Genomic DNA, 114,296 nt, shown 5'->3' on the forward strand with positions numbered 1-114,296 from the left:
AAAAAGTTTGCTCCTTTCTCTTCTGCTGGTGGCGCAGGTGACCGGGGCGGTAACGCTGGATGACATCCAAAAGCGATTTGCCGCCGTGCCGGTAATGCGGGCGCAGTTTGAGCAGGAGCGCCAGATAAAAGGCATGGCGCAGCCGCTGCATTCCAGCGGGCGGATTGTGGTGACAAAGCATAAAGGGCTGTGGTGGCAGCAGCGTCAGCCTTTCCCGATGGAACTGGTTGTTGGGGAGAATCGGATGGTTCAGGTGATGGGTAACCAGCCGCCGCAGGCAATCACCGCGGAGAGCAATCCGCCAATGTTTCAGTTCAACCAACTGCTGCGTACGCTGTTTTATCTCGATCGAAAAGCGCTTGAGAAAGACTTTATCAGCGAGTTTTCCGACCTGGGGGAGGGAAGATGGCGGCTGGTATTAATTCCCTTTGAGAAAACGCTCAGCGGGCTGTTCCGCTCGATTACGCTTTATGGTGAGAAGTCGCTGGACCGAATTGAGCTGAATGACGTGGAGGATGACGCTACGGAAATAACGTTTACGCACCATCAGTTTGAACCCCGCAGACTTAGTCAGGAAGAGCGCAAACGCCTTGTCTTCTAAATAATGCCCGGCCGCTAGCTGAGTTTTTGATTGCGTTGGCGGCGGCTGGCGGCATAATGTGTAAAACTTAATTAGAACGATAACTATTGCTATTTATATGGACGTTTCTTTAAGCCGCCGACGCCTGCTGGCGCTAGCCTCCCTGCTGCCTCTGGCGGCCATTCTTCCCTGCCAGGCTGATGCCCGCCGCTTTGATGTCGCACGTATTATTGCCCTGGAATGGCGACCGGTTGAAATGTTGCTGGCGCTCGGGATTATGCCGATGGCGATTGCCGATAAGCGTAATTATCACCGCTGGGTAGGGGAGCCAACGTTGCCTGAAACCGTCGTTGACGTTGGGCTGAGAAACGAGCCTAACCGCGAGCTGATGCAGCGTCTCACCCCTTCTCTTTTTCTCATCTCCAAAGGCTTCGGGCCGGCTGAGTCAGATTTAACACCTATCGCTCCCTGCTGGTCGACGGCCTTTAATGATGCCACTGGCCGCCCGCTGGCGCTGTTGGAAAAAGATCTTCTGAGGCTCGGGCAGTTTTTAGGGCGGGAGCAGCAGGCTACCGAACATCTGGCCCATTTTCACCAGCAGATGGCCGCCACCCGCGCAAAGCTGCCGGGTAATCCCAACCCGCTGGTGATGTTTTCATTTCTTGATAGCCGCCGGGTGATGATCTTTGGCCGCAACAGCCTGTTTAACGACCTGCTGGAACGGCTGGGGATGCGTAACGCCTGGGACGGGAAAACCAATGCCTGGGGAAGCGCCATTGTGGGCATTGAAACCCTGGTCAGGCTGGAAAACGTCACGGCAATTTGCTTTATGCACGGCGATGACGATCCGGTCAAAACGGTGGCGAAATCTGCGCTATGGCAGGTTATGCCTTTCGTGCGCGAGGGCCAGTTACACCTGCTGCCAGCGGTATGGTTTTACGGCGGCAGCTTCTCGGCGCTGCGTTTTTGCCAGCTCCTGCCGGAGGCACTGTGCGCATAATCCTGCTTATACTCTGTGCCTTCACGCTGTTTTTGACCGGCTACAACTTTCAGCAAATGCTGCCTGCCGGGCTCTGGTGGCAAGCGATAACGCTGCCTCAGGTGACCGATGTTTCGCAGATGCTGTTTCACTACAGCCTGCTGCCGCGAACCGTGCTTGCGCTGCTTACCGGCGCCGGGCTGGCTCTGGCCGGTTGCCTGTTCCAGCATATTTTGCGCAACCCATTGGCCGAACCGGCCACCCTTGGCGTTGCGGCTGGGGCACAGCTGGGGCTGACCCTTGCGACGCTGTTTTTGGCGGGGGCAGGGGAAACCGGCAAACAGCTTGCGGCGCTGGCTGGCGCAATGGCCGTAGGCAGTATTGTGCTCGGGGCTGCCTGGGGTAAACGAATGTCGCCGGTTACGCTAATCCTTGCCGGCCTGGTATTGGGACTTTATTGCGGGGCCGTAAAAAGCTTCCTCGTATTGTTCAACCATGAACGCCTGCAAAATCTGTTTATCTGGAGCAGCGGGATGTTGAACCAGTACGACTGGGCTGGCGTGGAGTTTCTTTGGCCGAGGCTTCTGGCCGTGCTGGTACTCATCGTACTGATGATTCGCCCGCTGGGTATGCTGGCCCTGGATGACACCGTATTACGTGGACTGGGGATGAAGCTGGCTTTAGTGCGCGTGGGCGGGCTATTTTTGGCCCTGCTGCTGAGTTCGATGCTGGTCAGCGTGGTGGGCGTGATCGGATTTATTGGCCTGTTTGCTCCGGTCCTGGCCGGCATGTTTGGCGTGAGACGTCTGCTGCCTAAACTCCTGGCTTCGATGGCGACGGGGGCATTGCTGCTGTTACTGAGCGATCAACTGGTTCTGTGGGTTGGACGCTATTGGCAAGAACTGCCGACTGGCGCCGTGACGGCGCTGGTGGGGGCACCGTTAATGCTGTGGTTATTGCCACGCCTGCGCCACCAGCGTCTGGCGGCTTCTGATGATGCCAGCGCGATTGCGGAACGCCGACTTTCCCCCGCTACGGTATTGCTGATTATTGCTGTTTTGGCACTGGTTGCCTTGCTCGCGCTGGGCGTTGGGCGGGAAAGCGCAGGCTGGTTTATCGGCATACAAGAAATGTGGCAGTGGCGCTGGCCGAGGGTGCTGTCGGCGCTTGCCGCGGGCGCAATGCTGGCGGCGGCCGGTACGCTGGTACAAAAAATGACCGGCAATCCGATGGCCAGCCCCGAGGTGCTGGGCGTGAGTTCCGGCGCGGCCTGCGCCATCGTGTTATTGATATTTCTCGTCCCCGGCGACGTCAGCGCCTGGCAACTGCTGGCGGGCTTTGCCGGCGCGGCGCTCACGCTGCTGGCGATGCTCGTTTTAGCCCGCTCCGGGCTGGCTCCGGGAAGGCTTTTACTGACCGGTGTGGCGCTGAGTACCGTTTTCGCCACGCTGCTCACGCTTTATCTGGCCAGCGGAGATCCGCGCAGCGGGTCGGTGCTGACGTGGCTGTCCGGCTCCACCTGGAAAGTGACCGGGCAGCAGGCGCTGGTGAGCGGGGGCATGGCGCTGGTGCTGATTGGGCTTACGCCCCTGGTGCGCCGCTGGCTCGCTATACTCCCGCTGGGCGGTGAGACGGCTCAGGCCCTGGGCATTGCCCTGAGTCAATCGCGCATCAGCATTCTGGTGCTGGCAGCCGGACTAGTTGCTGCCGCAACGCTCTGCGTGGGGCCACTAAGTTTTGTTGGGTTGATGGCACCGCACATGGCAAGAATGCTCGGCTTCCGCCGCGCAATGCCCCAGCTTATCGTGGCTATTGCTATCGGGGCCGGGCTGATGCTGCTGGCCGACTGGCTGGGCCGAAGCCTTATCTTCCCATTCCAGATCCCGGCAGGATTGTTAGCCACGCTCTGCGGTGCGCCGTACTTTATCTGGCTGTTACGCAAAGCGTGACAGGCCTTAAAAGCAGGCTCGTTCCGGGCGTGCCTGCTGTTTGAGTTCCTCTCTATTTCCGTGGCCAGGCGTTTTTACTGGTCAATCTCCCTCTGGGCATTTTTCTTGCAATTTCTAATGATGAAACGATAATCACGATCAAAATCATAATCGTTCTCATTAATTGTTTTTATTTTACCAGGAAATTTCAATGCCTCACCAACCACCTCGCCAGGCCGGGTTTAAACCGCGCCTGATCGCAGCGTTGATCGCTGCCGCCTGCATGCCTGTTGTCGCTGCGCCACAGGAAAATCCTCAGCAAAAAGCTTTAGTTAAAGAAGAGACCATTACCGTCACGGCGACCCCGGATACGCAGTTCCGCGAAGGCGGTAACGAGCTGGTGCCTGCTTACCTGGACGGGCAGGTGGCCAATGGCGGTCGCCTGGGCATGCTCGGTGAGCAGGATGCGCGCAACGTGCCGTTTAACGTCATCGGCTATACCTCTAAAATGATCGAGGATAAGCAGGCCAATACCCTCAGCGACATTGTCCGTAATGACGCGACTATTCAGCCCGTGCGCAGCTACGGTAACTTTGGCGAGTCGTACCGCGTGCGCGGTTTCCTGTTAGACGGGGATGATATTTCTTACGGCGGTCTGTATGGCGTATTGCCGCGGCAGATCACCAGCACGGCTCTTGCGGAACGCGTCGAGGTGATTAAGGGCTCCACGGCCTTCCTGAACGGTGTTCCTCCGGGCGGGTCTGGCGTGGGCGGGGCCATTAATATTGAGCCCAAGCGGGCAGGTAGTGAACCACATACCCAACTTGGCGTGGATTACACCGGGCGTTCGCAGATTGGAGGCTCTTTGGATACTGGCCGCAGGTTTGGGGATAACGACCAGTTTGGCGCCCGCGTGAACCTGCTGCACCGTGAAGGCGAGAGTGAGGTTCGCGAGCAGAAGAACAGAACATCGTTGGCAAGCGTTGGGCTGGATTACAAAGGCGACAGGCTGCGGACGTCGTTCGACGGCGGCTACCAGAAGATGACGGCACACAATGGCCGTATCGGGGTGGGGGTTGGCGCTATTACGCAGATGCCTGATGTGCCGGATAACCGCACAAACTACGGGCAGCCGTGGGTTTATTCAGACATGAGCTCTCGCTTTGCCGCGCTGCACAGCGAGTATGATGTGGCGAACAGCTGGACGCTTTATGGCGCGCTGGGCACCAGCGAAACCGACGAAAGAGGCAATTACAGCGTGCCTAAGTTTGTTGATAACAAGGGCCACACCAGCCAGACTCGTTTGTCTACGCGATACATCGCCGACGCTTTCTCCGGCATGGGCGGCGTGCGGGGGAAATTTGATACCGGCTTTATCGGCCACAGCGTGAACCTCGGCTATTCCGGCGTTTACCGTAAAACCCGCGCGGCCTACACCATGTCATCCAGTAAAACCGCCGTTGGGAATAATATCTACGATCCGTCTTATCTCGACCTGAGCCGTTTTCCGACGGTCGCTTCCGGTAGCAATATGGACGATCCGACCCAGCGGAGCCGCACGATAACAAGCGGGGTTTCGCTGTCCGATACGCTCTCCGCGCTTGACGATAAGGTGCTGTTGACCGTGGGCGCTCGCCGCCAGGACGTGCGGGTTCGTAACTACAGCTATACCGGTGTGGAAGACCCTAAAACACGCTTTGATGCTTTCAAGATTACGCCGGTTTATGGCCTGGTAGTGAAGCCGTGGGAGCCGGTTTCTTTTTATGCGAACCACATTGAAGCGCTGCAGCCTGGGCCGACAGCAACCTCTAAAGCAACCAATGCCGGAAACGTGGTCGGGGTTGTGCAGTCGAAGCAGAACGAAGTGGGCATGAAGATGGACTTCGGCCGCGTGGGCGGCAGCCTGGCGCTGTTTGAGATCGAAAAGCCGGTGGGGATGCTCGACAGCAACAATCTTTACGGCCTGTATGGCGAACAGCGCAGCCGCGGTATGGAACTGAACGTATTTGGTGAGCCACTGTACGGCGTGCGCCTGTTGGGAAGTGCCCTTTGGCTTCAGCCAGAAATGGTGAAGACTAACGGCGGGACAAACGACGGTAAGGATGCGATCGGCGTTCCGCGTTACTCCTGGTCCGTGGGCGGCGAGTGGGATCTGCCTTGGGTGCAGAACCTGACTGCGACGGGGACGCTAATTCGCACCGGGTCACAATACGCCAACGCCGACAACAGCATTAAGCTGAACGGCTGGACTCGCCTCGATCTCGGCGTGCGCTACAGCACGAAGGTTAACGAACAGACGCTGACCTGGCGCGCCAACGTCGAAAACGTGACTAACGAAAAATACTGGGCTTCTGTCGACGACAGCGGGGCGTATATTACGCAAAGTGACCCACGCACCCTGAAACTTTCCATGACTGTTGATTTCTAATCCAATAACAAAGGCCCCGTGAAGGCGGGGTTTTTTGTGGCTGATATCCGGAGATTTTCAAAAGTTGAAATGTCCGGAAACGATAATAGTCATGTACGCGCCCCGTCTGACGAGAATAGACTACGGCAAAGTACAGTTGGAGAATGGTTAATGAGTGAACGCATACAGGTCGTCCAGGGAGACATCACACAGATTGAGGTCGATGTGATCGTCAACGCGGCAAACCCTTCGCTGATGGGCGGTGGGGGAGTGGATGGGGCGATACATCGCGCCGCCGGACCTGCGCTGCTGGAAGCCTGTAAAGCGGTACGCCAGCTGCAGGGCGAATGCCCCCCGGGTCAGGCGGTGATTACCGAGGCCGGGAACATTCCGGTAAAAGCGGTGATCCACGCCGTGGGGCCAGTCTGGCACGGCGGCGAGCAGAACGAAGCCGAGCTTTTGGAACTGGCCTACCGTAACAGCCTGGATTTAGCCGCCGCTAACGGCTACCGCTCAATTGCTTTTCCGGCCATCAGCACCGGCGTGTATGGCTTCCCAAAAGCGCAGGCCGCACGCATAGCGTGGGATGTTGCTTACAAATACATTGGTCTGCGCCCGCTGCCGGAGCGCGTGGTATTTGTTTGCTTTGATGATGAGAACACGCAGATTTATCAGCAGATTGCGGCTGAGTGTCATAAATAAATCACGACTGCTTCATAAAACTTCAATCTGTGGCCGCTATGATTTCTGTCGCAGAGATAAAAAAGGCCGGTGTTCATACCCGGCCTTTAGTGTGTTATCCCGCAAATGATTGTGGCGTCGCCGCCTTCTCCTTCGGCTTGCCTGAAAACAGGAAACGAAGCAGGGGAATGCGCAGGTGCAGCTCGTAAAGCAGCAGCGCGATGCCGACTACAAAGACCAGCCCGCTGAAGAAACCTAAAATATTGGACGTGATGTGCGGCGTGATAAACGCGCCGAAGAACAGCGTGAGCGGATGGTGTACCAGATAGATAAACAGCGATGCATTAACGAAATAGGTCACTCGCGCGGATTTAAAATTCAGCATTTTATAGCCCAGCGAAAACACGACGTTGACCATCCATAGCCCCATCAGCATGGTGATCACGCTTTCCGTTTCGTACATCCAGGCATCGCCGCTGCCGTAGCGCTGGTTTAATAAATAGGCGGCAAACGCAAAGACCGCGCCCACCTGACTCCAGCGTGAAGGCGTGGTGAACAGGATTTTCAGCGACTCGCGTTTGAATGTCAGCGCGCCAAGCATAAAGAACGGCAGATAAAACAGCGTTTGCATCACCACGAAATTAAACAGCCCGTCGCTTAATAACGGCGCGTGGATAATAAAAATAGTCCGGCGAATAGCGGCGTATAAAATGCCGAAGCCGAGAAATAAAAGTGAGAGTTTTCCCAGGGTAATTGGTGAATTATTATTCTGTTCGTTTCTAATTATAAAATTATTAATTTTTTGAAACAAAACCATGCCCAGGGTCGTTAATATCACCAGGACCAGTAAAAACCACAGGTGAGACACAAGCTCCCACACCAGCGTATTGTATTTTTGATAGCCGGTGAGCGTATGCCACAGGCCAGTTTTGTCGTTGATGTACTGCAGCATCATGAACTGAGGCAGCGTCAGCAGCGGTATTGCGGTGAGCATCGGGATGCCGACGCGCTCTACGCGCACTGTCCACCAGCGTTTCAGCGGGTAGCGCAGAAATAACATGTAGGAAAAATAGCCAGAAATAACGAAGAACACCTGCATACGAAACGCGTGAATAAAATCATTAAACAGCGTCAGGCTCGCGGAGGGTTCTGCGCTATTGACGTGCCAGTGATGGCTCGAATAGATGAGCGAAATGTGGAATGGAATGCCCAACAGCATCAACCATGCACGAATAGAATCCAGGAAAAACTCACGTTGTTGCGGTGCTTTACTCATAATACTCCAGACATTTTCAGACTATTCGTCTTATCCTTAAGACCCTATCCCATCAGGCTAAAAGTCCAGTTCAGTCTACATATTCGTGGCAACCCTACACTAAGCATGTCATCCTGTCGCCAGGATGAACTCTTAAAGCGTAAGCAGTTGTCTTTATTTTGCTTAAACCCTGAGCCAGTACGCTGAACAAAGCGGTGATTTGGTTGTCGGAAAGCAAAACTTTCCATTAAAATGGATAGATTGATTTAAGCACACAAAGGGGGATGTGCTGGTTAATATGAAACATAAAGCAAATATGATGAAAGTGTCCTGGCTTGGCGCTGCGGTAATGTTGTCCCTTTATACCACCTCGGTTTGGGCGTTCACTATCGACGATGTCGCAAAACAGGCGAAAACCTTAGCGGGCAAGAGCTACGAAGCACCGAAAAGCAACCTGCCTTCGCAATTCCGCGAGATGAAATACGCGGACTACCAGCAGATCCAGTTTAATCACGACAAAGCTTACTGGAGCAACATCAAGACCCCATTCAAGCTCGAGTTCTACCATCAGGGTATGTACTTCGACACGCCGGTAACCATCAACGAAGTGACCGCCACCGCGGTGCACCAGATCAAATACAATCCGGACTATTTTAACTTCGGTGATGTAAAGCACGATAAAGATACCGTAAAAGATCTCGGTTTCGCCGGGTTCAAAGTGCTCTATCCGATCAACAGCAAAGATAAGAACGACGAAATTGTCAGCATGCTCGGAGCGAGTTACTTCCGCGTAATTGGCGCCGGCCAGGTGTATGGCCTGTCTGCCCGAGGACTGGCGATTGATACTGCTTTACCGTCTGGTGAAGAGTTCCCTCGCTTCCGCGAATACTGGATTGAACGTCCAAAGCCAACGGATAAAACGTTAACCCTGTATGCACTGCTTGATTCCCCACGAGCGACCGGGGCTTATCGTTTCGTTATCACCCCTGGGCGCGATACCGTGGTGAACGTGCAGTCGAAAGTTTACCTGCGTGACAAAGTAGGCAAGCTGGGCGTTGCGCCGCTGACCAGTATGTTCCTGTTCGGGCCAAATCAGCCTTCACCAACCACCAATTTCCGCCCGGAACTGCATGACTCCAACGGCCTGTCTATTCACGCCGGCAACGGGGAATGGATCTGGCGTCCGCTGAATAACCCGAAACACCTGGCCGTTAGCTCTTACGCTACGGAAAACCCGGTCGGCTTTGGCCTGCTGCAGCGTGGTCGTCAGTTCTCCCGCTTTGAAGATTTAGACGATCGTTACGACCAGCGCCCTAGCGCGTGGGTTGCACCGGTCGGGGATTGGGGTAAAGGCCGCGTAGAGCTGGTTGAAATCCCAACCAACGATGAAACGAATGACAACATCGTTGCTTACTGGACGCCGGATCAGTTGCCGGACCCAGGCAAAGAGATGAACTTTAAGTACACCATCACCTTTAGCCGCGACGAAGACAAAATGCATGCGCCGGATAACGCGTATGTGTTGCAAACTCGCCGTTCTACCGGGGATGTGAAGCAGTCTAACCTGATCCGCCAGCCGGACGGCACCATTGCGTTTGTGGTGGACTTTACCGGGGCAGAGATGAAAAAACTGCCAGCCGACACGCCGGTCACCGCACAGACCAGCATTGGCGATAACGGTGAGATCGTTGACAGCCTGGTGCGCTATAACCCGGTCAACAAAGGCTGGCGTTTAACGCTGCGCGTGAAGCTGAAAGACGAGAAGAAGACGACGGATATGCGTGCTGCGCTGGTTAACGGCGAGCAGACATTGAGTGAAACCTGGAGCTACCAGCTGCCTGCCAATGAATAAGTCTACTGAATTCTCGCCTGACTACATCGAAGCACTCCCGCTTTCTGCTGAGCAGAAGGCGGCTTTGCCTGCGTCCGATCTTCAGGCGGTGCATGAGGCGCTTGATGCGCAGCATCACCACTTTGAACGAGCGGATGATTCTCCTCTGGCTTCGGTAAAAGCTCGTCTCGAGGCGAGCTGGCCGGGTTCTCTCGGCGGCGAACAGCTGATCGCCGATGATGAAGGGCGCACCCAGCTTCAGGCGATGCCGAAAGCGACGCGTGCTTCTATGTTCCCGGACCCGTGGCGTACCAACCCGATTGGCCGCTTCTGGGATCGCCTGCTTGGTCGCGAAACGAAGTCTAAGTTCGCGTCTAAAGAAGAAGAGGCCTCTGAGCAGAAATGGCGTACCGTCGGCACGATTCGCCGCTATATTCTGCTGATCCTCACGCTGGCCCAAACCGTGGTCGCAACCTGGTACATGAAGACGATCCTTCCGTACCAGGGCTGGGCGCTGATTAACCCGGCGGACATGGGGGGACAGGATCTGTGGGTTTCCTTCATGCAGCTGCTGCCGTACATTCTGCAAAGCGGCATCCTGATCCTGTTTGCCGTGCTGTTCTGCTGGGTCTCTGCCGGTTTCTGGACCGCGCTGATGGGCTTCCTGCAGTTGCTGATGGGCAAAGACAAATACAGTATTTCTGCGTCAACGGTGGGGGATGAGCCCATCAACCCCGAGCACCGTACCGCGCTTATCATGCCGATTTGTAATGAAGACGTCGATCGCGTGTTTGCCGGCCTGCGTGCGACGTGGGAATCCGTCAAAGCCACCGGGCAGCAGGCGCACTTCGATGTGTATATCCTGAGCGACAGCTACAACCCGGATATCTGCGTTGCGGAGCAAAAAGCCTGGATGGAGCTGATTGCGGAAGTGCAGGGTGAAGGGCAGATCTTCTATCGCCGTCGTCGTCGCCGCGTGAAGCGTAAAAGCGGCAACATCGATGACTTCTGCCGTCGCTGGGGGAACCAGTACAGCTACATGGTGGTGCTGGACGCCGACTCCGTCATGAGCGGGGATTGCCTGACCAACCTCGTGCGCCTGATGGAAGCGAACCCGAAGGCCGGTATTATTCAGTCTTCGCCCAAAGCCTCCGGCATGGACACGCTGTATGCGCGCTGCCAGCAGTTTGCTACCCGCGTCTACGGGCCGCTCTTTACTGCGGGCCTGCACTTCTGGCAGTTGGGGGAATCCCACTACTGGGGCCACAACGCCATTATTCGCGTGAAGCCGTTCATTGAACACTGTGCGCTGGCCCCGCTGCCGGGTGAAGGTAACTTTGCCGGGTCGATTCTTTCCCATGACTTCGTCGAAGCCGCGCTGATGCGCCGTGCCGGCTGGGGCGTGTGGATTGCTTACGACCTGCCTGGCTCATACGAAGAACTGCCGCCGAACCTGCTGGACGAGCTGAAACGCGATCGCCGCTGGTGCCAGGGTAACCTGATGAACTTCCGTCTGTTCCTGGTCAAAGGTATGCACCCGGTTCACCGCGCGGTGTTCCTGACCGGCGTCATGTCCTATCTGTCTGCCCCATTGTGGTTTATGTTCCTGGCGCTCTCTACCGCGCTGCAGGTTGTACACGCTCTGACCGAGCCGCAGTACTTCCTCCAGCCTAGACAGCTGTTCCCGGTCTGGCCGCAGTGGCGTCCTGAGCTGGCGATTGCGCTGTTTGCCTCGACCATGGTTCTGCTGTTCCTGCCTAAGCTGCTGAGCATCATTCTTATCTGGTGCAAAGGCTCTAAAGAGTATGGCGGTTTCCTGCGTGTGACCTGTTCACTGCTGCTTGAAGTGCTGTTCTCCGTGCTGCTGGCACCGGTGCGTATGCTGTTCCACACCGTGTTTGTGGTCAGCGCGTTCCTGGGCTGGGAAGTGGTCTGGAACTCGCCGCAGCGTGACGATGACTCCACGCCGTGGGGTGAAGCCTTTATGCGCCACGGCTCTCAGCTGCTGCTGGGCCTGGTCTGGGCAGTGGGCATGGCCTGGCTGGATCTGCGCTTCCTGTTCTGGCTGGCACCGATTGTCTTCTCGCTGATCCTGTCGCCGTTCGTCTCCGTGCTTTCAAGCCGGGCGAGCCTCGGCCTGCGCACCAAGCGCTGGAAGCTGTTCCTGATCCCGGAAGAGTATTCCCCGCCGCAGGTGCTGGTGGACACCGAGAACTATCTGGAGCTGAACCGCAGCCGTACGCTGGACGATGGCTTTATGCACGCGGTATTTAACCCGTCGTTTAACGCCCTGAGCACGGCAATGGCCACGGCTCGTCACCGTAAGAGTCTGGTGCTGGAGATTGCCCGCGACCGTCACGTTGAACAGGCGCTGAACGAAACGCCGGACAAACTCAACCGCGACCGCCGCCTGGTTCTGCTGAGCGACCCGATGACCATGTCGCGCTTGCATTACCGCGTGTGGGCGAACCCGGAGCGTTATTCTTCCTGGGTGGAGAGCTACAGAAAGCTGCAGCTAAACCCGTTGGCGCTGACGGCAAAGTAAGGCCTTAAAGAAGTGATAATGCCGACCTCAGGGTCGGCATTTTTTTGCCTTTTATTCGGCGATGGTTATACTCAGCGCGTTCTGAACAGGAGTGCATGTGTGGGTAAAATAATTGCGGTACTGATGATGGCGTTTCTGCTAAGCGGCTGCGGCAGCATTATTAGCCGGACGGTGCCGGGGCAAGGGCACGGGAACCAATATTACCCCGGCGTGCGCTGGGATGTACGCGAGGGCGCATGGCGCTATATTACCGTGCTCGACCTGCCGTTTTCGCTGATCTTTGACACTTTGCTGTTGCCGATTGACGCCAGCCACGGGCCGTATGAATAACGGCTAGCGCTCATCCCACTCGTCTGCCGCCGTGCGACCTTCCTCGGTGTCCAGCGGCGGCTCGAGCTGAAATTCACCTTCGTCCCATTCGTGCAGCGTATTCTCTTCCAGCCATTCCTGGCGCAGTTCAATCTCATCGAAATCACCGTCAAACACGCTTTGCGCCGCTTCCCCACTGAGCATCGGCAGGCATTCGCCTTCCTCGCTGTCGTCGGTAAAGAACTCGGCCTGCCACATGATGTCACCATCCTGCAAAACGTACTTCTGGAAATTGAATTGCTCGACGCTGGCGCTCTCTTCATCCACGCTCGGGTTGTCGGCAAGATACTGCTCCCGCGCGGCATCAATGGCTTCTTCCAGGGTTGCATACATGCTCATGGTTATCTCCTTGTGGCAAAGGTCGGGGAGCGGCTGCTCCGTTACGATTTCCAGTTAATTGTTGACGCTGTTGGCAAATCTGCAAGTCGGAGATTTATTCCCCCGGAATACGGAGTCGTTCGGCAGGCTGGCGCAGCGTCATCCATGAGTAAAGGGCGTTAAACAGCACCACGCTGGCGGTGACCAGGAACACGGTGCGGAAGCCGTAGCTGGCGGAAACGGTGGCGCCGAGCAGCGGGCCGGTGACGTTGCCAATATCGCGGAACGACTGGTTGTAGCTGAAAATACGGCCCGAAATTTGGCTGGAAGAGTTATAGACCAGCAGCGTTTGCACGGCGGGGAGTAGCGCCCCGTCGGCGGCACCGAGCAAGAAGCGTAAGACCCCGAGCTGCCACGGGTTTTGTACCAACGACATCGGGATGAGCAGCAAAACGGAAATTACCAGCGCACCAATCAGGATCTTTTCCGGCCCGATACGATCCCCCAGCTTGCCGAGTCTTGGGGCACTGATCAGCGCCGCTACGCCGGGCACGGAAGCAATCATCCCGCTAATAAACGCCAGATTGCTGACGTTACCGGCCAGATCGCGCACGTAGAGCGTCAGGATAGGCGCGATAGAACCGGTGGCAACCTGGATGATCATCGTGGTGACAAACAGACTCAGTACCAGGCGGGGATTTTTTAATGAGGTGAGTACCTGGCGGGCGTGCAGCATGTCTTTTTTGGAAACGGGCGTGAACGACTCGCGAATAAAAAACAGCGTCATCACGAAGCAGATAAACAGCACCAGCGAGGTGATGAAGAACACCGAGCGCAGCCCGTAGCTGTCCGCCATCAGGCCACCCATCAGCGGGCCTAGCAGCGCGCCGCTGACCGCTCCCGTAGACAGCGTGCCAAGTGCCCAGCCGCTTTTATGGCGCGGTATCTGAGTGGCTATCAGCGCGTTGGCATTCGGCACAAACCCACCCAGCAGGCCAAGTAAGGCCCTAAGCGCCAGAAATTGCCAAATGTTTTGTGCGAGACCCATCAACAGCATGACGACAGACATGCCAAGCGCGGAACGCAGCAGCATAAGTTTTCGGCCTTTACGGTCGGCAAGCCCACCCCAGAAAGGGGATGCCACGGCAGAAAACAGGAAGGTAATGCTAAAGACCAGCCCGGACCACATGTTCAGCTGGCTATGGCCGGTGACGCCGAGTTGCTCAACGTAAAGCGGGAGGAACGGCATGACCAGGCTGAATGCCGCGCCGGTCAGGAAGCAGCCAACCCAGACGACGGCCAGATTACGCTTCCAGTTGATAGTGCTGTCAGGGGGAGTCATACCGCTCCGAAGTTGCCAGTGCCAAAGAGAAGAGAGGGAATTATTACTCTGCTAATTATGCGCCTGTTGGCATTGGGCTGGCAAATCAAAGGGCTTTTTCGATCAAACTACGGCAAAAAAAAACCGCCTGAAAAGGCGGCTGTTAAGCGTTATTGGTAACGGTCGGGCATGCCTTCCGGCCGCGTCTTAAAGCGGCGATGCAGCCACATATACTGCTCCGGTGCCATCAGTATGCACTTCTCTACAATTTTGTTCATCCAGCGTGCCGTTGCTTCCGGGCTGTCAAGCGGTGGGTTCAGCTCTGGCTGAATAATCGTCAGCTCGTAGCCTTTGCCGCCCGGCAGGCGACGCGGAACAAACGGCACGGCGCAGGCGCCGGAGAGTTTGGCGAGCGTGTAGGTTCCCGTGGTGGTCGCAGCTTGTTCAACGGCAAAGAACGGCACAAACTCGCTGCCTCTCGGGCCGTAATCGTGGTCCGGGGCATACCAGATGATGTCGCCATTTTTCAGCGCGCGGATCATGCCTTTCAGATCTTTGCGGTCAATCATGCTCTTATTGGAGCGCATGCGCCCCCAGGTCTGCAGCCAGTCCAGCAGTGGGTTGTCGTTTGGGCGGTAAACGCCGATGCCCGGCGTTTTAATGCCGAAAATACGGGCGCCCAGCTCCAGCGTCAGGAAGTGAATGCCAATCAGCAAAATGCCCTGGCCCGTTTTCTCGATGCCTTTAACAATATCCACGCCTTCGTAGTGGCACCATTTATTGATGCGCTCCGTAGACCAGAACCAGGCCATGCCGGTCTCAATCAGCCCCATGCCGACTGACTCAAAGTTGGCGATCACCATCTGCTCGCGTTTTTCCTCGCTCATGTCCGGGAAGCAGAGTTCAAGATTGCGGTAGGCTATTTTCGCGCGACGTTTCATCAGGCGTTTTGCCAGCCGGCCCAGCCCGCAGCCGATGCGATAAAGCACCGGGTAGGGGAGCTGCACCAGCAGGTATAAAAAGCCGATGCCCAGCCAGGTGAGCCAATAGCGCGGGTGCAGTAATGCACGGGAGAATTGCGGTAAGTTCGTCATGTAAAACCTTTGTGACGGCAATTGCCGGATCTTCTAATCATTCCATTGTGGCATTTTTTAGCGCAGAGCCAAAATACGCGGCGTCGGAGTGCCTGATATTTCATCGATTGTTGCCGCAGATGCCTCTGAGTGAGCAAAATGTAGCGTAAAACGTGGGGATGTAAATAAGCGTTATTTGCTTTATGATGCAGCCCACTTTTTTTCAACGATTGCGAGCGAACACCATGCCAGTGTTACACAACCGCGTATCGAATGAGGAGCTGCGCGAGCGCATGCTTGCCGAAACCGAGCCGCGCACGACCATCTCATTCTACAAATATTTCACTATCGAAACGCCGCAGGCGACCCGTGATGCGCTGTATCAGCTATTCCTGAGCCTGAACGTGTTTGGCCGCGTCTATCTGGCGCATGAAGGGATCAACGCTCAGATAAGCGTCCCGGAAAGCCGCGTTGATGCCCTCCGCGAAGCGATTTATGCCTTCCACCCGGCCTTAAATAATTTGCGCCTGAACATTGCGCTGGAAGATGACGGTAAATCCTTCTGGGTGCTGCGCATGAAGGTACGCGACCGTATTGTTGCTGACGGTATTGATGACCCTACGTTTGACGCAAGTGACGTGGGGGAATATCTGAAGGCTGCGGAAGTGAACGCCATGCTCGACGATCCGAGCGCGGTATTTATCGATATGCGTAACCACTATGAATACGAAGTGGGGCATTTCGAGGACGCCGTCGAAATTCCGGCCGACACCTTCCGTGAGCAGCTGCCGAAAGCCGTGGATATGATGCAGGATGACAAAGAGAAGAAAATTGTCATGTATTGCACCGGCGGCATTCGCTGTGAAAAAGCCAGCGCCTGGATGCGTCATAACGGCTTCAAAAATGTGTATCACATTGAAGGCGGGATCATTGAATATGCGCGCCGCGCGCGTGAGCAAGGATTGCCGGTGCGCTTTGTCGGTAAAAACTTTGTTTTTGATGAGCGTATGGGAGAGCGTATATCTGACGATGTGATCGCCCATTGCCATCAGTGCGGAACGCCGTGCGACAGCCACACCAACTGCAAAAATGACGGCTGCCATCTGCTGTTTATTCAGTGTCCGGCCTGTGCTGAGAAATTCTCTGGCTGCTGCAGTGAAGTTTGCCGTGATGAGCTGGCGCTATCTCCAGAAGAACAGCGCCGCCGCCGGGCAGGCCGCGAAAACGGGAATAAGATCTTTAATAAATCTCGTGGGATGCTGAATACCACGCTGGGTATTCCTGACCCCGAGAAGTAATAACATTCCCCCGGTTCGCCGGGGGAGTCTTTTTACTGACGCACGCCTTCGACAGAAATAATCAGATCAACGTCCTGAGAAGCTGGCCCCAGATCCTGAGTAATATTGAAGTCCTTCAGCTTAATTTTACCTTCGGCCTCAAAACCCGCGCGCACGCCGCCCCACGGATCGTTACCCTGACCAATCAGCTTAGCCTTCAGCGTAACCGGCTTTGTCACGCCGTTCAGCGACAGGTTGCCGATAATATCTAAAGCTTCACCGTCTTTTTTCACTTCCGTTGAGGCGAAGGTAGCCTGCGGGAACTTAGTCACGTTGAGGAACTCTGCGCTACGCAGGTGTTTGTCGCGTTCGGCATGGTTGGTATCCACGCTGGTGGTGTTGATGGTGACGTTGACTTTATCTGCCGAAGGGTTTTTCTCGTCGAAGGTAAAGGTTCCGTCAAAATCACGGAAGGTACCGTACAGCCAGCTATAGCCGAGATGCTGAATACGGAAATTCACAAACGCATGCTGACCTTGTTTATCAATTTTATAGTCAGCGGCCACGGCGGAGCCGGTGGTGAATAACAGAGCGCCTAAGGTGGCTCCCAGCAGGATTTTCTTCATTGTCTTACTCTCCATAGTTAACGGGATGCTTTCCCCAGCATGCGCTTGAGGGTGGCATCTTTATCTAGAAAATGGTGCTTTAAGGCCGCAAGAGCGTGTAGAACGGAAACAATCACCACGGTCCACGCCAGCCAGAGATGAACTGTCCCGGCAAGGTCGGCCTGCGCCCCGAAGTCGGTTAGCGTGGCGGGCACATCAAACCAGCCAAACACGCTAATGGGTTTACCGTCAGCCGTTGAAATCAGATACCCGCTCAGCAAAATGGCGAACAATAATGCATACAGCAAAATATGTGCGGTAAGCGCGCCGATGCGCGTCAGACGTGAATAACTTTTTAACGGTGGCGGCGGAGGCGATATAAAGCGCCAGAGAATACGAATAGCCAGAGCAGACATTAACAAGATGCCGATGCTCTTATGTATTTCTGGTGCTTTATGGTACCAGACGTCGTAATAGCCCAGCGTCACCATCCAGAGTCCGAGTGCGAACATGCCATAAACCGTGGCGGCAACCAGCCAGTGAAGGAGAACCGAAAAATGTCCATAGCGTTCGGATGAGTTTCGCCATTGCATATTTATGCGTCCATGTATTTTCTAAAGAAGCTAAAACATAGGCGTTCTGTTAACAGCAGATCAACATAAATATCCGTATTTCGATATATATTTATTGTATGTCTGTTTTTTTGAATAACACTCGCGGCAGGCGTTCAGTAGAGTCGAATGAATATGATCGTTTTTGATTGAGAAGAGTATTTATTGACGGTTAATTATTTGCGCTAAAACTATATTTAATTAATTTTACGTCAATAATTGTCAATATAACAGGAGTCTGAATAATCAAAAGAAATAGATATAAGCCAGATCGAGAAGTGCAAGTATTGCCCAGAGAAAAAGATACAGAATAAAGTGTTCGCGAATATTGTTGGTTAAAAATTGAAAAAAGCGAATCATGATGGCCCCAAGGAAAAGTGGCGGAAATGCCCGCCACTCGGGGATTCTACGCCGTTTTGAAGCGAGAAAGTACAAACGGGGATAAATCAAAGGCAGGTTTTTGACCCAAAGCAAACTGGCAGGCAATTTCGCCTAAAACGGAGGCGAATTTGAACCCGTGTCCGCTCAGCCCGGTAATGATCAGGGTGTTGTCATGGTCGGGGAGAGTATCAATGATGAAATCTTCATCCGGCGAATTGTCATAGGTGCAGGCTTTACCGTGCAGGCAGCAGCCGATGCCGGGTAAAAATTCGCGCAAGAACGGAAAGACTTCAGACCCATCGCTGGCGACGGCGCCAAAGGGTTTACGCTGCTCGGGGGAGTCAATCAGCTGCCCGCCGTTGTGCTTGCCCAGCTTCAGTTCGTTGTCTTCCGCCGGGAAGCCGTAATACTGATCGCCGTTGGGTGTTTCTGCGGTAAACGCCGGGAATTTGTTGTTCTCGCTGTAGCGCCCATCGGCCTGGTGCCAGGCAAAGATTTTGCGAACCGAGGCGATCGGCAGGTCAGGCAGCAGTTTGGTAACCCAGGTCCCCGCGCTGACCAGCAGTTTGCTCCCGTGATATTCACCTTCTTCAGTCACGACGGTGACACCTTCGTCGCCGTGGCGGATCGCCGTCACCTTACAGTTAAAAAGCTGAGCGCTGCCGCCTTGCTTAGCAAGGTTGATGTAGGTTTCGATGGCCAGCTCGCTTTTCAGCACGCCTGAGTCCGTCTCAAACAGGCCGACGTAGTTTTCAGGCACAGCAATCTCCGGCCAGCGGGCGGCAATGGCGGCGGCGTCCAGGGTTTCAACCGGCAGCGAAAATTTCTCTGCGCTGGAGGCGACATTGCGAATAAAGGGCGAATCAGATGGCCCCAGGTTAATGACCCCGGTGCGGTGGAAGAGCTTCTCACCGCTGGCTTCCGCCAGGGCATCCCACAGTTTTTGTGCTCGCAGGACCAACGGGACATATTTTTCACCTTCGCCATAAGCATGGCGCATCAGGCGAGTGTCGCCGTGGTGGCTGCCCTGGTCATGCGGCGGGTGGCCGCTGTCGATCATCAGTACCTTCAGGCCCGAGTGTGTGGCATAGCAGCCTGCGGCGGCACCGACGGAGCCGCTGCCGACAATGATGAGGTCGTAGTTCATAAGCTTTTCTCTGTGGAAAATTATCTGTAGCAGGGTAATTAATTCACCGGAACGATGCAATTGACGGTGACGCTTAAAATAAAAAAGGCACCCCGTTGGGTGCCTGTGGCCATTGTTAAGCATGTGTCGTCAATGCTTGCGATAATCGCTTTCCTGGTAATCACTGGATTCAATTTTGGCTATCCCGGCCTCAAGGATGGAAATAAATTGCCGGGCGACATCGGTGGTCAGCCAGAGGGTCTGACCGATTTCGGTTTCATCGTGCTTCTGATTATTGGATGTCAGGTAATGCAGGCGCAGCATCATGGCGTCGTAGCTGTCGACGGTGCTGATATCCCATCCGACGAGGGGATGAGTCTGAATAACATCACTATTTTTTTCCATCATAACCCCTTTTATACGTGTTTAAAGACAACGACTAGTGAGGTTCATGCGTGATTTATCGTGAAGCGACTTAAGTATATCAACACTCTTGCGGTCATGGGGATGAAATAATTACCTGGTAACACTTTTTCCACATTATCCGAGAAAAGCGAACAATAAATCGACAGGCTATTCCGATGTAATCGGAAAGAAAGGCAGGAAAGACTTTAGCGGCGTTTAAAAAATAATCAAATCGGCGAGGGAAATAAAAAAAACCGGATGGCGACACCCGGCAAAAAGTACCAACATACTTGAGGGTATTAGTCGGCAGAGAACCAATCGTCAGCGCTTTCCCAGGTTTCCTGGAGGATCTCGCTGATTCGCGTTTTGTCTTCTTTGGCACCGCCCAGCACGGAGAGGTTATTGCCGGAGGCATAACGTACCTGCACTTCGCTGCTGGTGTCGGGGAAATGTTGATTGATACGGCGGGAAAGCTCACTGGCAAGGGCATCGATAGCCCCGGCGGGTAATGGTGTGGTTTTGGCTATAGTGACTTCAATACGCATAACGACCCCCTGTACAATATACTGGATATTTATACAGCCTTGATTTCCAGTAAGCAACAGGGGCGTTGAAAAATTTAGCCTTTAACGGACCAGACGACCTCTTCACCCGCCAGGAACGGCACGATGCTGTCGTCGCCGGCTTCAATCAGTTCTGGCATTTTCTCAGCGACGCGAACCAACTCGATGTGCTCTTCATTGACCGGCAGGCCGTAGAAGCGCGGGCCGTTCAGCGAAGCGAAAGCTTCAAAATGCTGCAGCGCGTTCATTTCTTCAAATACCGTCGCATAGGCACCGAGCGCGGAAGGCGCGTTGAAGCAGCCGGCACAGCCGCAGCTGGCTTCTTTACGATGACGCGCATGTGGCGCAGAGTCGGTGCCGAGGAACACGCGATCGCAGCCGCTGGCGACCAGCTCGCGCAGTGCTTCCTGGTGGATGCTGCGTTTCAGAATCGGCAGGCAATAAAGGTGAGGACGAATTCCGCCCACCAGCATGTGGTTACGGTTAAACATCAGATGCTGAGGCGTGATAGTCGCGCCAATCAGCGAGTTGCCTTCTTTCACATACTGGGCGGCATCTTTGGTGGTGATATGTTCAAACACCACTTTCAGCCCAGGCAACTGGCGACGCAGCGGCTCCATGACGGTTTCAATAAAGCGCGCTTCGCGATCGAAAATATCGATATCAGCATGGGTGACTTCGCCGTGCACCAGCAGCGGCATGCCAATTTTCTGCATACGGTCAAGCACCGGCAGAATGGCTGCGGTGCTGGTTACGCCGTGAGCGGAGTTGGTTGTGGCGTTCGCCGGGTAAAGCTTGGCGGCGGTAAACACGCCTGCATTGAACCCGCGTTCGATTTCGTTGGGATCCAGCGTGTCGGTCAGGTAGCAGGTCATCAGCGGCTCAAACTTTTGCCCGGCCGGAACCGCATCAAGAATACGCTGGCGATAAGCGATAGCGGCTTCCACGCTGGTAATAGGGGGCACAAGATTGGGCATGACAATCGCGCGGCCATAGGTCTGGCTGGTGTAAGGCACCACGGTTTTCAGCATCTCACCGTCACGAAGGTGAATATGCCAGTCATCTGGGCGGCGGATTTTTAATACCTGAGGTAATGCGGTCATCAATGTGCTCCGGCGTGAGAGGGAAATCAGTCATCAAGGGCTGGTTTTATGCCGGGCACTAAGGATAAGGGGAAACGTTATCGTTTGCACCCCTTATGTTGCTCATGTTGTACAAAACCCTCAGAGCGCATGAACGGCTCTGAGGGGCAGGGGCTATTCCGTTAACGGAATGATTATCTCACCGGGTTTTACTTCAATGCCTTTGGCATATTTCTTCGCCAGCGACTCGCCGGTGCTGCGGTCTTCGCTCAGGATATAAGCAGGCTGCTGATTGAAGTAGCTGCGCAGGGACTGGTTAAGGTAAGGGATCATGGTCTGCAGTACGGTCTGCATTTTTTGCGGCTCGACCTGAGCGTCAACCACCTCCATTTCCTGCAGGTAGATGGCGCCTTGCTCTTTATTGAACACCGGCAGTGCTTTCAGCTTGAGCTTCAGGATGGCTTTTTGGTTACCAAACAGGGATGTCATGTCGAGATTGGCATCGCCGGTCAGGGTGATTTTATTCGGCTCTTCCCGTCCTATCTGACTGACTAAATGGGTTAGCACCACATGGGCTTCAGCCACGCCGGGCAGGCCAATATCCTTCGAGAAGTTATTGTGTTTTTCCAGCGACTGGTTAATTTCCTGTTCGCTCACGCTGTACTGCGTTAACTGGTTGCATCCTGAGAGCAGGCCGCTAAGCATCAATGCTGCGGCAAAAACAATCTTCTTCATAGGCTTCCTCAAAATAGCGGCTCCAATGCCGTGCCTTGCTTTATCAGCATAATGCGGCACGGCGGGAGCGGCTACCGGAAAAAGATGATACGAGAAAATTATCCCTGCCCGCCAGGCTCCAGCATTGTTGGCTCAACGGGTCTCAGGCTAAATTGCCACCACAGGGCGGCAAGGGTGATACAGCCGATAATGCCGAGCATGGCCCAGGGTAATTCCGGCTGCTGCAGGGCTTTACCTGCGTCAAACAGCCAGCCACCGCCGGTGTAACCTAGTGCGCCGCCCAGCGACAGGCCCAAACGGCTGAACCCCATGTAGCTGCCGCGAGCGCGGGCATCCGCCAGCGAGGCGCTGAGCGTTTCCCGGGCAGGCTCAGCGATGATTGAGCCGATGTAGAAGGTACAGATCAGGGCGAAAAGCTGCTGCAGGTTGGAGGCCAGACCAATAGGCATCAGGCTCACCGTCATCAGCACCAGGCCTGCCATTAAGCGTTGCTCCAGGCGGAAGCGCCTTTCACTCCAGCGGGCGATAGGGTAGAGCAGCGTCAGCGAAAGCGCGGCTTCAATGGCGTACATCCATTTTACCGCCGACGCGGTACCGGCAATGTCGTTGACCATCAGCGGCAGCATCAGCATGACCTGCACCGCCAGCATGTAATAGCCGGTGAGCGTCAGAACATAGGTGATAAAGCGTTTATCTCGAAACACGCGCCCCATGCCTTCGCGCATTGGGGTGCGGATCGTTGAAAGCTTATAAGCGGGCAGCAGCCAGGCATTAAGTGCGGCGCACAGGACAAACATTACGGCACCGACGGCGCATACCAGACGGAAGTCGTACTGCAACAGCCAGCTACCCAGCAGAGCGCCGATCACCGCGCCCGCGCTGTCCTGCATCATCAGGATGGAGAAGAAGCGGCCGCGGTGCTGAGGGCGAACCAGTTTGACGACCAGCGCCGAGCGGGGCGGATCAAACAGTGTTCCGCCAATGGCGGAGAGCAGGCAGGAAAGCCATAGCATCCAGGGTTCCGTGGCGATGCCCATGGTGGCAAAACCTGCGGCCCGCAGCAGCATGCCGGTGACAATCATCGGTTTAGCGCCCAGCCTGTCGGCAATCGCGCCGCCGAAGACGCCGAGCCCCTGCTGGATAAACTGACGCAGACCCAGGGCAATCCCGACCATTAAAGCGGCCCAGCCCAACTGGTCAACGAAGCGAATGGAAATCAAAGGGAAGACAACGAAAAAGCCTAATACCACTAACATGTTATCAAGCAGCAGGAAATATTTACCCAGGCTCCTTGCCTGCGCCACCCGCGACATCTCCCCTCCAGGGAACTTAATTAAACGCGACAAGTCTTTATTCTCGCTTGGCATTCGGGCTTTTAATACCTGATGCAGGACAATATTTTTTTATCGTGCAACGAGTTTGATTCAAGGCTTTAATCGAAAAAAGTGATGTCGCTTCATGTTGTTGTTTTCACACGGCGGTCAGGCGCAGGTATAGTAACAAGATGAGCCCCGTTAACCGGGATGAAGGAGTGGGATAAACATGTTTGGCTACCGCAGTAACGCACCAAAAATTCGCCTGGTGACTGACCGTCTGGTGGTGCGTCTGGTTCATGAGCGAGATGCCTGGCGCCTGGCGGATTACTACACGGAAAATCGCCTGTTTCTGAAGCCCTGGGAACCCGTTCGGGATGAGAGCTACTGCTATCCTTCGGGCTGGCAGGCAAGGCTGGGCATGATAAGTGAAATGCACAAGCAGGGTAGCGCGTACTACTTCGCGCTGCTCGACCCGGAAGAAAAAGAGGTTATCGGCGTCGCCAACTTCTCCAACGTGGTGCGTGGCTCCTTCCATGCCTGCTTTCTCGGGTACTCCATCGGTGAAAAGTGGCAGGGGCAGGGACTAATGTACGAGGCCTTGGCCAGCGCCATTCGCTATATGCAACGTAGCCAAAATGTGCATCGCATTATGGCCAACTATATGCCGCATAATCAGCGCAGCGGCGACCTTCTGGCGCGCCTGGGCTTTGAAAAAGAAGGCTATGCAAAGGATTATTTGCTGATTGACGGCGTATGGCGGGATCACGTTCTCACCGCGCTGGTTAATCAAGACTGGACCTCAGGTCGTGGAGTTTAAAAGATGAAATATCAGTTAACGGCGATTGAAGCCCGCGTTATCGGCAGCCTGCTGGAAAAACAGCTCACTACGCCAGAGCAATATCCGATGTCTGTCAACGGCGTGGTGACCGCCTGTAATCAGAAAACAAACCGTGAACCGGTGATGGAGCTGAAAGAGCATGAAGTCCAGGACTCGCTGGACGGGCTGGTCAAAGGCCATTATTTGCGAACTGTCAGCGGGTTTGGCAACCGCGTGACGAAATACGAGCAGCGTTTTTGCAACTCCGAGTTTGGTCATTTAAAGCTAGCGCCAGCGGAAGTGGCAGTGGTTACGACTTTGCTGCTGCGCGGCGCGCAAACGCCGGGTGAGCTGCGCAGCCGTGCCGGGAGAATGTTTGAGTTCACCGATATGGCGCAGGTAGAAGCGACGCTGGAAGGGCTGGCTGGCCGTGAAGATGGGCCGTTTGTCGTGCGTCTGCCGCGTGAGCCGGGTAAACGAGAAAGCCGCTATATGCATCTTTTCAGCGGTGAGGTTGAGGCGTCAGTGTCCCCGGAACAAAGTATCAGCCCGGTTGCAGACGATCTCAGCGCGCGAGTGGCCGCGCTGGAAACTGAAGTCGCCGAGCTTAAACAGCGTCTGGATTCCTTGTTGGCGCATTTGGGAGATTAAGGATGACGAAATTACGTATTGGCGTCGTGGGGCTGGGCGGGATCGCGCAGAAAGCCTGGCTTCCGGTTCTGGGGGCATCCGACGACTGGTCGCTGGTGGGCGCATTTTCACCGACCAAAGCGAAAGCGCTGCCGGTGTGTGAAACCTGGCGTATTCCGTATATCGATTCGCTCAGCAATCTGGCGGCGCAGTGCGATGCTGTTTTTGTGCATAGCGCCACCAGTTCCCACTACGCGGTGGTGAATGATCTGCTCAATGCCGGCGTCAGCGTCTGCGTGGATAAGCCGCTGGCGGAAAATCTGGCTGACGCCGAAAAGCTGGTGGAGCTTGCAGAGCGCAAAAAACGCACCCTGATGGTGGGCTTTAACCGCCGTTTTGCCCCGCGTTACCAGCAGTTAAAGGCAAAGCTGTCTGCCGGGGCATCCTTGCGGATGGACAAACACCGCACCGACAGCGTCGGCCCGGGGGATCTGCGCTTCACGCTGCTTGATGACTATCTTCACGTCGTGGATACCGCGCTCTGGCTTGGCGGCGGCAGTGCCCAGCTGCAAAGCGGGACGTTGCAAACCAATGAATCAGGGCAAATGCTGTACGCCGAACACCATTTCAGCCAGGGCAACCTGAGCGTGACCACCAGTATGCATCGCCGCGCCGGAAGCCAGCGAGAGTGGGTGCAGGCGGTGACTGACGGCGGGCTGTATGAGGTAACGGACATGCGTCAGTGGCGCGAAGAATGCGGCGCTGGTGTGGTGGAACAGCCCATTCCCGGCTGGCAAACCACGCTGGAACAGCGCGGCTTTGCGGGCTGTGCGCGTCACTTTATCGACTGCGTGGCGAACCAAACTGTCCCGGAAACCTCCGGCGAGCAGGCGCTGCTGGCGCAGCGTGTCGTCGAGAAGCTCTGGCGCGAGGCAATTAGCGAATAAGCTGTAACATATCGCGGTAGCAATTCAGCGCCGTATCGGTAGACTATGCCGACTTGTCATCATCCATGTACGCCTGCATTGCAGGCGTTCATGTTTGTGGAATAACAGAATAAATGAACCTATTAAAATCGCTGGCAGCCGTCAGCTCGATGACCATGTTTTCACGCGTGCTTGGTTTCGCGCGCGACGCCATTGTGGCAAGGGTATTTGGGGCAGGGATGGCGACGGATGCTTTCTTTGTTGCCTTTAAGCTGCCGAACCTGCTGCGCCGAATCTTTGCCGAAGGCGCTTTCTCCCAGGCGTTTGTGCCCATTCTGGCCGAATACAAAAGTAAGCAGGGCGAAGATGCCACGCGCGTCTTTGTCTCATACGTTTCCGGGCTGCTGACGCTAGCGCTGGCGCTGGTCACCGTCCTCGGGATGCTTGCGGCGCCCTGGGTTATTCTGGTCACTGCGCCGGGTTTTGCCGACACGGCGGATAAATTTGCGCTAACGTCGAGCCTGCTGCGCATTACCTTCCCGTACATTTTACTGATTTCGCTGGCGTCGCTGGTGGGGGCAATTCTCAATACCTGGAACCGTTTCTCTGTGCCAGCCTTTGCCCCGACGTTCCTTAATCTCAGCATGATTGGCTTCGCGCTGTTTGCCGCCCCGCACTTTAATCCACCGATTCTGGCGCTGGCCTGGGCGGTAACGGTAGGGGGCGTATTACAGCTGGCCTATCAGCTGCCGCACCTGAAGAAAATTGGCATGCTGGTGCTGCCGCGTATCAGCTTTAAGGATGCGGGCGCAATGCGGGTTATCAAACAGATGGGGCCGGCTATTCTCGGCGTTTCCGTCAGCCAGATTTCACTGATCATCAACACCATCTTTGCTTCGTTCCTGGTGTCCGGTTCGGTTTCCTGGATGTATTATGCCGACCGCCTGATGGAGTTTCCGTCTGGGGTTTTAGGCGTGGCGTTAGGCACTATTCTGCTGCCGTCGCTGGCGAAGAGTTTTGCCACCGGCAACCACGATGAATACTCCCGCCTGATGGACTGGGGGCTGCGCCTTTGCTTCCTGCTGGCGCTCCCAAGCGCGGTGGCGCTGGGAATTCTGGCAAAACCGCTGACCGTCTCTTTGTTCCAGTACGGTAAGTTCTCAGCTTTCGATGCCCTGATGACCCAGCGGGCGCTGGTGGCGTATTCGGTCGGCCTGATGGGGCTTATCGTGGTTAAGGTTCTGGCGCCAGGCTTCTATTCCCGGCAGGACATTAAAACCCCGGTTAAAATCGCTATCGTGACGCTGATTTTGACGCAGCTAATGAACCTCGCGTTTATCGGCCCGCTAAAACACGCCGGACTTTCCCTGTCGATTGGTTTGGGGGCCTGTATTAACGCCTCGCTGCTTTACTGGCAGCTGCGTAAGCAGGATATCTTCCAGCCACAGCCCGGCTGGACGGCATTTCTGCTGCGCCTGGTCGCCGCCGTGTTGGTGATGTCTGCGGTACTGATTGGGATAATGTACGTTATGCCTGCGTGGGATCTGGGCAACATGCCTTATCGCCTGCTGCGGCTGATGGCGGTGGTGGTGGCCGGCATCGTCGCTTATTTTGCGACATTGTTGCTGTTGGGCTTCAGGTTGAAAGATTTCGCCCGCCGCACAATTTGATTTTTTCTGGGTGGATGACGGTTTCGTCACGCCGCCCTATTCTTTATATGTTGAAAGGTTAATTAGGTGACAGAGCGATGAGAGGAATAATCACAACCTGGTTCGAAGAGAAGGGCTTCGGATTTATCAAAGATGAAAACGGTGAAAACCGTTATTTCCACGTGATTAAAGTCGCCAACCCGGAACTTATCAAAAAGGACGCGTCGGTGACCTTCGAGCCGGGGACCAATAATAAAGGGCTGTCGGCGTTTGCTGTGAAAGTGGAGCCTGAGAGCAAGCATCTGTTTATTGCGGGCGAGCGGCTTAAAATCACCTCGATCAAATCTTTCGTGGTGTACAGCGAAGAAGAGCCCGCGGACGGGAAGATTGATAAAGAAAATGCGGTGCTGTCGGTTGGGTTGCTGATGAACAGCATTCGCCCGAAGGCAGAGAAAAAAGAAGGGGAAATGCGCACGGTGAAAAAACTGGCCGTGACCACCTTCCAGGGCGAAACACACCTGTTCTCAGAGGATGAGATTGATATTGAGGCGACGGTAAAAGTCTTGAAATCGCTGAAATAAGCAAGCAGCTGGTCAAGGAGAGCGTTGACCAGCTGTTTTCATTGGCGAGGAGAATCAGATCGTGATTTTTTTGCCGCCGCGGCTGCCCTGCGCCGTTGCCTGCCCATCGGCGCCATAGAAGTCCGGTGCCTGATGCGGTTTTAACACGGCAATAGCCTGCTCATTGCGGGCCATCTGGTCTTCCAGCAACCAACCGTTATGCTGATTAATGTCCCGCAGGTGCAGGGTTTTTTGCGTGATCGTCTGCCAGCGCTGGCTAACGTCCAGGCTGGTGACCGCCCCGGCGTTTTGTTCCGCGCGACGCTGTTGCTCCAGGTAATCCAGCGTAGCCAGCAGCGAGCTTTTATCTTCAGTTATACGTTGCAGCGCATTGCTGTTTATCTGGCCTGCGGAAAGCTGCAGCTGTTCAGCGTCCATCACCTCTTTCAGTGAATTCAGCACTGCGGTCATTTGGTCCAGCACTTCTAACAGACGACTCACCGTTATTTACTCGACAAATAGCTTTGGGCTTCCTGGATCAGCGCGTCGGCGATCTTGCCGGTATCCATCTTCAGGTCGCCGTTACGAATGGCCGTCTTCAGCGCTTCAACGCGTTCCATGTTGATATCGCCGGTGCCGGGCTGCATCAGTTTGGCCTGCGCATCACTCAGCTTTACGCTGGTGCTGTTGGCGGTAGTGGATTTTTCAAGACGGCTTTTCAGCGTCTGTGGATCGCTGGTTTCACGTGGTTGAACAGTGCTTACCGGTTTCAGTGGCGACGTGCGATCAATGCTCATTGTTCTCTCCTCATCGAGGGGCTCGCGGCGTAAGAGCCAGTCAGTATCATTTGTTGATAGTACTATCGGCAGTCGCCGCGGAATCTTTAAAAAGATTATAGATTAATCAGAATATTCCCATCAGCATCCACCGTCCCGCTCACCACCTGCCCTGAGGACATGCGAACGCGGGCATTTTGCGCGACGGCGGCGTTATTCAACGCTTTGCCTTCTCCGTTGACGCTAAAGCCTTCGCCGGAGGCAATCACCTGAACCTGCTGACCGGCTTTTACTCGCCAGGCCTGGCGTACCATCGTCTGAATCACCGGCTGCCCGGGGGCAATATCCCGAAGTGAAACGGCGTCCGTCGCCTGGCCGAGATCCAGCATAGTCCGTGGCGGCAGTTGGTCAAGGCGCCCCTGGGTTAACTGCACGCTACTGGCATCGATCCTTGCACCACGGGAGATAGGGCGGCTGGCAACCACATACTGGCCCGTGGCAATCACCTGAACCTGGATAAACCGTTTGTCGCTGCCGCAGCGGGCCATGACGCTAACGTTGCCCCACAGTTTGGCATTGCCGGGCGTTGAGAATTCTGGCTGAGGGCAGGCTGGAAGCTGAGCCTCTGGCGTTTTCACCTTGACGCTGACGTCATCGCTGATCCCCGCCAGTCGCTGTTGAAAATACTCAGTCAGCGGCTGATCGAGTGCGCTCGCCATAGCCAACTGACCGAACAGCAAACTGGCTATACCGCTCAAGATTTTCAGACTTCTCATCGCGCTTCTCCGTATTCAGATTGCGGTGATTTTAACCGCGAGTCGTTTTGATCAAGGCGATAAATAGCGACGTATTTTGCGTTTATTCCACCCATCGCGTACGCGTAAGGGGATTTAAGCTTTCGGACGATTCCTAATTCTATGGACCATGGAGGAAGCATGCTCGATAAACTGGACGCCGCACTGCGATTTCAGCAAGAAGCGCTTAATTTGCGTGCTCAGCGCCAAGAGATTCTGGCCGCGAATATCGCCAATGCCGACACGCCGGGCTTTCAGGCGCGCGATATCGACTTTGCCAGTGAAATGAAAAAAGTGATGGAGCGCGGACGCGTTGAAGGAGGCGGCATGTCTCTGGCGCTCACTTCGGCACGCCATATCCCGGCAGAAACCCACTCCACTCCGTCGCTCGATCTCCTTTACCGCGTACCTGACCAGCCCGCCATGGACGGTAACACCGTCGATATGGACCGTGAACGTACGCAGTTTGCCGATAACAGCCTGAATTACCAAACAAACCTCACGGTGCTTGGCGGGCAAATCAAAAGCATGATGTCGGTGCTACAGGGATAATCGATGGCCTTACTCAATATTTTCGACATCGCCGGTTCGGCTATGACGGCCCAGTCCAAACGCATGAACGTGGCGGCAAGTAACCTCGCCAACGCCGACAGCGTCACCGGACCAGACGGTCAGCCTTACCGCGCAAAACAGGTCGTTTTCCAGGTGGATGCAGCCCCTGGCGCGGCGACCGGTGGCGTTAAAGTGACCAAAGTGATTGAGAGCGATGCGCCGGACAAGCTGGTTTTCCAGCCGGGTAACCCGCTTGCGGACGCGCGCGGCTACGTGCGTATGCCAAACGTTGATGTGGTCGGGGAGATGGTCAACAGCATGTCCGCCTCCCGTAGCTATCAGGCCAACGTCGAAGTGCTCAACACCGTGAAGGGCATGATGATGAAAACGCTCACTCTCGGTCAGTAACAGGAGCCTATATGTCCATTGCAGTCAAAGTGAACGATCCGACTAACAATGTTGATCCTACGGCTGGTGCATCGAAAAACAGCCTGACCGGCAACAGCGCCGCAGACCTGCAGGGGAGTTTTCTGACCCTGCTGGTGGCGCAGTTAAAAAACCAGGATCCGACCAACCCGATGCAGAACAACGAACTGACCACGCAGCTGGCGCAGATCAGTACCGTTAGCGGCATCGAAAAACTTAACACCACGCTGGGTTCCGTTTCCGGCCAGATCAACCAGAACCAGTCTCTGCAGGCCAGCGCCCTGATTGGCCATGGCGTCATGATCCCGGGCAACAAAATCCTTGCGGGGACCGATTCAAAAACCAACACCATCAGCACCACGCCGTTTGGCGTCGAGCTGCAGCAGGCGGCGGACAAAGTCACGGCCACCATCTCCGATAAAGACGGCAAAGTGGTGCGTACTATCGAGATTGGTGGACTGAGTGCCGGGGTGCATACCTTTACCTGGGACGGCAGCGCCAACGACGGCACCAACGTGCCGGACGGCTCTTATACCGTGGCGATCAACGCCACGAATGGCGGGACACAGCTGGTGGCTCAGCCGCTGGGCTTCGCTATGGTGAGCGGTGTTATCAACGGCAAAGATGGCCTCAAACTGGATCTCGGGACCTACGGTTCTACGACCCTCGATGCAATCAGGCAAATTATTTAAGCCTATAACCTAAGCAGGAGTAAGACATGGCGTTTTCTCAAGCGGTCAGCGGCTTAAATGCTGCGGCCACCAACCTGGACGTGATTGGTAACAACATTGCCAACTCCGCCACCTACGGTTTTAAATCCGGTTCGGTCTCTTTTGCCGATATGTTCGCAGGCTCTAAAGTGGGTCTGGGCGTTAAAGTCGCGGGCGTGACCCAGAACTTTGGCGACGGGACTACCACCGGGACCGGTCGTGGCCTGGACGTCGCTATCAGCCAGAACGGCTTCTTCCGCCTGGTAGACAGCTCCGGCTCGGTATTTTATAGCCGTAACGGCCAGTTCAAGCTGGATGAAAACCGTAACCTGGTGAACATGCAGGGCCTGCAGCTGACCGGTTACCCGGCAACCGGCACGCCGCCAACCATTCAACAGGGCGCCAACCCGGTAGGCTTGTCGATCCCGAACACGCTGATGCCGGCGAAGACCACCACCACTGCGTCCCAGCAGATCAACCTGAACTCTACCGATAAGATCCCGACCGTAACGCCGTTCGATCCTACCAATGCGAACAGCTACAACAAGAAGGGCACGGTCACCGTTTATGACAGCCAGGGTAACGCCCATGGTATGGATGTTTACTACGTTAAGAGCGCGGATAACGCCTGGCAGGTTTACACCAAAGACTCTTCCGTAGCGGGTTCTACGGCAACGTCCGCCGGGTTTATGCGTTTCGACAACAACGGCAACCTGCAGGGGATTACTGCCAATGCCGCCGATCCGATTCCAAACCCGAACACGCTGCCAACCAGCATCAACGTGACCACCGGCGTCACCAACGGCGCGACACCTGCGACCTTCGCGCTGAGCTTCCAGAACTCCATGCAGCAGAACACCGGGTCTAACAACATCGTGGCGACCAACCAGAACGGCTACAAGCCGGGTGACCTGACGTCTTATCAGATTAACGACGATGGCACCGTGGTCGGGAACTACTCCAACGAGCAGACCCAGCTTCTGGGGCAAATCGTGCTGTCCAACTTTGCGAACCCTGAAGGTTTGCAGTCCCAGGGCGATAACGTCTGGACCGCAAGCAACTCTTCCGGTGTTGCGTTGCTGGGCCTGGCGGGCACAGGTAACTTCGGAACCCTGACCAGCGGCGCGCTGGAGTCTTCGAACGTGGATCTGAGTAAAGAACTGGTCAACATGATCGTCGCGCAGCGTAACTATCAGTCAAACGCGCAGACCATCAAAACCCAGGACCAGATCCTCAACACCCTGGTTAACCTGCGCTAAGCGCCTGAAGGGACGGCTTAATGGATCATGCAATCTACACCGCCATGGGCGCTGCCAGCCAGACGCTGAATCAACAGTCAGTCACGGCGAGCAACATGGCGAACGCTTCCACACCGGGCTTCCGCGCGCAGCTTAATGCTTTGCGTGCTGTCCCGGTGGAAGGGCTTTCTCTGCCAACTCGTACCCTGGTGATTGCCTCAACGCCAGGGGCTGATATGACGCCTGGTCAACTGGACTACACCTCGCGCCCGATGGACGTTGCTTTGCAGCAGGATGGCTGGCTGGCGGTGCAGACGCAGGACGGCGGAGAAGGCTATACCCGCAACGGTAACATTCAGGTCAGCCCTGCCGGTCAGTTGACCATTGGTGGCCGGCCCGTTATCGGTGAAGGTGGCCCGATTGCGGTGCCGGAAGGTTCGCAGCTTACCATCGCCGCGGACGGAACTATCTCCGCGCTGAACCCGGGCGACCCGCCAAATACCGTGGCGCCGATTGGCCGACTGAAGCTGGTGAAAGCCACGCAGCAGGAGGTGGTGCGCGGGGATGACGGGCTGTTTCGTTTGAACCCCGCCGCCCAGGCGACACGCGGTGCCATCGCGCAGGCCGACCCAACGATTAAGGTGATGTCCGGCGTACTGGAAGGCAGCAACGTCAAACCGGCAGAGGCGATGGCGGATATGATCGCCAACGCCCGTCGTTTTGAGATGCAGATGAAAGTTATCGCCAACGTTGATGAAAACGAACAGCGCGCTAACACGCTGCTGCAAATGACCTAACGCCCGGCTTACTTATTACAGGATTCAAACATGATCAATTCTTTATGGATCGCCAAAACGGGCCTTGATGCACAGCAAACCAATATGGATGTGATTGCCAACAACCTGGCAAACGTCTCCACCAATGGTTTCAAGCGTCAACGCGCCGTGTTTGAAGATTTGCTTTATCAAACCATTCGCCAGCCGGGGGCTCAGTCTTCTGAGCAGACGACGCTGCCGTCCGGTTTACAGATCGGGACCGGCGTTCGTCCGGTGGCCACCGAGCGTCTGCACAGCCAGGGCAACCTGTCTAAAACGGACAACAGCAAAGATGTGGCCATCAAAGGCGAAGGTTTCTTCCAGGTTCTGCTGCCGGACGGTACCGCCGCCTATACGCGCGACGGTTCTTTCCAGGTTGACCAAAATGGACAGCTGGTGACGGCGGGCGGTTTCCAGGTGCAGCCTGCGATTACCGTGCCGGCAAACGCGCTGAGCCTGACTATCGGCCGTGACGGCGTGGTGAGCGCAACTCTGCAAGGGCAGACCGCGCCGGTGCAGGTAGGGCAACTGAACCTGACGACCTTTATGAACGATACCGGCCTGGAAAGTATTGGTGAAAACCTTTACACCGAAACGCAGGCATCCGGTGCGCCAAACGATTCCACGCCGGGATTGAACGGCGCAGGCCTGCTCTATCAGGGCTATGTTGAGACCTCAAACGTAAACGTTGCTGAAGAGCTGGTAAACATGATCCAGGTTCAGCGCGCTTACGAAATCAACAGCAAAGCGGTCAGCACCACCGACCAGATGCTGCAAAAACTGACGCAAATGTAAGGCGTTTGCCGACGCGTGAAAGCGCGTCGGCTGCCGTGACCTGAAGATGAAAGCAATGCAAAACCCAATGGTGCTCCGTCCTGTTCTCCTGAGTCTGGTGTTTGCCGTAAGCGGCTGCGCCTTAGTGCCTAGTAAACCGCTGGTTGAAGGGGCCACGACCGCGCAGCCGGTGCCTGGTCCTTCGCCAACGATTAACGGATCAATATTCCAGACTGCACAGCCGATGAACTACGGCTATCAGCCGCTGTTTGAAGACCGTCGTCCACGTAATATCGGCGATACTCTGACCATCCAGCTTCAGGAAAACGTCAGCGCCAGTAAGAGCTCCTCGGCGAACGCCAGCCGCGATGGAAAATCGGCCCTCGGCTTCGACACGGTCCCGACTTTTGCTTCGGGGCTATTGGGAGGAGGGAAAGCTGACCTGAGCGCTTCCGGCAGCAATGGCTTTAACGGTAAAGGCGGCGCCAACGCCAGCAACACCTTCAGCGGCACGCTGACGGTGACGGTCGATCAGGTGCTGGCCAACGGAAACCTGCACGTCGTAGGTGAGAAACAGATTGCCATCAACCAGGGGACGGAGTTTATCCGCTTCTCTGGCGTAGTGAACCCGCGCACCATCAGCGGCAGCAACACCGTTGCGTCGACCCAGGTGGCGGATGCCCGAATTGAGTATGTCGGTAACGGCTACATTAATGAAGCGCAGAATATGGGCTGGCTGCAGCGCTTCTTCCTTAACGTATCGCCGATGTAAGCGAGGGTACCATGGTGAAATATTTATTCGGGTTGGTTGTGCTGCTGACAGCGGCTTATGCATCAGCTGACCGCATTCGCGATCTGACCACCGTGCAGGGCGTGCGTGAAAACTCCCTGATTGGCTATGGCCTGGTGGTTGGGCTGGACGGCACCGGTGACCAGACGACGCAAACGCCGTTTACCACCCAAAGCCTGAACAACATGCTTTCCCAACTGGGTATTACCGTACCGACCGGCACCAATATGCAGCTGAAAAACGTGGCAGCGGTGATGGTGACGGCAAAATACCCGGCGTTCGCGCGAGCAGGGCAAAACATTGATGTTGTTGTTTCGTCCATGGGTAATGCGAAGAGCCTACGCGGCGGGACTCTCTTAATGACGCCGCTCAAAGGCGTGGATAATCAGGTTTATGCCCTGGCGCAGGGTAACGTGCTGGTGGGCGGTGCGGGCGCTGCTGCCGGTGGCAGCAGCGTGCAGGTGAACCAGCTTAACGGCGGGCGTATCACCGGCGGCGCGGTCGTAGAGCGTGAGCTGGCCGGGACTTTCGGCAACGGCAACACCCTCAACCTGCAGCTTAACGATGATGACTTCAGCCTGGCCCAGCGGATCACCGACACCATTAACCGCTCCCGTGGCTTCGGCAGCGCAACAGCGCTGGATGGCCGTACGATCCAGATCCGCGTGCCAAGCGGCGGTAGCTCTCAGGTTCGTCTGCTGGCGGATATCCAAAACCTTGAAGTGAGTATGCCGGTGCAGGATGCGCGCGTGGTGATCAACTCTCGCACGGGTTCCGTGGTGATGAACCGCGAAGTGACGCTGGATAACTGCGCCGTTGCGCAGGGGAACCTGTCGGTGACCGTAAATCGTCAGAATCAGGTCAGCCAGCCGAATACGCCATTTGGCGGCGGCCAGACCGTGGTGACGCCGCAAACGCAGATCGACCTACGTCAGAGCGGTGGCTCGGTACAGCGCGTTAATTCCAGCGCCAACCTGAATAATGTCGTCCGTGCGTTAAATGCGCTGGGGGCCACGCCTATCGATCTGATGTCTATCCTGCAATCCATGCAAAGCGCAGGCTGCCTGCGTGCAAAACTGGAAATCATCTAATGCTGACTGACGCCCGTTCACTTGCCAATGCCGCGTTTGACGCCAACTCGCTCAATGATTTAAAGGCGAAGGCCGGACAAGATCCTAAGGGCAACCTGAAAGAGGTGGCTCATCAGGTGGAAGGGATGTTCGTGCAGATGATGCTGAAAAGCATGCGTGAGGCGCTGCCGAAAGACGGTCTGTTCAGCAGCGAGTCCACGCGGATGTACACCAGCATGTATGACCAGCAGATAGCCCAACAGCTGAGTGCGAAAGGGCTGGGGCTGGCGGATGCGATGGTTAAGCAAATGAGTAACGAGCAGGTCGAGCCATCGGAAACGGCAGGTCAGGTACCGATGAAACTCGACCCGCAAACGGTCACCAGCTACCAGAACCAGACGCTAACGCAAATGGTGCGTCAGGCCGTGCCTCGCGCGCCTTCTAACGAAGAGCCGATGAGCGGAGACAGCAAAGACTTCCTGGCGCAGCTCTCGCTGCCGGCGCGTCTGGCCAGTGAGGCCAGCGGCATTCCGCACCACCTGATTCTGGCGCAGGCCGCGCTCGAGTCCGGCTGGGGCCAGCGTCAGATTCGCACCGAAAAAGGGGAACCGAGCTTCAACCTGTTCGGCGTTAAGGCAACGCCGGGCTGGAAAGGAGCGACGACGGAAATCACCACCACCGAATTTGAAAACGGTGAGGCGAAGAAGGTGAAAGCGAAGTTCCGCGTTTACAGCTCTTACCTGGAAGCGCTTTCTGACTACGTTGGCTTGCTGACGAAAAACCCGCGCTATGCTGCCGTGACGAATGCGTCTTCAGCAGAGCAGGGTGCTCAGGCGCTGCAAAACGCCGGTTATGCCACGGATCCAAACTACGCACGTAAGTTGACCGGCATGATCCAGCAGCTGAAAGCCATGAGCGACAAGGTTTCCAAAGCCTACAGCACTGATTTGTCGAATTTGTTCTGAAGAGACTCAAGTCCCGTGGCCTGCTGCCGATAATAGGTAGCAGAACCTTTGACCACACGCTATCAAGGAACCTTCATGTCCAATAGCCTGATTAACAGCGCCATGAGTGGCCTGAGTGCTGCCCAGGCGGCATTAAGCACCGTCGGCAATAACATTTCGAACTATAACGTAAGCGGTTATACCCGCCAGACGACGATTCTGTCCCAGTCAAAAAGCACCCTGACCGGCGGCGGCTATATTGGCAATGGCGTGTATGTCAACGGCGTGCAGCGTGAGTACGACTCCTTTATCACTAACCAGCTGCGTGCGGCCCAGACGCAAAGCAGCGGGCTGACAACCCAGTATCAGCAGATGTCAAAAATCGACAACATTCTGTCCGGGACGACCAACTCGCTGTCAAAAACCATGCAGGATTTCTTCTCCGGCCTGCAGACGCTGACCAGTAATGCTCAGGATCCTGCGGCTCGTCAGGCGCTGCTGGGCAAAGCGGATGGTCTGGTAAACCAGTTTAAGGTCACCGACCAGTACCTGCGCGATCAGGACAAGCAGGTTAACCTGTCGATCAGCAGCAGCGTGGACCAAATCAACACCTACGCTAAGCAAATTGCGAATCTGAACGACCAGATCTCACGCCTGAAAGGTGTGGGCGCGGGTTCAGCGCCAAATGACCTGCTGGATCAGCGCGATCAGCTGGTTAGCCAGCTAAACCAAATTGTTGGCGTAGACGTCAGCGTGCAGGATGGTGGTACGTACAACGTATCAATCGGCAATGGTATTAGCCTGGTGCAGGGCGACACGGCTAACCAACTGGCAGCGGTTAACTCCAGCGCCGATCCTTCCCGTACGACAGTCGCTTTTGTCGATCCGATTGCCGGTAAAGTGGAAATTCCAGAAAGCCAGCTGAATACAGGTTCTTTGGGTGGGCTGTTTACCTTCCGTACTCAGGATTTGGACAGCGCCCGTAACCGTCTGGGCCAGATGGCTCAGGCCTTTGCGACGGCCATGAACAGCCAGCACACCCAGGGCTATGATGCCAACGGCGACAAAGGCACCAACCTGTTTACCGTCGGTGGCCCAACAGTCCTGAGCAACAGCCGCAATACCAGCGGCACGCAGCTCACCGCGACCACCACCGACAGCAAGCAGATTCAGGCCAGTGATTATAAGGTTGAGTTTGTGGGCGGAAACTGGAAAGTGACCCGTCTGTCGGACAACGCCAACATTAACCCCGGCGCGACAACGGACGCAAGCGGCAACGTCAGCCTTAACTTTGACGGGCTGAAAGTTGGCGTGAGCGGCACGCCTGCCAACAACGAGAGCTTCACCGTTAAACCGGTATCCGACGCGGTAGTGAACATGAGCCTGGCCGTGAAAGATGAGTCGAAACTGGCGCTGGCAAGCGATCCTACCGCCGGCAAGAGCGATAACCGTAACGCTCAGGCCATGTTGGATCTGCAGAACTCTAAGCAGGTCGAAGGCAACAAGTCGTTCAACGATGCGTATGCCACTCTGGTCAGCGACGTGGGTAACAAAACGGCAAGCCTGAAAGTGACTAGTACGACTCAGGGGAATGTGGTGACGCAGCTCACCAAGCAGCAGCAATCTATCTCAGGCGTTAGCCTCGATGAAGAGTATGGCAACCTGCAGCGTTACCAGCAGTACTATATGGCTAACGCCCAGGTCCTTCAGACTGCATCAACGCTGTTTGATGCGTTGCTGAACATTCGCTAACGGGAGCCAGCGTCATGCGTATCAGTACCCAAATGTTATATGACCAGAACATGCGCGGCATTAGCGACGCGCAGAGTTTATGGCTGAGTTATGGCGAGCAGATGAGCACCGGTAACCGCGTTAACCGGCCATCAGACGATCCTGTTGCAGCGTCTCAGGCGGTGGTGCTTTCCCAGGCTCAGTCGATGAACGACCAGTACAAACTGGCGCGTACCTTTGCGACGCAGAAGGTTTCGCTGGAAGAGAGCGTTTTGCAGCAAACGGTCTCTTCAATTCAAAGTGCTCAGGAGAAAGTTGTTTATGCTGCCAGCAGCGGAACGTTGAGTGATGACGACCGTGCCTCGCTGGCAACCGATCTCGAAGGTATTCGCAACCAAATACTGAACCTGGCGAACAGTACCGACGGGAACGGTCGTTTTATTTTTGCTGGTTATAAAACTGAAGCAGCACCGTTTACCGGTGGGGCAGGTAGCATTACCTATCAGGGCGGAACGCTTCCAATTACCCAACAGGTTGATACCTCCCGAACCATGACAATTGGGCATACCGGCAATGATGTTTTCAATCGCATCTCCAGTAACGCCACGCCGGAACCCGATGGCTCGCCGAGCGAGACCAACATCTTTAATATGCTGGACTCTGCTATCGCGGCCTTGAAAACGCCAACGGCCGGGTTGGACGACGCAGGTAAGAAAGCCCTTGATGCGGCCGTCGCGAAAACAAACCGTGGGCTGAGCAATGCCCTGAGCAATGTGTCAACCGTGCGCGCTGAGTTAGGTACCCAGCTTAATGAGCTGAGCAAGCTGGATGACCTCGGTAATGAAAGAGCGCTGGCGCAAACTGACCAGATGAGTCAGCTGGTCGGCGCCGACTGGACGGCAACTGTCTCTAACTATGTTCAGCAGCAGGCTGCGCTACAGGCTTCTTATAAAGTCTTCACCGATTTGCAAGGCATGTCACTGTTCCAGCTTAACAGCCGATAGCCTTCAACGTTTTGGGCGCGTGATGAAACTGAACGCGCTTTATATGCCCGCTTCCGCACCCCGGAGCGGGCTTTTTTTTGTGCATTTCACCAGCCGCAAACTTCGTGTTCATCTTCCGTGTCATAAGCGCGGACGGTGTTGACCAGCTCTTTGACCACTTCGGCAGCGATGTCCGGGATCAGCAGCGTCATTGGCGTTTCGGTCTCATAATCGACCGAGACGCCGTTACTGTTGTTGGTGACGCTGACGGTATAAGTTGCTTTGCCCATCATGATTACCTCTGGCTGTTGACCACTTTACCCAGGCCGTTGCCTTCCAGTTTTGCTTCAGGAGAGGCGAAGAAGTCGATATTGAAATAAGTGTCGTCGGTCAGCAACTCAATGCGGTGCCACTTCTGCGGCGGAGAAATGGCAAAGGCGCCTGCCTCAATAACGATTTCCACGTCAGGTGTTGCTGAATCGGCGTCGGGAAAACCAAAATATTTCACTGCGCCCTGCATCACCGAGAGGCGGCCAAAGACGCCCGCTTTGGTGTTGTGGTGGGTAAATAAAGCGGCAGGGGCGGTCTCTTTAGTCCAGAACGGCGTGGCGCGGGTATGTAGATAGTTTTTGGGAATAGTCAGCATAATTAGATTCCTTCTGTCATGACATGGAGCGGAGCACTTCCGGGGCGACAAAAAAGTCGATGTTAAAGACGGCGTCGTCGGTGAGCAGCTCGAGGTGATGCCATTTCTCTGGCGGGAATACGCCGAAGTGACCTGCTTCAACAAGCAGTTCTGTTTCTGGCTCTGGCGAGGTGGCATCGGCATAGCCCAGGTAGCGAACCTTCCCTTGCATGACGCTCAGGCGAGGGTACACGCCGGGGCGCGTACCTTTATCGAGATGTCGCTGAAACAGGCCCGCGGGGGCGGAGTTTTTATCCCAGAAGGGAGAAGAGCGGGTGTGAATGCAGTTCTGCGGTACAGGGAGCATAGTGCGTTTCTCCTCAATAAGTTCTGCAAGCATTACATCATACAATTAGCCACAGCGTTTATCATAAAGTGCATTTTAAATGCATCTTATTGGTTGGCGATTGTTTCGCTTATCGATCAGACTGGGGAAATAAAAAAGCCGGTCAGGTGACCGGCTTTTGACTTAGCGCTGAAGATTACTCCACGCTTTGTGGGCGAGTGGCTGGCGCTGTAGCCTGGTGGCTGGCGCTGTGCCCGCCGGCAGAGCCTTTCCCGTTGAAGCCGAAGTCCGGGCGAACCCAGTCGCTTTGGCGAGGCGCTTCAGGCGTGTATTCCGGAGCCGGAGCGCGGGTCATTGGCGCCGTGGCGTGCTTAGCGGCAACAGAAGATTCGGTGTTAACCTCCGGCGTCACAGGCGTTGCTTCAACCACAGGCGCTGCTTCCACAACAGGTTTTACCTCTTCAACTACTGCAACCGGCGCTTCTTCAACCGCTGGAGCCTCTTCAATCGCTGGAGCCTCTTCAACCGCTGGAGCTTCTTCAATCGCTGGAGCTTCTGCCGCTACCGGCGCTGGTTCGCTGACTTCTGCGATCGCCTGAGCAGTTTCTTCCTCTGCAGGCGAAACCTGTGCCACGATCTCTGCGACAGGCGCTTCATCCACTTCGGCAACCGGCTCCGACTGTTCAGCCACCGGTGCTTCAATCACTTCTGGATGAGCTGTTTCCACCACGGCAGGTTCAATAACGGTTTCCACCGCTTTCACCGGCTCGATGACCAGGCCGTCTTCAACAGGGGCTTCTACTGCTGCAGCCTCAGCGACGTTAACGTGCTGAACGTCTTCGTGAGCCTGGAACGCCTCTTCCTGAGCAAGCTGATCGTGTGGACGGGCAACAGGGTAGGTGATGAACACTTTCCCGGATGCCAGCTCTGGAGAGGCGCATGCTGCTGCCAGTGGCATCGGGGATACCGCCGGGTAACGCTCATCACGATAGCGACGACGGCGCTGGCCGCTGACACGCAGGTGACGAGGAGAGCGACGTGAACGACGCGGCATACCGGCAGTATCGCGGTTTTCACCGTTATCATCCTGCTGTTCTGCATTTACCGGCGCTTCTACAACCGCAGGCAGTGCAATCGGTGCCTGCTCGGTGCTGGCCTGTACAACCTGAGTTTCTTCTACTGCAGGAACATCGGCAGATTCAAAGCGAACTTTCTGGTTCAGCTGGCGCGGTTTACGGCGCTGCATAACCTGAGTGCGTTCTTCCTGCTCGGCATCCTGCTCGACAACATTGTCCTGCTGCAGTGCTTTGACTTCCTGCTGTGCCTGACGTTTTTCATCAGAGCGACGGCGGTTACGCTCGCGACGTGGCTGTTGCTCGTCACGGGACTTCTGCTGTTTTTCAGCATCGTCAACGGCAGCAACAACGTTCTGGCGTGATTCACGAACTTCCGCATTTTGCTGTTGACCGTTACGACGGTTGCGACGATTGTCGTCACGACCTTCACGCGGTTCGCGAGCTTCACGGGCTTCATTGTTGCGGTCATCGCGGCTGTTGCGATTGTCACGGTTGTCGCGATCGCGGTTGTTACGGTCCCCACGGTCATTGCGATCGCCACGATCGCGGCGGTTGTTCTGACGGCGGTTATTGTTACGACGATCCTGACGCTTATTTTCAGCGTCGGTCGCTTTCTCTTCCTTCACTTCTTTCACTTCAGCGGCAGAGGTGTCGCCGGCGAAGAGTTTTTTCAGTGCAGAGAAGAAGCGGCTAACCAGGCCCGGCTGTGCAGCGGCATCAGCTTTTGGCTGAGCGGCTGGTTTTGCGGCGACAACAGCAGGTTTCTCCGCCGTGGTTTCCTGTGGCGCAGGTGGCACCTCTGGCATGACAAAGGTGGCCAGTGCAGGCTGCTCAGGGCGCTTACGCTCGGTGTACTCTTCGTCAGACGGCACCGCCATCTCTTCTTCATGCAGCTTAGGCAGCATGTAGCTCAGCGTCTGGGTTTCTTCGCCTTTACGCACGCGCAGTACGGAGTAGTGCGGGGTTTCCATCTGATCGTTTGGCACGATAATCGCGCGCACGCCGCCCTGGCGTTTCTCAATGGCGCTTACTGCATCACGTTTTTCGTTCAGCAGGTAAGAGGCGATTGGCACAGGAACAATGGCGTGAACTTCTTTGGTGTTCTCCTTCAGCGCTTCTTCTTCAATCAGACGCAGAATGGAGAGCGACAGGGATTCGTTATCGCGAATGGTGCCGGTACCGCTACAGCGAGGGCAGACGTGGTGGCTGGACTCGCCAAGAGAAGGGCTCAGACGCTGACGCGACATTTCCAGCAGGCCGAAACGTGAGATATGGCTGATCTGGATGCGGGCTCTGTCTTGACGCACGGCTTCACGCAGGCGGTTTTCAACCGCGCGCTGGTGGCGAACCGGCGTCATATCGATGAAGTCGATAACGATCAGGCCGCCGAGATCACGCAGGCGCAGCTGACGGGCAATTTCATCGGCAGCTTCAAGGTTAGTGTTGAAAGCGGTTTCTTCGATATCGCCGCCGCGGGTTGCACGCGCGGAGTTGATGTCGATGGCGGTCAAGGCCTCGGTAGTATCAATAACGATAGAACCGCCGGACGGCAGACGGACTTCGCGCTGGAAGGCGGACTCAATCTGCGACTCAATCTGGTAGTGGCTGAACAGCGGAATTTCACCGGTGTAGAGCTTAATTTTGCTGCTGAAATCCGGGCGACCCAGAGCAGCGATGTGCTGGCGAGCCAGCTCAAGCACTTTCGGGTTGTCGATCAGGATTTCACCGATGTCCTGGCGCAGGTAGTCGCGGAAGGCGCGAACAATAACGTTGCTCTCCTGGTGAATCAGGAAAGGAGCAGGGCGGTTTTCAGCGGCTTTCTGAATGGCTTCCCAGTGCTTCAGGCGGAAGCTCAGATCCCACTGCAGCGCTTCTGCAGATTTGCCCACACCCGCGGTACGTACGATAAGACCCATACCGTCCGGCAGTTCAAGGGAAGAGAGCGCTTCTTTTAATTCGGTACGATCATCACCTTCGATACGACGAGAAATGCCGCCGGCGCGAGGGTTGTTTGGCATCAGAACCAGATAGCTGCCTGCAAGGCTGATAAAGGTGGTTAAGGCTGCGCCTTTGTTACCGCGTTCTTCTTTATCAATCTGGACGATCACTTCCTGGCCTTCGCGCAGAACATCTTTAATGTTTGGGCGACCGTGGGAAGCGTAGTTCGAAGGGAAGTATTCGCGAGCGATCTCTTTCAGAGGGAGGAAACCGTGTCTTTCTGCGCCATAATCAACAAACGCCGCTTCCAGACTTGGTTCAATACGGGTGATTTTGCCTTTATAGATGTTTGCTTTTTTCTGTTCGTGCCCTGGGCTTTCAATATCCAGATCGTACAGACGTTGCCCATCTACAAGGGCGACACGCAACTCTTCTTGCTGAGTTGCGTTAATTAACATTCTTTTCATCGTAACTTACTCATTATTCTTACATTGGCGACAGAGCTGCGGGCATGGTGACGCTAACCGGGAGTGAACCGATGGCCTCGTGACTAAACGCGTGTCGCCAACCTCACGGTTGTCGTTTGCTGAGAGGCGCAAAGTGTCGGTTGCCTGTATTTCATACGGAAATACAGCGCAATTATCGTGGGAATAACCTTAGAATATTTCTTAAGAGTTGATTCCATATTACCGGTCAGGCTGCAACCCGCAGCCCGCTAACTGCCTGAAAGTACAATACGTCTTACGCCATTGCTGCGTGGATGGACGTTCAGGCAAAATGGGTATTCCGCAAACTTTCTTGTTCTAACAAGATTCAACACGGAAAACCGCAACATTATTCCACTGCTAACCTTGTTATAGCAAGATGACTTTTGCTATTAGCGTCCTGTTTCTCACAGTTTTTTAACCGCTATTTTAACCTCGCCACAAAGGGGATGAAAAAAGGCGGTCTGGACGGTTTAAAACAGAACAGATTGTCAGTTAAGCACATAAAAATGAGTGGCGCTATGCGCCAGGGCTATTTAGAATCGCCGACCATGAAAACAGAGACTCCATCAGTAAAAATCGTTGCAATTTCCGCCGATGAGGCCGGGCAGCGTATCGACAACTTTTTGCTCGCCCGCCTGAAAGGCGTGCCAAAAAGCATGATTTATCGCATCGTGCGCAAAGGTGAAGTGCGGGTAAATAAAAAACGCATCAAGCCAGAGTACAAACTTGAAGCAGGCGATGAAGTGCGCATTCCGCCGGTGCGCGTTGCCGAGCGTGAGGAAGAAGCCGTTTCTCCGCATTTGCAAAAAGTCGCTGCGCTGACCGATGTCATTCTTTATGAAGACGACCACATTCTGGTGCTAAACAAGCCTTCCGGTACTGCGGTACACGGTGGTAGCGGCCTGAGCTTCGGAGTGATTGAAGGGCTGCGCGCCCTGCGCCCGGAAGCGCGCTTCCTTGAGCTTGTGCATCGCCTTGACCGCGATACGTCCGGCGTTCTGCTGGTCGCTAAAAAACGCTCTGCGCTGCGCTCGCTTCATGAACAACTGCGCGATAAAGGCATGCAGAAGGATTACCTTGCGCTGGTGCGCGGGCAATGGCAGTCGCACGTAAAAGTCGTACAGGCGCCGCTGTTGAAAAATATCCTGCAAAGCGGGGAGCGCATCGTGAGAGTGAATAGTGAAGGCAAGCCTTCTGAGACTCGCTTCAAGGTGGAAGAGCGCTACGAGTTCGCGACGCTGGTTCGCTGCAGTCCGGTTACCGGGCGCACGCACCAAATTCGTGTGCATACTCTCCACGCGGGCCATCCGATCGCCTTTGACGATCGTTACGGTGACCGCGAGTTTGATAAGCAGCTTGTGGGCACCGGGCTCAACCGTCTGTTCCTCCACGCTGCCGCGCTCAAGTTTACCCACCCGAATACCGGGGAGGTGATTCGCATTGAAGCGCCGCTGGACAATCAGTTAAAGCGCTGCCTGCAGGTTTTACGCAACGCTAAATAAAGAAAAATGCTCCGCTTTGACGGAGCATTTTTTATTACGCCAGCAGCGGGTTACAGTCTTCGTTGCGCAGCATTTCGCACAGGCTGATGAGCGGCAGCCCGATTAACGTATTGGGATCTTTCCCCTCAAGCCTTTCAAACAGCGTGATGCCCAATCCTTCGCTTTTAAAACTCCCGGCACAGTTGAGTGGCTGCTCTTTTTGCACGTAGCGGCGAATTTCATCCTCCGTCAAATGACGAAAATGAACATCAAAAGGCTCGCACAGCGTTTGTAGCTGCCCGTTGGCAGAATTATACAGAGCCAGCCCGGTATAAAAGGTCACGATAGTGCCCCGGGCCAGCATCAGCTGCTGTACGGCATTCTCTACCGTGTGTGGTTTTCCCGTGATGTGGTTATTCAGAACACAAACCTGATCGGAACCGATAATAAGGTGGTGCGGGAAGCGTTCTTTTAATGCCTGCGCTTTGGCCTGGGCGAGACGGGTCACTAAATGGCGTGCATCTTCTCCCGGGTATGGCGTCTCATCGACCTCTGGTGACGCAGTGATGAAAGACATGCCGAGCTTTTCAAGCAGGCTGCGGCGAAACGGGGAGGTGGAAGCCAGAACAATCGGTTTCATATTTTTTTCATTAAAGATAGCGAATTGGATGAAGGCATTTTAAACTGTGCCACCGCAATGTGTGCGAATATACCCGTCATATTTTAAGCCGCACGGGCGTTACCTGTACTCACTTAGCTGAGCTGGGCGTCTGCCTGCAACTTAAACTATTTAGGGTAGAAATGGCAAAAGGCGCTGTTTCCAGGCCTTTTTCTTTGACTCTATGACGTTACAAAGTTAATATGCGCGCCCTATGCAAAAGGTAAAATTACCCCTGACTCTTGATCCGGTTCGTACGGCTCAAAAACGCCTTGATTACGAAGGAGTGTATGCTTCCGATCAGGTTGAGCGTATCGCCGAGTCTGTAGTCAGTGTGGATACTGATGTAGAATGCTCCATGAGATTCGCTATCGATAACCAGCGCCTCGCGGTCTTGACCGGCGATGCAAAGGTGACGGTAACGCTCGAATGCCAGCGTTGCGGGAAACCGTTTGTGCATCATGTTCACACAACGTATTGTTTCAGTCCGGTCCGCTCTGACGAACAGGCTGAAGCACTCCCGGAAGCGTATGAGCCGATTGAGGTTAACGAATTCGGTGAAATCGATCTGCGGGCGCTGGTGGAAGATGAAGTTATCCTCTCCTTGCCTGTAGTTCCGGTGCATGATTCTGAACACTGTGAAGTGTCCGAGGCGGACATGGTCTTTGGCGAACTGCCTCCAGAGGCGGAAAAACCAAACCCATTTGCCGTATTAGCCAGTTTAAAGCGTAAGTAATTGAGGAGTAAGGTCCATGGCCGTACAACAGAATAAACCAACCCGTTCCAAACGTGGCATGCGTCGTTCCCATGACGCGCTGACCACCGCCACCCTGTCCGTGGACAAAGTTTCTGGCGAAACTCATCTGCGTCACCACATCACTGCCGACGGTTTCTACCGCGGCCGCAAGGTTATCGCTAAGTAATCTGGCGCAACCTTGAGACGTCTAACCCTAGCGTTAGATGCCATGGGTGGGGACTTCGGTCCTTCCGTGACAGTGCCTGCAGCTTTGCAGGCACTGGACTCTAACTCTTCGCTTAATCTTCTTTTAGTCGGCAATCCCGACGCAATCACGCCATTACTTGCCAAAGCTGATTTCGAGCAACGCTCACGTCTGCAGATTATTCCTGCGGAATCGGTTATTGCCAGTGATGCCAGACCTTCTCAGGCGATCCGTGCCAGCCGGGGATCGTCAATGCGCGTTGCGCTGGAGTTAGTTAAAGAAGGGCGGGCAGAGGCTTGCGTCAGTGCTGGGAATACCGGTGCGCTGATGGGGCTTGCGAAGTTACTGCTCAAGCCGATAGACGGAATAGAGCGCCCGGCGCTGATGACGGTATTACCTCATCAGCAAAAAGGTAAAACGGTGGTGCTTGATCTCGGCGCCAATGTTGACTGCGACAGCACGATGCTGGTGCAGTTTGCCATTATGGGTTCCGTGATGGCCGAAGAAGTATTGGGTATTTCTCGCCCGCGCGTTGCGCTGCTGAATATTGGCGAAGAAGAGACGAAGGGGCTGGACAGTATCCGCGACGCCTCTGCATTATTAAAAACAATGCCTTCATTGCACTATATTGGATACCTTGAGGCCAACGAATTGCTCACCGGCAAGACGGACGTTCTGGTCTGTGACGGTTTTGTCGGCAACGTCACACTCAAGACGATGGAAGGTGTTGTCAGGATGTTCCTTTCACTGCTCAAATCGCAGGGGGAAGGAAAAAAAAGGTCGTGGTGGCTGATAATATTGAAGAAGTGGCTACAAAAACGTCTGATAAGGCGATTCGGTCACCTCAACCCCGACCAGTATAATGGCGCCTGTCTGTTAGGATTGCGCGGCACGGTGATTAAGAGCCACGGTGCGGCCAATCAGCGAGCGTTTGCTGTCGCGATTGAACAGGCAGTGCAGGCGGTGCGGCGGCAAGTTCCCACCAGAATTGCTGCCCGCCTGGAATCTGTATTACCCAAGAGTGACTGAGCGTAAATGCATACGAAGATTATTGGTACCGGCAGCTTCCTGCCTGAACAAGTGCGTACTAACGCTGACCTGGAAAAAATGGTTGATACGACCGACGAGTGGATTGTCACCCGGACTGGTATTCGCGAGCGTCGTATTGCGGGCCCGAATGAAACCGTTTCAACCATGGGTTATGAAGCCGCGCTTCATGCACTGGACATGGCCGGCATTGATAAAAATGACATCGGCCTGATTGTGGTAGCGACAACCTCTTCCACGCACGCTTTCCCAAGCGCCGCCTGTCAGATTCAGGCGATGCTGGGAATTAAAGGCTGTCCGGCGTTTGATGTGGCGGCGGCATGCGCAGGCTTTACCTACGCGTTAAGCATTGCCGATCAGTACGTGAAATCTGGCGCAGTGAAGAATGCGCTGGTTATCGGGGCCGATGTTCTGGCACGTACCTGCGATCCTGAAGATCGCAGTACCATTATTATTTTTGGCGATGGCGCGGGCGCCGTTGTGTTAGGGGCGTCTGAAGAGCCTGGTATCATTTCTACCCATCTGCACGCAGACGGTAGCTATGGCGATCTGCTGACGCTGCCGAACGTCGATCGCGTGAATCCTGAGAATTCAGTTCACCTGACGATGGCCGGGAACGAAGTGTTTAAAGTCGCGGTGACCGAACTGGCTCATATCGTCGACGAAACCCTGGCTGCGAATAACCTCGATCGCACCGCGCTCGACTGGCTGGTACCGCATCAGGCTAACCTGCGCATCATCAGCGCGACCGCGAAGAAGCTCGGTATGCCGATGGATAATGTCGTCGTGACCCTGGATCGCCATGGCAATACCTCTGCTGCATCCGTCCCGGCTGCGCTGGATGAAGCGGTACGCGATGGCCGTATTAAACGGGGTCAGTTGGTGCTGCTGGAAGCGTTCGGGGGCGGTTTCACCTGGGGCTCTGCACTGGTTCGTTTTTGATTAAAGGAATTTTCGACATGACGCAATTTGCTATGGTGTTTCCGGGACAGGGTTCCCAGTCCGTTGGCATGCTGGCCGATCTCGCGGCAAGTTATCCGGTGATTGAAGCCACGTTCCGCGAAGCCTCTGACGCGCTGGGCTATGACCTGTGGGCATTGACCCAGCAGGGGCCAGCGGAAGAGCTGAACAAAACCTGGCAGACTCAGCCGGCCCTGTTGACGGCTTCTGTCGCTTTGTGGCGCGTTTGGCAGCAGCAGGGCGGAAAAGCACCTGCGCTGTTAGCAGGCCACAGCCTGGGCGAGTATTCCGCGCTGGTGTGTGCTGGCGTAATTGATTTCGCCGATGCTGTTCGCCTGGTTGAGCTGCGCGGCAAGCTGATGCAGGACGCCGTTCCGGAAGGGACTGGCGCGATGTCTGCCATTATCGGTCTGGACGATGCTTCTATTGCCAAAGCCTGTGAAGAGTCAGCGCAGGGGCAGGTTGTTTCTCCGGTGAACTTTAACTCTCCGGGCCAGGTTGTGATCGCGGGTAACAAAGAAGCCGTTGAGCGTGCAGGCGCTGCGTGTAAAGCCGCGGGCGCAAAACGTGCTCTGCCATTGCCGGTTAGCGTGCCGTCCCACTGCGCACTAATGAAACCTGCGGCGGATAAGCTGGCGGTAGCGCTGGAAAATATCACCTTTAACGCACCGGTAATTCCGGTTGTGAACAACGTTGACGTGAAGTGTGAAACCGCGGCAGACGCTATCCGTAGCGCGCTGGTACGTCAGCTCTATAGCCCGGTCCAGTGGACTAAATCCGTAGAGTTTATGGCGGCACAGGGCGTTTCCCAACTGCTGGAAGTGGGCCCGGGTAAAGTATTGACCGGGCTGACCAAACGTATTGTTGACACCATGACGGCAACGGCCATTAATGAGCCTGCAACGCTGTCAGCGGCGCTTGAACAATAAAACGAGGAAAACCATGAGTTTTGAAGGAAAAATTGCGCTGGTTACCGGCGCTAGCCGCGGTATCGGCCGCGCCATCGCAGAGACCTTAGTGGCTCGCGGGGCAAAAGTTATCGGGACTGCGACCAGCGAAAGCGGCGCGCAGGCCATCAGCGATTATCTGGGCGAAAACGGCAAAGGCTTCATGCTGAACGTGACCGACCCGGCTTCCATTGAAGCCGTGCTGGACAGCATCCGTAAAGAGTTTGGTGAAGTAGACATTCTGGTGAACAACGCCGGTATCACTCGCGATAACCTGCTGATGCGCATGAAAGAAGACGAGTGGAACGACATTGTCGAAACTAACCTGTCATCTGTTTTCCGTCTGTCAAAAGCGGTAATGCGAGCTATGATGAAAAAGCGTCATGGGCGTATTATCACTATCGGTTCTGTGGTTGGTACCATGGGAAATGCTGGTCAGGCTAACTACGCTGCGGCGAAGGCTGGTTTGATTGGCTTCAGTAAATCGCTGGCGCGCGAAGTCGCGTCTCGCGGTATTACTGTGAACGTTGTTGCTCCGGGCTTTATTGAAACGGACATGACGCGTGCGCTCTCTGATGAACAGCGTGCGGGTATACTGGCGCAGGTTCCTGCGGGTCGCTTAGGCGACGCAAATGAAATCGCCAGTGCAGTAGCATTTTTAGCCTCTGACGAAGCTGGGTACATCTCTGGTGAGACCCTGCACGTCAACGGCGGAATGTATATGGTTTAATCACGGTGAAAAATATTTGCGTTATTTGGGCGAATGCCCGCAAAATAGCGTAAAATCGTGGTTTGACCAGCCGGGATTTGGTTGCATCTTTTTCAACATTTTATACACTACGAAAACCATCGCGAAAGCGAGTTTTGATAGGAAATTTAAGAGTATGAGCACTATCGAAGAACGCGTTAAGAAAATCATTGGCGAACAACTGGGCGTTAAGCAAGAAGAAGTAGTGAACACCGCTTCCTTCGTTGAGGACCTGGGCGCTGATTCTCTTGACACCGTTGAGCTGGTAATGGCTCTGGAAGAAGAGTTTGATACTGAGATTCCGGACGAAGAAGCTGAGAAAATCACCACCGTTCAGGCTGCCATTGATTACATCAACGGCCACCAGGCGTAAGTGAACATCTCCAGGCGGTCATTCGACCGCCTGAGTTTTATCTGAATTGTCCCACTAGTATTTTTTCCCTCCCTGGAGGACAAACGTGTCTAAGCGTCGTGTAGTTGTGACCGGACTGGGCATGTTGTCTCCTGTCGGCAATACCGTAGAGTCTACCTGGAAAGCTCTCCTTGCCGGTCAGAGTGGCATCAGCCTGATCGACCATTTCGATACTAGCGCCTACGCAACGAAATTTGCTGGCTTAGTAAAGGATTTTAACTGTGAAGACATCATCTCGCGCAAAGATCAGCGCAAGATGGATGAATTCATTCAATATGGAATTGTTGCTGGCATTCAGGCCATGCAGGATTCTGGCCTCGAAGTAACGGAAGAAAACGCGGCCCGCATCGGCGCTGCAATCGGCTCTGGTATCGGTGGCCTGACGCTTATTGAAGAGAACCACTCTTCTTTAGTTAACGGTGGCCCTCGTAAAATCAGCCCGTTCTTCGTGCCTTCAACCATCGTCAATATGGTGGCAGGTCACCTGACCATCATGCTGGGTCTGCGTGGTCCGAGCATTTCCATTGCCACGGCTTGTACCTCTGGCGTACACAACATCGGCCATGCGGCACGTATCATTGCCTATGGTGATGCAGACGCAATGCTGGCAGGTGGTGCAGAAAAAGCCAGTAGCCCGCTGGGCGTTGGTGGCTTTGGCGCGGCGCGCGCACTGTCTACCCGTAACGACAACCCTCAAGCGGCAAGCCGCCCGTGGGATAAAGATCGTGACGGCTTCGTACTGGGCGACGGCGCAGGCGTCATCGTACTGGAAGAGTACGAACACGCGAAAAAACGCGGCGCGAAAATTTATGCAGAAGTTGTTGGCTTTGGTATGAGCAGCGATGCGTACCACATGACTTCTCCACCAGAAAACGGTGCAGGTGCTGCGCTGGCGATGGAAAACGCACTGCGCGATGCAGGGATTTCTGCAGGGCAGGTTGGCTACGTCAACGCCCACGGTACCTCTACACCGGCAGGTGATAAAGCTGAAACGCAGGCGGTTAAGTCTATCTTTGGTGCCGATGCAAGCCGTGTGATGGTGAGCTCAACTAAATCGATGACGGGCCACCTGTTAGGGGCGGCGGGTGCGGTAGAGTCTATCTATTCCATCCTTGCGCTGCGCGATCAGGCCGTGCCACCAACCATCAACCTCGATAACCCGGATGTTGGCTGTGACCTGGACTTCGTGCCACACGAAGCTCGTCAGGTAAGTGGCCTGGAGTATACTTTGTGTAACTCCTTCGGTTTCGGTGGTACCAACGGTTCGTTGATCTTCAAGAAGATCTAACCGCTTCTGAAAGGGCCCGCTTGCGGGCCCTTTTGCTGTTCAGAATTCCCCTCTTGTCGCCCGTAAATCCCTCTGGCAACCTTGTGTCTCCGTATCCTGAGGAACCCCTATGTATCTTATTAATGGTCAGTGGCAAGAAACGCTGCCGGCAAACGACCGGGCGATCCAGTTTGGCGACGGCTGCTTTACTACCGCCCGTGTTATTGATGGTGAGATTCGCTTTCAGGCAGATCATCTTCGCCGCCTGCAGCAGGCCTGCGAAGCGCTGATGATAGGGCCGGTTGACTGGGCCATGCTCAGTGATGAGATGGACATGCTGGCGACCTCTGAAACCAAAGCCGTGCTCAAGGTGATTATTTCTCGCGGGGCGGGCGGGCGCGGTTACAGCGCATCGAACTGCACACAGCCTACGCGAATGCTCTCTCTGTCGCCTTACCCTGATTTTTATCCCGCCTGGCGCGAGCAGGGGATTAGGCTGGCGCTCAGTCCTGTGAAAATAGGCATTAATCCTTCCCTGGCGGGTCTTAAGCACCTTAACCGGCTTGAACAGGTTCTTATTCGTACGCATCTTGAACAGACGGCGGCCCAGGAGGCGCTGGTTCTTGACAGTCAGGGGAGCCTGGTGGAATGCTGTGCGGCTAATTTATTCTGGCGCAAAGGTTACGACGTTTATACACCGTGTATTAACGGTGCGGGCGTGAATGGCACGATGCGCCAGCGCATCATTGCGTGCCTGACGGATTCCTCCTGGCGGCTGCATGAGGTCAGCGAAGGTCTGGAAACCCTGGCCGATGCGGATGAAGCGATCGTTTGCAATGCGCTAATGCCGGTTGTACCGGTGAACCAGGCCCAGGACTGGGACTACACATCGCGTGAACTTTACTGTTTTTTAGCCCCACTTTGTGAGTAACCGATTACCGATGAAAAAAATGTTTCGTTTCTTTCTGGTTTTGCTGATTGTGCTTGGCATCGCCGCCGGTGCAGGCATGTGGAAGGTGCGCCAGCTGGCAAAAGCGCCGTTGCCGATCAAACAGGAAACCATTTTCACCCTGAAGCAGGGCACCGGACGTTTAGCTCTGGGCACTCAGCTTTATGAAGAGAAACTGATTACACGCCCGCGTGTTTTCCAGTGGCTGCTGCGCGTCGAGCCGGATCTGGCCAAATTTAAGGCTGGTACATACCGCCTCACGCCAGGGATGACGGTCACCGATATGCTCCGCCTGCTGGCCAGTGGGAAAGAGGCGCAGTTCCCGCTGCGTTTTGTGGAAGGTATGCGCCTGAGCGATTTACTCGAGCAGCTGCGAGATGCCCCATACATCCAGCACACGCTAAAAGACGACAGCTATGCGACCGTGGCGGAGACGCTGAAATTTGAGCATCCTGAATGGGTCGAGGGCTGGTTCTACCCGGACACCTGGATGTACACCGCCCACACCACGGATGTTGCTTTGCTTAAGCGCGTGCATCAAAAAATGGTTAAAGCCGTGGCGCAGGCCTGGGAAAGCAAAGTTGATGGCTTGCCCTATAAAACCGAAAACGACCTGGTGACCATGGCCTCGATCATCGAGAAAGAGACCGCGGTCGCGGCCGAGCGTGACCAGGTGGCCTCGGTGTTTATTAACCGCCTGCGTATTGGCATGCGCCTGCAAACCGACCCCACCGTTATCTACGGGATGGGCGACAGCTATAATGGTAAGCTAACGCGCAAAGATCTCGAGACTCCCACGCCGTATAACACCTATGTGATTAGCGGCCTGCCGCCGGGCCCGATTGCGGTGCCGAGCGAAGCGTCTCTGCAAGCGGCGGCGCACCCGGCAAAAACGCCGTATCTCTATTTTGTTGCTGACGGTAAGGGTGGTCATACCTTTAGCACCAACCTCGCCAGCCATAACAAGGCGGTGCAGGTCTATATCAAAGCTCTTAAGGATAAAAATGGACAGTAAATTTATCGTCATCGAAGGCCTGGAAGGCGCCGGGAAAACCAACGCCCATAACGTGGTCGTGGCGACCTTAAAAGAGCTGGGTATCAGCGAGCTGACCTTCACGCGTGAACCCGGTGGCACGCCGCTAGCCGAGCGCCTGCGTGAGTTAACGCTCAACAATGCCGGGATCGGTGATGAGAAGGTGACCGATAAAGCCGAAGTGCTGATGTTCTACGCGGCGCGCATCCAACTGGTAGAAACGGTGATCAAACCGGCCCTGGCGCGTGGTAGCTGGGTCATCGGCGATCGCCACGATCTCTCCACCCAGGCCTATCAGGGCGGCGGGCGTCAGATTGACCAGCAGTTATTGATGGCGCTGCGCAACACCGTGCTGGGCGATTTTTATCCTGACCTGACGATTTATCTCGACGTGACGCCTGAAGTGGGGTTAACCCGCGCCCGCGCCCGGGGTGAACTTGACCGCATTGAGCAGGAATCTATCGACTTCTTTAACCGCACACGTGCGCGTTATCTGGAACTGGCAGGCCGCGACAGCCGCATTAAAACCATCGACGCAACGCAGCCGCTGGATGACGTCTCGCTGGCCGTGCGTGAGGCCGTGCTGACCTGGTTCCGGGAGCAGCAATAGTGAAATGGTATCCGTGGCTTCGCGGCGCGTTTGAGCAGCTTATCGGCCAGTATCAGGCCGGGCGTGGGCATCATGCGCTGCTGGTTCACGCGCTGCCGGGCCTGGGGGACGACGCGTTAATCTACGCCCTGTGCCGCTGGCTGATGTGCCAAAGTCCGGAAGGCAATAAAAGCTGCGGCCACTGCCATAGCTGCCAGCTGATGCAGGCGGGTACGCACCCTGACAGCTACTCCCTTGAAGTAGAAAAAGGCAAATCCAGCCTCGGAATTGATGCCGTGCGTGACATCACCGAGAAGCTTTATGGCCACGCGCAGCAGGGCGGGGCGAAAGTCGTCTGGCTGAAAGATGCCGATCTGCTGACCGAGGCCGCGGCGAACGCGTTGTTGAAAACGCTGGAAGAGCCGCCAAGAAATACCTGGTTCTTTCTGAGCAGCCGCGAACCCGCGCACTTGCCCGCAACGCTGCGCAGCCGTTGCCTTTATTGGCACCTTGCGCCCCCGGATGAGCGTTTTGCTCTGGCATGGCTGGGCCGCGAGACAACGGCCTCTGCGGAAGAGCTTCAGGCCTCGCTGCGGCTTAGCTCCGGGGCTCCTGCCGCCGCGCTGGCGCTTTTGCAGCCCGAACAGTGGAAGGCCCGGCAGCAGCTTTGCGAGAAGCTCACTCAGGCTGGGGAAGCGAACAACCTGCTGGCGCTTTTGCCGGCATTAAACCATGAGGACGCTGCCCGCCGCGTCCACTGGCTTTGCGCGCTGCTGGTTGATGCCCTCAAGTGGCAGCAGGGGGCAGGGGCGTGGCTCACCAACGCGGATATGCAGCCGCTGGTGGCAAGCCTCGGCGGGCGTTATTCCCCGGCCGTGCTGCAAAGCCTGCTTCACCACTGGTTTACCTGCCGCGATGCCTTGCTTAACGTGGTAGGTGTTAACCGTGAGCTCCTGCTCACGGAAAGTCTTCTTACGTGGGAGCGTCTGGCTCAGCCCGGCGCACTGCTTCACTCACATTATCTCTAAGAGTATTACTATGTTTCTGGTCGACTCACACTGCCATCTCGATGGCCTGGATTATCAATCCCTGCACAAAAACGTTGATGACGTTCTGGAAAAAGCGGCCGCCAGGGACGTGAAGTTTTGCCTGGCTGTGGCTACTACCCTTGACGGTTATCGGGGAATGCGTGAGCTGGTCGGGGAGCGTAACAACGTGGCCTTCTCATGTGGCGTACATCCGCTGAACCAGGACGAAGAGTACGACGTTGAAGAGCTGCGCCGCCTGGCCGCCGAACCTGGTGTTATCGCGATGGGGGAAACCGGGCTGGATTACTTCTATACGCCGGAAACAAAACCGCGTCAGCAGGAATCTTTCCGGAACCATATCCGTATTGGCCGCGAGCTGAACAAGCCGGTGATCGTCCACACCCGTGATGCCCGCGCCGATACGCTGAGCATTCTGCAGGAAGAGAAAGTGACAGAGTGCGGCGGGGTACTACACTGTTTCACGGAAGACAGAGAAACGGCGGGTAAACTGCTTGATATGGGGTTTTACATCTCTTTTTCCGGGATAGTGACCTTCCGGAATGCCGAGCAGCTGCGTGACGCCGCGCGTTATGTCCCGCTGGACAGAATGCTGGTGGAAACGGACTCCCCGTATCTTGCACCAGTGCCACATCGCGGGAAAGAAAACCAGCCTGCTATGACGCGTGATGTTGCCGAATATATGGCCGTACTGAAGGGCGTTTCGCTGGAAGAACTGGCTATTGCCACCACGCAGAACTTTGCTGATTTGTTCCACGTCCCCTTATCCCGCCTGCAATCTCTCTGAAATTCATAGTTATTTTAAAGCTCGTAATTAATAGCCTAAGCGAGTAAAGTGCACCGCCATAAAATGAGCGGTGCACGCTCGTTTTGAACCATTTGTAAGCGTGTTATGTAAATTAATGAAAGTTTTTCGCGCGATCGGCTGAGAAACGTGATAGCCGTCAAACAAAGTTTTCGTTATTTATTTTACTCTGCGTAATAAATAAAAGGACACTTAGATGTCCTGTTTATGAACCGGTTCTCCCCCCGGTTCGATGCGTAAATGCGTACAAAAAAAGCACAAATACTCAGGAGCACTCTCTATTATGTTTAAGAATGCATTTGCTAACCTGCAAAAGGTGGGTAAATCGCTGATGCTGCCAGTCTCCGTACTGCCTATCGCAGGTATCCTGCTGGGCGTCGGGTCTGCAAACTTCAGCTGGCTGCCGGTCGTTGTCTCTCACGTTATGGCGGAAGCGGGCGGTTCAGTCTTCGCCAACATGCCGCTTATCTTCGCTATCGGTGTGGCACTGGGCTTCACTAACAACGATGGCGTATCTGCCCTGGCGTCGGTTGTTGCCTATGGCATCATGGTGAAAACCATGGCCGTGGTCGCGCCTCTGGTCCTGCACCTGCCTGCGGAAGAAATTGCAGCTAAACACCTGGCGGATACCGGCGTGCTTGGCGGTATTATCTCCGGTGCAATTGCGGCATACATGTTCAACCGTTTCTACCGCATCAAGCTGCCTGAGTATCTGGGCTTCTTCGCCGGTAAACGCTTTGTACCGATTATCTCCGGTCTGGCGGCTATCTTCACCGGCGTAGTGCTGTCCTTCATCTGGCCACCAATCGGTACGGCTATCCAGACCTTCTCTCAGTGGGCTGCATACCAGAACCCGGTTGTTGCCTTCGGTATCTATGGCTTCATCGAGCGCTGCCTGGTACCGTTTGGTCTGCACCATATCTGGAACGTTCCATTCCAGATGCAGATCGGTGAATACACCAACGCTGCGGGCCAGGTGTTCCACGGCGACATCCCTCGCTACATGGCAGGTGACCCGACTGCGGGCAAACTGTCCGGCGGCTTCCTGTTCAAAATGTACGGCCTGCCGGCTGCGGCCATTGCTATCTGGCACTCTGCTAAACCAGAGAACCGTGCAAAAGTGGGCGGGATCATGATCTCCGCGGCGCTGACTTCGTTCCTGACCGGTATCACCGAGCCAATCGAATTCTCCTTCATGTTCGTGGCCCCGATCCTGTACATCATTCACGCGATTCTGGCGGGTCTGGCATTCCCTATCTGTATCCTGCTGGGCATGCGTGACGGGACGTCCTTCTCTCACGGTCTGATTGACTTCATCGTGCTAAGCGGTAACAGCAGCAAACTGTGGCTGTTCCCAATTGTCGGTATCTGCTATGCGATCGTGTACTACACCATCTTCCGCGTACTGATTAAGGCACTGGATCTGAAAACCCCGGGTCGTGAAGACGCCACCGCAGAAACCACCGCTGGCGTAACCAGCGAAATGGCACCTGCTCTGGTTAGCGCTTTCGGCGGTAAAGAAAACATCACTAACCTCGACGCTTGTATCACCCGTCTGCGCGTTAGCGTGGCCGACGTGGCAAAAGTTGACCAGGCTGGCCTGAAAAAACTGGGTGCAGCAGGTGTGGTTGTCGCAGGTTCCGGCGTTCAGGCTATTTTCGGCACCAAGTCCGATAACCTGAAAACCGAAATGGATGAGTGGATCCGTAACAACTAAGTTTGTTCGGGGAGCGATAAGGGAGGCGAAAGCCTCCCTTTTTTGTTACTGAAAAAAGACGAATTTGTTTTAAAGGCCAGCACTTAACGAAAGAAAAGCGTGCAGAAGGTTGAGTCAAATGAGCGCCTCGCTCATACTCCCAACACCGTTTTCTCCTTCAAGGAACAGCTCATGGCCGAAGAAACTATTTTCAGTAAAATTATTCGTCGTGAAATTCCGGCGGATGTGGTTTACCAGGACGAACTGGTCACTGCGTTTCGTGATATTTCCCCTCAGGCACCCACCCACATCCTCATCATTCCAAACGTGCTTATCCCAACGGCCAATGACGTTAAAGCTGAACACGAGCTTGCGCTGGGGCGGATGATGACCGTTGCAGCTAAAATTGCAGAACAGGAAGGGATTGCCGCTGACGGCTACCGCCTGATCATGAACTGCAACCGACACGGTGGGCAAGAGGTGTACCATATTCACATGCACCTGCTGGGTGGCCGTCCGCTTGGCCCAATGCTGGCGCATAAGGACTGAGCCTATGTCGCGCTTTTCCCTGAGTCTGTTAGCGCTGCTGCTGGTGGCGGGCTGTAGCTCTAGCCCCGCCATTCCGGTGAACAACGACCAAACCCTGGTCATGGAATCTGCGGTGCTGGCGGCCGGGATTAGCGCGGAAAAACCGGATATCTCTCAACAGAATGGTGCCACGGTGGCCGAATCATCGCTGTATAATGAGCAGCATAAGCCGGTCACGCTGTACTACCGTTTCTACTGGTACGACAAAAAAGGGCTGGAAATCCACCCGCTTGAGCAAGTGCGTACCGTTACCCTCCCGGGGCAGTCTTCGCAGCGTATTGACTCGACTGCAGCCTGGCCGGGAGCCAAAAAAGTACGTCTTTCTCTCTCTGTAAGGAGCGAATTTTGATTAGGGGACTTCATCGTTATCTGGCCGTCACTGCGGTGGCGCTGATCCTGACCGGGTGTATTAATCGCGGCGAACAGCCTGCCCCGGTAGAAGAAGTTAAACCTGGCGCAGAGCAGCCTGCTCAGCCGGAGCCTACCGTGCCAACGGTACCGACCGTGCCGACGCAGCCTGGCCCTGTGGAACAACCAGAGCCTACTATTCCGCCTCAGCCTAAGGTTCGCACCTATGACTGGAACAGTGCCATGCAGCCGATGGTCAGCAAAATGCTGCAGGCTGATGGCGTGACGCCGGGTAGCGTGTTGCTGGTGGACAGCGTCAACAACCGCACCAATGGCAGCCTGCAAACCAGCAGCGCGACTGAAGCCTTGCGCGGCGCGCTGGCCAACAACAACAAGTTCACGCTGGTTTCTGCGCAGCAGCTCTCGATGGCTAAGCAGCAGCTTGGGCTTTCCCCGCAGGACAGCTTAGGTACGCGAAGCAAAGCGATTGGCATTGCGCGTAACACCGGCGCCCAGTACGTGCTTTACACCAACGCCAGCGGCAACGTGAACACGCCCACGCTGAAAATGCAGCTGATGCTGGTGCAAACTGGCGAAATCATCTGGTCGGGTAGCGGTGCTGTTCAGCAAACCAACTAAAGCATCGCTCGATGCGGCAGTGACTCGATACCTTCCGGCGGCTCAGGCCGCCGGTTGTGTTTCTGCGCTCGAGGGACTGAGCGGCACAAGCTACCGCGTAGAGACAGAAGCCGGCAGCTTTACGGCAAGAAAGCTGCCCGAACAGCGCTTGCCGGGGATTTCCCTTCGGCGGCATCATCGCGCGCTCAGGCAGTTGCCCGTCGGCATCGCGCCCGAGCCCTGGTGTCTGGCGGAAGGCTGGCTGTTCACCCGCTGGCTTGACGGCGAGGTTTTGCCGAACCAGGCCCCGCTCACTGAATTAACGGGCTTATTGTATTATCTTCATCGGCAGAAACCGTTCGGCTGGCGCATAAGCCTGGCTCCGCTGCTTGAGTTTTACTGGCAGGAAAGCGACCCAAACAGGCGAACCCTGACCTGGCTGCGTGAATTAAAGCGCCTGAAGCGGCGTAAGGAGCCCAGGCCTCTGCGGCTGGCCCCTCTGCATATGGATGTTCACGCGGGAAATCTGGTGCGGCAACCGGGCAATCGCCTGGGGCTTATTGACTGGGAATACGCCGGGGATGGCGATATTGCGCTGGAGCTGGCCGCCGTGCTGGCGGCAAACACCGTCGACAGTAAAGCGCTGCTGGAGTTGTATGCTGCCCAGGCTTCACTCAGCCTCGACGTCCTCAATCGCCAGGTTGCGCGCTGGCGGCCGTGGATAGCGTTACTTATGGCGTCCTGGTATGAATGCCGCTGGCGGCAAACCGGGAAGCAACATTTTATTACGCTGGCAGACGACGCGTGGCGCGCGCTGCGGGCGAGCAAACATCAGGAGAGAGTATTGTGGGCCCAGTAATGTTGGATGTGGCCGGCTTCGAGCTGGATGCGGAAGAGCGTGAAATTTTGCAGCACCCGCTGGTGGGCGGTTTGATTCTTTTTACCCGCAACTACCACGACCCGGAGCAGCTACGTGAACTGGTGCGCCAGATCCGTGAAGCTTCGCACCATCGTCTGGTTGTTGCCGTCGATCAGGAAGGCGGCCGCGTGCAGCGCTTCCGCGAAGGGTTTACCCGTCTGCCTGCGGCACAATCTTTTGCGGCACTCCGCGGCCTGGAAGAGGGCGGCAAGCTGGCGGCTGAGGCTGGCTGGCTGATGGCGAGCGAAATGATCGCCATGGATATCGACATCAGCTTTGCGCCGGTGCTGGATATCGGGCACATCAGCGCGGCCATTGGGGAACGTTCCTATCATGAAGATCCGGCCAAAGCGCTGGCAATGGCCACGCGTTTTATCGATGGGATGCATGCTGCGGGCATGAAAACCACCGGTAAACACTTCCCTGGCCACGGGGCGGTCACCGCCGACTCGCACAAAGAAACCCCGCACGACCCGCGCCCGAAGGCGGAAATCCGCGAGCATGACATGCGCATTTTTGCCTCACTGATTCGCGAGAATAAGCTGGATGCCATCATGCCTGCCCACGTTATCTATGATGAAGTCGATCCGCGTCCGGCTAGCGGCTCTGAGTATTGGCTAAAAACGGTCCTGCGCGGCGAACTGGGCTTTAATGGTGTGATTTTCTCCGATGATTTGTCGATGGAAGGCGCGGCTATCATGGGCAGTTATGCCGAACGCGGTCAGGCATCGCTGGACGCCGGTTGCGATATGATCCTCGTCTGCAATAATCGTAAAGGTGCGGTGAGCGTGCTTGATAACCTGTCGCCGGTCAAAGCAGAACGTGTTACAGGTTTGTATCATAAAGGGTCATTTACCCGCGATGAGCTGCGTTCATCCGATCGCTGGAAGCAGGTGAACCAGCAGCTGGAAGCGCTGCACGAGCAGTGGCAGGCGCATAAGGCGGGCTAATATTCAGGTAATGAGGATGCGATGATAATCTATTTGCACGGTTTTGACTCAAACAGTCCCGGAAACCATGAAAAAGTGCTGCAGCTTCAGTTTATCGATTCCGACGTGCGGCTGATCAGCTACAGCACGCTGCATCCGAAGCACGACATGCAGCATCTGCTGAAGGAAGTCGACAAGATGCAGCAGCTTACCGACGACGAACGTCCCTTAATTTGCGGCGTGGGTCTCGGCGGATTCTGGGCGGAGCGCATTGGTTTTCTCTGCGATATGCGGCAGGTTATTTTTAACCCGAACCTTTACCCCCATGAAAACATGGAAGGGAAGATCGACAGGCCGGAAGAGTACGCGGATATCACCACCAAGTGCGTGCCAAACTTCCGTGAGAAGAACCGCGATCGCTGCCTGGCTATTCTCTCGCGCAACGACGAAGCGCTGGACAACCGGCGCACGGCTGAAGCGCTGCATCACTACTATGAAATCGTCTGGGACGAGCAGCAAACCCACAAATTCAAAAATATCTCCCGGTATTTGCAACGCATTAAAGCCTTTAAAACCCTGGGCTAAATTTTCCCGTCATACTTCAAGCCGCAGGTGTGTTGGCTGCACCTGCTATTCGGCTCATCCATGAGCCTCACCCTCAAGGGCCGCTGCGAGCAGCGTTCAAATCTATTCCCGACAGATTTGTCACCCCAGTCACATAGTTAGCTACGCTCCTGGGGTTTCTCAGCTTTGCCGCCGTCCTGCAACTCGAATTATTTAGGGAAAATGTCATGGTCAGCCTCGCGCTGGCCTTTTTGTTTATCTTTTCGGCATAAAAATTGATGTACATCAATTTTGGTATGACCAATGCACCCTTCATGTTATTCTCGATAAAGTTTGGCGTTAAGCGTGCAGTAACCCTTTGTTAATTAAAGGTTATTTAGATAACTTTTAATTAACAATTGGTTAATATTTTAGGGGGTCAAGTTGACTACACCATTGAAAAAAATAGTGATTGTTGGCGGCGGCGCTGGTGGTCTGGAGCTGGCGACTCAGTTAGGTAAAAAACTGGGGCGTGGCAAAAAAGCCAAAATTACGCTCGTCGACCGTAACCACAGCCACCTGTGGAAACCGCTGCTGCATGAAGTGGCTACCGGTTCGCTGGATGAAGGCGTGGATGCGCTGAGCTACCTGGCCCACGCGCGCAATCATCATTTCCAGTTCCAGCTGGGTTCCGTGGTGGATATCAACCGCGAAAGCAAAACGCTGACCATCGCCGAACTGCGCGATGAAAAGGGCGAGCTGCTGGTGCCTGAGCGCAAGCTGCCATACGACACGCTGGTGATGGCGCTGGGGAGCACCTCCAACGACTTCAACACCCCTGGCGTGAAAGAGAACTGCATCTTCCTCGACAACCCGCATCAGGCGCGTCGTTTCCATTCCGAGATGCTAAACCTGTTCCTGAAATACTCCGCCAACCTCGGCGCAAGCGGCAAGGTTAACATCGCTATCGTTGGTGGTGGCGCGACGGGCGTTGAGCTGTCTGCTGAGCTGCATAACGCCGTTAAGCAACTGCACAGCTACGGCTACAAAGGGCTGACCAACGAAGCGCTGAACGTCACGCTGGTGGAAGCCGGGGAGCGCATTCTGCCTGCGCTGCCGCCGCGCATTTCTGCCGCCGCGCATAGCGAACTGACCAAGCTTGGCGTTCGCGTGCTGACGCAAACCATGGTGACCAGTGCCGAAGCGCATGGCCTGAACACCAAAGACGGCGAGTTCATCGAAGCGGATCTGATGGTCTGGGCGGCGGGCATTAAAGCGCCAGACTTCATGAAAGATATCGGCGGCCTTGAAACTAACCGCATTAACCAACTGGTGGTTGAGCCAACGCTGCAGACCACGCGCGACCCGGATATCTATGCTATCGGCGACTGTGCATCCTGCGCTCGCCCGGAAGGTGGTTTCGTGCCTCCTCGCGCTCAGGCCGCGCACCAGATGGCTTCCCGCGCGCTGACGAACATCCTTGCGCAGATGAAAGACCAGCCGCTCAAAGCTTACAGCTATAAAGATCACGGCTCGCTGGTTTCATTGTCCAAATTCTCCACCGTGGGCAGCCTGATGGGTAACCTGATGCGCGGCTCGATGATGGTGGAAGGCCGCATCGCCCGCTTCGTGTACATCTCCCTGTACCGTATGCACCAGATTGCGCTGCACGGTTATTTCAAAACTGGCCTGATGATGCTGGTGGGCAGCATCAACCGCGTGATTCGTCCACGCCTGAAGCTGCACTAAGTTTTATTTCCTTCCGAAACCCGGCCCCCGTGCCGGGTTTTTTATTGCCGGGAAGCAGCATAACATTCGGCATATTCCTGGCGGATTGCTCGGAGTTTTCTTAAACACACGTTTTCACCGCACGATCCCGCACTTTTGATCCGTTGTCTGATTTCTCAATATTGTCACTGCAGTGCAAAATTAGGTTAACAACAAGGTCAGGAGGATGTCCTGTGAATAAATCAATGTTAGCGGGTATAGGTATTGGCGTGGCCGCTGCGCTGGGCGTGGCTGCGGTAGCCAGTTTGAACGTGTTTGACCGTGGTCCCCAGTATGCACAGGTGGTGTCAGCGACGCCAATCAAGGAAACGGTTAAAACACCGCGTCAGGAGTGCCGCAATGTGGCCGTGACGCACCGCAAACCTGTTCAGGATGAGAACCGTATTTTAGGTTCTGCTCTGGGCGCGGTGGCCGGGGGCGTCCTTGGTCATCAGTTTGGCGGTGGACGCGGGAAGGATGTTGCCACGGTCGTGGGCGCGCTGGGCGGCGGCTACGCCGGGAACCAGGTGCAGGGCGCGATGCAGGAGGGGGATACCTACACCACCACCCAGCAGCGCTGCAAGACTGTGTATGACAAATCAGAAAAAATGCTCGGTTATGATGTGACCTACAAAATCGGCGATCAGCAGGGCAAAATCCGCATGGATAAAGACCCTGGCACTCAGATCCCGCTGGACAGCAAAGGCCAACTGGTGCTGAACAAAGCCTGATACCGAGTCTTAAAATATAAACCCGCCTTTCGGCGGGTTTTGTGTTTCTAGTGCTCGCCGCGCAGCGTTTGCTGCAGCGTCAATAAGACCCTGACTTCCTGAATTCTGCGACGGGTTAAGGCGGGAATCGTCTCAGGAGCCTGCTCAAACAGTGTTTTACCGGCAAAAATGACCTCTCCGAGGCAGCGGTCGTACAGCGGCCCGCTGATATCCAGTTTTACCTCGTCGTCAACGCTCAGGGTTTCATTTACCCCGCGTCTGTCGACGGCAATCACTCTGCCATCTTTCAGCACGATATTAATACCTTTTTGCCCCCCTGCGGGCCCGGCATATTTGTTCAGCTGCAGCACGCAGGGGATGCCGCCCATTTCCCCGCGCAGCAGCGCCTGGCCCTCTGCCGTGGTGACATCGCCGGGCACAATGCCGTTGCCGAGCCGGTCTTTGGCAAGCAGCAACTCCAGCTCCAGCGCTTCGTCAGCGCCCGCCTGCATCAGCGTTTCGCGCATCATCGCCAGCACATGCGTGCCGATGTCCACGATAACGCCGTCCGGGTGGTGCAGCGCACGAGTATCAGGCTCGCCGGTGGCAAAATTCAGCGCAATCGGCTCTCCACGGCATTAAACCCGCTGGGCTCCAGCAGGAATCCCTCGATACGGTCGATATCTTCGAGGCGGTCGATAAAACGTGCCGCATCGGTTCTCACCATCCAGTGATCCAGGGCGAGCACCCGCGCGGCAATGGCCGGATCGCTCAGCAATGATGTCAGTTCGTCCAACTGCTGAAGCGTTGCCGAGACGGGTTTTTCCACCACGACGGGCAGCGAACTTTGCTGTAGCACCTGCTTCAGGATCGGCCAATGCTGGAGCGATGACGTGGTGATAAACACCAGGTCAAGCGGCAGCGCCAGAAGCTGGGTTAGGGAGGGGAGAAGCGTGATGGCATCAGAGCGGTAGCATGGGGCGGGATCAAACCCATAGCAAACCACATCGCGCCGGGCGAGTCGCTGAATAGCTGGCAGGTAAGCCGTTTCTATTACGCTGCCCACGCCAATAAACCCAACTTGCATATCGTCTCCGGTCATAAGAGAGGAAAATATCCCTTATTTTTAAAAGACTATTTTACGCGGGTCGAGGGATAAACTGTTAGGAAGGGTAAGCGTGTGAACTTGCCCGGCAACTGCCGGGCAAGGAAGAGGCTTAGAACAGCACAGAGTAGTTCATGCCGAAGGTGCGACCACGGCCTTTGTAGTCATACAGCGAAGCAGGGCCGTAGCCCGGGCTGTAGTACAGTGGCGCACGCTGGCCCCAAACGGTGGTGTAATCACGGTCAAAGACGTTTTCGACGCTAAAGCTGAGTTTACCCACCGGAAGCTCGTAGCTGCCCAGTAAATCAACAGTGGTGTAACCGTCGATGCTGTAGCCTGCCGCGTCGCTTACGTTAAACGACGTTGTGCTCTGCACGCGAAGGCTCCACGGATCTGGTGCCCAGCCAATATAGGCGGTCGCTTTCGACGGGCTGGCGACTTTCACGTCATATTTCTGCCAGCTGCCGTTAACTTTTGACTCGGTTTTTAAGACGTTGAAGTTAGCGCCGGTGCTCCAGTTGGTGTCTGGAATAAAGTAGTCCACCGCGCCTTCCACGCCGTAAATACGACGCTTGTCGTCAACAACGCTGATGGTCAGGTCTTTATTCGCCAGCACGCTCTTATCGGACAGCGAGTAGTAGGCGGCAATCTGCGTGCGCAGGCTGTCGCCGGTGTAGCGCCAGCCCAGTTCGTAGGAATCAACCTTCACGCCCTGCAGCTTGCTCGCGCCGACGTTGACGCTGTTGGTCAGCGGCAGGTGGCCGTTAACCGCCGCGCCATAGGTGCCACGGCCGTAGTATTTACCCGGATCAGGCAGCTCCACGCCCTGGGAGAAATTCAGCCAGGCCTGTTGGCGCTCGGTGATGTGCATCAGCAGGCCGGCGTTGAACAGGAAGTTGTCGTAGTCGGTGGAGCCGCCAGGAATGGCGTCAGCAGATTTTGCCGTGCCGGCCGCGATTTGCTGCTGCTGCGCGTAGCCGATGAAATCATCAATCTTGTTCTCGGTGTACTGGTAACGCACGCCGCCGCTCAGGGTAAAGATCTCGTTGATGTCATAGCTGGACTGCAGGAACGCCGCCATGTTGCTGATGTCATACGCCGGGTAACGTCCGGTGGTATAGATTTTCTGGTTGTTCAGGCCACCGGAGGCGCTGGCCTGTGCCAGATCGAAGAACATCTGGTTGGAGGTGAAGCGCTCGTGGTCCGCGTCCAGGCCGTAGGTCAGCTGCCAGCCGTCGAGCGGCTTGCTGTTCAGCGTCAGCTTCGCGCCGTACTGATTAGTATCCTGCTGGGAAGAGGAGAACGCCGTGGCTTTTTTGTTGGCGTTTACCGTCGGGAACGGATAGAACAGCAGCGATTCATCGCGGTAGTAAACCTGGCCCACCAGCTCCTGACCGAGGAAGTCGCTGTTGGAATACTGCATGCTGATCAGGTGGCGCTCTGTGCCCGGAACACGGTCAGAGTTCAGTCCTTTGCTCACGTACGGGCTGCTTGTCCCGCTGATGGCAGAGAAGTTTTTCCCGAGGTTCAGGCCGTAGTCGTCGTCGCCCTTACTTTTGTAATACTGGGTAACGAGCTGCAGCTGCTGGTTTTCATCGATATTCAGCGTACCGGTACCCATCACGTCCAGGCGGTCGGAATACTGTAACCCGGTCTGGGTGTTGTCGAGCAGGGTGGCATCACCGTTGCCGTCAAACCAGCCGCCGAATTTCTGATAGGCCACTGACGCACGGCCAGAAATATGGTCGTTCCCGCCGGAAATGGCGCTGGCGACGCGCTCATCGTGATCTTTACTGCTGTTAAAGCCGCTCTTGATCCCGGTCTCAAACTCTACCTGTGTATCCTTCTGGCCTTTTTTGGTCACGATATTAATCAGACCGCCGGTACTGCCACCGCCGTACAGGGCGGTCGCGCCGGAAATGACTTCAATATGATCGATGTTGAACGGATCGATAGAGTCCAGCTGGCGGCTGTCGGTACGGGAAGAGTTGAGACGCACGCCGTCAACCAGCACGACCAGCGGGCGACCACGGACGTTCATGCCGTAGTTGGTACGGCTCTGGCTGCTGACGTCGAGGCCGGGGATCAGCTGGGCCAGCGCGTCTTTAAACTCTTTGCCGCCCTGGATCTGCTGCTCCAGTTCGGCTTTCTCGATCACCCAGGTGGTTTGGGCCATCTCGGCGACGGTGCGGTTGCTGCGGTTGGCGGAAACCACCATCGTCTCGTCACTGGTTTGCTGTGCCACTGCCGGCGCCATCATGGCGAGCAGTAACGGATTGAGCGCCCAAAGCGTTTGCTTTTTGGTTATCATCATTGTTCCTTCATACGGGCTGACAAACATCGGCCCAAATATGCTGTGTCCTCGTCATTCTTCAATTTGACGCGGGGTTAACGGTTACCCCCGTCCCGCAGTGGCCTGCGTGCCGGGGGATAAACTCAGTTAGCGCCGGGCTGCATTTCGAATGATTTTGAGGAGTAGTGAGTTAAGGACGCAGCGCTGTGCTGCGGTTTTTCCCGGCTGCCGCTGCGCCATTGGATCAGCGCGGGCGGCGTACTGAGATCGAACAAATCACGCCCCAGCGCGCGATTCAGGATTTTGGCGGAGCGCCACGCCATCAGGCTCAGCTGCGGCTCGGCAATGCCGTGGGTTTGCATGCTGGCGTTGACCGCGAAGATGTTATTTCCGGCCGGGCCATTCCACTCCAGCGTAAAGTCGTCGCGCACTTTGAAGTTGCACTCATCCAGCATCGTCATGCGTGACATTAACGGCGAAAGCATTTGCGGCAGCGTAGGGCGGTAGCCGGTGGCGAAAATCACCACGTCGCTGTCCAGCGTGTCATAGCCCTTGTCCAGATGGTGTTCCAGCAGCAGCTGCCAGCCCTGGCCACGGCTTTCAAGGCCTGTTACAGAGCGGCTTGGCAGCAGGCGAGCATTGCGCGGCAGCCCGAGCACTTCAAAGCGGTGATACAGCTCGCGGTAGATGGTCAGCAGCGAATCGGCGGTAATGCCGTCGGAGGTCATCTTCTGCTCATCGAGCATTTTCTGCCGCGCGCCTTCATTCAGGCCCACAAAGCCGGTGACGTATTCCGGCGTGAAGTATTCGTTGGCAAACGCGGCTTCATCCAGCGCGTTAAAGTTATTGCGGCGTGAAACCCAGTTCACTTCGGCAACTTCGCCCCAGGCGCCACGGAACGCATTCAGGAACAGGTCGGCACCGCTTTGCCCGCCGCCAACCACCGTGACGCGTTTCCCGGCCAGATTCGGCAGACGCAGGCTCATTTCGCTGGCGTGGAAGCAGGTTGGCGTGGCGGCTTTTACGCACGGCGGCAGGTGAGGCTGCTTGCCAATGCCGAGGCAAATGTTGCGCGCCAGCGTTTCCCCCTGGCCGGTCTGCACCACAAACAGCTTGCGCTGCTCGTCGAAATCAACGCGCTCAACCGTCTGGTTAAACTGCAGGTTGTTCATGCCCTCTGCGGCCCAGCGCAGGTAGTCCGAAAACTCATCGCGCGAGACGGTGCGCAGCTCGGTGGTCAGAAAACGGTAGAATTTTTTACGTTTCACCAGGTAGTTCACAAAGCTGAACGGGCTGGTGGGGGCCACGGCGCTGACCAGGTCTTTCAGGAACATGGTCTGCATATGGCAGTCCGGCACTAACATGCCCGGGTGCCACGCAAAGTCAGGGCGGCTGTCAAAGAACTGGCTGCTAAATCCCTCTGCTTCGTGAGACAGCGCCGCAATGCTAAGGTTAAACGGGCCGATACCTACGCCAATAAAATCAACAGTGTTTGTCATAATTCAATCCCTGGTTACCAGCCACAGCGGGTTTTGCAGATCCTCGAGGTAATTCGGCAGCATGCGGCTGCCGCCGTCCTGGTCAGGCCAGGTCAGTTTTACCGGGTTCAGCACAACGCGGATGATTTGTGGCTTAAAGAGTGAGAAAAGCGCAAAACGCGCCGACATTTGCGGGTGTTCCTGCATGTAATCACTCAACACTGCGGCCAGCAGCTGATAAAAGCGTCTCTCCGGCACGCCAAGGCGGGCCATGAGCGGCGAAACAAAACGCAGTACCGTCACAAAATGGCCGGTCTGCAAATCATGAATTAAATAGTCGGCGCTCAGGCGGGCGGTCACATCCCGCACTTCCTGAGGCAGGGAGTCCATCTCCGGGAACTCATCCTTCACCAGACGCATATCGCCCTGAAAATCTTTCAGCAGCACGCGCTGCGGCACGCCGTCTTTCATGGCGAGCGTAATATTTTGTCCATGGGCGATCAGCGCCACGCCATAGCGGCAGAGCAGGTGATACAGCGGCACCACCACCACGCGGAACATCTGCGTCAGCCAGGCTTCTGCATCCATGCCGGAGCGGGCAATATAGGCCCCGATCAGCGGCTGATTGTTTTCGTCGCACTCCATCAGGGTCGCCATCAGAATCGGCGTCTCGTCAGGCTTCAGCCAGCGGGTCGGGTTCTCGCGCCAGATAACGCCCAGCATCTCCTGGTAGCGATAGGGCGCCTGAGCCAGCGCGGCGTAGCCCTCATGAGAAACATAGCCAGCAGCCGGTTCGCCGAGGATCACCGCCCCGGTTTTCACCAGCGTGCTGTCGGTAGCAAAGACGTTCTGCAGCCAGCGGGAAGCCAGGGGCCCGGCGGCAATGTACTTGCCCGGAATACCGCGGTAGCAGGAGGTGTTGTAAATCGTCAGCGGCAGCTTGATGTCTAACCCGCCCTGGCGGCTGGCGTTGGTCAGGGTGCGCAGCGACTGCTGGGCCAGCCACTGATCGCCAAATTCGCCCAGAGACACCATCTTGCCTTCGGCGAGATCGGCCAAGAAATCCAGCGCAATTTTCTGCTGCCACTGCCACGGATGCACCGGCAGCGGCAGCCAGTTATCATCCAGGCCATTGTTCTGCCACGCCTGCGTAAAGCGGGCCAGCTCCTGCTCGTCCATCGCGGCGGCGATAAGCTGCTGAATATCCAGTTCGCTATCGCAGCGCCAGACCATATGTTCGCGTTTAACCGCCAGCCAGTGCAGCTGGAAGGTATTGGCATACTCCGGCGCATAGCGCTCCAGCGCCTCTTTGCCCCAGCCGCGACGCCCTTTGTTAAAGGCGAATTTCGGGTGGCCGCTCAGCAGGCACTGCAGGCGGTCAGCGTCGAGATCGATCAGGTTATCAGCGCTCATGCCGCGGCGCGCTTTCAGCAGCTGCAGGTCGCCCAGCAGCGTGGCGTACAGATCCTGCATATGCTCGGCCACGGTGGCGTCGCTCATCGACAACACCGGCTTGAGCTGCATGAGCAGCGTCTGCGCTAGCACAGGCTCGTCCGCACAGCGCAGCGTTTGCGCGTCTACCCACAGCCAGCCCCAGATGCCGCGCTCGGCGTTAAAATGCCACTCGGCCCCGGCTAAGCTGATGCAGTAGCGATTTTCGCCCAGCGATTCGGCCTGAAAAACCTGCTCGTACTCCAGCTCAGCCAGCATTTTGGCTACCAGCTGGCGGTTAACGAAATCCCAATCCTTGCGATTCATTACAGGCCTACCTCGCTAAAGAAGTTGTGGCGGTTAGCCATGACCAGGCGTGAACGCTTGTGCGGGAAGTCAAATTCCTTGCGCGTCACATAGCCCGCAGGCTCCAGATGCTTGAACAGGCGCTGGTTGTCGGCGCGCGGCTCCAGCACGGTGCGCTGCGTGCGCGGATCGTCCAGCAGAAGGTAGTGGGTTAAGCCACGCAGCCAGCTTTGTACATAGTGCGCGCCGCGCCACTGCTGCTCGCCCACCAGCAGATGCAGGCCGCGATCAAACGGCTGCCACGGGTAATGGCGGCCGATGCGATCTTCCGCTGCCCAGTAAATTTCGAAGTAGCTGAACGGCTGGTCGTCAAAGCAGCCGATCAGCGGAAACGCATGTTTTCCGGTGAGCTGGCGCTCCAGATACGCGGTTTGTACCTCCCGCGAGCCGCTTTGCTCCCAGAAATAGTCCACGCGCGGATCGTTCATCCAGCGGGTAAAACGTTCTGCGTCCAACGCCGGATCGGCCACGCGGAAACTCAGCGTTTTGCGAACGCGCGGATCGTAGCGGCGGTAAACTTCCCCGGACGGGCGGGCAGGGCGCAGCGGGTAATAGATCTCGCGCTCAGCGTCAAATACCATTTCGCCGGAAGCATGCTTCGCCGGAGCGCTGAGCCACAGCGGTTGCTGCCAGAAGGTTGCGCGGTGAACGATGTCGCTTTTCAGCAGATCGAACAGCACCAGCGCCTGCGGTTCTTCCCGCCATTCGGCGTAAGGCAGCACGATGGAAGTAAGCTGCGGCGCCGCGACGAACATCTGATCCAGCGCATCGCGCAGCCAGCCTGCAGGCAGTTCGCCCGGCCAGTGCAGGACCGCGCCGCCGTCCTGGCCCCAGCTCAGATTCAGAGGCTTATTGAGCTTTTCACAGCGCAGCCCGTGGCCGCCGTGAACAATAGATGCCTGAAACATTCAGCCCTCCTGAGCCAGCAGCGGGTTTACAAAGTCGAAGTAAATCACCGAAGGATCGATGATGGTGTTTTCGTTATGGTCGTGCAGGTAGCAGAAGAAGTTCCCCTTCACGTTCCAGTGCGGGCTTTCCAGCACGTAGTCGAGGCAGGTTTTATGCGTCACCTCGTCACGCACGGCGCTAAGCGCGCTGCGTACACGGCTCATCAGGTTCACTTCGCTATCCAGCCCTGCAGCACCCAGCGCGGCGGTCACGGCGAAGGTCGAATTGACCAGCAGGTAGTAAGGGAAGTAGCGCAGCAGCTGTTCGCGGGTGAAGACGTTTTCCGCCTGTGCTTCGCCAATCATGTCGAGCCAGCCTGCGGCATGCGGCATAAAAGCGCTGCCCTGGCAGTCGCGGTAGATAAGCCCGACCGGCAGATCCTGCTGCATCTCCACCAGAATATTTTGCTGGTGAGCGAGGAGAACCAGGCCGTAATCCGCTTCGGCGGTAAACAGCGGCTTCAGCACCTGCTGGCAATAGGCGTCGACCCAGGCGTGTGCAGCCTGTTTCGGCGTGATCCTAAGGCGAGAGCTCAGGCGGTTCACGGCGGCAACCAGCAGGGAATCTCCGCCGTCCGGGGCTGACTGGGTCAGGGAAACCAGGACGTTAGTCTGGCTCTGCGGCTGCTCAACCAGCAGGTTTTCGCGCAGGGCAAACAGGCTTTCTTCCATAATGTTGCCGTGGAGATCGCGCAGTCCGGCCCAGCCGTCTTCCTGCATCACGCGGAAGGTCGGGAAGCGGGCCTGCAGCGTTTGCCAGCGGTCAGTTTGCGCCAGGCGCGCCAGGCGCATGCCGCGTTTAACTTCTTTTACCGACAGCGTACGCACGGAGTTGGTCAGGCGCACGCTCAGAGAAAACTTGATCATGTCGCGGCTGGTGGCGCAGTAAAGCGAGCGTGATGACGTGGTCGGCAGCCATGGTGCACCGGCTTCGCCTAAATCTTTCACCAAACCTTTGGCGACCAGCTGCTGGCACCAGTCCTGCTCCAGCAGATAGCCGGCCTGCCACGGATGCAGCGGGAACAGCCATTGATTGTCGCTGAGCTCGCTCAGCAGCTGCGGCGCATTTTCAGCCGCAAAGCGCGTCAGGCGCTGCTGCAGATTGAGGTGCAGACTTTCGCCCGCCAGGTAGCTTTTATCTACGGCGAACCAGCGCAGCGGGAAATGCGGGGCGAAGTCAGGCAGATAGCGCTCGGCTTCCTGCTGGTTAAACGGTTCGTGGGATTTTGGCGCCGGGTGAAAGGCGTGTCCCACCAGCAATGCCTGCTCGGCTTCGCCAAAATTCAGCGCTTTTTCGCGCAGCCCATTCCAGTCATGACGGGCTTCAATCGCCTGCTGCGTGTGGGCATGGCTTTCCATTACGCGCTGATAAAACGCTTCGCAGCCGGTGGCTGGCAGCATCTGCTGGTGCTGGAGTTTATCGACAATCAGCTGGGAAAGGGTGGTGAAGTCTATCGGCTGACTGCCGGTGGCAGTGACCAGACGAGCCGGGAATTCGAAGCGGTGATGCTGGGTGGGAGAGAAATAGGCCACTTTGAAGTAGAGCGCCTGCTGTTCCCCCAGGGGGATAATGAGTTCGGCTGGGTGGCTGTCGGTCAGTCGCCAGTCGCTGGTTTCACGGACAAGGGAATTAAGAAAGCACTGTGCGGCCACATCCCAGGCCAGAGTTTTATTTGGCAAAGTCATCATCAAACAGTTTCCACGCGTTATGATAATGCGAATTCTGCCGATAACGTTTCTCATTATCAATAACAATTGTTAGAATAGATAAAATTAATTTTACAAATACGCACAATAACCACACGGGTTAGTAACATTTTGACATCGCTAGAACTGGCGGATTCGCCGCAAAAATCCCTTTCCTGTTGGCCACTTGCGCTGAGCGCCGGGCTACTTGGCGTCGGGCAAAACGGCCTGCTGGTCGCGATCCCTGTGCTGGTGATGCAGACACATCTGAGCCTGTCCGTCTGGGCGGCATTGCTAACGCTTGGGTCGATGCTGTTTTTACCGTCCTCGCCGTGGTGGGGGAAACAGATTGCGCGCCTCGGCAGTAAGCCCGTGGTGCTTTGGGCGCTGGGAGGCTATGGCGCAAGCTTTATGCTGCTCGGACTTGGCTGCCTGCTGCTGGCCACGGATGCGGTCGCGGGTTATCTCGGGCTGGGCATATTGATTGTGGCGAGGATTATCTACGGCTTGACCGTGTCGGCGATGGTTCCGGCCTGCCAGGTCTGGGCGCTGCAGCGTGCCGGGGAAGGAAAGCGCATGGCGGCGCTGGCCACGATCAGCTCCGGGCTGAGCAGCGGGCGCTTGTTTGGCCCGCTTTGCGCCGCTGGCATGCTGGCGATTCATCCGCTCGCCCCGTTGGGACTTCTGATGGTCGCCCCGCTGCTGGCGCTCGTGATGCTGTTGCGTCTGCCGGGCACGCCGCCGCAGCCCGCAGCCGAGCGTAAAAGCGCTCGTCTTCGGCCCGATTGCCTGCCTTATCTGCTGTGTGCCTTGCTGCTTTCGGCCTCGGTCAGCCTGATGCAGCTGGGGCTCTCTCCGGCGCTTGGTCGCCAGTTTGCCACGGATACCGCCGCAATTAGCCATCAGGTTGCCTGGCTGCTGAGCCTGGCCGCGGTGGCTTCGCTCTCCGCACAGTTTGGCATTCTCCGGCCACAGCGCCTGAAGCCAATGGGGCTCCTGTTGAGCGCCGGGCTGCTGATGATCGTTGGCCTGGCGATGATGATTTCCGTTCAGCTGTGGCTGTTTTACGTCGGCTGCGCGGTACTGTCGTTTGGGGCCGCGCTGGCGACCCCGGCCTATCAGCTGCTGCTGAACGACAAGCTCGCCGATGGTGCCGGGGCCGGCTGGGTGGCGACCAGCCACACTCTGGGCTACGGGCTTTGTGCCATGCTGGTGCCGCTGGTATCAAAAACGGGCGCTGAGGCAGCGCTGATTATGGTGGCCTTTTTAGCCGCCGTGTTATTTACCGTGGTGTCCGGCGTTATCTGGCGCAGCCGCCACCGTTCACGTCATTCTGTAATTTAAGCGTAAGGAAAAGTTATGGCTGGAGTTCAGGGCTATCGTCTGTTTAACGTTCAACTGGCGCGGAAAACGGCCGTGTCGCCTTCGCTGCTGAGCCTGGTATTTAGCGGGCCTGATGTGGCGCAGATGAAATGTGACTCGCCTGATCAACGTATTAAAATGCTGTTTCCGTCCGAAGACGGAACGCTGCCGTCGCTGCCTGCCGAAGGGCAGTGGTATCAGATTGCCCAGGGGATGCCAAAAGAGAAGCGCCCGGTGATCCGCACCTATACGCTGCGCCATGTCGATCCTGCCCGTCAGGAAGTGACGGTGGAGTTTGTCAGCCACGGCACTGAAGGCCCGGCCTCCGCATGGGCGATTAATTCTGTTCCCGGCGATGCTATCCAGATTGTGGCCCCGAACGCCGCCCACCCGGAAGACAGCGGCGGCTATGAATGGACGCCGCCTGCCGGGTTGCGCAATGCGCTGATTATCGCTGATGAGACGGCTTTACCCGCCGCACGAGGCATTCTTGAAATGCTGGCTCGCCAGGCTCAGCCGCCAAAAATACAGGCCTTTTTTGAGGTGCCGGACGAAGGGGACTGCGTGGACTTAAGCGCCTATGGCTTCGCCGAGATCAACTGGCTGCCGCGCAAAACCGTCTCTGCCACCCACGGCGAATGCCTGATTCAGGCGGTAAAAATGCAGGCGAGGGTGCCGGAAAGCGGCCATCACGAAGCCGTCCAGGAAGAGGCCGAAGGCGAACTGCTGTGGGATAAAGCCACCACCGGTAGCAACGAGTTTTACGGCTGGGTAGCGGCGGAGTCGACGGTGGTTAAGCTGCTGCGCCGCCATTTGATTGGCGAACGTGGCGTTGAGCACGAAGCCATTAACTTTATGGCCTACTGGGCGAAAGGGCGAGTTCGCTAGTGAAAAGGGCGGCCATTGGCCGCCTTGGATCAGATCTTCTTCAACTGCGGCATCAACATCACCGTGGTTTTCACAATCTGCATTAACTCTTCATAGCTGGCGTTCTCGCGCGCGCTGACCGACATCCCCTGAATGATGCAGCACAGGTATTTTGCCAGGCAGCGAATGTTACGTTCCGCCGGGATCTCGCCTTTTTGCTGGCGCATTTCAAGGAAACGCACCAGAGTTTGTTCCTGCACGGCATGGCGGGCTTTTATCGTTGCGGCGATGTCTTCCGACGACGCGGCCAGCACGGATGAGGTGCAAATGATAAAGCAACCAGCGGGCGTGCTCTTGTCGGTAAAACATTGTGCGACCGCGGAAAGATAGTTCTCCAGCGCGGCTTCCATGGTCTGCTCTTCACAGAACAGGCAGGCCTCGTGCTTTGCCGCAAAGCGCGCGATATAGCGATCCAGCACCGCGCGGAACAGGCCTTCTTTGTTGATGAACTCCGCGTAGAGCGTTGGGGCCTTTGCCCCGGTGGCTTCTACCAGATGCGCCATGGATGTTGCTTCATAGCCATGCTGCCAGAAGAGTGTCATGGCCTTGTCGAGTGCTGCTTCCCTGTCAAACACTTTTGGACGGCCACGGCTTTTTTTGCTGCAACTTAAAGTCTCGGTTGCCATACCTGCCGTTTAACCTCTGTCTAATTAGTGAACACTTATTATAAAAATAATCGGCGGCGGTAGCCAGTGCCACGTTATGAAAAATAATTATTTCTTATCACAATGAAAAATAGCGCTTTTTTTAATTAATTAACGGTCGTTATTAAAATATGTTGACGTGTGATGTGGATCACGATTATGATTTAATTATCGATCGTTAACTAATTAAGTTTAACGACCTAACGTTCACCTGCTTAGGACCTGAATCATGAAAACCTTAACTACTCTGTTCGCTGCCGCTGTGATTAGCTCACTCTCATTTGCAAGCTTTGCGGCGGTTGAAGTTTCTGCTACCCCTGCTGGTCAGCAAAAAGTTGGCACCATCAGCGCCAATGCGGGCAGCAACCTCTCTTCCCTGGAAGAACAGTTGGCCGCGAAGGCCGATGCAATGGGCGCTAAATCGTTCCGTATTACCTCCGTTAACGGTCCGAACACCCTGCACGGTACTGCCGTCATCTATAAATAAGCCAGACGTTAACCCTCAATACGTTTGACCTTATTCGTTATATGCCACTGCAAGCAAAAGGCCCTGTCTATCGACAGGGCCTTTTTTTACGCATAAAACCTGAACTCAGATTTCGTTGTTCGGCTGGTCAGTCGCATGGGCATTGACGTTGACCGGCATCCCGGAACGGTGCTCCATGGCCTGTTCCATCACCTGCGCATCGGTTTTAGGTGCGTTGCGGAACTGCGTCATCTGCTCGTTTAGCACAATCGGCAGAACTTTCGGGTCATCATCAATCGCTTTGGACAGCGGCTGGTGAACTTCAACCAGGCGGGAGCCATCCGGCTCAACGGACGCTTTGATTGGCGTGTTGATGATGCGCACTGAAGTGCCGACCGGAACCGTGTTGAACAGCGCTTTGATATCGCCGTCGCGCAGGCGGATACAGCCGGAGCTGACGCGCATACCGATGCCGAAGTCGGCGTTGGTGCCGTGCAGCAGGTAAACGCCGCCGAACGCTGCCAGGCGAATCGCGTGGTGCCCCATCGGGTTATCCGGCCCCGCAGGAACCACGGCCGGGAGCTTAATGCCCTGCGCCAGGTAACGCGCCCGAATATTGGCCGTTGGTGTCCAGGTCGGGTTGGCCCGTTTGTCGGAAATTTTGGTCACCATCGTCGGGGTCAGCGTGTCTCCGCCCAGCTGGCCAATGCCAATCGGATAAACGGTGACGCTGTTTTTCCCTGCCGGGAAATAGTACAGACGCAGTTCGGCGAGGTTAATCACGATGCCCTCGCGTGGGACGTCCGGCAGCAGCATCTGGCGCGGGATGGTCAGCACGCTCCCGGCGCGGGGCACATAAGGATCCACGCCCGGGTTGGCCTGCAGCAACGCCAGGAAACCGACGTTGTACTTTTTGGCAATGGCCTCCAGCGAACCGCCGTCGTTTTCAACCTGATGGAACAGGTTTTTGCCGATCAGGCGGCTGTTAGCAGCGGGAAGCGGATAATCGTTAGCGCTGGCGGGCAGCGCTATGGCCGCGGCACCCAGTAAGGCGGCGGCGGTAAACCAGCGGCGGAAAGACAAAGTATGCGAAGCAAACATAGCTTAAACCCTGCGATTTTAATGGTTAATTTTTGAGGCAGATAAACGCCAATTATCGCTGAGCTGCGTGTCGGGAAGTCCTGGGGATTGCAAAGAGTGTGTAAATGCCACAGAAAATTGCGCCTTACCGGGCGGTAAGGCGCAGAGGCGTCAGGCTGCGGCGTTTTCCGCCAGGCTGCGCATAAAGTTACGCACCCATTCCATGCGCGTTTTCCTGTCCTCAAGCTCCTGGAAGAACTTCAGTCGGGTAGGGCCGTCAAGGCGGTAATGCTGCGGCTGCTTCTGCAGCAGGCCAATCAGCCATACCGGGTCAACGTGGTTTTTCTCCGCGAACTCGATGGTGCCGCCTTTTTCATTGCCCTCAATCTTACGCACGCCCAGCTTCTGTGCCTGCTGGCGCAGCGCGGCGATGTCCAGCAGATTACGTGCCGCATCCGGCAGAAGGCCAAATCGGTCTATCAGCTCAACTTTCAGCTCGTCCAGCTCGTGCTCGCCTTTGGCGCTGGCGATGCGTTTGTAGAACGACAGGCGCGTATTAACGTCGGGAATAAAATCATCCGGCAGCAGGGCGGGCATTCGCAGCTCGACCTCTGTCTGGCTGTTGGTGAGATCTTCCAGCGAGGGCTCGCGGCCCTCTTTCAGCGCATCGACGGCGTTTTCCAGCAGCTCCATGTACAGCGAGAAGCCGATAGTTTCCATCTGCCCGCTCTGATCTTCCCCCAGCAGCTCGCCCGCGCCGCGAATTTCCAGGTCGTGGGTGGCTAACGCGAACCCGGCACCTAAATCTTCCAGCGAGGCAATGGCCTCCAGGCGTTTTTGCGCGTCCGTGGTCATTGCCTTCGGGTGCGGCGTCAGCAGCCAGGCATAGGCCTGGTGGTGAGAACGCCCGACGCGGCCACGCAGCTGGTGAAGCTGCGCCAGGCCAAAGTGGTCGGCCCGCTCGATGATGATGGTATTGGCGGTCGGAATATCGATCCCGGTTTCGATGATCGTGGTGCACACCAGCACGTTAAAACGCTGGTGGTGGAAGTCGTTCATCACCCGCTCCAGCTCGCGCTCGCGCATCTGGCCGTGGCCGATGGCAATCCGCGCTTCTGGCACCAGTTCAGCCAGCTTATCGGCGGCTTTCTGAATGTTTTCGACGTCGTTGAAAAGGTAATACACCTGGCCACCGCGCAGCACTTCACGCAGGATGGCTTCCCGCACCACCAGATTGTCGTACTCGCGCACGAAGGTTTTCACCGCCAGGCGGCGTGCCGGAGGCGTGGCGATAATCGACAAGTCGCGCATGCCGCTCATTGCCATATTCAGGGTTCGCGGAATAGGCGTTGCGGTCAGCGTCAGAATATCCACGTCGGCGCGCATCGCTTTGATGCGCTCTTTGTGGCGCACGCCAAAGCGGTGCTCTTCATCGACAATCAACAGCCCAAGATCGCGCCATTTCACGTCGGCCTGCAGCAGCTTGTGGGTGCCGATCAGAATATCGATTTTCCCTTCGCTGGCCTGTTCCAGAATTTGAGTCTGTTCTTTGGCGCTGCGGAAGCGGGAAAGCATTTCAATGCGCACCGGCCAGTTGGCGAAGCGGTCGCGGAAGTTGTCGTAGTGCTGCTGAGCCAGCAGGGTCGTCGGCACCAGCACCGCCACCTGTTTGTTGTTCTCCACTGCCAGGAATGCGGCACGCATCGCAACTTCGGTTTTACCGAAGCCCACGTCACCACACACCAGCCTGTCCATCGCCAGCGGGCGACACATGTCACTCAGCACGGCGTTGATGGCCTGAGCCTGGTCCGGGGTAGTTTCGAACGGGAAGCTGTCACAGAACAGCTGGTACTGCTCGCGATCGTGCTTAAAGGCAAAGCCTTCTTTGGCGGCGCGCATCGCATAGATATCCAGCAGTTCAGCGGCGACATCGCGCACTTTCTCCGCTGCTTTTTGGCGGGCGCGGGACCAGGCATCGCTGCCCAGCTTGTGCAGCGGCGCATTTTCGTCGGCGCCGCCCGCGTAGCGGCTGATCAGGTGCAGGGACGAAACCGGGACGTAAAGTTTGGCGTCGCCCGCGTAGGTCAGCATCAGGTATTCGGCGGTAATGCCCCCGGCTTCCAGCGTGGTCAGCCCGGCGTAACGGCCCACGCCGTGCTCCAGGTGAACCACCGGCTGGCCCGCATGCAGCTCGGCCAGGTTGCGGATCAGCGTGTCCGGGTTAATGGTGCGGCGGCTGTCCTGGCGACGGCGGCTGACGCGCTCGCCCAGCAGGTCGCTTTCGCAAATCAGCGCCCGGTTGCGCAGGGTATCAATAAAGCCGTGCTCGCTGGCGCCGATCATCAGATAGCGGCCGTTATTTTCGGCTTCTTCCAGGCGGTAAATGCGTTTTGGTGCGATTTTGATGCGGCCCAGCAGTTCGCCCAGCGCTTCACGGCGGCCTTCGCTTTCGACAGAGAAAATCACCGGCCCGGTGAAGGACTCAAGGAACTTCCGCAGGCTGTCCAGCGGGGCTTTTTGCTGCGCCTGCACGGCCAGATCCGGCAGTGCCTTGTAACCCAGATTCACGTTGGCGGCTTTCTTCGCCAGCGAATCCGTTTTGAGCTGCACGCGCGGCCAGGCTTTCAGCTCGCTAAACAGCGAGTCGGTTTTCAGCCACAGATCCTCCGGCGGCAGAAGAGGGCGCATAGGATCCACGCCGCGATTTTCAAAGCGGGCGTTTGCGTCCAGCCAGAAGCGCTCGGCGCTGGCTTCCAGATCGCCGGTGTTCACCAGCAGCGTGTTGGCCGGGAAATAGCTAAACAGCGTCGGCAGCGGTTCGCTGAAGAACAGCGGCTGCCAGTATTCGATCCCGGCAGGCAGCGTGCCTTTGCTCACCTGCTGGTAGATATGTTCGGCGTCGCGCTTGACGTCGAACTTGTCGCGCCACTGGCTGCGGAACAGCTCAATGGCGTTTTTGTCGGTCGGGAATTCATGGGCCGGCAGCAGATTGATGGCGTCCACTTCTTCCAGCGTGCGCTGAGAATCCACATCGAAGACGCGCAGGCTGTCGATTTCATCGTCAAAGAAGTCAATGCGGTACGGTTGGGCGCTGCCCATCGGGTAGAGGTCAAGCAGGGCGCCACGGGTGGCAAATTCGCCGTGCTCCATTACCTGGTCGACGCTGCGATACCCGGCCTGTTCCAGCTGCGCGCGCAGGTTATCCCGTGACAGGCGCTGGCCTTTTTTCATCACCAGCGCGTGGCCGTGCAGGTAGCTGTGCGGGCAAACGCGCTGCATCAGCGTGTTCACCGGCATGATCAGCACGCCGCGCTGCATGGTCGGCAGCTGGTAAAGCGTGGACAGGCGCGAGGAGATGATTTCCTGATGCGGCGAGAAGCTGTCGTACGGCAGCGTTTCCCAGTCGGCGAGATTGACCACCAGGTTGTCGGTGAACTGGGTGATTTCATCGTGCAGGCGCAGCGCGTTCTGCATATCCGGGGCAATCAGCACCACCGGGCCGCTATGGCGTTCAACGATTTCGGCGACTTCGGTCGCGCAGGCTGAACCGGTCAGCTCGCCCAGCAGGCGTTGTTCTGCGGGTTTACTCGGTAGGTCGTAACGGGCATGTTCAGGCATAGTCAGCGCGCGTTCTCCAGAAAGCCGTGTTTTCACGGTAATAATATAAATTTTCTCTACTTATTATCCGTGATGGCGGCGCGAGTGCAACCGCTGAAAATAGCGATAGATGCGGTTCAGAGCATTTGTCGTTTCTGCTGGCTGAGCTTGCGATATTGCTGGGGTGACATACCGACGTAGCGGCTGAAGGTGCTATAGAATCGGCTACTGGATCGGAACCCCGCGGTCATCGCCACATCGAGGATGGTTTTGTCGGTGTCGCTGAGCAGCGCGCGTACGTGATTAACGCGCATCACCGTAATGTACTGTTTTAACGTGAGCTGCATGACGCGCTGGAAAATACCCATTGCATAGTTGGCATTGAGTTTTACGTGATCTGCGACGTCGTTGATGGTCAGCGCCTGATCGTAATTATCGGCAATAAAGCCCAGCATCTGGCTGACATAGAATTGCGCGTGACGTGAGACGCTGTTCTTGTGGGTGCGCGAGGTTTTGTTAAGCAGGATAGGCTGCCATCCCGAAAGGCTAAAGCGCTTAAGCATCAGACCAATTTCATCGATCGCTAACTGCCGGATCTGCTCGTTGGGGCTGTTGGCTTCCTGCTGCCAGCGCAGGACTTCAAAGGTGCTGAGCTGCTGAGTCTCGAGTGATTTCACCACCATGCCGTGAGTCACGTGGTTAATGAGTTCGCGATCCAGTGGCCAGGAGAGAAAGAGGTGCATCGGCAGGCTCAAAATCGCCATTTGCCGGCAGTTGCCCGGGCGCGTTAACTGATGCGGCGTACAAGCCCAGAACATCGTGATATGGCCCTGTTTGATCTGCACCACTTCGTTGTTAATCAGATATTCCACGTCGCCGTCAAACGGCACGTTAACCTCCACCTGGCCGTGCCAGTGGCTGGCGGCCATAGCATGCGGTCGACGGAGCTCAATATCCATACGCTGATATTCAGAATAGAGTGACAGCGGACTGCGAGTCTGCTTTTCATCGCCGTTGCACATATGCGGGTCAGGCGGCAGAAAGGTAATTGGCTCATCGATCATTGTCGCTCCATTTCCTGAATTATCAGAATCATGCCATCAGTACGGATTCAGCCTCCGCCTCTCCAATTGATATTAGCCTGGCCAACAGGCCGGATACTCTGCTTTTCCGTCTATTTATTCCCAAAAACTCAGATTTTGTAGCGATCGACATCAGATCTGAGTTTCCGGGAATGCTCCATGGGGAAGATGGAGGTTTTTGCCGGGGGCGCGTGCCACGATGAAGACGTTACCTACTGTTCTGGAGAGTGATAATGACAGCCCCAAAAATTACCTTTATCGGCGCGGGTTCGACCATCTTCGTCAAAAATATTCTGGGCGATGTTTTTCATCGCGAAGCGCTCCGGTCGGCACACATTGCGCTGATGGATATTGACGAGACGCGTCTGGAAGAGTCACACATCGTGGTGCGCAAACTGATGGATTCCGCCGGGGCATCCGGCTACATCACCTGTCACACCGATCAAAAAACAGCGCTGCAAGGGGCGGATTTCGTGGTGGTGGCGTTCCAGATTGGCGGCTATGAGCCTTGTACCGTTACCGATTTTGAGGTTTGTAAGCGTCATGGGCTGGAGCAAACTATTGCCGATACGCTAGGCCCCGGCGGCATTATGCGCGCCCTGCGCACCATCCCGCATCTGTGGCGGATCTGCGACGATATGACCGAAGTGTGCCCGAATGCGACGATGCTCAACTACGTTAACCCGATGGCGATGAACACCTGGGCAATGTATGCCCGCTACCCGCATATCAAGCAAGTGGGCCTCTGTCATTCGGTGCAGGGCACGGCGGAAGAGCTGGCCCGTGATCTGAACATTGACCCGGCCACGCTGCGCTACCGCAGTGCCGGGATTAACCATATGGCGTTCTACCTTGAGCTGGAACGCAAAACTGCGGAAGGGCATTACGTCAACCTCTATCCAGAACTGCTCGCAGCTTATGAAGCGGGCCAGGCCCCGAAACCGAATATTCACGGCAATGAACGCTGCCAGAATATTGTGCGCTATGAGATGTTTAAAAAGCTGGGCTATTTTGTCACCGAATCGTCAGAGCATTTTGCGGAATATACTCCGTGGTTTATCAAGCCGGGGCGTGAAGATCTGATTGAGCGCTATAAAGTGCCGCTGGATGAGTACCCGAAACGCTGCGTCGAACAGCTGGCGAATTGGCATAAAGAGCTGGAAGAGTACAAAACGGCGGAACGCATAGATATTAAGCCGTCGCGCGAGTATGCCAGCACGATTATGAATGCCATCTGGACCGGTGAGCCTAGCGTAATTTACGGCAATGTCCGTAACGACGGGCTTATCGATAACCTGCCGCAGGGGAGCTGCGTTGAGGTCGCCTGCCTGGTGGATGCCAACGGGATCCAGCCCACCAAAGTTGGCGGGATCCCATCGCATCTGGCCGCCATGATGCAAACCAACATCAACGTGCAGACGCTGCTGACCGAGGCCATTCTGACTGAAAATCGTGACCGCGTTTACCATGCGGCGATGATGGATCCTCACACCGCGGCAGTTCTGGGCATCGAAGAGATTTATGCGCTGGTGGATGACCTGATCGCCGCGCACGGAGACTGGCTGCCAGCCTGGCTGCATCGCTAATAAAAAACGACGCCGGGTATAAGCCCCGGCGTTGACCTTTCTAATAACAGAAGGCGGGCGCTGGTAACGGTGACCCGGTACCCTATGAGCATCTCTCTGACAACAAAACTCAGTTACGGATTCGGTGCATTTGGTAAGGATTTCGCCATCGGTATCGTCTACATGTACCTGATGTACTATTACACCGATGTCGTAGGTTTATCGGTGGGCGTGGTAGGAACCCTGTTCCTGGTGGCAAAAATCTGGAACGCGTTTAACGACCCGGTGATGGGCTGGATTGTGAACGCCACGCGATCGCGATGGGGCAAATTTAAGCCGTGGATCCTGCTCGGCACGCTCACGAACTCGCTGGTACTGTTTTTACTGTTCAGCGCCCACCTTTTTGAAGGGACGACCCAGGTGGTGTTTGTCTGCGTGACCTACATCCTCTGGGGGACGACCTATACCCTGATGGATATTCCGTTCTGGTCACTGGTGCCAACCATCACGCTGGATAAGCGTGAACGCGAACAGCTGGTGCCGTTCCCGCGTTTTTTTGCGAGCCTGGCTGGATTCGTGACTGCCGGGGTAACGCTGCCGTTTGTGAACTATGTGGGTGGGGCTGACCGCGGGTTTGGTTTTCAGATGTTCACGCTGGTGCTGATCGCGTTCTTTATCGTTTCCACAATTGTCACGCTGCGTAACGTTCATGAGGTTTTCTCGTCAGACAACGAGGCCACGGCGGACAGCACCCGGCTGTCGCTGAAATCCATACTCGCTCTTATCTATAAAAATGATCAGCTTTCTTGCCTGCTGGGGATGGCGCTGGCCTATAACGTCGCCTCCAATATTATTACCGGCTTTGCCATTTACTATTTCACCTATGTCGTCGGGGATGCGGATCTGTTCCCGTACTATCTTTCCTATGCCGGGGCGGCAAACCTGCTCACCCTGGTGCTCTTCCCGCGTCTGGCGAAAGCTCTGTCCCGCCGTATCCTGTGGGCGGGGGCTTCGATTCTGCCGATGGTCAGCGGGGGCGTGCTGCTGGTGATGGCGCTGACGGGCTCGGCTAATGTGCTGGTCATCTGCCTTGCGGGCGTATTCCTCAACGTCGGTACCGCGCTGTTCTGGGTGCTGCAGGTGATTATGGTGGCGGATACCGTTGATTACGGTGAATACAAGTTTAACGTTCGCTGCGAAAGTATTGCCTATGCGGTGCAGACGATGGTGGTGAAGGGCGGCTCGGCGTTTTCAGCCTTCTTTATCGCGGTCGTTTTAGGCGTCATTGGCTATGTGCCGAACGTCGCCCAGTCGGCTGAAACAATACTCGGGATGCAGTTCATCATGATTGCGCTGCCGACGTTATTCTTTGCCATCACTCTGGTGCTCTATTTTCGCTTTTATCGTCTGAACGGCGATCGGCTTCGCAAAATCCAGATTCACCTGCTGGATAAATATCGCAAAGTGTCGTCCCCGGCAGTGCCGCAGGAAACAGCGGCCATGCCGATAGCCGTTACTCGTGATGTACGGGCTTAATCTACGGAAAAGCAACCCGCTCAGGCGGGTTGCTGAAGCACTTACCGGCTGGCGGCGATTTGCGCGGGAGGAGAGAAAAACAGATCGCCGAACAGCGCGAACGAAAGCTTGCGGAAACCGAGGCCAACCAGCGTACAAATGCCCAGGCTAACAAACGGGTAGACCAGCAGAATCGCCAGCACCAGCGTGTCAGAAAGCGCACCGCTGTTGATTTTAGCCAGCATCACCAGGCTTATCGCCTCGATCAAAATGCGGTGCGTGGTGTAAATGGCAATCGTATTCGAGCCCACCACGTTCAGGAAGCTGTCTTCACGTGCTTCGCGCCAGCCGTTCAGCAAATAGAACCCGCGCAGGATAGCTACGATAGACACCAGAGAAATCACCAGCGGCACGTTGACAAAATAAAGCGCCAGCGATCCCAGGGCTATGCCTGCGCAGACAAACGGGTGTTGCGAAAAGCGGAAGTCCTTCATCCAGGCCATCAGCAAAGGGCCAAACCAGGCGCCGAGGCCGTAATACACCATATTTCGCACCACGCTGTTCAGCCCCCACCACGGCAGCGGCACAAAGGCGATAACAACGTTAATGCCCATCAGCACAGCCAGCACCGGGATGCGGTAGCGGCGCAGGGCTTTAAACATCACGAAGTAAACCAGCAGGGCGTAGAGATACCACAGGCTGGTGCTGGCCTTTGCCATGCTAAGAGCAAACTGCCCCAGCGAGTCGGCGTAGGCGGCGTTGGACGTCGGGTTACGCTCAAGGTCGGGTGCCAGCCATTGGTTTAGGTGCGTCAGCGCGATCCACTGGATCAAGCCCCACAGCAGTAACACGTAAAAAATGTTCCACAGCCGCTTGTCCACGCTGTCGCGCCATTTCACTTCATGGATGTAGCGGGTGATCAGGTAACCGGAAATGAAGAAGAATACCGGCATTCGGAAGGGCGCGAGGTAGAGATTAAGGTAAACCCAGAGTTTGGCGACATACAGATTCAGGCCGGGCCCGAGAGATGTGAGGTGAGGGTAGAAGGTAATCACCGAATGGTAGATAACCACCAGACAAATGCATAATCCTTTGATTTGGTTGATCCAGAGTTGCTTTTTCTTCATGCGATATCCGCGTCGTGACGGGCTCCAGTTGTCATGGGCCTGCTATCCTGGTGTCAAACCGATGCGATCTCGACCTCAATTGTCTGTTTTTGGCGCTGATTTGGTAAATTTAGGAAAAGGTGCAGGCACTTGAGATGTAACGGGAATAATTTAGTCGACGGAATTCATTTGGCCGGGGAGGTGTCGTATACTTCCCGGATCTTTGCTTAGGCAACCCGCAACAAGACGGATTTCATGTATCAACCTGTCGCGTTATTTATAGGCCTGCGCTACATGCGTGGGCGAGCAGCGGACCGCTTCGGCCGCTTTGTCTCCTGGCTGTCGACGATTGGTATCACCCTCGGGGTGATGGCGCTGGTCACGGTCCTTTCGGTGATGAATGGCTTCGAGCGTGAGCTGCAAAACAACATCCTCGGCCTGATGCCGCAGGCGTTGATCACCTCACCTTCCGGCTCTATTAATCCCCAGCAACTTCCCGCCGATTCCCTGAAACTTCAGGGCGTGACGCGTATTGCGCCGCTGACTACCGGTGACGTGGTGCTGCAAAGCGCCCGCAGCGTGGGCGTGGGCGTAATGCTGGGCGTGCAGCCGGACGAGAAAGATCCGCTTTCCCCGTACCTGGTGAACGTTAAGCAGGCCGATTTGGTGGCCGGGCAGTACAACGTCATCCTCGGCGAGCAGCTTGCCGGTTCACTGGGCGTTAAGCGTGGGGAAACCATCCGCATTATGGTGCCGTCTGCCAGCCAGTTTACGCCGATGGGGCGTTTGCCGAGCCAGCGTCTGTTCACCGTGATTGGTACCTTCGCCGCCAACAGCGAAGTGGACGGCTACCAGATGCTGGTCAACCAGCAGGACGCCTCACGCCTGATGCGCTACCCGGCGGGCAATATCACCGGCTGGCGTCTGTGGCTGGCTGAGCCGCTCAAGGTCGATGTGCTGAGCCAACAAACGCTGCCGCAGGGCACCGAATGGAAAGACTGGCGCGAGCGCAAAGGCGAGCTGTTCCAGGCCGTGCGCATGGAGAAAAACATGATGGGGCTGCTGCTGAGCCTGATCGTGGCCGTCGCCGCCTTTAACATCATTACCTCCCTTGGCCTGCTGGTGATGGAAAAGCAGGGCGAAGTGGCGATTCTGCAAACCCAGGGGCTAACCCGTCGCCAGATCATGACCGTGTTTATGGTGCAGGGCGCGGGCGCGGGCGTGATTGGCGCGCTGCTCGGGGCCTTGCTCGGGGCGCTGCTTGCCAGCCAGTTGAATAATTTAATGCCGATCATCGGCATCCTGCTTGATGGCGCGGCCCTGCCGGTTGCCATCGAACCGGTACAGGTTGTGGTGATTGCCATTGTGGCGATGGCCATTGCTTTGCTGTCCACGCTTTACCCTTCGTGGCGCGCCGCCGCGACCCAACCCGCTGAGGCTTTACGTTATGAGTAATTCTGTCCTGTTGCAGTGTGACAACCTGTGCAAACGCTATCAGGAAGGCAAAGTGCAAACGGATGTGCTGCACGATGTCAGCTTCAGCATCAACGCGGGTGAACTGATGGCGATTGTCGGCAGCTCCGGCTCCGGCAAAAGTACGTTGCTGCACCTGCTGGGCGGCCTGGACACGCCGACTTCCGGCGACGTGGTGTTCAACGGCCAGGCGATGAGCAAACTCTCCTCGGCGGCGAAGGCGGAGCTGCGTAACCGCGAGCTGGGCTTTATCTATCAGTTCCACCACCTGCTGCCGGACTTCACCGCGCTGGAAAACGTGGCGATGCCGCTGCTTATCGGTAAGAAAAAGCCGGAAGAAGTGCAGAAGCGCGCGCTGGAGATGCTGGCCGCCGTGGGGCTGGATCACCGCAGCAGCCACCGCCCGTCGGAGCTGTCCGGCGGCGAACGTCAGCGCGTGGCGATTGCCCGTGCGCTGGTGAACAACCCGCGTCTGGTGCTGGCGGATGAGCCGACCGGTAACCTGGACGCGCGCAACGCCGACAGTATTTTCGAGCTGCTGGGCGAACTGAACGTGCGCCAGGGCACCGCATTCCTGGTCGTCACCCACGATCTGCAGCTGGCGAAACGCATGTCCCGCCAGCTGGAAATGCGCGATGGCCGCTTAACCAGCGATCTGACCTTGATGGGAGCGGAGTAATGGCTTCCCCGCTTTCTCTATTGATTGGCCTGCGTTTCAGCCGCGGGCGACGCCGCAGCGGCATGGTGTCGCTGATCTCAGTGATCTCCACGTTAGGCATCGCGCTGGGCGTGGCGGTACTGATCGTCGGCCTGAGCGCGATGAACGGCTTCGAGCGCGAGCTGAAAAACCGCATTCTTGCCGTGGTGCCCCACGGTGACATTGAGCCGGTGAACCAGCCCTTTACCAACTGGCAGCGGGCGCTGCCCGAGGTGGAAGGCGTCAAAGGCATCGTGGCCGCAGCGCCTTATATTCGCTTTACCGGACTGGTGGAGAGCGGGGCGAATCTGCGCGCCGTTGAGGTGAAGGGCGTTGATCCGGTGCAGGAAACGCTGCTGAGCGCTCTGCCACAATACGTCCAGAACAATGCCTGGGCAAACTTCAAGGCCGGGCAGCAGCAAATCATTATGGGCAAAGGCGTGGCGGACGCGCTGAAGGTGAAGCAGGGCGACTGGGTGTCGATCATGATCCCCAACAACGACGGCGGCACCAAGCTGATGCAGCCCAAGCGAGTCAGGCTGCAAATCGCCGGTATTCTGTCCCTTAGCGGCCAACTGGATCATAGCCTGGCGATGGTGCCACTGCAGGATGCTCAGGGCTACCTGGATATGGGCGATAGCGTCACCGGGATAGCCATCAAGGTGAATGACGTGTTTAACGCCCGGCAGCTGGTGCGTGACGCGGGGCTGGCAACCAATTCTTACGTGCGTATCAGCAGCTGGATTGATACCTACGGCTATATGTACCGCGACATCCAGATGATCCGCGCCATCATGTATCTGGCGATGGTGCTGGTGATAGGCGTGGCCTGCTTTAACATCGTTTCCACGCTGGTGATGGCGGTGAAAGACAAAAGCAGCGACATCGCGGTGCTGCGCACGCTGGGCGCCAAAGACGGCCTGATCCGCGCTATTTTTGTCTGGTACGGGTTGCTGGCCGGGCTGCTGGGCAGCGTCAGCGGCGTGGTGGTGGGCGTGCTGGCTTCGTGGCAGCTGACCAACATTATCGGCGTGATTGAAAAACTCATCGGGCACCATTTCCTGTCCGGTGATATTTATTTCATTGATTTCTTACCTTCTGAGCTGCACTGGCTGGACGTGGTTTACGTTCTGGTGACGGCGCTGGTCCTTAGCCTTCTGGCTAGCTGGTACCCGGCCCGGCGCGCAAGCAATATCGATCCGGCAAGGGTGCTAAGCGGACAATAAATTCAATTAACTATAATTTGCCCTACATCATTCGAGCTGTGGCCCGGCAGAACCCAGGCGCAGCTTGAGGCACAACGGGCATTGGGAGCAGCGATGTATTACGGATTTGATATCGGCGGCACTAAGATTGCACTCGGCGTTTACGACCAGCAGCGGCGTTTACTTTGGGAAGCCCGGGTTGCTACTCCTCATGACAGTTACGAAAATTTCCTCGACGCGGTGGTCGGGCTGGTGGCGCAGGCCGACGAGAAGTTTAACTGCCGCGGCTCGGTCGGCATCGGCATTCCGGGCATGCCGGAAACCGACGACGGCACGCTGTATGCCGCTAACGTTCCGGCTGCCAGCGGCAAACCGCTTCGCGCCGATCTCAGCGCCATGCTTGAGCGCGACGTGCGCATCGACAACGACGCCAACTGCTTCGCGCTTTCCGAAGCCTGGGACGACGAGTTCCTCAACTACCCGGTGGTGATGGGCCTGATCCTCGGCACTGGCGTCGGCGGTGGCATCATCATCAACGGCAAATCTATCACCGGCCGCAGCTACATCACCGGCGAATTCGGCCATACCCGCCTGCCGGTAGACGCGCTGGAAATCCTCGGGCGTGATATTCCGTTTACCCGCTGCGGCTGCGGTAAAAACGGCTGCATTGAAAACTACCTCTCAGGGCGCGGTTTTGCCTGGCTGTGGCAGCACTTCTACCAGGAGCCGCTGGACGCGAAAGAGATCATCTCCCGCTACCGCCAGGGCGACGAGCAGGCCATCGAGCACGTGGACCGCTTCCTGGAGCTGCTGGCCGCCTGCCTCGGCAATTTATTGACCTCAATTGACCCGCATCTGGTGGTGATTGGCGGAGGATTGTCTAACTTTAGCGATATCTACGCCCAACTGCCGGAACGCCTGCCGAAGTACCTGCTGCCGGTGGCCGCAGTGCCGCGTATTGAACAGGCGCGCCACGGTGACGCAGGCGGTATGCGTGGTGCGGCATTCCTCCACTACACGGAGTAAGTCATGCTTTCTCGTCGTCAGCACCGGCTGAGCCGGTTTCGGAAGAACAAACGCCTGCTGCGCCAACGTTTGCGTCAGCGCATCTTTTTCAGAGACAGGACAGGGCCGGAAGCGATGGACAGACCAAGAGTTGTTGTACTGACCGGGGCGGGGATCTCCGCTGAATCAGGTATTCGTACCTTCCGGGCCGCCGACGGGCTGTGGGAAGAGCACCGCGTTGAAGACGTGGCGACGCCGGAAGGCTTCGCCCGTGACCCGGCGCTGGTGCAGCGTTTTTATAACGACCGCCGCCGCCAGCTTCAGCAGCCGGAAATCCAGCCCAACGCCGCACACCTGGCGCTGGCGAAACTGGAAGAGGCGCTGGGCGACCATTTTGTGCTGGTCACCCAGAATATCGACAACCTCCACGAGCGGGCGGGCAGTAAAAACGTCATCCACATGCACGGCGAGCTGCTCAAGGTTCGCTGCGCCAGCAGCGGCCAGGTGCTGGACTGGCAGGACGACATCACCCCGGAAGACCGCTGCCACTGCTGCCAGATTTCCTCGGCACTGCGCCCGCACGTCGTCTGGTTCGGCGAAATGCCGCTTGGCATGGACGAGATTTATCAGGCGATTGCCACCGCAGATTACTTTATTGCTATCGGCACCTCCGGGCACGTTTACCCGGCGGCAGGCTTTGTGCACGAGGCCCGTTTGCAGGGGGCGCACACCGTGGAGCTGAATCTGGAGCCAAGCCAGGTCGGCAGCGAGTTTGAAGAGAAGCATTACGGCCTGGCGAGCCAGGTGGTGCCTGAGTTTGTGGATAAGCTTTTGAAGGGATTGTAGTTCTTCTGAGCCCCTCACCCTAACCCTCTCCCCAAAGGGGAGAGGGAACTGGATCGAGCATAAATCAATTGTTTTCTCCCTCTCCCTTCCAGGGAGAGGGCCGGGGTGAGGGTAAACTTACCGCCCCGCCTTCAACCGCTGATAATAAGACTCATACAGCGCGCTCGCGTCACCCACATCATTCTGCCACTCGCCAGCCTTAATCACCTCTGCATCCGGGTACAGCGACTTATCTTCTGCCACGTTCTTCGGCAGCAGCTTGCGGGCTTCGAGGTTTGGCGTCGGGTAGCCGATGGTTTCCGCCACCTGCTTAGCCACGTCCGGGCGCAGCAGGAAGTTGATCAGCTTCAGCGCGCCGTCGACGTTCTTCGCGTTGGCCGGAATCGACAGGTTATCCATCCAGAAAATCCCGCCTTCCTTCGGCCAGACGATCTCCAGCGGCGTTCCGGCCTGACGAGCCACATAGGCCGAGCCGTTCCACACCATACCGAGGTTCACTTCGCCTTCCATATAGGGGTTGGCCGGGTTGTCGGAGTTAAACGCCGCCACGTTGGGCATCAGCTTTTGCAGCTCGTGGTACGCGGCCTCAATCTCTTTTGGATCGGTGGTGTTGCCGGACAGGCCAAGCTTGCGCAGCGCCATCTGGAACACTTCGCGCGCGTCGTCGGTCAGCAGCAGGCTTTGCTTATACTCCGGCTTCCACAGGTCGGCCCAACTGGTGACGCTTTTCGGATCGATAGCGTCGCTGTTCACGCCAATTGCCGTGGCGCCCCAGATATACGGGATGGAATAGTCGTTATTCGGGTCGAACGGCTTGTTCAGCATATCCGGGTCGAGATTTTTAAAGTTGCTGAGCTGGCTCTTGTCGATCTTCTGGATCATCCCTTCTTTGCGCATCTTCGCCACAAAGTAGGTGGATGGCACCACTAAATCGTACGCGCCGTCTTTGTAGGTCTTGAGCTTGGCGTACATGGTTTCGTTCGACTCGTAGGTCGAATAAATCACCTTGATGCCGGTCTCTTTGGTGAACTGCTCCAGCAGGCCCGGCGGCACGTACTCGGTCCAGTTGTAGAAATAAAGCGTCTTGCTGTCGTCGGCATGTGCGGCGCCGAAGCTGAGCGCCAGAGCGCCCGCAGCAAGCAGGTGGCGTGGCCATTTTTTCATTTTAACGTCCCCTGAGGTTGAGTTTTATCGCGAAGAATCAGCTGGCTGGCGATCACCAGCAGCAGTGAAAGTAACAGCAGAATAGTGGCCAGGGCGTTCACTTCCGGCGAAACGCCGACCTTGACCATCGAGTAAATTTTTAGCGGCAGGATCTCGTAGCTCGGCCCGGTCACGAACGAAGACACCACCACATCGTCCATCGACAGGGTAAAGCTCAGCAGCCAGCCTGCGGCCACGGCGGGCATCGCCAGCGGCAGAATAATCTTGCGCAGAATAGTCAGCTCGCTCGCGCCCAGGTCACGCGCCGCTTCCAGCATCTTCACGTCGAACCCTTTCAGGCGCGAGTAAACGGTGACCACCACAAACGGCAGGCAGAAGGTGATGTGGGAAAACAGCAGCGACCAGAAGCCAAGCGACACTCCCAGCAGCATAAACAGCACCAGCAGCGAGATAGCCATCACGATGTCCGGGGACATCATCACCACAAACAGCATCCCGCTGACGAACGGCTTGCCCCGAAAGCGATAGCGGTATAACGCCACGGCGGTAAGCGAGCCGATAAGCGTGGCGGCGCTGGCGGAAAAAACCGCCATCGTCAGCGAATGCTTTGCGGCCTGCAGCAGGCTGTCGTTATTCATCAGCAGGCTGTACCAGTTGGTGGTGAACCCCTGCCAGTTAATGCCGAAGCGAGAGCTATTGAACGAGTTCACGATCAGGATGATGATCGGGATATACAAAAAAGCGTAAATGGCGGACATAAAGCCGCCACGAAGCAGGCGTCCGATCATTCCAGTTCCACCTTCTTGTTAAGCAGGCGCGCCGCGCGCCAGTACACCAGCAGCATCAGGCCCATTACCAGCGTCAGCGTAATGCTCGTCGCCGCGCCGAACGGCCAGTCGCGAATGTTGAGGAACTGGCTCTTAATCACGTTGCCGATCAGCAGGTTCTTCGCGCCGCCCATCAAATCCGACACGTAGAACAACCCCATCGCCGGCAGCATCACCAGCAGGCAGCCGGCGACAATCCCCGGCATGGTTAGCGGCAGAATAATGCGCACAAAAGTTTGCAGCTTGCTGGCGCCGAGATCCCGCGCCGCCTCAAGCAGCGGCTTGTCCAGCTTCTCAATGCTGGAGTAAAGCGGCATCACCATAAACGGCAGCAGGATATACACCAGGCCGATAATCACCGCGCTCGGGGTGAACATGATGCGGATCGGCGTATCAATAAGCCCCAGCCACAGCAGGAACTCGTTGAGATAGCCCCTGGTGCTGAGGAAAATCTTCAGCCCGTAAATGCGGATCAGCGAGTTGGTCCAGAACGGCACAATCAGCAGGAACAGCAGCAGCGGGCGCACCTTCTCGGGCAGCCGCGCCAGGAACCAGGCGAAAGGGTAGCCGAGCACCAGGCAGGCCAGGGTGGCTATCGCTGCCATGTTCAGCGAGTGCAGCAGCACCTGGGCGTACAGCGGGTCGGCCAGCCGGGTGTAGTTATCCAGCGTAAACACCAGGCTCACGAAGTTGTCGTTATCGCGAGTCAGGAAGCTGGTGACGATGATCATCAGGTTGGGCAGGAAGACAAACAGCAGCAGCCAGCCCACCACGGTGGCAATCACCACATTCTGGAATTTACGCGAGCTCTTCATCTGCCAGCACAACCTCCCAGCTTTCTACCCAGGTCACCGCCATTTTTTGATCCAGCGTATGGTCAAAGTCCGGGTCGTCTTCGTTAAAGAACTCGCTGACCATCACCATCTTGCCGTTTTCCAGCTCGACGGTGGACTCCAGCGTCATGCCCTTGTAGTTACGTTCGCGCACGTAGCCAATCAGTCCGTCCACTTCACGGGCGTCGTTTACCTCTTCCACGCGCAAATCTTCCGGGCGCAGCAGCACCTTCAGGCTTTGCCCGACGGTCACCGGCTGATTCACGAAGATGTGGCATTCGCGGCCTTCCACGTTCGCCCGCACGCGCTGCTCGTCGATGCGTTCGAGCACAGTCGCGTCAAAGATATTGATCTCGCCGATGAAGCTCGCCACAAACAGGTTCTTTGGCTCTTCATAAATTTCTCGCGGCGTGCCGTCCTGCTCAATCTTACCGTCGCGTATCACCACGATGCGGTCGGACATAGTGAGGGCTTCTTCCTGATCGTGCGTGACGAACACAAACGTAATGCCGAGCTTGCGCTGCAGGGCTTTCAGCTCGTTCTGCATCTGCTTGCGCAGCTTGTAGTCCAGCGCCGACAGCGACTCATCAAGCAGCAGCAACCGAGGCTTGTTCACCACTGCGCGGGCAATGGCCACACGCTGCTGCTGGCCGCCGGAAAGCTGGTTCGGCTTGCGCTGGGCGAACTCTTCCAACTGCACCATTTTCAGCGCTTCGGTCACTCGCGGGATGATTTCCGCCGCCGGCGTTTTCTGCATCCGCAGGCCAAAGGCGACGTTTTCAAACACCGTCATGTGCGGAAACAGGGCGTAGCTCTGGAAAACGGTATTCACGTGGCGGTGCTCGGCAGGCACATGGGTGATGTCCTGATTATCGAGCGTGATTTGCCCGGCATCGACGGTTTCTAACCCGGCGATAAGGCGCAGTACGGTGGTTTTGCCGCAGCCGGAAGGGCCGAGCAGCGTCAGGAATTCACCATGATTAATGGTGAGGGAGAAGTCAGAAATTACGGATTTACCATCAAAGCGCTTGGCGACTCCCGCCAGGTTGACCAGCATGGAGTGCGAACGAGGCTGTTTTTTCAATTTTTTACGCTGTCCCATAAATGACGTATCCGGAGCGAAGGATACGGGGTTTGTGATTAACCACCTTGGGTTTTGGCACGTTGAGTAAGGGCTGGCATTCTACGGCAAAGCGGCGGGATCGCCAATCCCGATGGCCAGAAACCGTGGCCGTTATCGTCTACGGTTAAAGTGATGTTTTCATGATTTCACGTCTCGTTCTGCGAAAACTATTTTTTTCCGTAACCGATTAAAAGTGACCTGACGCAATATCTGCCCGATGCGGCTTATTGATAATTGATGTCACTAAAAACGAGGGTGGCTAAATGGATAAATTACTTGAGCGCTTTTTGCAGTATGTCTCTCTGGATACACAATCCAAACCCGGCGTTAGGCAGGTGCCGAGCACCGAAGGGCAATGGAAGCTCCTGCGCCTGCTAAAAGAGCAGCTGGAGCAGTTGGGGCTGGTGGACGTCACGCTCAGCGACCACGGCACGGTGATGGGCACGCTGCCGTCGAACGTCGGGCACGCTGTCCCGGCCATTGGCTTTATCTCCCACGTTGACACCGCGCCGGACTTCATCGGCAAAAACGTGAACCCGCAGATCGTCGAGAACTACCGCGGTGGCGACATTGCGCTCGGCATCGGCGATGAGATCCTTTCCCCGGTGATGTTCCCCGTATTGCACCAACTGATGGGCCAGACGCTGATCACCACCGACGGTAAAACCCTGCTGGGTGCGGACGACAAAGCGGGCGTGGCGGAAATCATGACCGCGCTGGCGGTATTAAAAGGCAAAAACATCCCGCACGGCGACATTCGCGTAGCCTTCACCCCGGACGAGGAAGTCGGGAAGGGCGCGCACTTCTTCGACGTCGACGCCTTTAACGCCGAATGGGCCTACACCGTGGACGGTGGCGGCGTGGGCGAGCTGGAAAGCGAGAACTTCAACGCCGCGTCCGTGACCATCAAAATCGTCGGCAACAACGTGCACCCCGGCACCGCCAAAGGCGTGATGGTGAACGCCCTGTCGCTGGCGGCGCGCATCCACGCTGAAGTCCCGGCGGACGAAAGCCCGGAATGCACCGAAGGCTACGAAGGCTTCTACCACCTGAACACCATGAAAGGCTCCGTCGACCGCGCAGAGATGCACTACATCATCCGCGACTTCGACCGCGAGCAGTTCGAAGCCCGCAAGCGCCGGATGATGGAGATCGCCAAGAAAGTCGGCAAAGGCCTGCACCCGGACTGCTATATCGAGCTGGTCATAGAAGACAGCTATTACAACATGCGCGAGAAGGTGGCCGAGCATCCCTACATTGTCGAAGTGGCCCAGCAGGCGATGCGCGACTGCGACATCGAGCCCATCATGAAGCCGATTCGCGGCGGCACCGACGGCGCCCAGCTTTCCTTCAAAGGCCTGCCGTGCCCGAACCTGTTCACCGGCGGCTATAACTACCACGGCAAACACGAGTTCGTGACCCTGGAAGGGATGGAGAAAGCGGTGGCGGTGATTGTGCGAATTGCTGAGCTGGTGGGGAAGAAGGGGTGATTGGCGCTTTGCTTTGATTGAGTGAAAGGGAAGGAGGCGAGAGCCTCTTTTCTTTTATCACTATTTTCATATCTACAGGAGGAATGAGTTCTCAACCAATATTCTCTATGTGAATGTTAAAGGCATTTCAGAAACCAGGACGATACATTGCATATAAATAAAGGATGATTTTATGTTGAAAAGAGGCGGTTTAAGACTGCTAACAACCGGCGAGATTGCACTCGCACAAAGTATTTTCAGATCTTCAATACGTTATCATCAAGTCTGGATTCATCACGGGAGCTATCTTCCTTTCAATATTCAGGAAAGTAATACGGCCATGACGCCTAACGGCGAAATATGGTTTGAAACTAAAGTCTATCGGGATGATTATTCCGTTGCTGCTATCGATTCACAGCATCTTTTTTTACATGAAATGATGCATGTGTGGCAGCATCAGCGAGGCATGATGGTCAGAACCAGGGGCCTGTTTTCCTGGGCGGTTGATTATTACTACGATCTTAATGGCAAAAAGTTATCCGACTATGGCATGGAGCAACAGGCCGGGATAGTCAGTGATTATTGGCTGTTATTGAACTATGGTTTCTCTAACTTTATCCGAAACATCCGATATAAAGATTACGATCGCCGAGAAAACATCAGAAATCTTATCCTGAAATACAAACGCGTGCTTGGGAGTTTTCCATTATGAAATATATTGTAATTTTATTGGCGCTGATGCTTTCTGGCTGTGTTGGCGACCGACTTGATTTCAGACACGCCGGGAGTATTTTTAAAAAAAATAATGACTACATCTGTGTTAACTCCAAAAGAGGCGATGTTATTACCTATTACATTTTAAGTTCATCTGCCGATACCTATAGAGAACCTTTGTTTTTTGCCGATAATATCGCTAAACAGTACCCGGATCATTGCTTTAATCTGACGCTTAAGAAAGGTGTTACCTATAACCTGCTCTATGAAATGAATGATGTTAAGTATAGAGTTAATTTTGCGTTAGATGATGATGGGAGAATAAAGCAGGGTGTGAATAACCTGTAATGAGCGAGGAATGTGATGCATCGCATATTGGGATGTGTGGTGTGTCACATTTTTTGAGGAAGGATATAACTAACTGTGTGTTTTACGTGTTACGGAATTTCTCTTACGGGTATAAAGATAGAATTAATGATTATTCAATAAGGCCTAAAATATAAAGGCAGAACATCTTTTAAAAAAGGAATCTATTTATCATGAAGAAAAGACTTCTGATTCTGATAGGGCTAATTTCGGGCTGCGTCGGAGACCGGCTGGAGTTTAGAAACGCGGGCACTGTTTATCAAAAGAACAGAGACGTAATTTGCATTAAGTCGAAAGAAGGTGATGTTATTACCTACTATCTTTTAACCTCCTCAGAAGATACCTATCGGCAGCCTTTGTTTTTTGAAAACTATGTTCAGAAAAAATACCCGGATCATTGCTTTAACCTGACGCTTAAGAATGATGTGACCTATAACCTGCTCTATAAAATGAACGATGTTAAGTATCGGGTTAACTTTGCGTTGGATGGTGTTGGGGGGATAAAGCAGGGGGTGAATAATATTTAAACAAGATCCTAGTGATATAGACTAACCTACCAAAGATGAGAGGGGCGTAGGAGATGTTTTTGTATTAGTATTGAGCTAGTTTTATGTTTCTTCATTGTTGTTCTGTTTTTTTCAGGTGGATCTCTATTAATGTCACAAAACCCATTAAAATCATTGTGTTAGTTTTTTGTTTTTCAAAAAGTGTGTGCAATCGATTTTATAACTATTGTCGTTCAAAAACAGTCTTATTTGTGATAAAGTATTAAGATCTAAAGTTTTCTAAAAATAAACTTAATTAGATGTTTTTTGAGTTTATTTAATCTAAATAACTAAGGTGGTAAAATGTCTGATTATTGTTTTTATACACATGATGCCTTAGCTTTAGCTGAGCGAGTAAACATAAAGAAAGTAATTGATGATTTTGCTGAAAAATATAAAAAACAAACTTATGTTTTGTGTAAACCTTTATCGAAAGAAGATGCATCATATGAATATAGTGATGCGTTAGCTATTTTTTCAAGCGGAATGAAACCTTGTTTGATAAATGCTGGCAATGATGAGAGTAAGTTTAATTATTATCTCGACGATTTTTTAGAGGATGTCTCATTTCTTGCGGAAAAATTTAAGTATAGAGAGAAAATAGGAAGAAAACGAGACTGGGAAAAATATTTTCAGACAGCACTGCCGGAAGGCTTGAATCTAGAACTATATCTTGTCGATAAAGTTCTGGCTAGGCGTGTCGATCTTATTACATCGTTGATTGTTGGTAGTATTAATGATGTTTCAAAGTTAAAATTAGAAACTGATAATTTATTAGATAGTGTTAAATCGAAAATAATCCTTTTTGATACAGATCAAACTAGTTTTGTATTTAAGACCGGACCTGAAAAAAAATACGTTATTCAAGGTTTGGCAGGCTCAGGGAAGACTGAGTTATTATTACATAAAGTAAAAGAGATTTTTTCGAATGACTCAGAATCAAGAATAGCATTTACATGCTTTAATAAAATTCTAGCATCAACCATGAAGAGCAGAATTCCTGATTTTTTTGATTTCATGAGAGTTGAGAGACAGATTGAGTGGAATAGTAAGCTCTTCTGCTTTCAATCTTGGGGAAGTGGGAAGGATCCTTATTCAGGAATGTATCGCTATATTTGTCATTTTTATAACATACCATTTGGAACTTACGGGTCAGGATCTTTAGATTATCACAGCCAAAAAGCCGTTGAATTTTTATCCAAACAAGATCTGAGTAATAAAGCATTTGATTATGTATTTATCGACGAAAGCCAGGATTTTCCTAGTAGTTTTTTACAATTATGTGAATTGGTAACTGCTAAAAAGGTATTTATAGCTGGAGATGTTTTTCAGAATATTTTTAGGCCGATAGATGATGGTGTCAGTACGGCGAATATGGTTCTGAAAAAATGTTATAGAACTGATCCTAAAAACTTAATGTTTTCACATGCATTAGGTATGGGATTATTTGAAAATCCAGTATTGAGATGGTTAAAGCCGGAAGAGTGGGATGCCTGTGGATATAATTACAATGATAATGATGGGAGAGCACACCTAACGCGTGATCCTTTAAGACGATTTGAGGATATTCCAAACAATTATCCAAGCACATCGGTACATTTATTAGAAAATGATTCTGATATATCTGATGAGATAATTACAAAGATTCAAACCATCAGAGATAGATATCCATCTGTGGAGCAAGGGGATATTGCAATAATTTTTATTGACAAGGCTAATTATATTTATGATGAAATATCAACATTAAGAATTAAAATAAAGGATAAATATAATTGGGATTCTAATATATCCTTTGAGACAAAGGATAGACTAACTGACAAGTTATTTATTTCCAATATAAATAATGCTAAAGGCTTGGAGTTTCCTTTTGTAATTTGTTTTGCAAAACAACTTCATTATTATCCTGGTTTCAGAAATGCACTTTACACAATGATGGCGAGATCGTTTCTAGAAAGTCATTTGTTACTCAGTAATGATACAGATTCAAACGTATATAATGCAATATCAACCGGTTTAGAACAGTTGATATCTTGTAATGAATTAAATGTCAGGATACCAACGGCCGAAGAAATTGAGAAGCAAAAAGATTTATTTATCCTTGCTGAAGGTATATCTATTGAAAAATCAGTTAAACGTTATTGCGAACCAAGAAAAGCAACGCCCCGCTTGGTCGCTAAAATTATCAGCACAGTATCTTCAATGCTTGAAGGTATTGATGATTATACTGAGGAGTATTTACTATCGATAATTGAGGCTGAATATATTAGGAATAAAAAGTTATGAGTATTTACTTATTTTCTAACATACCTGATTATCATATTTCAGATTTTGTACCTGTAAGAGACTCTTATGATAATTTCCTCAACGTATTGACATTTATAGAAATAGTCAACTGTTGCGGACATTGCAGAACTCTAAAAGAGAGTGATGCAGAGTTGGCAATATTTACAGGCAATTCAACTCGTATTTTAATTAAAAAAGATCTTGGTTACTATACAATGTATTTACCGTTTCAGATAATTGATTATGTCGGTAATATTAGCTTCAATTATGATGAATGTAATATGCCTGTAACTTCATCTTTTATATCCATAATGAGAAGTTGTATTAAGTCTTGCCGGGATTATGGATACTCACATGAAGATATATTGGAAAATATCATTTTGAATTATAATCTTGAATTAAAAGATGCTGTAAATTATTGTGACGTTTTTACTAATTTGATAACTGAAGATCATGGATACTTTAGATTTGATGATGATATTATAAATGAAAATGGTCGGGTTCATCCAAGATATCATTTTGACTTTTATTATAAAAATTCATCTTCGATAAAGGTTGGAGTTAATCGAGTTGTCAATTTTGATTTCTTTAAAAAATTATTTGATCGTGAATCTGATAGGCCTTATATGAACTAATTATTGGTGCTTACATGTTATAAATGAACGAGTTATTAATTAAGGCTGGTATTTTCCAGTCTTAGTTTTTAATAATCAATTAGTTTATAATAATCAAGGTTTTTATTTCTTTCCTGTAAGTTAGTTTCCCACTTTGAAGCCATGACGCAGTACTATCATTATCGTGGTTGGGGAGGGTATACAACGGATTTCCCGGGGCGGGATAAACAAACATACAGGGAGTTAGGGTGGGAATAATATTTTTAGACAATAATTAGATTAGGTTTCCGTATCACAAATAGAGAGAGTTAAATATAACTCTAAAAGAGTCATTAAAGTGAAAATTATTTCTCAATGAAACGTAAGTTTCCAGTTATCACATTTCCGCGATCCCCCTCGAGTTTTTTAGGTTTCCAATAATTTTAAACCAAACCACTGTTGACTTATCCAGTATAAAAAACAGAAAGTATTGCCCAGAAAGCAATCAAAGGTAACCGAAGAAAAAATTCGCCCCCGAAAGGTGCGCCAACACCAGACGAGGGCTAACCACAACGTAACTTGCATAAGGAGTCACATCATGGCTAACGCCGATAGTAACACATTCGCGTACACGGAAATGACGAAGGATCAAACGATTATTGCTCAGGACATCGCAGCGTTATTAAAAATGCCGCTGGGCGCAAAGGACGATTTATTTCATGTGCTGGATATTTGCAACTGCTGGATGGATGAATTAGCCGAAACACATAGCCACGCGGAATACATCGCACTGGTGGGGCGTTTGCTGGCGGGGTTTAACGTGCTGAGAGTGGTGTTAACCCATCCGCTGCCGCAGCATCTTATTGAGCGGTTAACGGTGGAAGAGGGGCAAGCGGCGGCGCCCTGCACCGTGTCAGAGGCCGATTCCGATATGCTCTGTGAGTATTGCAGCGCCGTAACCCAGGTGCTGCTGGGCCAGCAGCTGGGGCAGGCTCAACAGGTGCAAATGACGGATCTTCTCAGCCAGCTGTTCAGTCTGCTGGAAGAGAATTTAACCGCGCCACGCTTCGTGCGCACGAAGAAAGGGCTGGCGTGGACTAACGGCGAACTGGTGCAGGGTCTGCACTAAATAAGCGGCGGCCGCCTTCGCTGTGACAAAGCACGGCGAAGGCGGGCAGGGAAAGTTAGTTTCAGTGTGGTTGTATCTTAAAGCGAACCTACGTGGCATCGTCAGATATTGACAGCACCTTCCCGCTGTAGGCGACTGAAATAACGTTTTTATCATCCACCTGAATGTCGGTTATCGTGCCATAGCCGACAACGATTGGTGTCGCAGTACTTAACTGGCGGGCAATATCGCTGTCGTCGCCACTTAATTGACTGCTCAGGTAGTAGCGCCAGGCGACAGGGACGGTTGTACTGTAAGCATCCCAACTTCAGTTCCATGCACTTTTTGAGTGTTCCAGTTTTTCAGCCATCAGCCGGTACTCTTCCGGCGTCAGGTTATTCAGGGATTCATGAGGCCGCTCGTTGTTATATTCCATCAGCCAGCGCTCGGTAATCTCCCGTGCTTCATTCAGTGTTCTGAACAGGTAAAAATCCAGGATTTCTGTCCGGTACGTCCGGTTAAAACGCTCAATAAAGGCATTCTGCGTTGGCTTGCCGGGCTTAATAAATTCCAGTAACACACCATGCTCCTCAGCCCATTGTGCCAGCGCCAGTGAGACCAGTTCTGGCCCGTTATCCATCTGCATCTTTAGCGGATAACCGCGGTTTGCCACTATCCTGTCCAGCACTCTCACGACGCGTTGTGCCGGGATATTCAGGTCGATTTCTATCGCCAGGGCCTCACGATTAAAATCATCCACTACATTGAATGTCCGAAAGCGTCTGCCGCAGACCAGCGCATCGTGCATAAAATCTATCGACCAGCTCTGGTTAAGTGCCTCAGGCGTCATCAGTGGTGCCGGATTACGCACTGGCAGCCGTTGTTTTCCCTTACGACGAAAATTCAGTTTCAGCAGACAGTAAATTCGGTGAACGCGTTTATGGTTCCAGGCGTTGCCTTGCCTGCGTAGCAGCTGGAACAGCTTCTTAAAACCATATCGCGGATAACGTTCTGCCAGTTCGGTCAACGCCAGGACCACCGGCTCATCACGCCGGGTGTCGGGCTGATAAAAATATACCGTCCTGCTCAGCGATAATGTCCTGCACGCCTGGCGAATGCTCATGGCAAATTGTGCCGTCAGATAGCTGACGAGCTCCCGCTTTATCGCTGGTTTTAAAGCTTTTTTTCGATAACGTCTTTCAGGGCCCGGCATTCAAGGCTGAGATCGGCAAACATCTGTTTGAGACGACGGTTTTCGTCCTCAAGATCTTTCATCTTTTTGATATCTGAAGCCTCCATCCCGCCATACTTTGCTTTCCAGTTGTAGTACGAGGCTTCAGATATTCCCGCTTCGCGACAGACATCTTTGACGGTGCGGCCTGCTTCGACAGACTTTAGTACAGTGATGATCTGGTGCTCGGTGAATCGGGCTTTACGCATGGCGATCTCCTCAGGGGACATAATCAGTATGTCGGAAGATCTCTAAAAGTGAATGGTTCGGTTTGCCGGGATGCTTACAGTACCACCGCTGCTTTGTTCTGTCATATACAGCCAGGTGTTGTGGTTAACCTGATATGTCCGTTTCAGGGGATGGATCGGGTTTGAGGGGCTGAAGTTCATCCAGGCATAGCCAATCACAACCATCAGCAGGACGGCCGTTAAAAGCCGATGTAGCCATTTAATCGCCAGCATGTATTTATGTCCTTATAAATCTACTATCCATGTGGAGGGTAAGGACTAAGGCATCAGCATTCAACGCAGCAGTGATAAGGAAAGTCCTGAATAGTCAGTAAGTGTTAAGCCGCTCCAAAATTCAGATTCACTTAAGACGAAAACTCATCGTCATCGTCCAAAGCTTTCGCCCGCTGCTTCATAAAAACAACTTCCTGCGGGCTGGACAGATTCACCTCATTTTTGCGCAGCAGCTTGAGGATATTAAACAACAGTTCGCTTTTGCTGGAGCCGACCATGCGCGGGCTGGCCACGTAGCCGGTCACGCTCAGGATAATGCCTTCCGGCCCCAACTGGCTGAAGCGCACATACGGCGCAGGCGTCGGCAGGATCACCTCATAGTCCTGGTAGGCGCTGAGCAGTAAATCGCGCACCAGCTCCGGGTCAATGTTGGTCGGGAAGGTCAGGGCGATGGTGACCACCCCTTGCGCGTTGCCCATCGTGGCGTTGCGCACGTTCTGGGAAATCAGCTGCGAGTTGGGGACGATCATCGTCGAGCGGTCGCTGAGCTGGATCTCCGTGGCGCGCACGTTGATCCGCCGCACGTCGCCCTCAATGCCGCCGATGCCGATCATATCGCCGACCTTGACCGGGCGTTCGGTCAGCAGGATCAGGCCGGAGATAAAGTTCTTCACAATCTCCTGCAGGCCAAAGCCGATCCCCACTGACAGGGCGCTGACAATCCAGGCCAGGTTGTTCCACTGAATGCCCAGTGCGGCCAGGGTGATGAGGATCAGCAGCACGTAACCGACGTTGGTAAACAGCGTAATCAGCGAGGCGCGAATGCCGATATCGGTAATGGTTTTGGGCAGCAGCTCCTGGCTGAGCCAGCGCTGGGTTACGCGCAGAATGTACAGGCCAATCACCAGGCAAAGTACGGCGTTCAGCAGGTTGCCGGGCACGATGTGCAATTGCTTCAGCCCGTCGCCGCTTAAAATCGTCACCAGCTTGCTGATAAGCAGGCTCGGCGTGGTGGTGCCGAAGGTGCCGTTAAACAGCGCGATAATGGTCATGAGTATCAGCGCGCATTTGGTGAAGGCAGTAAACACCACGGCCAGCTGTTCAAGGTGTCGGTCTTTAAACCGCAGCGACTTTTTCATTGCCTGGCCGGGGGCGGTGTGCGGTGAAAACACGGCGGCGAAAAAGTCGGTGGCGAAGGTCACCAGATAATAAAACGCCACCAGCACCATGCCGAACCAGATGACCTGGTAAGTCAGGTAGCGGGCAAAGGCAATGTAGCCGACAAGCAGCGAAGCCAGAATCGCAAGCGAAGCGAGCATGACCAGCAGGCAGACTAAGGCGTCGATCCGGGAGCGCTTCTCGGCGGGCTCGCCATTTTTTTCCAGCCGCCGGTGGGCGTGCTGCACGCGCAGCATCATGGTCAGCAGCACGCTGGCCATAACGGCAGCAATCAGCCCGTTGGCGCGGATCGCGGTGCCGAGGCTGGCGCCAATCGTATTATTAATCAGGTCGAGGCAGCCAATGAGCAGGCCGAGAATCGCCAGCAGCGGCGGGAAGTAACGCACGCTTTCCGCCACGCTGTCGTCGAGCTGCACCAGCCGCCACGAAGGGCGGTTCAGGGAAAGAAACGCGCGGCCAGCGCCATAAATCAATGAGCAGAACACGGCCAGCTGCACAAAGCCGTCGACAAAATCGTTCACCTGGGGAGAGAACTCCGTCCCCCGGGAAAAGGCGCTTTTCACAATGGAAAGTGCCAGCGCGATAGTAAACATGGTCACTAACGTGCTTGCCAGAGTATTGAAGCTGCGGCGCAGGCGACCATCCGGCAACCAGGTGATGGCGATCCAGACCAGCAGCCGCTCAATCAGGTAGCAGCCAGCCAACACAATCGCGGCGGCAGCCACGAACAGCCAGAAGGTGCCCCAGAACAACTCGGGTTCCCAGGCCGCCTGCCAGGTTTCCAGCAGTTGCTCGCCAAAGGCATTGAAGCGCTGGATATCCACGGCCTGGGTGTCGGCTTCCTGCAGCCAGAAGGTGGCGCTCAACATGCTCCCGCTGTTCGACGCCAGCTGGGATTTAAAATAGGTGCGGCGGAGATCGTTTATCTGGATGCCCAGCGCCCGGATGTTGGTTTGCAGGCTTTGCGAGGTGCTGATGGCCTCATCAATCTGCTTTTTGTCGCTGTTCAGCGCGTTGCGCTGCCGGGACACGCTGGCGGTTTCATTCCCCGCAGCGGTCTCCGGGGCAGGCCCCAGCACCTGCAGCTGAGCCTGCACTTTGTCGTGCATCGGCTGCAGCAGCGCGGTCAGGCTATCCACCTCCACGCCGAGCTTTTGCGTGGTGTCGAACAGCTTAATCAGCCGGCTGTCAGTATTGGTCTGCGAAACCTGCTGTTTAATGTTGTCTATCTGCGTCTTGTATTGCTTTAGCTGCCCGGCAATCTCTTTCAGGCTGGGTTCCTGGTCTTCAGTCGGGGCCGCCAGGCTGCTTTGGGCCGTCAGAAACAGGCCGACAAATAACAGGCAGGAGAGGAGGAAGGTATGCAGCGATTTGCTCATGGGATGGCGCTCAATGTCCCTATTAACGTTCACCCAAGTATGGGCAGGCGCTAATCAGATTGCCATTTTTTATCACCGGCAGGCCAGAGGGGTTACTTATCCTGCTAGTCTGAAAGATCTGCTCGCCAGCTTCCGGTCATACTCTTGTCAGATTCGGCTGGTTTAATCGTCGCAACGGAAAAAAGGGACATAAAATGATGAAAAAACATGTGTTGTTGACGGTGATGCTGGCGGCAATGAGTGCTTCTGCTCTGGCAAAATCCACCTTAACGCTTTACACCAGCCAGCCCAATGAAGATGCGCAGACCACCGTCAGCGCCTTCGAAAAAGCGAACCCGGACATCGAAGTGAAATGGATCCGCGACGGCACCAGCAAGCTGACCGCCCGTTTACAGGCGGAAATGGCGGCCGGAGGCGCAGTGCCGGACGTGCTGCTGATTGCCGACAGCGTGACCATGGAATCCCTCAAGCAGCAAAACCTGCTGGCGGCCTACAAATCGCCGGAAGCGGCGCGCTTCGATGCCCAGCTCTATGACAAAGATGGTTATTACTATGGCACCAAACTGATTACCACCGGCATTGCTTACCACAGCAAAGCCCCGGTCAAGCCCACTTCATGGCTCGATTTGCTCAAACCCGAGCTGAAGAACATGACCACGCTGCCAAGCCCGCTTTACTCCGGCGCGGCGCAGATCCACCAGGCCGCGATCATGGGCGCCCCGACGCTGGGCTGGGATTACTACGAAAAACTGAAGGCCAACGGGGCGATGCCGCAGAGCGGCAACGGCGCGGTAATGAACGCCATTGCCTCCGGCAGCAAAGCCTACGGCGTGCTGGTCGATTACATGGCGATCCGTGAGAAAGCCAAAGGTGCGCCGATTGAGTTTGCCTTCCCGACCGAGGGCGTGAGCATTGTCACCGAGCCGGTGGCGATGATGAAGGGTGCTAAAAATCCCGAAGCGGCAAAATCGTTTATCGACTTTGTGCTCTCCAAAGCGGGGCAGGAGCTGGTGCTGAAACAGGGCTACCTGCCGGCCGATGCCAGCCTGCCGGTGCCGCAGGGCTTCCCGCCGCGTGACAGCATCAAAATCATGCCGTTTGATGCCGCCAAAGCGCTGGCGGACACCGACGCGAACAAAAAGCGGTTTGCCGACCTGTTCGGTAGCCGCTGATTGATGTTCAGCCCGGCATTGTCCCGCCCCGACGACGGCAGCCTGATGAAAGGGCTGCTGCGCCTGCTTATCGTCGTCATTGCGCTCTTAAGTCTGCTCCCCAGCCTGCAGTTGCTGATCTCCGCGCTGCTGGACTGGCGGCTGGGCGGCCAAAGCAGCCTGGGCCGCGTGCTCAGCAACCCAAACACCTGGGTCGCACTCTGGAATAGTGTGTATACCAGCGGTCTGGGGGCGCTGCTTTCCCTCCTGCTGGGCAGCCTGTTTGCCTTTTGTCTCGGCCTGATGAACATCCGGGGCCGCCAGGCCTGGGCGTTTCTCTTTATGCTGCCGATGATGATCCCGCCGCAGGTCACGGCCCTGAGCTGGCTGCAGCTGTTCGGCCCCGGCAGCGTGCTGCTCAACAGCCTCGGCCTGGCGCCGGGGTTTGGCAGCCCCAATCCGCTTTATTCGGCGGAAGGGATCGCCTTCCTGCTTGGCATCCAGCACGCGCCTCTGGTGTTCCTGACCCTGCGCACGCAGCTGCAGAGTCTGCCGCAGGAACAAATTGAGGCAGCGAGGCTGAACGGCGCTTCTCTTTGGCGCGTTTTCATCGACATTATTCTGCCGCTGTGCCGACCCGCGCTGTGGGCCGGGGCGGCGCTGGCCTTTGTTTCCGCCCTCGGCAACTTTGGCATCCCGGCGATGCTCGGCATCCCCATCTCTTATTTCGTGCTGCCCGTGTACATCTACCAGACGCTCTCCAGCTTTGGCCCGTCGATGCTAAACGAGGTGGCTTCGCTCTCGGTGCTGATGGGCGTGCTGGCCGTCGCTATTGTGACGTTGCAGGGCATCATGCAGCGGCGTTACGCTTTGCCGCTGATCGGCATGGCGGGGCGGGCGGCAAGTATTGCGACAGGGAAAGGACGGCTGGCGGTGGAGATCCTGCTCGCGCTCGTGCTGGGCGGGATGCTGGTGGCCCCGCTGCTGGCGCTGATCGCCACCTCGCTGGTGCCAACCCTGGGCGTGCCGCTCAACGGCGACACGCTGACGTTTGCCGCGTGGGGAAGCATTTTTGATGAGCAAAGTGCCACCTGGCGGGCGCTGACTAACAGCCTGCTGCTCTCCGTCAGTGCCGCCGCGCTGCTGATGGCGCTGAGCCTGCCGCTGGCCTGGCTGCTGGTGCGCCGTCCCAGTCGGCCTTTGCGCTGGCTGCACAGCCTGATCGACATTCCCTACACGCTGCCCGGCGTGGTGCTGGCCATCGCCTGCATTCTGCTGTTTGCGCGCCCGCTGCCGCTGCTGAACGTCAGCCTCAGCGGCACGCTGACGATTATCTTCTTTGCCTACCTGGCCCGCTTTCTTACCGTCTGCCTGAAGCCGGTTCACACCAGCATGCTGCAGCTGGATCCGGCGATGGAAGAGGCCGCGAGCCTGGCAGGAGCGGACGCCTCCCAACGGTTACGCCATATCGTGCTGCCGCTGCTGGCTCCGGCGGCTTTTGCCGGTGCACTGTTGGTATTTCTCACGGCGGTGAACGAGCTGACTGTCTCCGCGCTGCTCTGGAGCGCCGGGAAAGAAACCCTCGGCGTGGTGGTGTTTAACCTCGATGAAAGCGGCGACAAGGTGATGGCCTCGGCGATTTCCGTGCTGGTGGTGGGGCTGGTTGCCGTGGTGATGCTGTTACTCGGCGCGCTGGGCCGTTATTTACCGAAAGGAGTTATTCCATGGCAGAGCTAAAGCTGGACAAACTCAGCAAATTCTTTGGCGACCAGGCCGTGGTGAAGGATCTCAGCCTGACGATCCCGTCCGGGGCGTTTACCGCCCTGCTGGGACCGAGCGGCTGCGGCAAAACCACCACGCTGCGGATTGTGGCCGGGCTGGAGTCGCTGAGCGGCGGCCGCCTGTGGCTGGGCGAGAAGCTGCTGGCCGACAGCGGCACCCACGTTCCGCCGGAACAGCGTGACATGGGCATGGTGTTTCAGTCCTACGCCCTGTGGCCGCACATGACCGTGGGCGAGAACGTTGGCTATCCGCTGAAGCTGCGCCAGGTAAACGGCGCGGCCAGGCAGAAACGCGTGATGGAGGCGCTGGAAGTCGTGGAGCTTGGGGCCTATTTCGGGCGCTCGCCTCAGGAACTCAGCGGCGGGCAGCGGCAGCGGGTGGCGCTGGCACGTTGCCTGGTCTCGGAGCCGCGAGTGGTTCTGCTCGATGAACCGCTGGCGAACCTCGACCGCCATCTTCGCGCCACCATGGAGCAGACTTTTCGCGAGTTTCACCGCCGCACGGGGGCGACATTTGTCTACGTCACGCACGACCAGGCGGAGGCGATGGCGCTCGCCAGCCATATCGCGGTGATGCATCAGGGCGAACTGATGCAGTGGGGCACTCCGCAGCAGCTTTATCAGCAGCCGCAGAATAGCTGGGTGGCCGGGTTTATCGGCCAGGGCAGCGTGCTGTCCCTCGCCGTTTCGCCGGGCTTACAAAGTCTGGATCTCGCGGCATTGCATGGCGGCCTGGATCAGCCGGGGCGCGATAAAACCGTGCCGGTTCTGGTGCGCCCGGAGCATGTGCAGATCGCAGGCAGTGGGCCGGTGGCCAGCGTCGAAAGCTGTATTTATCAGGGGGAACGCTATCTGCTGGAGCTGCGTTTGCAGGACGGGCAGGCGCTGAGCGCGTTTCATTCTGCGCCGCTGGCGGTGCGGCAGAGCGTGAATGTGCAGCTGTTGCAGGGCTGGCGGCTGGATGCGGCGTGACAATTACGCCGTTGGCAGGAATATCCCGCCTTCACCGCGATAAACGGCAAAGGCGGGGCAGGGCTTTAGTCTTCGAAGAACCAGTAGCCGCTGTTCACCAGGGCGGCTAACGTGGCGAGGAAGGAAGGATCTTCCAGCGCATCGCCAAACTTCTCCGCGTCCAGCTTAATGTGGCTGGCCAGCGCTTCCACCGCCGGGCGGTGCGGGCTGTCGAGCTTCTCGCCGTTCACGTACACCTCTCCGGCCACGCGGAGCACGCGCAGGCCACCCAGGCGCACCAGCTTGTCGCCCTGCTGCAGCGCGTCGTAGATCTCATCCGGCTGATAAGGCGGCTCCGGCGGCGCAACGTCCAGCTCGTGGCGGGACTGGGTAATAAACTCGCCAAACCAGCTGTGGAAGGTCTCCGGCTGGTTAACGATGTCCAGCATCATCTCGCGCAGCTTGTCGATCTCCTGAGGCAGAATATCTGCCGGGTGCTGGCGCTCAGGCACGTCCGGGTCGGTATAGCGTAACCCGCCCAGCTCGCGCTGCAGCACGTAGTCGGCAAAGCCGCTGATCAGCTCGCGGCCGCTTGGGGCGCGGAAGCCGACGGAGTAGTTCAGCGCATTTTCCAGCGAGTAGCCTTCGTGCGGGAAACCCGGCGGAATATACAGAATGTCGCCCGGCTCCATCTCTTCGTCGATGATGGCGTCGAACGGCTCAACCTGGAGCAGGTCCGGGTGCGGGCAGTGCTGTTTCATGGCGACTTTTTCGCCCACGCGCCAGCGGCGGCGGCCCACGCCCTGAATAATAAACACGTCGTACTGATCCAGGTGCGGGCCTACGCCGCCGCCTGGCACAGAGAAGGAGATCATCAGGTCGTCAATGCGCCAGTCGGGCAGGGCGCGGAAGGGGCGCATCAGGGCGCTGGAAGGTTCATGCCAGTTGTTCACGGCCTGCACCAGCAGCGACCAGTTGTTCTCGCCGAGGTGATCGTAGCTCTGGAACGGGCCATGGCTGACCTGCCATTTGCCGCCCTGGTGGCTCACGAGGCGGCTGTCCACCTCGCTTTCCATGGCCAGACCGGCCAGCTCATCCGGTGAAATAGGGTCGATGAAGTTTTTAAAGCCGCGCTTCAGCACCACAGGGCGTTTTTGCCAGTAGCGTGCAATAAAGTCGGGCCAGTTTAAATCCAGGTGATAATCCATATTATTGTCTTCCTGCAGATGGAGGAGCCTGACACGGATTATAACGGATGGCGAGCCGGGTTACGGGACTATTTCACCCTTCATTCTGTTCCGGCTGCTGGCGGGCAAAAATCACTTCCATGCGCGCGCCGCCCAGAATACTGGCACTGGTCTGGATCTCGCCGTTGTACTGCTCGACAATTTCTCGGGCAACCGACAGCCCGACGCCCTGGCCAGGCCTCAGCGTATCGGCCCGCTGACCGCGATCGAAGACCATCGCACGTTTGCTTTCCGGGATGCCGGGACCGTCGTCTTCCACGATCAGGTGCAGCGCGTCGTCGGTCTGGCGGGCGGTCACTTCCACAAACTCCAGGCAGTATTTGCAGGCGTTATCCAGCAGGTTGCCCATCACTTCCATAAAGTCATTTTGCTCGCCGATAAAGGTGATTTCCGGCGAAACGTCCAGCGTGATGTTCACCCCTTTGCGCTGGTAAACCTTGTTCAGCGCCGAGCACAGGTTGTCCAGCAGCGGGGCAACGGAATGCAGTTCCCGACTAAGCAGGGCGCTGTTGCCGCGCATGCTGGCGCGATGCAGGTAGTAGCCGATCTGCTGAGAGATGCGGCTGATCTGCTCCAGCATCACCGGTTCGGCCTGCTCGACGTTCATCTTGTCGGTGCGCAGCGACCGCAGGGTCGACTGCAGCACGGCGAGCGGCGTTTTCAGGCTGTGCGTTAAGTCCGTCAGCGTGGTGCGGTACTTGTCGTGGCGATCGCGCTCGGTGCGCAGCAGCTGGTTAAGGTTACGCACCAGGCTTGTCAGCTCGCGGGTTGTTTCCGGGTTGAGGCTGTCGCGGTCGTGTTTTTCCAGCTCGCGCACTTCCTGAGCGAGTTCCTGAATCGGGCGCAGGCTCCACCACGCGGCAAGCCACAGCAGCGGCACTACCAGCAGCAGGTTGGCCAGCAGGACGTAAATAAACCAGCTCCACACCATGTACGAACGCTTCAGCTCGATAGGAATGGTGTCCACC

Annotated in this window: 108 protein-coding genes and 1 pseudogene (2 of these 109 cut by a window edge); 68 read left to right on the forward strand and 41 right to left on the reverse strand. The window is 55.5% G+C overall.

All coding sequences use genetic code 11. The annotated features are described in order from the left end of the window. The 5 genes from AAIE02_RS04060 to ymdB form a co-directional block, all read left to right on the forward strand. A protein-coding gene (locus AAIE02_RS04060) for an outer membrane lipoprotein carrier protein LolA (RefSeq protein ID WP_498532030.1) crosses the window boundary here: on the forward strand, nt 1–601 show its 3' portion. It extends 5 nt beyond the left edge of the window; the window shows 601 of its 606 coding nt (coding positions 6–606); the start codon falls outside the window, past its left edge; its stop codon occupies nt 599–601. A 97-nt stretch (nt 602–698) separates the two neighbouring features. Continuing rightward, nucleotides 699–1,580 carry a Fe(3+)-hydroxamate ABC transporter substrate-binding protein FhuD gene (gene fhuD / locus AAIE02_RS04065; protein ID WP_498532031.1) on the forward strand — a complete coding sequence of 294 codons (882 nt, stop codon included), beginning with the start codon at nt 699–701 and terminating at the stop codon, nt 1,578–1,580. Next, nucleotides 1,511–3,508 (forward strand): Fe(3+)-hydroxamate ABC transporter permease FhuB, encoded by a 1,998-nt coding sequence (gene fhuB, locus AAIE02_RS04070; protein WP_498532032.1) that lies wholly within the window; start codon nt 1,511–1,513, stop codon nt 3,506–3,508. The genes fhuD and fhuB overlap by 70 nt, the downstream gene beginning before the upstream one ends. A gap of 190 nt (nt 3,509–3,698) precedes the next feature. Beyond that, nucleotides 3,699–5,915, forward strand: coding sequence for a TonB-dependent receptor (locus AAIE02_RS04075; protein ID WP_498532033.1), 2,217 nt, complete (start codon nt 3,699–3,701; stop codon nt 5,913–5,915). Nucleotides 5,916–6,065: 150 nt separating this feature from the next. After that, nucleotides 6,066–6,596, forward strand: coding sequence for an O-acetyl-ADP-ribose deacetylase (gene ymdB / locus AAIE02_RS04080; RefSeq protein WP_008453543.1), 531 nt, complete (start codon nt 6,066–6,068; stop codon nt 6,594–6,596). Nucleotides 6,597–6,690: 94 nt separating this feature from the next. Here ymdB and mdoC read toward each other — a convergent pair whose 3' ends face one another. Beyond that, the gene (gene mdoC / locus AAIE02_RS04085) at nt 6,691–7,851 is read right to left on the reverse strand and encodes a glucans biosynthesis protein MdoC (RefSeq protein ID WP_166875221.1); all 1,161 of its coding nucleotides are present in this window, start codon (nt 7,849–7,851) and stop codon (nt 6,691–6,693) included. 295 nt (nt 7,852–8,146) lie between these two features. On the opposite strand from mdoC, the gene mdoG reads away from it, so the two are divergent. The 3 genes from mdoG to AAIE02_RS04100 all read left to right on the forward strand — a co-directional run bounded on the left by mdoG (nt 8,147) and on the right by AAIE02_RS04100 (nt 12,536). Further along, on the forward strand, nt 8,147–9,682 hold the full coding sequence (mdoG, locus tag AAIE02_RS04090) for a glucans biosynthesis protein MdoG (protein WP_498532657.1): 1,536 nt from the start codon (nt 8,147–8,149) through the stop codon (nt 9,680–9,682). Beyond that, on the forward strand, nt 9,675–12,206 hold the full coding sequence (gene mdoH, locus AAIE02_RS04095; RefSeq protein WP_336817769.1) for a glucans biosynthesis glucosyltransferase MdoH: 2,532 nt from the start codon (nt 9,675–9,677) through the stop codon (nt 12,204–12,206). The genes mdoG and mdoH overlap by 8 nt, the downstream gene beginning before the upstream one ends. Before the next feature lie 108 nt (nt 12,207–12,314). Further along, nucleotides 12,315–12,536 carry a YceK/YidQ family lipoprotein gene (locus AAIE02_RS04100; RefSeq protein WP_409450381.1) on the forward strand — a complete coding sequence of 74 codons (222 nt, stop codon included), beginning with the start codon at nt 12,315–12,317 and terminating at the stop codon, nt 12,534–12,536. Nucleotides 12,537–12,539: 3 nt separating this feature from the next. Here AAIE02_RS04100 and AAIE02_RS04105 read toward each other — a convergent pair whose 3' ends face one another. From AAIE02_RS04105 to AAIE02_RS04115, 3 genes are all read right to left on the reverse strand, one after another. Then, nucleotides 12,540–12,914 (reverse strand): MysB family protein, encoded by a 375-nt coding sequence (locus AAIE02_RS04105; protein WP_008453535.1) that lies wholly within the window; start codon nt 12,912–12,914, stop codon nt 12,540–12,542. Nucleotides 12,915–13,008: 94 nt separating this feature from the next. Then, a complete protein-coding gene (mdtG, locus tag AAIE02_RS04110; protein ID WP_498532034.1) occupies nt 13,009–14,235 on the reverse strand; it encodes a multidrug efflux MFS transporter MdtG in 1,227 nt (408 codons plus the stop codon). A gap of 149 nt (nt 14,236–14,384) precedes the next feature. After that, nucleotides 14,385–15,308: a Kdo(2)-lipid IV(A) acyltransferase gene (locus AAIE02_RS04115; protein WP_008453533.1), complete on the reverse strand. Its 924-nt coding sequence runs from the start codon at nt 15,306–15,308 to the stop codon at nt 14,385–14,387. A gap of 224 nt (nt 15,309–15,532) precedes the next feature. Here AAIE02_RS04115 and trhO point away from each other — a divergent pair, with 224 nt between their 5' ends. Continuing rightward, complete coding sequence (trhO, locus tag AAIE02_RS04120) at nt 15,533–16,585, forward strand: oxygen-dependent tRNA uridine(34) hydroxylase TrhO (protein WP_008453532.1); 1,053 nt, start codon at nt 15,533–15,535, stop codon at nt 16,583–16,585. A 32-nt stretch (nt 16,586–16,617) separates the two neighbouring features. Here the strand turns inward: trhO and AAIE02_RS04125 are convergent, their stop codons facing one another. The 9 genes from AAIE02_RS04125 to mdtH all read right to left on the reverse strand — a co-directional run bounded on the left by AAIE02_RS04125 (nt 16,618) and on the right by mdtH (nt 23,385). Next, nucleotides 16,618–17,190, reverse strand: coding sequence for a YceI family protein (locus tag AAIE02_RS04125; protein WP_498532035.1), 573 nt, complete (start codon nt 17,188–17,190; stop codon nt 16,618–16,620). Between the two features lie 17 nt (nt 17,191–17,207). Beyond that, the gene (locus AAIE02_RS04130) at nt 17,208–17,762 is read right to left on the reverse strand and encodes a cytochrome b (protein ID WP_008453530.1); all 555 of its coding nucleotides are present in this window, start codon (nt 17,760–17,762) and stop codon (nt 17,208–17,210) included. 264 nt (nt 17,763–18,026) lie between these two features. Next, entirely contained in the window at nt 18,027–18,140 is a 114-nt protein-coding gene (locus AAIE02_RS04135) for a DUF2770 family protein (RefSeq protein WP_071530454.1), read from the reverse strand. Nucleotides 18,141–18,186: 46 nt separating this feature from the next. Further along, on the reverse strand, nt 18,187–19,308 hold the full coding sequence (gene solA, locus AAIE02_RS04140; RefSeq protein WP_336983556.1) for an N-methyl-L-tryptophan oxidase: 1,122 nt from the start codon (nt 19,306–19,308) through the stop codon (nt 18,187–18,189). 129 nt (nt 19,309–19,437) lie between these two features. Continuing rightward, the gene (gene bssS / locus AAIE02_RS04145) at nt 19,438–19,692 is read right to left on the reverse strand and encodes a biofilm formation regulator BssS (protein ID WP_008453527.1); all 255 of its coding nucleotides are present in this window, start codon (nt 19,690–19,692) and stop codon (nt 19,438–19,440) included. Between the two features lie 299 nt (nt 19,693–19,991). Beyond that, nucleotides 19,992–20,237: a DNA damage-inducible protein I gene (gene dinI / locus AAIE02_RS04150; RefSeq protein ID WP_008453524.1), complete on the reverse strand. Its 246-nt coding sequence runs from the start codon at nt 20,235–20,237 to the stop codon at nt 19,992–19,994. 74 nt (nt 20,238–20,311) lie between these two features. Then, a complete protein-coding gene (gene pyrC, locus AAIE02_RS04155) occupies nt 20,312–21,358 on the reverse strand; it encodes a dihydroorotase (protein ID WP_498532036.1) in 1,047 nt (348 codons plus the stop codon). Nucleotides 21,359–21,511: 153 nt separating this feature from the next. Next, nucleotides 21,512–22,072, reverse strand: coding sequence for a lipoprotein (locus tag AAIE02_RS04160; RefSeq protein ID WP_008453518.1), 561 nt, complete (start codon nt 22,070–22,072; stop codon nt 21,512–21,514). Between the two features lie 98 nt (nt 22,073–22,170). After that, nucleotides 22,171–23,385 carry a multidrug efflux MFS transporter MdtH gene (gene mdtH, locus AAIE02_RS04165; RefSeq protein WP_166865567.1) on the reverse strand — a complete coding sequence of 405 codons (1,215 nt, stop codon included), beginning with the start codon at nt 23,383–23,385 and terminating at the stop codon, nt 22,171–22,173. Nucleotides 23,386–23,614: 229 nt separating this feature from the next. On the opposite strand from mdtH, the gene rimJ reads away from it, so the two are divergent. The 5 genes from rimJ to AAIE02_RS04190 all read left to right on the forward strand — a co-directional run bounded on the left by rimJ (nt 23,615) and on the right by AAIE02_RS04190 (nt 27,991). After that, nucleotides 23,615–24,205, forward strand: a complete 591-nt coding sequence (rimJ, locus tag AAIE02_RS04170; protein WP_498532037.1) for a ribosomal protein S5-alanine N-acetyltransferase — start codon at nt 23,615–23,617, stop codon at nt 24,203–24,205. A 3-nt stretch (nt 24,206–24,208) separates the two neighbouring features. Then, nucleotides 24,209–24,856 carry a YceH family protein gene (locus tag AAIE02_RS04175; protein WP_008453511.1) on the forward strand — a complete coding sequence of 216 codons (648 nt, stop codon included), beginning with the start codon at nt 24,209–24,211 and terminating at the stop codon, nt 24,854–24,856. 2 nt (nt 24,857–24,858) lie between these two features. Then, complete coding sequence (locus tag AAIE02_RS04180; protein ID WP_213716329.1) at nt 24,859–25,782, forward strand: Gfo/Idh/MocA family protein; 924 nt, start codon at nt 24,859–24,861, stop codon at nt 25,780–25,782. A gap of 113 nt (nt 25,783–25,895) precedes the next feature. Then, complete coding sequence (gene murJ, locus AAIE02_RS04185; RefSeq protein ID WP_166875183.1) at nt 25,896–27,431, forward strand: murein biosynthesis integral membrane protein MurJ; 1,536 nt, start codon at nt 25,896–25,898, stop codon at nt 27,429–27,431. Nucleotides 27,432–27,508: 77 nt separating this feature from the next. Beyond that, nucleotides 27,509–27,991, forward strand: a complete 483-nt coding sequence (locus AAIE02_RS04190; protein WP_008453505.1) for a cold shock domain-containing protein — start codon at nt 27,509–27,511, stop codon at nt 27,989–27,991. A 54-nt stretch (nt 27,992–28,045) separates the two neighbouring features. Here AAIE02_RS04190 and flgN read toward each other — a convergent pair whose 3' ends face one another. The 3 genes from flgN to flgA form a co-directional block, all read right to left on the reverse strand. Then, a complete protein-coding gene (gene flgN / locus AAIE02_RS04195; protein ID WP_008453503.1) occupies nt 28,046–28,471 on the reverse strand; it encodes a flagella biosynthesis chaperone FlgN in 426 nt (141 codons plus the stop codon). Nucleotides 28,472–28,473: 2 nt separating this feature from the next. Beyond that, complete coding sequence (flgM, locus tag AAIE02_RS04200; RefSeq protein WP_039291844.1) at nt 28,474–28,767, reverse strand: flagellar biosynthesis anti-sigma factor FlgM; 294 nt, start codon at nt 28,765–28,767, stop codon at nt 28,474–28,476. 95 nt (nt 28,768–28,862) lie between these two features. Beyond that, nucleotides 28,863–29,522, reverse strand: coding sequence for a flagellar basal body P-ring formation chaperone FlgA (gene flgA / locus AAIE02_RS04205; RefSeq protein ID WP_008453501.1), 660 nt, complete (start codon nt 29,520–29,522; stop codon nt 28,863–28,865). Between the two features lie 159 nt (nt 29,523–29,681). On the opposite strand from flgA, the gene flgB reads away from it, so the two are divergent. The 11 genes from flgB to flgL all read left to right on the forward strand — a co-directional run bounded on the left by flgB (nt 29,682) and on the right by flgL (nt 39,594). Beyond that, nucleotides 29,682–30,092, forward strand: a complete 411-nt coding sequence (gene flgB / locus AAIE02_RS04210; protein ID WP_008453500.1) for a flagellar basal body rod protein FlgB — start codon at nt 29,682–29,684, stop codon at nt 30,090–30,092. Nucleotides 30,093–30,095: 3 nt separating this feature from the next. Then, nucleotides 30,096–30,500 carry a flagellar basal body rod protein FlgC gene (gene flgC, locus AAIE02_RS04215; protein ID WP_008453499.1) on the forward strand — a complete coding sequence of 135 codons (405 nt, stop codon included), beginning with the start codon at nt 30,096–30,098 and terminating at the stop codon, nt 30,498–30,500. A gap of 11 nt (nt 30,501–30,511) precedes the next feature. Next, entirely contained in the window at nt 30,512–31,210 is a 699-nt protein-coding gene (gene flgD, locus AAIE02_RS04220) for a flagellar hook assembly protein FlgD (RefSeq protein ID WP_008453498.1), read from the forward strand. 26 nt (nt 31,211–31,236) lie between these two features. Next, on the forward strand, nt 31,237–32,487 hold the full coding sequence (flgE, locus tag AAIE02_RS04225; protein ID WP_008453497.1) for a flagellar hook protein FlgE: 1,251 nt from the start codon (nt 31,237–31,239) through the stop codon (nt 32,485–32,487). A gap of 20 nt (nt 32,488–32,507) precedes the next feature. Continuing rightward, the gene (locus tag AAIE02_RS04230) at nt 32,508–33,263 is read left to right on the forward strand and encodes a flagellar basal body rod protein FlgF (RefSeq protein WP_008453495.1); all 756 of its coding nucleotides are present in this window, start codon (nt 32,508–32,510) and stop codon (nt 33,261–33,263) included. 30 nt (nt 33,264–33,293) lie between these two features. Then, a complete protein-coding gene (flgG, locus tag AAIE02_RS04235; protein WP_039291854.1) occupies nt 33,294–34,076 on the forward strand; it encodes a flagellar basal-body rod protein FlgG in 783 nt (260 codons plus the stop codon). A gap of 55 nt (nt 34,077–34,131) precedes the next feature. Further along, entirely contained in the window at nt 34,132–34,827 is a 696-nt protein-coding gene (locus AAIE02_RS04240) for a flagellar basal body L-ring protein FlgH (RefSeq protein WP_085938871.1), read from the forward strand. 11 nt (nt 34,828–34,838) lie between these two features. Then, nucleotides 34,839–35,936 carry a flagellar basal body P-ring protein FlgI gene (locus tag AAIE02_RS04245; RefSeq protein ID WP_008453489.1) on the forward strand — a complete coding sequence of 366 codons (1,098 nt, stop codon included), beginning with the start codon at nt 34,839–34,841 and terminating at the stop codon, nt 35,934–35,936. Beyond that, nucleotides 35,936–36,880, forward strand: a complete 945-nt coding sequence (gene flgJ, locus AAIE02_RS04250) for a flagellar assembly peptidoglycan hydrolase FlgJ (RefSeq protein ID WP_008453487.1) — start codon at nt 35,936–35,938, stop codon at nt 36,878–36,880. Before AAIE02_RS04245 ends, flgJ begins: the two co-directional genes overlap by 1 nt. Nucleotides 36,881–36,955: 75 nt before the next feature. Further along, complete coding sequence (gene flgK / locus AAIE02_RS04255) at nt 36,956–38,611, forward strand: flagellar hook-associated protein FlgK (protein ID WP_498532038.1); 1,656 nt, start codon at nt 36,956–36,958, stop codon at nt 38,609–38,611. 14 nt (nt 38,612–38,625) lie between these two features. Next, nucleotides 38,626–39,594, forward strand: a complete 969-nt coding sequence (gene flgL / locus AAIE02_RS04260; protein ID WP_008453482.1) for a flagellar hook-associated protein FlgL — start codon at nt 38,626–38,628, stop codon at nt 39,592–39,594. 86 nt (nt 39,595–39,680) lie between these two features. Here flgL and AAIE02_RS04265 read toward each other — a convergent pair whose 3' ends face one another. The 4 genes from AAIE02_RS04265 to rne form a co-directional block, all read right to left on the reverse strand. Next, nucleotides 39,681–39,863, reverse strand: coding sequence for a DUF1869 domain-containing protein (locus AAIE02_RS04265; protein WP_498532658.1), 183 nt, complete (start codon nt 39,861–39,863; stop codon nt 39,681–39,683). A gap of 5 nt (nt 39,864–39,868) precedes the next feature. After that, nucleotides 39,869–40,219 carry a TehB family protein gene (locus AAIE02_RS04270; RefSeq protein WP_336707900.1) on the reverse strand — a complete coding sequence of 117 codons (351 nt, stop codon included), beginning with the start codon at nt 40,217–40,219 and terminating at the stop codon, nt 39,869–39,871. Nucleotides 40,220–40,235: 16 nt separating this feature from the next. Then, nucleotides 40,236–40,565 carry a TehB family protein gene (locus AAIE02_RS04275; RefSeq protein ID WP_498532039.1) on the reverse strand — a complete coding sequence of 110 codons (330 nt, stop codon included), beginning with the start codon at nt 40,563–40,565 and terminating at the stop codon, nt 40,236–40,238. Nucleotides 40,566–40,740: 175 nt separating this feature from the next. Continuing rightward, nucleotides 40,741–44,025 carry a ribonuclease E gene (gene rne, locus AAIE02_RS04280; RefSeq protein WP_498532040.1) on the reverse strand — a complete coding sequence of 1,095 codons (3,285 nt, stop codon included), beginning with the start codon at nt 44,023–44,025 and terminating at the stop codon, nt 40,741–40,743. A 569-nt stretch (nt 44,026–44,594) separates the two neighbouring features. Here rne and rluC point away from each other — a divergent pair. Then, a complete protein-coding gene (gene rluC / locus AAIE02_RS04285) occupies nt 44,595–45,548 on the forward strand; it encodes a 23S rRNA pseudouridine(955/2504/2580) synthase RluC (protein ID WP_498532659.1) in 954 nt (317 codons plus the stop codon). Nucleotides 45,549–45,582: 34 nt separating this feature from the next. Here the strand turns inward: rluC and AAIE02_RS04290 are convergent, their stop codons facing one another. Next, nucleotides 45,583–46,167, reverse strand: a complete 585-nt coding sequence (locus tag AAIE02_RS04290; protein WP_008453472.1) for a Maf family protein — start codon at nt 46,165–46,167, stop codon at nt 45,583–45,585. A 232-nt stretch (nt 46,168–46,399) separates the two neighbouring features. Here AAIE02_RS04290 and yceD point away from each other — a divergent pair, with 232 nt between their 5' ends. From yceD to AAIE02_RS04400, 22 genes are all read left to right on the forward strand, one after another. Beyond that, nucleotides 46,400–46,921 (forward strand): 23S rRNA accumulation protein YceD, encoded by a 522-nt coding sequence (gene yceD, locus AAIE02_RS04295; protein WP_008453471.1) that lies wholly within the window; start codon nt 46,400–46,402, stop codon nt 46,919–46,921. Between the two features lie 16 nt (nt 46,922–46,937). Next, nucleotides 46,938–47,108 carry a 50S ribosomal protein L32 gene (rpmF, locus tag AAIE02_RS04300; RefSeq protein ID WP_008453470.1) on the forward strand — a complete coding sequence of 57 codons (171 nt, stop codon included), beginning with the start codon at nt 46,938–46,940 and terminating at the stop codon, nt 47,106–47,108. Between the two features lie 12 nt (nt 47,109–47,120). Further along, the gene (gene plsX, locus AAIE02_RS04305) at nt 47,121–48,155 is read left to right on the forward strand and encodes a phosphate acyltransferase PlsX (protein ID WP_166875161.1); all 1,035 of its coding nucleotides are present in this window, start codon (nt 47,121–47,123) and stop codon (nt 48,153–48,155) included. A 6-nt stretch (nt 48,156–48,161) separates the two neighbouring features. Further along, a complete protein-coding gene (locus AAIE02_RS04310; RefSeq protein ID WP_039291889.1) occupies nt 48,162–49,115 on the forward strand; it encodes a beta-ketoacyl-ACP synthase III in 954 nt (317 codons plus the stop codon). 17 nt (nt 49,116–49,132) lie between these two features. Beyond that, nucleotides 49,133–50,062: an ACP S-malonyltransferase gene (gene fabD, locus AAIE02_RS04315; protein ID WP_498532041.1), complete on the forward strand. Its 930-nt coding sequence runs from the start codon at nt 49,133–49,135 to the stop codon at nt 50,060–50,062. Between the two features lie 13 nt (nt 50,063–50,075). Next, on the forward strand, nt 50,076–50,810 hold the full coding sequence (gene fabG, locus AAIE02_RS04320; protein WP_008453466.1) for a 3-oxoacyl-ACP reductase FabG: 735 nt from the start codon (nt 50,076–50,078) through the stop codon (nt 50,808–50,810). A gap of 154 nt (nt 50,811–50,964) precedes the next feature. After that, nucleotides 50,965–51,201: an acyl carrier protein gene (gene acpP, locus AAIE02_RS04325; RefSeq protein ID WP_004157115.1), complete on the forward strand. Its 237-nt coding sequence runs from the start codon at nt 50,965–50,967 to the stop codon at nt 51,199–51,201. Nucleotides 51,202–51,286: 85 nt separating this feature from the next. Then, complete coding sequence (gene fabF / locus AAIE02_RS04330; protein ID WP_166993760.1) at nt 51,287–52,528, forward strand: beta-ketoacyl-ACP synthase II; 1,242 nt, start codon at nt 51,287–51,289, stop codon at nt 52,526–52,528. 109 nt (nt 52,529–52,637) lie between these two features. After that, the gene (gene pabC / locus AAIE02_RS04335; RefSeq protein ID WP_498532042.1) at nt 52,638–53,438 is read left to right on the forward strand and encodes an aminodeoxychorismate lyase; all 801 of its coding nucleotides are present in this window, start codon (nt 52,638–52,640) and stop codon (nt 53,436–53,438) included. Between the two features lie 10 nt (nt 53,439–53,448). After that, nucleotides 53,449–54,471: a cell division protein YceG gene (gene yceG, locus AAIE02_RS04340; RefSeq protein ID WP_166993764.1), complete on the forward strand. Its 1,023-nt coding sequence runs from the start codon at nt 53,449–53,451 to the stop codon at nt 54,469–54,471. Further along, nucleotides 54,461–55,099 (forward strand): dTMP kinase, encoded by a 639-nt coding sequence (tmk, locus tag AAIE02_RS04345; protein WP_166993766.1) that lies wholly within the window; start codon nt 54,461–54,463, stop codon nt 55,097–55,099. The genes yceG and tmk overlap by 11 nt, the downstream gene beginning before the upstream one ends. Continuing rightward, nucleotides 55,099–56,106, forward strand: a complete 1,008-nt coding sequence (gene holB, locus AAIE02_RS04350; protein WP_498532043.1) for a DNA polymerase III subunit delta' — start codon at nt 55,099–55,101, stop codon at nt 56,104–56,106. The genes tmk and holB overlap by 1 nt, the downstream gene beginning before the upstream one ends. 10 nt (nt 56,107–56,116) lie before the next feature. Further along, nucleotides 56,117–56,911 carry a metal-dependent hydrolase gene (locus AAIE02_RS04355; protein WP_008453460.1) on the forward strand — a complete coding sequence of 265 codons (795 nt, stop codon included), beginning with the start codon at nt 56,117–56,119 and terminating at the stop codon, nt 56,909–56,911. A 301-nt stretch (nt 56,912–57,212) separates the two neighbouring features. Beyond that, nucleotides 57,213–58,646: a PTS glucose transporter subunit IIBC gene (gene ptsG / locus AAIE02_RS04360; protein ID WP_008453459.1), complete on the forward strand. Its 1,434-nt coding sequence runs from the start codon at nt 57,213–57,215 to the stop codon at nt 58,644–58,646. A 171-nt stretch (nt 58,647–58,817) separates the two neighbouring features. Next, entirely contained in the window at nt 58,818–59,174 is a 357-nt protein-coding gene (gene hinT, locus AAIE02_RS04365) for a purine nucleoside phosphoramidase (RefSeq protein ID WP_008453457.1), read from the forward strand. A gap of 4 nt (nt 59,175–59,178) precedes the next feature. Beyond that, nucleotides 59,179–59,562: a YcfL family putative periplasmic lipoprotein gene (locus tag AAIE02_RS04370; protein ID WP_336983541.1), complete on the forward strand. Its 384-nt coding sequence runs from the start codon at nt 59,179–59,181 to the stop codon at nt 59,560–59,562. Further along, nucleotides 59,559–60,200, forward strand: coding sequence for a penicillin-binding protein activator LpoB (gene lpoB, locus AAIE02_RS04375; RefSeq protein ID WP_336983540.1), 642 nt, complete (start codon nt 59,559–59,561; stop codon nt 60,198–60,200). The genes AAIE02_RS04370 and lpoB overlap by 4 nt, the downstream gene beginning before the upstream one ends. Then, nucleotides 60,178–61,038 carry a thiamine kinase gene (gene thiK / locus AAIE02_RS04380; protein ID WP_498532044.1) on the forward strand — a complete coding sequence of 287 codons (861 nt, stop codon included), beginning with the start codon at nt 60,178–60,180 and terminating at the stop codon, nt 61,036–61,038. The genes lpoB and thiK overlap by 23 nt, the downstream gene beginning before the upstream one ends. After that, a complete protein-coding gene (gene nagZ / locus AAIE02_RS04385; protein ID WP_008453449.1) occupies nt 61,026–62,048 on the forward strand; it encodes a beta-N-acetylhexosaminidase in 1,023 nt (340 codons plus the stop codon). Before thiK ends, nagZ begins: the two co-directional genes overlap by 13 nt. 21 nt (nt 62,049–62,069) lie before the next feature. Next, a complete protein-coding gene (gene ycfP, locus AAIE02_RS04390) occupies nt 62,070–62,612 on the forward strand; it encodes an alpha/beta hydrolase YcfP (RefSeq protein WP_498532045.1) in 543 nt (180 codons plus the stop codon). A 402-nt stretch (nt 62,613–63,014) separates the two neighbouring features. Continuing rightward, nucleotides 63,015–64,319 carry an NAD(P)/FAD-dependent oxidoreductase gene (locus AAIE02_RS04395; protein WP_498532046.1) on the forward strand — a complete coding sequence of 435 codons (1,305 nt, stop codon included), beginning with the start codon at nt 63,015–63,017 and terminating at the stop codon, nt 64,317–64,319. Between the two features lie 212 nt (nt 64,320–64,531). Continuing rightward, entirely contained in the window at nt 64,532–65,068 is a 537-nt protein-coding gene (locus AAIE02_RS04400; RefSeq protein ID WP_008453441.1) for a glycine zipper 2TM domain-containing protein, read from the forward strand. A gap of 47 nt (nt 65,069–65,115) precedes the next feature. Here AAIE02_RS04400 and AAIE02_RS04405 read toward each other — a convergent pair. The 6 genes and pseudogenes from AAIE02_RS04405 to iucA form a co-directional block, all read right to left on the reverse strand. Further along, nucleotides 65,116–66,134 (reverse strand): annotated as a pseudogene (locus tag AAIE02_RS04405) (Gfo/Idh/MocA family oxidoreductase). A gap of 130 nt (nt 66,135–66,264) precedes the next feature. Then, entirely contained in the window at nt 66,265–68,466 is a 2,202-nt protein-coding gene (gene iutA / locus AAIE02_RS04410; protein WP_008453436.1) for a ferric aerobactin receptor IutA, read from the reverse strand. Between the two features lie 122 nt (nt 68,467–68,588). Then, nucleotides 68,589–69,944, reverse strand: coding sequence for an NADPH-dependent L-lysine N(6)-monooxygenase (gene iucD, locus AAIE02_RS04415; RefSeq protein WP_008453434.1), 1,356 nt, complete (start codon nt 69,942–69,944; stop codon nt 68,589–68,591). A gap of 3 nt (nt 69,945–69,947) precedes the next feature. Then, a complete protein-coding gene (iucC, locus tag AAIE02_RS04420) occupies nt 69,948–71,681 on the reverse strand; it encodes an aerobactin synthase IucC (protein WP_498532047.1) in 1,734 nt (577 codons plus the stop codon). After that, entirely contained in the window at nt 71,681–72,628 is a 948-nt protein-coding gene (gene iucB / locus AAIE02_RS04425; RefSeq protein WP_498532048.1) for a N(6)-hydroxylysine O-acetyltransferase, read from the reverse strand. The genes iucC and iucB overlap by 1 nt, the downstream gene beginning before the upstream one ends. After that, nucleotides 72,629–74,353, reverse strand: a complete 1,725-nt coding sequence (gene iucA, locus AAIE02_RS04430) for an aerobactin synthase IucA (RefSeq protein WP_498532660.1) — start codon at nt 74,351–74,353, stop codon at nt 72,629–72,631. 132 nt (nt 74,354–74,485) lie between these two features. Here iucA and AAIE02_RS04435 point away from each other — a divergent pair, with 132 nt between their 5' ends. Both AAIE02_RS04435 and AAIE02_RS04440 read left to right on the forward strand, forming a co-directional pair. Next, nucleotides 74,486–75,697 carry an MFS transporter gene (locus AAIE02_RS04435; RefSeq protein ID WP_166875117.1) on the forward strand — a complete coding sequence of 404 codons (1,212 nt, stop codon included), beginning with the start codon at nt 74,486–74,488 and terminating at the stop codon, nt 75,695–75,697. 15 nt (nt 75,698–75,712) lie between these two features. Continuing rightward, nucleotides 75,713–76,603, forward strand: a complete 891-nt coding sequence (locus tag AAIE02_RS04440) for a siderophore-interacting protein (RefSeq protein WP_336817755.1) — start codon at nt 75,713–75,715, stop codon at nt 76,601–76,603. 29 nt (nt 76,604–76,632) lie between these two features. On the opposite strand, the gene AAIE02_RS04445 is transcribed toward AAIE02_RS04440, so the two are convergent. Then, nucleotides 76,633–77,268 carry a TetR/AcrR family transcriptional regulator gene (locus tag AAIE02_RS04445; RefSeq protein WP_008453420.1) on the reverse strand — a complete coding sequence of 212 codons (636 nt, stop codon included), beginning with the start codon at nt 77,266–77,268 and terminating at the stop codon, nt 76,633–76,635. 247 nt (nt 77,269–77,515) lie between these two features. Between AAIE02_RS04445 and bhsA the strand changes: the two genes are divergently transcribed. After that, nucleotides 77,516–77,773 (forward strand): multiple stress resistance protein BhsA, encoded by a 258-nt coding sequence (gene bhsA / locus AAIE02_RS04450; RefSeq protein ID WP_008453418.1) that lies wholly within the window; start codon nt 77,516–77,518, stop codon nt 77,771–77,773. 105 nt (nt 77,774–77,878) lie between these two features. On the opposite strand, the gene ldtC is transcribed toward bhsA, so the two are convergent. From ldtC to melR, 3 genes are all read right to left on the reverse strand, one after another. After that, nucleotides 77,879–78,853 carry a L,D-transpeptidase LdtC gene (gene ldtC / locus AAIE02_RS04455; protein ID WP_498532049.1) on the reverse strand — a complete coding sequence of 325 codons (975 nt, stop codon included), beginning with the start codon at nt 78,851–78,853 and terminating at the stop codon, nt 77,879–77,881. A 150-nt stretch (nt 78,854–79,003) separates the two neighbouring features. Then, a complete protein-coding gene (mfd, locus tag AAIE02_RS04460; protein WP_166993788.1) occupies nt 79,004–82,450 on the reverse strand; it encodes a transcription-repair coupling factor in 3,447 nt (1,148 codons plus the stop codon). A gap of 116 nt (nt 82,451–82,566) precedes the next feature. Beyond that, nucleotides 82,567–83,493 carry a transcriptional regulator MelR gene (gene melR, locus AAIE02_RS04465; RefSeq protein ID WP_166876527.1) on the reverse strand — a complete coding sequence of 309 codons (927 nt, stop codon included), beginning with the start codon at nt 83,491–83,493 and terminating at the stop codon, nt 82,567–82,569. Between the two features lie 248 nt (nt 83,494–83,741). Here melR and melA point away from each other — a divergent pair, with 248 nt between their 5' ends. Beyond that, nucleotides 83,742–85,097, forward strand: a complete 1,356-nt coding sequence (gene melA, locus AAIE02_RS04470; RefSeq protein WP_085938872.1) for an alpha-galactosidase — start codon at nt 83,742–83,744, stop codon at nt 85,095–85,097. A gap of 84 nt (nt 85,098–85,181) precedes the next feature. After that, entirely contained in the window at nt 85,182–86,612 is a 1,431-nt protein-coding gene (melB, locus tag AAIE02_RS04475) for a melibiose:sodium transporter MelB (RefSeq protein ID WP_166993790.1), read from the forward strand. 41 nt (nt 86,613–86,653) lie between these two features. Here the strand turns inward: melB and AAIE02_RS04480 are convergent, their stop codons facing one another. Then, the gene (locus tag AAIE02_RS04480; RefSeq protein WP_498532050.1) at nt 86,654–87,718 is read right to left on the reverse strand and encodes an acyltransferase family protein; all 1,065 of its coding nucleotides are present in this window, start codon (nt 87,716–87,718) and stop codon (nt 86,654–86,656) included. Nucleotides 87,719–87,952: 234 nt separating this feature from the next. Between AAIE02_RS04480 and lolC the strand changes: the two genes are divergently transcribed. From lolC to cobB, 5 genes are all read left to right on the forward strand, one after another. After that, complete coding sequence (gene lolC / locus AAIE02_RS04485) at nt 87,953–89,152, forward strand: lipoprotein-releasing ABC transporter permease subunit LolC (RefSeq protein WP_008453405.1); 1,200 nt, start codon at nt 87,953–87,955, stop codon at nt 89,150–89,152. Further along, nucleotides 89,145–89,849: a lipoprotein-releasing ABC transporter ATP-binding protein LolD gene (lolD, locus tag AAIE02_RS04490; RefSeq protein ID WP_008453403.1), complete on the forward strand. Its 705-nt coding sequence runs from the start codon at nt 89,145–89,147 to the stop codon at nt 89,847–89,849. Before lolC ends, lolD begins: the two co-directional genes overlap by 8 nt. Beyond that, the gene (gene lolE, locus AAIE02_RS04495) at nt 89,849–91,093 is read left to right on the forward strand and encodes a lipoprotein-releasing ABC transporter permease subunit LolE (protein WP_498532051.1); all 1,245 of its coding nucleotides are present in this window, start codon (nt 89,849–89,851) and stop codon (nt 91,091–91,093) included. Before lolD ends, lolE begins: the two co-directional genes overlap by 1 nt. A gap of 93 nt (nt 91,094–91,186) precedes the next feature. Next, entirely contained in the window at nt 91,187–92,098 is a 912-nt protein-coding gene (nagK, locus tag AAIE02_RS04500) for an N-acetylglucosamine kinase (protein ID WP_039292009.1), read from the forward strand. 3 nt (nt 92,099–92,101) lie between these two features. Continuing rightward, nucleotides 92,102–92,923, forward strand: a complete 822-nt coding sequence (cobB, locus tag AAIE02_RS04505) for a Sir2 family NAD+-dependent deacetylase (protein ID WP_008453397.1) — start codon at nt 92,102–92,104, stop codon at nt 92,921–92,923. A 117-nt stretch (nt 92,924–93,040) separates the two neighbouring features. Here the strand turns inward: cobB and potD are convergent, their stop codons facing one another. Genes potD through potA form a run of 4 tightly spaced genes read right to left on the reverse strand, consistent with a single transcriptional unit; the run spans nt 93,041 to nt 96,849 of the window. Beyond that, nucleotides 93,041–94,087, reverse strand: a complete 1,047-nt coding sequence (gene potD / locus AAIE02_RS04510; RefSeq protein WP_039301991.1) for a spermidine/putrescine ABC transporter substrate-binding protein PotD — start codon at nt 94,085–94,087, stop codon at nt 93,041–93,043. Next, nucleotides 94,084–94,875: a spermidine/putrescine ABC transporter permease PotC gene (gene potC, locus AAIE02_RS04515; protein ID WP_045782112.1), complete on the reverse strand. Its 792-nt coding sequence runs from the start codon at nt 94,873–94,875 to the stop codon at nt 94,084–94,086. Before potC ends, potD begins: the two co-directional genes overlap by 4 nt. Then, nucleotides 94,872–95,729 (reverse strand): spermidine/putrescine ABC transporter permease PotB, encoded by an 858-nt coding sequence (potB, locus tag AAIE02_RS04520; RefSeq protein ID WP_498532052.1) that lies wholly within the window; start codon nt 95,727–95,729, stop codon nt 94,872–94,874. The genes potC and potB overlap by 4 nt, the downstream gene beginning before the upstream one ends. Next, entirely contained in the window at nt 95,713–96,849 is a 1,137-nt protein-coding gene (potA, locus tag AAIE02_RS04525) for a spermidine/putrescine ABC transporter ATP-binding protein PotA (RefSeq protein ID WP_498532053.1), read from the reverse strand. The genes potB and potA overlap by 17 nt, the downstream gene beginning before the upstream one ends. Before the next feature lie 284 nt (nt 96,850–97,133). Here potA and pepT point away from each other — a divergent pair, with 284 nt between their 5' ends. The 7 genes from pepT (at nt 97,134) to AAIE02_RS04560 (ending at nt 103,969) form a co-directional block, all read left to right on the forward strand. Beyond that, nucleotides 97,134–98,360, forward strand: a complete 1,227-nt coding sequence (pepT, locus tag AAIE02_RS04530; protein WP_498532054.1) for a peptidase T — start codon at nt 97,134–97,136, stop codon at nt 98,358–98,360. Between the two features lie 172 nt (nt 98,361–98,532). Continuing rightward, nucleotides 98,533–99,051 carry a type IV secretion protein Rhs gene (locus AAIE02_RS04535; RefSeq protein ID WP_498532055.1) on the forward strand — a complete coding sequence of 173 codons (519 nt, stop codon included), beginning with the start codon at nt 98,533–98,535 and terminating at the stop codon, nt 99,049–99,051. Further along, entirely contained in the window at nt 99,048–99,401 is a 354-nt protein-coding gene (locus AAIE02_RS04540) for a putative T6SS immunity periplasmic lipoprotein (protein ID WP_336707949.1), read from the forward strand. Before AAIE02_RS04535 ends, AAIE02_RS04540 begins: the two co-directional genes overlap by 4 nt. 191 nt (nt 99,402–99,592) lie before the next feature. After that, nucleotides 99,593–99,946 (forward strand): putative T6SS immunity periplasmic lipoprotein, encoded by a 354-nt coding sequence (locus AAIE02_RS04545; protein WP_498532056.1) that lies wholly within the window; start codon nt 99,593–99,595, stop codon nt 99,944–99,946. A gap of 321 nt (nt 99,947–100,267) precedes the next feature. Beyond that, nucleotides 100,268–102,247 (forward strand): STM2767 family DEAD/DEAH box helicase, encoded by a 1,980-nt coding sequence (locus AAIE02_RS04550; protein ID WP_498532057.1) that lies wholly within the window; start codon nt 100,268–100,270, stop codon nt 102,245–102,247. Further along, nucleotides 102,244–102,882 (forward strand): STM2766 family helicase-associated protein, encoded by a 639-nt coding sequence (locus AAIE02_RS04555; protein ID WP_498532058.1) that lies wholly within the window; start codon nt 102,244–102,246, stop codon nt 102,880–102,882. Before AAIE02_RS04550 ends, AAIE02_RS04555 begins: the two co-directional genes overlap by 4 nt. Nucleotides 102,883–103,438: 556 nt before the next feature. Beyond that, nucleotides 103,439–103,969, forward strand: coding sequence for a hypothetical protein (locus AAIE02_RS04560; RefSeq protein ID WP_498532059.1), 531 nt, complete (start codon nt 103,439–103,441; stop codon nt 103,967–103,969). A 307-nt stretch (nt 103,970–104,276) separates the two neighbouring features. Here the strand turns inward: AAIE02_RS04560 and AAIE02_RS04565 are convergent. From AAIE02_RS04565 to AAIE02_RS04575, 3 genes are all read right to left on the reverse strand, one after another. Continuing rightward, a protein-coding gene (locus tag AAIE02_RS04565; protein ID WP_498532060.1) for an IS3 family transposase occupies nt 104,277–105,388 on the reverse strand; the annotation gives its coding sequence in 2 pieces (ribosomal slippage) (nt 104,277–105,127 and nt 105,127–105,388; 1,113 coding nt in all). A gap of 42 nt (nt 105,389–105,430) precedes the next feature. Next, entirely contained in the window at nt 105,431–105,640 is a 210-nt protein-coding gene (locus tag AAIE02_RS04570) for a hypothetical protein (protein WP_498532061.1), read from the reverse strand. Between the two features lie 131 nt (nt 105,641–105,771). Next, entirely contained in the window at nt 105,772–108,198 is a 2,427-nt protein-coding gene (locus tag AAIE02_RS04575) for a DUF3772 domain-containing protein (protein WP_498532062.1), read from the reverse strand. A gap of 194 nt (nt 108,199–108,392) precedes the next feature. On the opposite strand from AAIE02_RS04575, the gene AAIE02_RS04580 reads away from it, so the two are divergent. From AAIE02_RS04580 to AAIE02_RS04590, 3 genes are read left to right on the forward strand one after another with little or no spacing between them, the layout of a single operon-like run. Further along, the gene (locus AAIE02_RS04580; protein ID WP_498532063.1) at nt 108,393–109,370 is read left to right on the forward strand and encodes an ABC transporter substrate-binding protein; all 978 of its coding nucleotides are present in this window, start codon (nt 108,393–108,395) and stop codon (nt 109,368–109,370) included. Nucleotides 109,371–109,373: 3 nt separating this feature from the next. Beyond that, a complete protein-coding gene (locus tag AAIE02_RS04585) occupies nt 109,374–111,086 on the forward strand; it encodes an ABC transporter permease (protein WP_498532661.1) in 1,713 nt (570 codons plus the stop codon). Next, on the forward strand, nt 111,074–112,102 hold the full coding sequence (locus AAIE02_RS04590) for an ABC transporter ATP-binding protein (RefSeq protein ID WP_498532064.1): 1,029 nt from the start codon (nt 111,074–111,076) through the stop codon (nt 112,100–112,102). Before AAIE02_RS04585 ends, AAIE02_RS04590 begins: the two co-directional genes overlap by 13 nt. Before the next feature lie 65 nt (nt 112,103–112,167). On the opposite strand, the gene AAIE02_RS04595 is transcribed toward AAIE02_RS04590, so the two are convergent. Continuing rightward, entirely contained in the window at nt 112,168–113,289 is a 1,122-nt protein-coding gene (locus AAIE02_RS04595; RefSeq protein WP_008453370.1) for a ribosomal protein uL16 3-hydroxylase, read from the reverse strand. Nucleotides 113,290–113,362: 73 nt separating this feature from the next. Then, nucleotides 113,363–114,296: the 3' portion of a two-component system sensor histidine kinase PhoQ gene (phoQ, locus tag AAIE02_RS04600; protein WP_039292058.1), read on the reverse strand. Its footprint extends 536 nt past the window's final position; the window shows 934 of its 1,470 coding nt (coding positions 537–1,470); its start codon lies beyond the right edge, outside the window — the gene reads right to left on this strand; the stop codon is at nt 113,363–113,365.

The sequence above is a fragment of the Cedecea sp. Ae19-4 genome, from assembly GCF_059801165.1.

Excerpts from the sequence above, each read along its gene's own strand:
- AAIE02_RS04580 (WP_498532063.1), top strand. The coding sequence starts at position 108,393 with ATGATGAAAAAACATGTGTTGTTGACGGTGATGCTGGCGGCAATGAGT.
- flgE (WP_008453497.1), top strand. The coding sequence starts at position 31,237 with ATGGCGTTTTCTCAAGCGGTCAGCGGCTTAAATGCTGCGGCCACCAAC.
- AAIE02_RS04175 (WP_008453511.1), top strand. The coding sequence starts at position 24,209 with ATGAAATATCAGTTAACGGCGATTGAAGCCCGCGTTATCGGCAGCCTG.
- mdtG (WP_498532034.1), bottom strand. The coding sequence starts at position 14,235 with ATGACTCCCCCTGACAGCACTATCAACTGGAAGCGTAATCTGGCCGTC.
- mfd (WP_166993788.1), bottom strand. The coding sequence starts at position 82,450 with ATGCCTGAACATGCCCGTTACGACCTACCGAGTAAACCCGCAGAACAA.
- fhuB (WP_498532032.1), top strand. The coding sequence starts at position 1,511 with ATGGTTTTACGGCGGCAGCTTCTCGGCGCTGCGTTTTTGCCAGCTCCT.
- AAIE02_RS04560 (WP_498532059.1), top strand. The coding sequence starts at position 103,439 with ATGGCTAACGCCGATAGTAACACATTCGCGTACACGGAAATGACGAAG.
- potC (WP_045782112.1), bottom strand. The coding sequence starts at position 94,875 with ATGATCGGACGCCTGCTTCGTGGCGGCTTTATGTCCGCCATTTACGCT.
- AAIE02_RS04270 (WP_336707900.1), bottom strand. The coding sequence starts at position 40,219 with ATGCTGACTATTCCCAAAAACTATCTACATACCCGCGCCACGCCGTTC.
- rluC (WP_498532659.1), top strand. The coding sequence starts at position 44,595 with ATGAAAACAGAGACTCCATCAGTAAAAATCGTTGCAATTTCCGCCGAT.
- AAIE02_RS04545 (WP_498532056.1), top strand. The coding sequence starts at position 99,593 with ATGAAGAAAAGACTTCTGATTCTGATAGGGCTAATTTCGGGCTGCGTC.
- fhuD (WP_498532031.1), top strand. The coding sequence starts at position 699 with ATGGACGTTTCTTTAAGCCGCCGACGCCTGCTGGCGCTAGCCTCCCTG.
- AAIE02_RS04370 (WP_336983541.1), top strand. The coding sequence starts at position 59,179 with ATGTCGCGCTTTTCCCTGAGTCTGTTAGCGCTGCTGCTGGTGGCGGGC.
- AAIE02_RS04595 (WP_008453370.1), bottom strand. The coding sequence starts at position 113,289 with ATGGATTATCACCTGGATTTAAACTGGCCCGACTTTATTGCACGCTAC.
- flgC (WP_008453499.1), top strand. The coding sequence starts at position 30,096 with ATGGCCTTACTCAATATTTTCGACATCGCCGGTTCGGCTATGACGGCC.
- AAIE02_RS04570 (WP_498532061.1), bottom strand. The coding sequence starts at position 105,640 with ATGCTGGCGATTAAATGGCTACATCGGCTTTTAACGGCCGTCCTGCTG.
- pyrC (WP_498532036.1), bottom strand. The coding sequence starts at position 21,358 with ATGACCGCATTACCTCAGGTATTAAAAATCCGCCGCCCAGATGACTGG.
- lolC (WP_008453405.1), top strand. The coding sequence starts at position 87,953 with ATGTATCAACCTGTCGCGTTATTTATAGGCCTGCGCTACATGCGTGGG.
- AAIE02_RS04445 (WP_008453420.1), bottom strand. The coding sequence starts at position 77,268 with ATGGCAACCGAGACTTTAAGTTGCAGCAAAAAAAGCCGTGGCCGTCCA.
- iucD (WP_008453434.1), bottom strand. The coding sequence starts at position 69,944 with ATGACAAACACTGTTGATTTTATTGGCGTAGGTATCGGCCCGTTTAAC.
- dinI (WP_008453524.1), bottom strand. The coding sequence starts at position 20,237 with ATGCGTATTGAAGTCACTATAGCCAAAACCACACCATTACCCGCCGGG.
- potD (WP_039301991.1), bottom strand. The coding sequence starts at position 94,087 with ATGAAAAAATGGCCACGCCACCTGCTTGCTGCGGGCGCTCTGGCGCTC.
- cobB (WP_008453397.1), top strand. The coding sequence starts at position 92,102 with ATGCTTTCTCGTCGTCAGCACCGGCTGAGCCGGTTTCGGAAGAACAAA.
- AAIE02_RS04355 (WP_008453460.1), top strand. The coding sequence starts at position 56,117 with ATGTTTCTGGTCGACTCACACTGCCATCTCGATGGCCTGGATTATCAA.
- AAIE02_RS04535 (WP_498532055.1), top strand. The coding sequence starts at position 98,533 with ATGTTGAAAAGAGGCGGTTTAAGACTGCTAACAACCGGCGAGATTGCA.
- AAIE02_RS04585 (WP_498532661.1), top strand. The coding sequence starts at position 109,374 with ATGTTCAGCCCGGCATTGTCCCGCCCCGACGACGGCAGCCTGATGAAA.
- lolD (WP_008453403.1), top strand. The coding sequence starts at position 89,145 with ATGAGTAATTCTGTCCTGTTGCAGTGTGACAACCTGTGCAAACGCTAT.
- flgD (WP_008453498.1), top strand. The coding sequence starts at position 30,512 with ATGTCCATTGCAGTCAAAGTGAACGATCCGACTAACAATGTTGATCCT.
- pabC (WP_498532042.1), top strand. The coding sequence starts at position 52,638 with ATGTATCTTATTAATGGTCAGTGGCAAGAAACGCTGCCGGCAAACGAC.
- tmk (WP_166993766.1), top strand. The coding sequence starts at position 54,461 with ATGGACAGTAAATTTATCGTCATCGAAGGCCTGGAAGGCGCCGGGAAA.
- rpmF (WP_008453470.1), top strand. The coding sequence starts at position 46,938 with ATGGCCGTACAACAGAATAAACCAACCCGTTCCAAACGTGGCATGCGT.
- ptsG (WP_008453459.1), top strand. The coding sequence starts at position 57,213 with ATGTTTAAGAATGCATTTGCTAACCTGCAAAAGGTGGGTAAATCGCTG.
- AAIE02_RS04245 (WP_008453489.1), top strand. The coding sequence starts at position 34,839 with ATGGTGAAATATTTATTCGGGTTGGTTGTGCTGCTGACAGCGGCTTAT.
- AAIE02_RS04160 (WP_008453518.1), bottom strand. The coding sequence starts at position 22,072 with ATGAAGAAGATTGTTTTTGCCGCAGCATTGATGCTTAGCGGCCTGCTC.
- hinT (WP_008453457.1), top strand. The coding sequence starts at position 58,818 with ATGGCCGAAGAAACTATTTTCAGTAAAATTATTCGTCGTGAAATTCCG.
- AAIE02_RS04550 (WP_498532057.1), top strand. The coding sequence starts at position 100,268 with ATGTCTGATTATTGTTTTTATACACATGATGCCTTAGCTTTAGCTGAG.
- potB (WP_498532052.1), bottom strand. The coding sequence starts at position 95,729 with ATGAAGAGCTCGCGTAAATTCCAGAATGTGGTGATTGCCACCGTGGTG.
- flgA (WP_008453501.1), bottom strand. The coding sequence starts at position 29,522 with ATGAGAAGTCTGAAAATCTTGAGCGGTATAGCCAGTTTGCTGTTCGGT.
- AAIE02_RS04480 (WP_498532050.1), bottom strand. The coding sequence starts at position 87,718 with ATGAAGAAAAAGCAACTCTGGATCAACCAAATCAAAGGATTATGCATT.
- AAIE02_RS04555 (WP_498532058.1), top strand. The coding sequence starts at position 102,244 with ATGAGTATTTACTTATTTTCTAACATACCTGATTATCATATTTCAGAT.
- AAIE02_RS04310 (WP_039291889.1), top strand. The coding sequence starts at position 48,162 with ATGCATACGAAGATTATTGGTACCGGCAGCTTCCTGCCTGAACAAGTG.
- AAIE02_RS04190 (WP_008453505.1), top strand. The coding sequence starts at position 27,509 with ATGAGAGGAATAATCACAACCTGGTTCGAAGAGAAGGGCTTCGGATTT.
- iucA (WP_498532660.1), bottom strand. The coding sequence starts at position 74,353 with ATGACTTTGCCAAATAAAACTCTGGCCTGGGATGTGGCCGCACAGTGC.
- flgJ (WP_008453487.1), top strand. The coding sequence starts at position 35,936 with ATGCTGACTGACGCCCGTTCACTTGCCAATGCCGCGTTTGACGCCAAC.
- flgG (WP_039291854.1), top strand. The coding sequence starts at position 33,294 with ATGATCAATTCTTTATGGATCGCCAAAACGGGCCTTGATGCACAGCAA.
- AAIE02_RS04540 (WP_336707949.1), top strand. The coding sequence starts at position 99,048 with ATGAAATATATTGTAATTTTATTGGCGCTGATGCTTTCTGGCTGTGTT.
- fabG (WP_008453466.1), top strand. The coding sequence starts at position 50,076 with ATGAGTTTTGAAGGAAAAATTGCGCTGGTTACCGGCGCTAGCCGCGGT.
- iutA (WP_008453436.1), bottom strand. The coding sequence starts at position 68,466 with ATGATGATAACCAAAAAGCAAACGCTTTGGGCGCTCAATCCGTTACTG.
- AAIE02_RS04230 (WP_008453495.1), top strand. The coding sequence starts at position 32,508 with ATGGATCATGCAATCTACACCGCCATGGGCGCTGCCAGCCAGACGCTG.
- murJ (WP_166875183.1), top strand. The coding sequence starts at position 25,896 with ATGAACCTATTAAAATCGCTGGCAGCCGTCAGCTCGATGACCATGTTT.
- ycfP (WP_498532045.1), top strand. The coding sequence starts at position 62,070 with ATGATAATCTATTTGCACGGTTTTGACTCAAACAGTCCCGGAAACCAT.
- rne (WP_498532040.1), bottom strand. The coding sequence starts at position 44,025 with ATGAAAAGAATGTTAATTAACGCAACTCAGCAAGAAGAGTTGCGTGTC.
- potA (WP_498532053.1), bottom strand. The coding sequence starts at position 96,849 with ATGGGACAGCGTAAAAAATTGAAAAAACAGCCTCGTTCGCACTCCATG.
- trhO (WP_008453532.1), top strand. The coding sequence starts at position 15,533 with ATGCCAGTGTTACACAACCGCGTATCGAATGAGGAGCTGCGCGAGCGC.
- mdtH (WP_166865567.1), bottom strand. The coding sequence starts at position 23,385 with ATGTCGCGGGTGGCGCAGGCAAGGAGCCTGGGTAAATATTTCCTGCTG.
- flgK (WP_498532038.1), top strand. The coding sequence starts at position 36,956 with ATGTCCAATAGCCTGATTAACAGCGCCATGAGTGGCCTGAGTGCTGCC.
- pepT (WP_498532054.1), top strand. The coding sequence starts at position 97,134 with ATGGATAAATTACTTGAGCGCTTTTTGCAGTATGTCTCTCTGGATACA.
- AAIE02_RS04440 (WP_336817755.1), top strand. The coding sequence starts at position 75,713 with ATGGCTGGAGTTCAGGGCTATCGTCTGTTTAACGTTCAACTGGCGCGG.
- AAIE02_RS04135 (WP_071530454.1), bottom strand. The coding sequence starts at position 18,140 with ATGATTCGCTTTTTTCAATTTTTAACCAACAATATTCGCGAACACTTT.
- melB (WP_166993790.1), top strand. The coding sequence starts at position 85,182 with ATGAGCATCTCTCTGACAACAAAACTCAGTTACGGATTCGGTGCATTT.
- AAIE02_RS04075 (WP_498532033.1), top strand. The coding sequence starts at position 3,699 with ATGCCTCACCAACCACCTCGCCAGGCCGGGTTTAAACCGCGCCTGATC.
- fabD (WP_498532041.1), top strand. The coding sequence starts at position 49,133 with ATGACGCAATTTGCTATGGTGTTTCCGGGACAGGGTTCCCAGTCCGTT.
- lolE (WP_498532051.1), top strand. The coding sequence starts at position 89,849 with ATGGCTTCCCCGCTTTCTCTATTGATTGGCCTGCGTTTCAGCCGCGGG.
- mdoG (WP_498532657.1), top strand. The coding sequence starts at position 8,147 with ATGATGAAAGTGTCCTGGCTTGGCGCTGCGGTAATGTTGTCCCTTTAT.
- ymdB (WP_008453543.1), top strand. The coding sequence starts at position 6,066 with ATGAGTGAACGCATACAGGTCGTCCAGGGAGACATCACACAGATTGAG.
- bhsA (WP_008453418.1), top strand. The coding sequence starts at position 77,516 with ATGAAAACCTTAACTACTCTGTTCGCTGCCGCTGTGATTAGCTCACTC.
- flgB (WP_008453500.1), top strand. The coding sequence starts at position 29,682 with ATGCTCGATAAACTGGACGCCGCACTGCGATTTCAGCAAGAAGCGCTT.
- AAIE02_RS04275 (WP_498532039.1), bottom strand. The coding sequence starts at position 40,565 with ATGCTCCCTGTACCGCAGAACTGCATTCACACCCGCTCTTCTCCCTTC.
- iucB (WP_498532048.1), bottom strand. The coding sequence starts at position 72,628 with ATGTTTCAGGCATCTATTGTTCACGGCGGCCACGGGCTGCGCTGTGAA.
- ldtC (WP_498532049.1), bottom strand. The coding sequence starts at position 78,853 with ATGTTTGCTTCGCATACTTTGTCTTTCCGCCGCTGGTTTACCGCCGCC.
- AAIE02_RS04130 (WP_008453530.1), bottom strand. The coding sequence starts at position 17,762 with ATGCAATGGCGAAACTCATCCGAACGCTATGGACATTTTTCGGTTCTC.
- AAIE02_RS04290 (WP_008453472.1), bottom strand. The coding sequence starts at position 46,167 with ATGAAACCGATTGTTCTGGCTTCCACCTCCCCGTTTCGCCGCAGCCTG.
- iucC (WP_498532047.1), bottom strand. The coding sequence starts at position 71,681 with ATGAATCGCAAGGATTGGGATTTCGTTAACCGCCAGCTGGTAGCCAAA.
- AAIE02_RS04105 (WP_008453535.1), bottom strand. The coding sequence starts at position 12,914 with ATGAGCATGTATGCAACCCTGGAAGAAGCCATTGATGCCGCGCGGGAG.
- flgM (WP_039291844.1), bottom strand. The coding sequence starts at position 28,767 with ATGAGCATTGATCGCACGTCGCCACTGAAACCGGTAAGCACTGTTCAA.
- AAIE02_RS04265 (WP_498532658.1), bottom strand. The coding sequence starts at position 39,863 with ATGGGCAAAGCAACTTATACCGTCAGCGTCACCAACAACAGTAACGGC.
- AAIE02_RS04590 (WP_498532064.1), top strand. The coding sequence starts at position 111,074 with ATGGCAGAGCTAAAGCTGGACAAACTCAGCAAATTCTTTGGCGACCAG.
- solA (WP_336983556.1), bottom strand. The coding sequence starts at position 19,308 with ATGAACTACGACCTCATCATTGTCGGCAGCGGCTCCGTCGGTGCCGCC.
- mdoH (WP_336817769.1), top strand. The coding sequence starts at position 9,675 with ATGAATAAGTCTACTGAATTCTCGCCTGACTACATCGAAGCACTCCCG.
- acpP (WP_004157115.1), top strand. The coding sequence starts at position 50,965 with ATGAGCACTATCGAAGAACGCGTTAAGAAAATCATTGGCGAACAACTG.
- rimJ (WP_498532037.1), top strand. The coding sequence starts at position 23,615 with ATGTTTGGCTACCGCAGTAACGCACCAAAAATTCGCCTGGTGACTGAC.
- yceD (WP_008453471.1), top strand. The coding sequence starts at position 46,400 with ATGCAAAAGGTAAAATTACCCCTGACTCTTGATCCGGTTCGTACGGCT.
- AAIE02_RS04180 (WP_213716329.1), top strand. The coding sequence starts at position 24,859 with ATGACGAAATTACGTATTGGCGTCGTGGGGCTGGGCGGGATCGCGCAG.
- yceG (WP_166993764.1), top strand. The coding sequence starts at position 53,449 with ATGAAAAAAATGTTTCGTTTCTTTCTGGTTTTGCTGATTGTGCTTGGC.
- AAIE02_RS04115 (WP_008453533.1), bottom strand. The coding sequence starts at position 15,308 with ATGACGAACTTACCGCAATTCTCCCGTGCATTACTGCACCCGCGCTAT.
- AAIE02_RS04125 (WP_498532035.1), bottom strand. The coding sequence starts at position 17,190 with ATGAAGAAAATCCTGCTGGGAGCCACCTTAGGCGCTCTGTTATTCACC.
- melR (WP_166876527.1), bottom strand. The coding sequence starts at position 83,493 with ATGATCGATGAGCCAATTACCTTTCTGCCGCCTGACCCGCATATGTGC.
- bssS (WP_008453527.1), bottom strand. The coding sequence starts at position 19,692 with ATGGAAAAAAATAGTGATGTTATTCAGACTCATCCCCTCGTCGGATGG.
- flgL (WP_008453482.1), top strand. The coding sequence starts at position 38,626 with ATGCGTATCAGTACCCAAATGTTATATGACCAGAACATGCGCGGCATT.
- mdoC (WP_166875221.1), bottom strand. The coding sequence starts at position 7,851 with ATGAGTAAAGCACCGCAACAACGTGAGTTTTTCCTGGATTCTATTCGT.
- AAIE02_RS04575 (WP_498532062.1), bottom strand. The coding sequence starts at position 108,198 with ATGAGCAAATCGCTGCATACCTTCCTCCTCTCCTGCCTGTTATTTGTC.
- AAIE02_RS04240 (WP_085938871.1), top strand. The coding sequence starts at position 34,132 with ATGCAAAACCCAATGGTGCTCCGTCCTGTTCTCCTGAGTCTGGTGTTT.
- nagK (WP_039292009.1), top strand. The coding sequence starts at position 91,187 with ATGTATTACGGATTTGATATCGGCGGCACTAAGATTGCACTCGGCGTT.